The sequence below is a fragment of the Desulfosudis oleivorans Hxd3 genome (assembly GCF_000018405.1).
Classification (GTDB): Bacteria; Desulfobacterota; Desulfobacteria; order Desulfobacterales; family Desulfosudaceae; genus Desulfosudis; species Desulfosudis oleivorans.
Genome location: NC_009943.1, coordinates 3507236 through 3622578, shown reverse-complemented (window position 1 = coordinate 3622578; position 115343 = coordinate 3507236). Strand labels below are relative to the sequence as shown.

The 115343-nt window shown below is 52.4% G+C and carries 105 protein-coding genes, 1 CRISPR repeat array and 1 riboswitch (2 of these 107 running past the window's edge); of the genes, 65 read left to right on the top strand and 40 right to left on the bottom strand.

Annotated features, from left to right (window positions below):
• The 15 genes from hemW to DOLE_RS15460 all read left to right on the top strand — a co-directional run.
• On the top strand, positions 1–862 hold the 3' portion of the coding sequence (gene hemW, locus DOLE_RS15530; RefSeq protein ID WP_012176432.1) for a radical SAM family heme chaperone HemW. It extends 320 nt beyond the left edge of the window; only the last 862 of its 1182 coding nucleotides appear in the window; the start codon falls outside the window, past its left edge; it ends in the stop codon at positions 860–862.
• Between the two features lie 137 nt (positions 863–999).
• Entirely contained in the window at positions 1000–1785 is a 786-nt protein-coding gene (locus DOLE_RS15525) for a split-Soret cytochrome c (RefSeq protein ID WP_012176431.1), read from the top strand.
• Between the two features lie 176 nt (positions 1786–1961).
• Positions 1962–3242: a mechanosensitive ion channel family protein gene (locus DOLE_RS17655; protein ID WP_012176430.1), complete on the top strand. Its 1281-nt coding sequence runs from the start codon at positions 1962–1964 to the stop codon at positions 3240–3242.
• A gap of 96 nt (positions 3243–3338) precedes the next feature.
• Positions 3339–3938 carry a YeeE/YedE thiosulfate transporter family protein gene (locus DOLE_RS15515; protein WP_332306749.1) on the top strand — a complete coding sequence of 200 codons (600 nt, stop codon included), beginning with the start codon at positions 3339–3341 and terminating at the stop codon, positions 3936–3938.
• The gene (locus tag DOLE_RS15510) at positions 3935–4462 is read left to right on the top strand and encodes a DUF6691 family protein (protein WP_012176428.1); all 528 of its coding nucleotides are present in this window, start codon (positions 3935–3937) and stop codon (positions 4460–4462) included. The genes DOLE_RS15515 and DOLE_RS15510 overlap by 4 nt, the downstream gene beginning before the upstream one ends.
• A gap of 36 nt (positions 4463–4498) precedes the next feature.
• Positions 4499–7030 carry a mechanosensitive ion channel family protein gene (locus DOLE_RS18640; RefSeq protein WP_012176427.1) on the top strand — a complete coding sequence of 844 codons (2532 nt, stop codon included), beginning with the start codon at positions 4499–4501 and terminating at the stop codon, positions 7028–7030.
• 35 nt (positions 7031–7065) lie between these two features.
• Positions 7066–8130 (top strand): magnesium/cobalt transporter CorA, encoded by a 1065-nt coding sequence (gene corA / locus DOLE_RS15500; RefSeq protein WP_012176426.1) that lies wholly within the window; start codon positions 7066–7068, stop codon positions 8128–8130.
• Positions 8131–8298: 168 nt separating this feature from the next.
• Entirely contained in the window at positions 8299–9360 is a 1062-nt protein-coding gene (locus DOLE_RS15495; protein ID WP_052294316.1) for a branched-chain amino acid ABC transporter permease, read from the top strand.
• Positions 9361–9387: 27 nt separating this feature from the next.
• Positions 9388–10263, top strand: a complete 876-nt coding sequence (locus DOLE_RS15490; protein WP_012176424.1) for a branched-chain amino acid ABC transporter permease — start codon at positions 9388–9390, stop codon at positions 10261–10263.
• Positions 10264–10316: 53 nt separating this feature from the next.
• A complete protein-coding gene (locus DOLE_RS15485; protein ID WP_012176423.1) occupies positions 10317–11564 on the top strand; it encodes an ABC transporter substrate-binding protein in 1248 nt (415 codons plus the stop codon).
• 76 nt (positions 11565–11640) lie between these two features.
• The gene (locus DOLE_RS15480; RefSeq protein ID WP_012176422.1) at positions 11641–12468 is read left to right on the top strand and encodes an ABC transporter ATP-binding protein; all 828 of its coding nucleotides are present in this window, start codon (positions 11641–11643) and stop codon (positions 12466–12468) included.
• 6 nt (positions 12469–12474) lie between these two features.
• Positions 12475–13251, top strand: a complete 777-nt coding sequence (locus tag DOLE_RS15475) for an ABC transporter ATP-binding protein (RefSeq protein WP_012176421.1) — start codon at positions 12475–12477, stop codon at positions 13249–13251.
• The gene (locus DOLE_RS15470; RefSeq protein ID WP_012176420.1) at positions 13251–15074 is read left to right on the top strand and encodes an AMP-dependent synthetase/ligase; all 1824 of its coding nucleotides are present in this window, start codon (positions 13251–13253) and stop codon (positions 15072–15074) included. Before DOLE_RS15475 ends, DOLE_RS15470 begins: the two co-directional genes overlap by 1 nt.
• 302 nt (positions 15075–15376) lie before the next feature.
• Entirely contained in the window at positions 15377–17023 is a 1647-nt protein-coding gene (locus tag DOLE_RS15465; RefSeq protein WP_041281273.1) for a tetrathionate reductase family octaheme c-type cytochrome, read from the top strand.
• Between the two features lie 2 nt (positions 17024–17025).
• On the top strand, positions 17026–17673 hold the full coding sequence (locus tag DOLE_RS15460; protein ID WP_012176418.1) for a cytochrome b/b6 domain-containing protein: 648 nt from the start codon (positions 17026–17028) through the stop codon (positions 17671–17673).
• A 199-nt stretch (positions 17674–17872) separates the two neighbouring features.
• On the opposite strand, the gene DOLE_RS15455 is transcribed toward DOLE_RS15460, so the two are convergent.
• From DOLE_RS15455 to ahbB, 8 genes are all read right to left on the bottom strand, one after another.
• Positions 17873–18379, bottom strand: coding sequence for a nucleoside deaminase (locus DOLE_RS15455; RefSeq protein ID WP_012176417.1), 507 nt, complete (start codon positions 18377–18379; stop codon positions 17873–17875).
• 44 nt (positions 18380–18423) lie between these two features.
• On the bottom strand, positions 18424–19149 hold the full coding sequence (locus tag DOLE_RS15450; RefSeq protein WP_012176416.1) for a lysophospholipid acyltransferase family protein: 726 nt from the start codon (positions 19147–19149) through the stop codon (positions 18424–18426).
• 75 nt (positions 19150–19224) lie between these two features.
• A complete protein-coding gene (locus DOLE_RS15445) occupies positions 19225–20553 on the bottom strand; it encodes an MFS transporter (protein ID WP_153304457.1) in 1329 nt (442 codons plus the stop codon).
• Positions 20543–20950 (bottom strand): DUF2721 domain-containing protein, encoded by a 408-nt coding sequence (locus DOLE_RS15440; RefSeq protein WP_012176414.1) that lies wholly within the window; start codon positions 20948–20950, stop codon positions 20543–20545. The genes DOLE_RS15445 and DOLE_RS15440 overlap by 11 nt, the downstream gene beginning before the upstream one ends.
• 485 nt (positions 20951–21435) lie before the next feature.
• A complete protein-coding gene (locus DOLE_RS15435) occupies positions 21436–22791 on the bottom strand; it encodes a B12-binding domain-containing radical SAM protein (protein ID WP_012176413.1) in 1356 nt (451 codons plus the stop codon).
• Positions 22788–24275 (bottom strand): DUF4403 family protein, encoded by a 1488-nt coding sequence (locus DOLE_RS15430; RefSeq protein ID WP_012176412.1) that lies wholly within the window; start codon positions 24273–24275, stop codon positions 22788–22790. The genes DOLE_RS15435 and DOLE_RS15430 overlap by 4 nt, the downstream gene beginning before the upstream one ends.
• Positions 24276–24468: 193 nt before the next feature.
• Positions 24469–24756, bottom strand: coding sequence for a GIY-YIG nuclease family protein (locus DOLE_RS15425; protein WP_012176411.1), 288 nt, complete (start codon positions 24754–24756; stop codon positions 24469–24471).
• 110 nt (positions 24757–24866) lie between these two features.
• Positions 24867–25346, bottom strand: a complete 480-nt coding sequence (gene ahbB, locus DOLE_RS15420) for a siroheme decarboxylase subunit beta (RefSeq protein WP_012176410.1) — start codon at positions 25344–25346, stop codon at positions 24867–24869.
• A 137-nt stretch (positions 25347–25483) separates the two neighbouring features.
• Between ahbB and DOLE_RS15415 the strand changes: the two genes are divergently transcribed.
• The 4 genes from DOLE_RS15415 (at position 25484) to DOLE_RS15400 (ending at position 28699) form a co-directional block, all read left to right on the top strand.
• Positions 25484–26464, top strand: coding sequence for a patatin-like phospholipase family protein (locus DOLE_RS15415; RefSeq protein ID WP_012176409.1), 981 nt, complete (start codon positions 25484–25486; stop codon positions 26462–26464).
• Positions 26454–26819, top strand: a complete 366-nt coding sequence (locus DOLE_RS15410) for a hypothetical protein (protein ID WP_012176408.1) — start codon at positions 26454–26456, stop codon at positions 26817–26819. The genes DOLE_RS15415 and DOLE_RS15410 overlap by 11 nt, the downstream gene beginning before the upstream one ends.
• Before the next feature lie 309 nt (positions 26820–27128).
• Positions 27129–27407, top strand: coding sequence for an addiction module antidote protein (locus DOLE_RS15405; protein WP_012176407.1), 279 nt, complete (start codon positions 27129–27131; stop codon positions 27405–27407).
• 128 nt (positions 27408–27535) lie between these two features.
• Positions 27536–28699 (top strand): EAL domain-containing protein, encoded by a 1164-nt coding sequence (locus DOLE_RS15400; protein WP_012176406.1) that lies wholly within the window; start codon positions 27536–27538, stop codon positions 28697–28699.
• A gap of 95 nt (positions 28700–28794) precedes the next feature.
• Here DOLE_RS15400 and DOLE_RS18335 read toward each other — a convergent pair whose 3' ends face one another.
• Positions 28795–29478, bottom strand: a complete 684-nt coding sequence (locus DOLE_RS18335; protein WP_153304456.1) for a hypothetical protein — start codon at positions 29476–29478, stop codon at positions 28795–28797.
• Positions 29479–29703: 225 nt separating this feature from the next.
• Here DOLE_RS18335 and DOLE_RS18330 point away from each other — a divergent pair, with 225 nt between their 5' ends.
• Positions 29704–29877, top strand: a complete 174-nt coding sequence (locus tag DOLE_RS18330; RefSeq protein WP_012176405.1) for a hypothetical protein — start codon at positions 29704–29706, stop codon at positions 29875–29877.
• A 186-nt stretch (positions 29878–30063) separates the two neighbouring features.
• Positions 30064–32471: a CRISPR direct-repeat array (repeat unit 29 nt; unit sequence CGGTTCATCCCCACACGTGTGGGGAACAT).
• Between the two features lie 92 nt (positions 32472–32563).
• Here the strand turns inward: DOLE_RS18330 and cas2e are convergent.
• The 13 genes from cas2e to crcB all read right to left on the bottom strand — a co-directional run bounded on the left by cas2e (position 32564) and on the right by crcB (position 48276).
• A complete protein-coding gene (cas2e, locus tag DOLE_RS15390) occupies positions 32564–32881 on the bottom strand; it encodes a type I-E CRISPR-associated endoribonuclease Cas2e (protein WP_012176404.1) in 318 nt (105 codons plus the stop codon).
• Between the two features lies 1 nt (position 32882).
• The gene (gene cas1e / locus DOLE_RS15385; RefSeq protein WP_012176403.1) at positions 32883–33812 is read right to left on the bottom strand and encodes a type I-E CRISPR-associated endonuclease Cas1e; all 930 of its coding nucleotides are present in this window, start codon (positions 33810–33812) and stop codon (positions 32883–32885) included.
• 45 nt (positions 33813–33857) lie between these two features.
• Positions 33858–34730, bottom strand: coding sequence for a type I-E CRISPR-associated protein Cas6/Cse3/CasE (gene cas6e, locus DOLE_RS15380; protein WP_083766631.1), 873 nt, complete (start codon positions 34728–34730; stop codon positions 33858–33860).
• Positions 34730–35509 carry a type I-E CRISPR-associated protein Cas5/CasD gene (gene cas5e, locus DOLE_RS15375; RefSeq protein ID WP_012176401.1) on the bottom strand — a complete coding sequence of 260 codons (780 nt, stop codon included), beginning with the start codon at positions 35507–35509 and terminating at the stop codon, positions 34730–34732. Before cas5e ends, cas6e begins: the two co-directional genes overlap by 1 nt.
• 9 nt (positions 35510–35518) lie before the next feature.
• Complete coding sequence (gene cas7e / locus DOLE_RS15370) at positions 35519–36628, bottom strand: type I-E CRISPR-associated protein Cas7/Cse4/CasC (protein ID WP_041280630.1); 1110 nt, start codon at positions 36626–36628, stop codon at positions 35519–35521.
• Positions 36629–36645: 17 nt separating this feature from the next.
• Positions 36646–37224 carry a type I-E CRISPR-associated protein Cse2/CasB gene (gene casB / locus DOLE_RS15365; RefSeq protein WP_012176399.1) on the bottom strand — a complete coding sequence of 193 codons (579 nt, stop codon included), beginning with the start codon at positions 37222–37224 and terminating at the stop codon, positions 36646–36648.
• Entirely contained in the window at positions 37221–38810 is a 1590-nt protein-coding gene (gene casA, locus DOLE_RS15360; protein WP_012176398.1) for a type I-E CRISPR-associated protein Cse1/CasA, read from the bottom strand. Before casA ends, casB begins: the two co-directional genes overlap by 4 nt.
• The gene (locus DOLE_RS15355) at positions 38807–41506 is read right to left on the bottom strand and encodes a CRISPR-associated helicase/endonuclease Cas3 (RefSeq protein WP_012176397.1); all 2700 of its coding nucleotides are present in this window, start codon (positions 41504–41506) and stop codon (positions 38807–38809) included. Before DOLE_RS15355 ends, casA begins: the two co-directional genes overlap by 4 nt.
• 146 nt (positions 41507–41652) lie before the next feature.
• The gene (locus DOLE_RS15350) at positions 41653–41850 is read right to left on the bottom strand and encodes a hypothetical protein (protein WP_041280629.1); all 198 of its coding nucleotides are present in this window, start codon (positions 41848–41850) and stop codon (positions 41653–41655) included.
• A gap of 343 nt (positions 41851–42193) precedes the next feature.
• A complete protein-coding gene (locus DOLE_RS15345) occupies positions 42194–44632 on the bottom strand; it encodes an Hsp70 family protein (protein ID WP_012176396.1) in 2439 nt (812 codons plus the stop codon).
• 106 nt (positions 44633–44738) lie between these two features.
• A complete protein-coding gene (locus DOLE_RS15340; protein WP_012176395.1) occupies positions 44739–45902 on the bottom strand; it encodes a helix-turn-helix domain-containing protein in 1164 nt (387 codons plus the stop codon).
• 499 nt (positions 45903–46401) lie between these two features.
• The gene (locus DOLE_RS15335) at positions 46402–47673 is read right to left on the bottom strand and encodes a DUF190 domain-containing protein (protein WP_012176394.1); all 1272 of its coding nucleotides are present in this window, start codon (positions 47671–47673) and stop codon (positions 46402–46404) included.
• A 201-nt stretch (positions 47674–47874) separates the two neighbouring features.
• Positions 47875–48276 (bottom strand): fluoride efflux transporter CrcB, encoded by a 402-nt coding sequence (gene crcB, locus DOLE_RS15330; protein ID WP_012176393.1) that lies wholly within the window; start codon positions 48274–48276, stop codon positions 47875–47877.
• Positions 48277–48746: 470 nt separating this feature from the next.
• Positions 48747–48813: riboswitch (Fluoride riboswitch) on the bottom strand.
• Between the two features lie 66 nt (positions 48814–48879).
• Here crcB and DOLE_RS15325 point away from each other — a divergent pair.
• Positions 48880–49794 carry a DUF1848 domain-containing protein gene (locus tag DOLE_RS15325; protein ID WP_041281271.1) on the top strand — a complete coding sequence of 305 codons (915 nt, stop codon included), beginning with the start codon at positions 48880–48882 and terminating at the stop codon, positions 49792–49794.
• A gap of 285 nt (positions 49795–50079) precedes the next feature.
• On the opposite strand, the gene DOLE_RS15320 is transcribed toward DOLE_RS15325, so the two are convergent.
• Positions 50080–51474, bottom strand: coding sequence for an ATP-binding protein (locus DOLE_RS15320; protein ID WP_012176391.1), 1395 nt, complete (start codon positions 51472–51474; stop codon positions 50080–50082).
• Positions 51475–51765: 291 nt separating this feature from the next.
• On the opposite strand from DOLE_RS15320, the gene DOLE_RS15315 reads away from it, so the two are divergent.
• From DOLE_RS15315 to DOLE_RS15300, 4 genes are all read left to right on the top strand, one after another.
• Positions 51766–53013 (top strand): saccharopine dehydrogenase family protein, encoded by a 1248-nt coding sequence (locus tag DOLE_RS15315; protein WP_012176390.1) that lies wholly within the window; start codon positions 51766–51768, stop codon positions 53011–53013.
• Positions 53014–53267: 254 nt separating this feature from the next.
• On the top strand, positions 53268–54839 hold the full coding sequence (locus DOLE_RS15310) for a xylulokinase (RefSeq protein WP_012176389.1): 1572 nt from the start codon (positions 53268–53270) through the stop codon (positions 54837–54839).
• Positions 54839–55468: a TetR/AcrR family transcriptional regulator gene (locus DOLE_RS15305; protein WP_012176388.1), complete on the top strand. Its 630-nt coding sequence runs from the start codon at positions 54839–54841 to the stop codon at positions 55466–55468. The genes DOLE_RS15310 and DOLE_RS15305 overlap by 1 nt, the downstream gene beginning before the upstream one ends.
• Before the next feature lie 355 nt (positions 55469–55823).
• On the top strand, positions 55824–56921 hold the full coding sequence (locus DOLE_RS15300) for an AAA family ATPase (RefSeq protein WP_012176387.1): 1098 nt from the start codon (positions 55824–55826) through the stop codon (positions 56919–56921).
• Positions 56922–57082: 161 nt separating this feature from the next.
• On the opposite strand, the gene DOLE_RS15295 is transcribed toward DOLE_RS15300, so the two are convergent.
• Positions 57083–58426 carry a M48 family metalloprotease gene (locus tag DOLE_RS15295; RefSeq protein WP_012176386.1) on the bottom strand — a complete coding sequence of 448 codons (1344 nt, stop codon included), beginning with the start codon at positions 58424–58426 and terminating at the stop codon, positions 57083–57085.
• A 225-nt stretch (positions 58427–58651) separates the two neighbouring features.
• Here DOLE_RS15295 and DOLE_RS15290 point away from each other — a divergent pair, with 225 nt between their 5' ends.
• The 14 genes from DOLE_RS15290 (at position 58652) to DOLE_RS15230 (ending at position 69989) form a co-directional block, all read left to right on the top strand.
• On the top strand, positions 58652–59326 hold the full coding sequence (locus tag DOLE_RS15290; protein WP_012176385.1) for a lysophospholipid acyltransferase family protein: 675 nt from the start codon (positions 58652–58654) through the stop codon (positions 59324–59326).
• 180 nt (positions 59327–59506) lie between these two features.
• Positions 59507–59830 (top strand): DUF6955 family protein, encoded by a 324-nt coding sequence (locus tag DOLE_RS15285; protein ID WP_012176384.1) that lies wholly within the window; start codon positions 59507–59509, stop codon positions 59828–59830.
• Between the two features lie 274 nt (positions 59831–60104).
• The gene (locus tag DOLE_RS15280; protein WP_012176383.1) at positions 60105–60734 is read left to right on the top strand and encodes a nitroreductase family protein; all 630 of its coding nucleotides are present in this window, start codon (positions 60105–60107) and stop codon (positions 60732–60734) included.
• Positions 60735–60834: 100 nt separating this feature from the next.
• Positions 60835–61092, top strand: coding sequence for a glutaredoxin family protein (locus DOLE_RS15275; RefSeq protein ID WP_012176382.1), 258 nt, complete (start codon positions 60835–60837; stop codon positions 61090–61092).
• The gene (locus tag DOLE_RS15270; RefSeq protein ID WP_012176381.1) at positions 61089–61421 is read left to right on the top strand and encodes a ferredoxin-thioredoxin reductase catalytic domain-containing protein; all 333 of its coding nucleotides are present in this window, start codon (positions 61089–61091) and stop codon (positions 61419–61421) included. Before DOLE_RS15275 ends, DOLE_RS15270 begins: the two co-directional genes overlap by 4 nt.
• A 141-nt stretch (positions 61422–61562) precedes the next feature.
• The gene (locus tag DOLE_RS15265) at positions 61563–62153 is read left to right on the top strand and encodes a hypothetical protein (RefSeq protein ID WP_012176380.1); all 591 of its coding nucleotides are present in this window, start codon (positions 61563–61565) and stop codon (positions 62151–62153) included.
• Positions 62154–62182: 29 nt separating this feature from the next.
• Positions 62183–62320 (top strand): hypothetical protein, encoded by a 138-nt coding sequence (locus tag DOLE_RS18325; RefSeq protein ID WP_153304455.1) that lies wholly within the window; start codon positions 62183–62185, stop codon positions 62318–62320.
• Positions 62321–62490: 170 nt separating this feature from the next.
• On the top strand, positions 62491–63165 hold the full coding sequence (locus DOLE_RS17650; RefSeq protein WP_012176379.1) for a TetR/AcrR family transcriptional regulator: 675 nt from the start codon (positions 62491–62493) through the stop codon (positions 63163–63165).
• Positions 63166–63221: 56 nt separating this feature from the next.
• Positions 63222–63893 carry a cobalamin B12-binding domain-containing protein gene (locus DOLE_RS15255; RefSeq protein WP_012176378.1) on the top strand — a complete coding sequence of 224 codons (672 nt, stop codon included), beginning with the start codon at positions 63222–63224 and terminating at the stop codon, positions 63891–63893.
• Positions 63890–64999 (top strand): uroporphyrinogen decarboxylase family protein, encoded by a 1110-nt coding sequence (locus DOLE_RS15250; RefSeq protein ID WP_012176377.1) that lies wholly within the window; start codon positions 63890–63892, stop codon positions 64997–64999. The genes DOLE_RS15255 and DOLE_RS15250 overlap by 4 nt, the downstream gene beginning before the upstream one ends.
• 422 nt (positions 65000–65421) lie before the next feature.
• On the top strand, positions 65422–66174 hold the full coding sequence (locus DOLE_RS15245) for a vitamin B12 dependent-methionine synthase activation domain-containing protein (RefSeq protein ID WP_012176376.1): 753 nt from the start codon (positions 65422–65424) through the stop codon (positions 66172–66174).
• 71 nt (positions 66175–66245) lie between these two features.
• Entirely contained in the window at positions 66246–67574 is a 1329-nt protein-coding gene (locus DOLE_RS15240; RefSeq protein ID WP_012176375.1) for a PhoH family protein, read from the top strand.
• Between the two features lie 116 nt (positions 67575–67690).
• On the top strand, positions 67691–68980 hold the full coding sequence (locus DOLE_RS15235) for a hypothetical protein (protein ID WP_012176374.1): 1290 nt from the start codon (positions 67691–67693) through the stop codon (positions 68978–68980).
• A 13-nt stretch (positions 68981–68993) separates the two neighbouring features.
• Complete coding sequence (locus DOLE_RS15230; protein WP_012176373.1) at positions 68994–69989, top strand: hypothetical protein; 996 nt, start codon at positions 68994–68996, stop codon at positions 69987–69989.
• Positions 69990–70005: 16 nt separating this feature from the next.
• Here the strand turns inward: DOLE_RS15230 and DOLE_RS15225 are convergent, their stop codons facing one another.
• Together DOLE_RS15225 and DOLE_RS15220 are read right to left on the bottom strand one after the other, a co-directional pair.
• Positions 70006–70656: a cobalamin B12-binding domain-containing protein gene (locus tag DOLE_RS15225; protein WP_012176372.1), complete on the bottom strand. Its 651-nt coding sequence runs from the start codon at positions 70654–70656 to the stop codon at positions 70006–70008.
• Positions 70657–70700: 44 nt separating this feature from the next.
• Positions 70701–71876 (bottom strand): uroporphyrinogen decarboxylase family protein, encoded by a 1176-nt coding sequence (locus DOLE_RS15220; protein WP_167320889.1) that lies wholly within the window; start codon positions 71874–71876, stop codon positions 70701–70703.
• A gap of 140 nt (positions 71877–72016) precedes the next feature.
• Here DOLE_RS15220 and DOLE_RS15215 point away from each other — a divergent pair, with 140 nt between their 5' ends.
• Entirely contained in the window at positions 72017–73048 is a 1032-nt protein-coding gene (locus DOLE_RS15215) for an AraC family transcriptional regulator (RefSeq protein WP_012176370.1), read from the top strand.
• Positions 73049–73229: 181 nt separating this feature from the next.
• On the opposite strand, the gene DOLE_RS15210 is transcribed toward DOLE_RS15215, so the two are convergent.
• A complete protein-coding gene (locus DOLE_RS15210; protein ID WP_012176369.1) occupies positions 73230–74480 on the bottom strand; it encodes an ATP-binding protein in 1251 nt (416 codons plus the stop codon).
• A gap of 664 nt (positions 74481–75144) precedes the next feature.
• On the opposite strand from DOLE_RS15210, the gene DOLE_RS15205 reads away from it, so the two are divergent.
• From DOLE_RS15205 to DOLE_RS15180, 6 genes are all read left to right on the top strand, one after another.
• Positions 75145–76374, top strand: a complete 1230-nt coding sequence (locus tag DOLE_RS15205; RefSeq protein WP_012176368.1) for a tyrosine-type recombinase/integrase — start codon at positions 75145–75147, stop codon at positions 76372–76374.
• A 307-nt stretch (positions 76375–76681) separates the two neighbouring features.
• On the top strand, positions 76682–76957 hold the full coding sequence (locus tag DOLE_RS15200) for a hypothetical protein (RefSeq protein ID WP_012176367.1): 276 nt from the start codon (positions 76682–76684) through the stop codon (positions 76955–76957).
• Between the two features lie 34 nt (positions 76958–76991).
• Entirely contained in the window at positions 76992–77408 is a 417-nt protein-coding gene (locus DOLE_RS15195; protein WP_012176366.1) for a hypothetical protein, read from the top strand.
• 322 nt (positions 77409–77730) lie between these two features.
• The gene (locus tag DOLE_RS15190; protein WP_012176365.1) at positions 77731–78021 is read left to right on the top strand and encodes a hypothetical protein; all 291 of its coding nucleotides are present in this window, start codon (positions 77731–77733) and stop codon (positions 78019–78021) included.
• Positions 78008–78196 carry a hypothetical protein gene (locus DOLE_RS15185; protein ID WP_041280627.1) on the top strand — a complete coding sequence of 63 codons (189 nt, stop codon included), beginning with the start codon at positions 78008–78010 and terminating at the stop codon, positions 78194–78196. Before DOLE_RS15190 ends, DOLE_RS15185 begins: the two co-directional genes overlap by 14 nt.
• Entirely contained in the window at positions 78189–78437 is a 249-nt protein-coding gene (locus DOLE_RS15180; RefSeq protein WP_012176364.1) for a hypothetical protein, read from the top strand. Before DOLE_RS15185 ends, DOLE_RS15180 begins: the two co-directional genes overlap by 8 nt.
• A 197-nt stretch (positions 78438–78634) precedes the next feature.
• Here DOLE_RS15180 and DOLE_RS17645 read toward each other — a convergent pair whose 3' ends face one another.
• Positions 78635–79123, bottom strand: a complete 489-nt coding sequence (locus DOLE_RS17645) for a DUF4468 domain-containing protein (RefSeq protein WP_012176363.1) — start codon at positions 79121–79123, stop codon at positions 78635–78637.
• A 288-nt stretch (positions 79124–79411) separates the two neighbouring features.
• Between DOLE_RS17645 and DOLE_RS17640 the strand changes: the two genes are divergently transcribed.
• Positions 79412–80452 carry a hypothetical protein gene (locus tag DOLE_RS17640; RefSeq protein WP_052294315.1) on the top strand — a complete coding sequence of 347 codons (1041 nt, stop codon included), beginning with the start codon at positions 79412–79414 and terminating at the stop codon, positions 80450–80452.
• Between the two features lie 751 nt (positions 80453–81203).
• On the opposite strand, the gene DOLE_RS17635 is transcribed toward DOLE_RS17640, so the two are convergent.
• The 4 genes from DOLE_RS17635 to DOLE_RS15145 form a co-directional block, all read right to left on the bottom strand.
• Positions 81204–82604, bottom strand: coding sequence for a peroxiredoxin family protein (locus tag DOLE_RS17635; protein WP_012176361.1), 1401 nt, complete (start codon positions 82602–82604; stop codon positions 81204–81206).
• 280 nt (positions 82605–82884) lie between these two features.
• The gene (locus DOLE_RS15155) at positions 82885–83724 is read right to left on the bottom strand and encodes a fibrobacter succinogenes major paralogous domain-containing protein (RefSeq protein ID WP_012176360.1); all 840 of its coding nucleotides are present in this window, start codon (positions 83722–83724) and stop codon (positions 82885–82887) included.
• The gene (locus DOLE_RS15150; protein WP_041280625.1) at positions 83721–84203 is read right to left on the bottom strand and encodes a hypothetical protein; all 483 of its coding nucleotides are present in this window, start codon (positions 84201–84203) and stop codon (positions 83721–83723) included. The genes DOLE_RS15155 and DOLE_RS15150 overlap by 4 nt, the downstream gene beginning before the upstream one ends.
• 488 nt (positions 84204–84691) lie before the next feature.
• Entirely contained in the window at positions 84692–85960 is a 1269-nt protein-coding gene (locus DOLE_RS15145; protein WP_012176358.1) for a hypothetical protein, read from the bottom strand.
• An 808-nt stretch (positions 85961–86768) separates the two neighbouring features.
• On the opposite strand from DOLE_RS15145, the gene DOLE_RS15140 reads away from it, so the two are divergent.
• From DOLE_RS15140 to DOLE_RS15125, 4 genes are all read left to right on the top strand, one after another.
• Positions 86769–87044, top strand: a complete 276-nt coding sequence (locus tag DOLE_RS15140; protein WP_232362714.1) for a DUF1232 domain-containing protein — start codon at positions 86769–86771, stop codon at positions 87042–87044.
• 15 nt (positions 87045–87059) lie between these two features.
• Positions 87060–87368: a SemiSWEET family sugar transporter gene (locus DOLE_RS15135; RefSeq protein WP_012176356.1), complete on the top strand. Its 309-nt coding sequence runs from the start codon at positions 87060–87062 to the stop codon at positions 87366–87368.
• 257 nt (positions 87369–87625) lie between these two features.
• A complete protein-coding gene (locus tag DOLE_RS15130; protein ID WP_012176354.1) occupies positions 87626–87826 on the top strand; it encodes a hypothetical protein in 201 nt (66 codons plus the stop codon).
• A gap of 39 nt (positions 87827–87865) precedes the next feature.
• On the top strand, positions 87866–88651 hold the full coding sequence (locus tag DOLE_RS15125; RefSeq protein WP_012176353.1) for a hypothetical protein: 786 nt from the start codon (positions 87866–87868) through the stop codon (positions 88649–88651).
• A gap of 22 nt (positions 88652–88673) precedes the next feature.
• Here DOLE_RS15125 and DOLE_RS15120 read toward each other — a convergent pair whose 3' ends face one another.
• Genes DOLE_RS15120 through DOLE_RS15110 form a run of 3 tightly spaced genes read right to left on the bottom strand, consistent with a single transcriptional unit; the run spans position 88674 to position 92721 of the window.
• Positions 88674–89360, bottom strand: coding sequence for an MJ0042-type zinc finger domain-containing protein (locus tag DOLE_RS15120; RefSeq protein WP_041280623.1), 687 nt, complete (start codon positions 89358–89360; stop codon positions 88674–88676).
• Positions 89361–89383: 23 nt separating this feature from the next.
• A complete protein-coding gene (locus DOLE_RS15115) occupies positions 89384–90199 on the bottom strand; it encodes a hypothetical protein (protein WP_012176351.1) in 816 nt (271 codons plus the stop codon).
• Positions 90200–90222: 23 nt separating this feature from the next.
• The gene (locus DOLE_RS15110; protein WP_012176350.1) at positions 90223–92721 is read right to left on the bottom strand and encodes a hypothetical protein; all 2499 of its coding nucleotides are present in this window, start codon (positions 92719–92721) and stop codon (positions 90223–90225) included.
• A 275-nt stretch (positions 92722–92996) separates the two neighbouring features.
• On the opposite strand from DOLE_RS15110, the gene DOLE_RS15105 reads away from it, so the two are divergent.
• From DOLE_RS15105 to DOLE_RS15070, 8 genes are all read left to right on the top strand, one after another.
• Positions 92997–93482, top strand: a complete 486-nt coding sequence (locus tag DOLE_RS15105; RefSeq protein ID WP_012176349.1) for a putative molybdenum carrier protein — start codon at positions 92997–92999, stop codon at positions 93480–93482.
• On the top strand, positions 93482–93850 hold the full coding sequence (locus DOLE_RS17630) for a DUF6794 domain-containing protein (protein WP_052294313.1): 369 nt from the start codon (positions 93482–93484) through the stop codon (positions 93848–93850). The genes DOLE_RS15105 and DOLE_RS17630 overlap by 1 nt, the downstream gene beginning before the upstream one ends.
• A gap of 49 nt (positions 93851–93899) precedes the next feature.
• Complete coding sequence (locus tag DOLE_RS15095; protein WP_041280622.1) at positions 93900–94436, top strand: hypothetical protein; 537 nt, start codon at positions 93900–93902, stop codon at positions 94434–94436.
• A 124-nt stretch (positions 94437–94560) separates the two neighbouring features.
• Positions 94561–95730: an SEC-C domain-containing protein gene (locus tag DOLE_RS17625; RefSeq protein ID WP_012176347.1), complete on the top strand. Its 1170-nt coding sequence runs from the start codon at positions 94561–94563 to the stop codon at positions 95728–95730.
• Positions 95731–95887: 157 nt separating this feature from the next.
• Positions 95888–96622 carry a thermonuclease family protein gene (locus tag DOLE_RS15085; protein ID WP_012176346.1) on the top strand — a complete coding sequence of 245 codons (735 nt, stop codon included), beginning with the start codon at positions 95888–95890 and terminating at the stop codon, positions 96620–96622.
• Between the two features lie 317 nt (positions 96623–96939).
• A complete protein-coding gene (locus DOLE_RS15080; protein ID WP_012176345.1) occupies positions 96940–97692 on the top strand; it encodes a PDDEXK family nuclease in 753 nt (250 codons plus the stop codon).
• 47 nt (positions 97693–97739) lie between these two features.
• The gene (locus DOLE_RS15075) at positions 97740–103583 is read left to right on the top strand and encodes an ATP-binding protein (protein ID WP_041280621.1); all 5844 of its coding nucleotides are present in this window, start codon (positions 97740–97742) and stop codon (positions 103581–103583) included.
• A gap of 4 nt (positions 103584–103587) precedes the next feature.
• A complete protein-coding gene (locus tag DOLE_RS15070; protein ID WP_012176343.1) occupies positions 103588–104793 on the top strand; it encodes a hypothetical protein in 1206 nt (401 codons plus the stop codon).
• A 136-nt stretch (positions 104794–104929) separates the two neighbouring features.
• On the opposite strand, the gene DOLE_RS15065 is transcribed toward DOLE_RS15070, so the two are convergent.
• From DOLE_RS15065 to DOLE_RS15045, 5 genes are all read right to left on the bottom strand, one after another.
• On the bottom strand, positions 104930–105586 hold the full coding sequence (locus DOLE_RS15065) for a M48 family metallopeptidase (RefSeq protein WP_153304453.1): 657 nt from the start codon (positions 105584–105586) through the stop codon (positions 104930–104932).
• Positions 105586–108648 (bottom strand): type I restriction endonuclease subunit R, encoded by a 3063-nt coding sequence (locus tag DOLE_RS15060; protein ID WP_012176341.1) that lies wholly within the window; start codon positions 108646–108648, stop codon positions 105586–105588. Before DOLE_RS15060 ends, DOLE_RS15065 begins: the two co-directional genes overlap by 1 nt.
• Positions 108649–108651: 3 nt before the next feature.
• Complete coding sequence (locus tag DOLE_RS15055) at positions 108652–109956, bottom strand: restriction endonuclease subunit S (RefSeq protein WP_012176340.1); 1305 nt, start codon at positions 109954–109956, stop codon at positions 108652–108654.
• Between the two features lies 1 nt (position 109957).
• Entirely contained in the window at positions 109958–112000 is a 2043-nt protein-coding gene (locus DOLE_RS15050; protein ID WP_012176339.1) for an HsdM family class I SAM-dependent methyltransferase, read from the bottom strand.
• A 155-nt stretch (positions 112001–112155) separates the two neighbouring features.
• Positions 112156–112416: a hypothetical protein gene (locus tag DOLE_RS15045; RefSeq protein WP_012176338.1), complete on the bottom strand. Its 261-nt coding sequence runs from the start codon at positions 112414–112416 to the stop codon at positions 112156–112158.
• A 232-nt stretch (positions 112417–112648) separates the two neighbouring features.
• On the opposite strand from DOLE_RS15045, the gene DOLE_RS15040 reads away from it, so the two are divergent.
• From DOLE_RS15040 to DOLE_RS15020, 6 genes are all read left to right on the top strand, one after another.
• A complete protein-coding gene (locus DOLE_RS15040; RefSeq protein ID WP_012176337.1) occupies positions 112649–113011 on the top strand; it encodes a single-stranded DNA-binding protein in 363 nt (120 codons plus the stop codon).
• A gap of 12 nt (positions 113012–113023) precedes the next feature.
• The gene (locus tag DOLE_RS18695; protein ID WP_269719149.1) at positions 113024–113155 is read left to right on the top strand and encodes a hypothetical protein; all 132 of its coding nucleotides are present in this window, start codon (positions 113024–113026) and stop codon (positions 113153–113155) included.
• Positions 113124–114089, top strand: a complete 966-nt coding sequence (locus DOLE_RS17620) for an SWIM zinc finger family protein (protein WP_012176336.1) — start codon at positions 113124–113126, stop codon at positions 114087–114089. The genes DOLE_RS18695 and DOLE_RS17620 overlap by 32 nt, the downstream gene beginning before the upstream one ends.
• Before the next feature lie 96 nt (positions 114090–114185).
• Positions 114186–115010 carry a PD-(D/E)XK nuclease family protein gene (locus DOLE_RS15030; protein ID WP_012176335.1) on the top strand — a complete coding sequence of 275 codons (825 nt, stop codon included), beginning with the start codon at positions 114186–114188 and terminating at the stop codon, positions 115008–115010.
• Positions 114991–115284: a hypothetical protein gene (locus tag DOLE_RS15025; RefSeq protein ID WP_012176334.1), complete on the top strand. Its 294-nt coding sequence runs from the start codon at positions 114991–114993 to the stop codon at positions 115282–115284. The genes DOLE_RS15030 and DOLE_RS15025 overlap by 20 nt, the downstream gene beginning before the upstream one ends.
• A protein-coding gene (locus tag DOLE_RS15020) for an ATP-dependent helicase (protein WP_012176333.1) crosses the window boundary here: on the top strand, positions 115281–115343 show its start. Its footprint extends 1803 nt past the window's final position; the window shows 63 of its 1866 coding nt (coding positions 1–63); the start codon lies at positions 115281–115283; its stop codon lies beyond the right edge, outside the window. Before DOLE_RS15025 ends, DOLE_RS15020 begins: the two co-directional genes overlap by 4 nt.

Sequence of the window (115343 nt, the reverse complement as noted above, 5' to 3'; positions counted from 1 at the left end):
CGACTCGGCGACCCCCGCCTGGCTTGCGGCAGTCCGGCAGGCCGGCGTCAACCGGATCAACATCGGCATCCAGTCTTTCGATGATGCCAGGCTTGCCTTTCTGGGCCGGATTCATTCGGCCCGACAGGCCGAAGACGCCCTGGAAGCGTCCCGTCGGTGCGGGTTTGACAACATCGGCGCGGACATCATTTATGCGATTCCCGGCCAGACCCGACGGGACCTGGAAAAGGACCTGGACCGGACGCTTTCCTTTTCCCCCGACCACATCTCCTGTTATATGCTTACCTGTGAGCCGGGTACCCCCCTGGCCCGGGCACTTGAAAACCGTGAATTTGACCCGCTGCCGGACCGGCAGGCCGCCGACCTGTTTGACACGGTCAGCCGCTATCTGACCGGCCGCGGGTATCTTCACTACGAGATTTCCAATTTCGCCACAAGCCCGGACACCATGGCCCGGCACAACACCAAGTACTGGCGCCGGGTGCCTTATGTGGGCCTGGGCCCGTCGGCCCACTCTTATACCGGTACGCATCGCTGGTGGAACCACCGCGATCTTGACGCCTATGAGAAGGCCCTTCAGCAGGGCCGTCCGCCCCGGCAGGAGGCAGAAACCCTGACCCCGGCCCAGCAGATGCTGGAGGCGATCTACCTGGGCCTTCGCACAGCCGACGGCATTTTGATGGCCGCTTTTGAAGCGGAGTTCGGTGTCGACTTTTGCGCCTGTTTTGCGCAACCGCTTGCCCAATGCCGGGACCAGGGCCTGGTGGTGCTTTCTCGTGGCCGCTGCATGCCCACCCGCCGTGGCATGCGCTTTCACGAGACCGTGACGGCCCGGTTTGTCGGCCGGATTGACCTGCCTTGACAATTCGCTCGTCACCTATGTTATGGTACTATCAGTGACGAAGATGCAGTGAGGGTACGCAAACGGCCGGGCCTGTTTGCGGATGGAGGTGTGAATACGCTTTGCCCGGCAAAAGATCGGGGGAAAGGAACAGACAGATGCAGATGTCTCGAAGGGAGGTACTGGGAACCATCAGCGGAGTACTGGTGGGATCGGCCCTTACAGGGGTCAATATGGCATTTTCCAGGGAGGCGGCCGTACAAGACGGCTACTGGGTTCCACATAAGCTGGATGCCGAGCAGGCGGCGGCCTTTGCCTATGAAAATCATTTTTACAAGGGGTATGGGTGCTGCTACGGCGCTTTTCAGGGGATTGTCGGCATGATGGCCAGAAAATACGGCGCGCCCTACGACACATTTCCCATGCACATGATGGAGGTGGGCAAAAGCGGCATCTCTGAATGGGGCACCATCTGCGGCGCCCTGCTGGGAGCCGTATCAGCCTGGGCCCTTTTCTGGGGCCGGGCCGATCGGGATCCCATGGTTGATGAGCTGTTTACCTGGTATGAGCTGGCATCGCTGCCCGGCTATAAACCCAAAAAGGGGCTTGCTTTTGATGGTGACCTGCCTGCCTCGGTGCCGGCATCGGTGTTGTGTCACCCTTCGGTGAGCAAATGGTGCTACGAGCACGGCATCGACATGAACAGCAAGCAGCGATCAGAACGGTGCGCCAGAGTGACCGGTACGGTGACCCACCGGGCCGTTGCCATCATGAATGCCAAGATTGATAAAGCCGGGTTTGCCGTCCTGGGCCCCGGCGCGTCACGGACCGCCTGCGGTGCCTGTCACAGCCCTGACGGAGAGAGCGATATTTTGAAGGGCAAGATGGAGTGCAAGGCCTGTCATTCAGGCGCCCTTGCGGATGTGTTTAACGACCATCCTTAACCCGGATATTGTATGAAACATTTAGCCCGGATATTTCATGAAATTTTTCGACATGGATGAATAGCCACATCCAACACAGCCTGTTGCGATAATAATCAGACGGTTTTGCAAAATACAAACTGTCAAAGACGACGAAAGACATACGACGTAAAACCATACGAACAGGGAGGTGCGTCATGAAACCAGCCGGTCGGGCCGCTTGTGTGCTGCTTGTTGTCCTTGTCACCGGACTGGGTCTTTTCGCGGGGCCCGGTGTCGGGCAGGAGGTGCAATCCACTGATATCAGCCAGGGCACGGCGGTGTCACCGTCAGGCAACTGGCTCCGGACAACCGTTTTCCCCGGTGTCACCTGGACATCCCTGCTGCTGTCCGCCTTGCTGATCGGCCTGGTGGTGGCAGTCGAACGGCTGCTGCGGTGGCTGGTCTGGTATCGGGTCAGGCGCCGGGCCGAACAGGAAGGCCGAGCCCCGGCGGCCATCTTTTTTCTCGACGCACTATCCGCCCCTTTTTCCGTGGCCTTTCTGGCGTACGGTATTTATCTTTCCCTCTGGCCGGTGTACGGGGCCTTTGAAACACCGGCGGGCAATGCCGTCCTTGATGCCTGCCATGGCGGTGCCCGGCTTGTCGCTTATGTGACGGCTGTCTGGTTTTTTGTCCGGCTGGTGGCCCTGATCGACGCCCGTCTCCAGCAGTGGGCCGCCTCCACGGAGAGCACTGTCGACGAACTGCTGGTGCCCCTTGTGGGCAAGACACTGCGGGTTCTCATCATCGTTCTGGGGGCCGTGTTCCTGGTCCAGAATATGACCGGCGTGAAGATCGGGCCGGTGCTGGCCTCCCTGGGTATCGGCGGTATTGCCGTGGCCCTGGCCGCCAAGGACTCCATTTCCAATTTTTTCGGCACCCTGACCATTGTTTTTGACAAGCCGTTTCACCCCGGGGACCGCATCGTCATCGAAGGCAACGACGGCGTGGTGGAGTTCGTGGGGTTCCGCAGCACGCGCATTCGAACCCTGACCGGTCACCTGCTGACCATTCCCAACGAAAAGATCATCAGCTCCTTTGTGGAAAACATCAGCCGGCGGCCCCACATTCGATGGCTTACCAATATCGGGATTCCCTATGATACGCGGCCGGAAAAGGTGGAACAGGCCGTGGCCATTATCAGGGAGATCCTGTCCGGTCACGAGGGCATGCGGGAAGATTTTCCGCCCCGGGCCTTTTTCAACAATTTTAATGACTGGAGCCTCAACATCATGGTGGTGGCCTGGTACCATCCCCCGGACTACTGGGCCTTTCAGGCATGGGTGGAGCGGACCTGCCTGGAGATCATGCGCCGGTTTGAGGCAGAGGGCATTGATTTTGCCTTTCCCTCCCGGACGGTTTATGTGGCCGGAGACGACAAGCGCCGGGTCACCCTGAACCTGCCGGACACCCCGGATCTGAAGAAAACGGAATAATTATCATTTTGCTCTTTTGAGCGTTTTTCATTATGATAAGGCATTCTCAATATGTCATGACAGGCTGGCCGGTTTGCCGCGGCCTGTCGTCTCTGCGTGAACGGCTTCCCTTGCAGTCCTTCCGGGCCTGCCGTCACGGTCACCCCAAACAAAGGAGGTCATAAGGTGAGCGATGAAACCAACAACAGATCGTGGAGTCCCTACCTGGCCGGTGCCTTGAGCGGCCTGGTGCTGATTCTGTCGGTCTGGGTTGCGGGAAAGTACTTTGGCGCGTCCACTACCTTTGTGCGTTCGGTGGGAATGATCGAACAGACATTCCGGTCGGAAGCGGTGGCCACCATGGACTATTTTGTGAAGACCACCCCCAAGATCGACTGGCAGTGGACCTTTGTGGTGGGTATTCTGATCGGTTCCTTTATAGCGGCCATGGCATCCGGAACCTTTAAATTAAAGGCCGTTCCCCCCATGTGGGAATCGCGGTTCGGCGCCAGCCCGGCCAAGCGCGGGGTGGTGGCCTTCTGCGGCGGCATTGTCGCCATGTTCGGGGCTCGTCTGGCGGACGGGTGACCGAGCGGTCACGGGCTGAGCGGGTCGCTTCAGCTTTCTGTCAGCGGGTGGATCGCCCTGGCATGCTTTTTTGCCGGTGGCATCATCGTGGCACGCATACTTTACGGTAAAGGAGGTGCCCAATCATGAAACTCCTGATATATGGATTGATCACCGGCATTCTGTTCGGTTTTCTGCTTCAAAAAGCACGGGTGATCCGGTACGACAAGCAGCTGGGAGCCCTTCGGCTCCAGGACATGACCATTGTCAAATTCATGTTTTCCAGTGTGCTGGTGGGCATGGTGGGCATTTATCTTCTCAACGACCTGGGCCTGGTGAAACTCTCCATCAAGGGAACGGTTCTCGGGGCGCAGATTGTCGGCGGCCTGCTCTTCGGCATTGGCTGGGGTTTGCTGGGGTATTGCCCCGGGACCTCGGCCGGGGCTCTTGGCGAGGGCCGGTGGGACGCACTCTGGGGCATTGTTGGTATGCTGGTGGGGGCCGCCGTGTATGCCGAAGCCTATCCGGCACTGAAAAAGACGGTACTTACCTGGGGCGACCTGGGAAAAATAACGATTCCCGGCGTGCTCGGCATCAACCACTGGTTTGTCATCGTGCTGTGTATCGTGGGCGGCCTCCTGCTGTTCCGGTGGTTTGAAAAGAAGGGGTTGTGATGACCGGTCGTCCCGCCTGCACAGAAGAGGTGCCCAGTGACAACGCGACATAATGCGCGACGGTGCCTGGCGGCCGCGGTCCTGGTCCTGGCGCTGGTGATGCTGTCTGCCGTCCGGGGGAACACCCAGCCGCCGGCGGCGGACCCCGTGGCCGACAAGGCTCCGCCCGCCTCTCTGGCGGCCTCCATAGCGGCGTCTCTGGCCAGTGAAGAGCGCCTGGTGGAAGCCCTGCAAGCGGAAAAGCGTCAGGCCGACCAGTCGGCTTCTGTTTTTGCGGACCGGCTGGACGCCTACCGGACCCAGCATGCCGTGTATGCCAACATGCTGGCCCTTCACACGGTGTCCGCCACGGACCTGGAGGCGGCCGGCCGTCATGTCCAGTCGTCCCTTGTGGAGATTCACGAACAGCAGGCCCGGGTAAGAAAGAACCTGGAAACGGTGGAACAGTATCGCTCCGGCATCAAAGATCAGGTGGCGGTCAACCAGGCCTACCTGGCGGAACTGACCGCCGGGTCTTCTAAGGGCAAGGATGCCGGGACCGTTGAGGCCATTCAACGGCTGATCGACCTGGTGAACCGGAAACAGGCCCTGCTGGAGGGGCTGCACCAGATTTATGCCACCCGTCTGACGGACCTGAAGACCATGGAGGGAATGCTGACCGCCCTTTCGGGAAAACTGGAAGGCCGGGTCCAGGAAGCCCGGAAGCGTGATTTTTTTTCCCGGTCCACAGGGTTTCCGATCCAGGGCGGATGGGAAGGTCTCCGTCAGGAGATGTCGCAAGTGGCCGATGTGGCACGGTCCCGGTTCTCCGTTACCTACCTGGTCGAAGAGGGCCCTCTGCTCTGGCGGTCGCTTCGCCAGGTGCTGGCCTACGGTGTGCTGCTGGTGCTGCTGGCGGCCATGGGAATGGCCCGGCTGGCCGCATTCCAGCGGCGGATTGATCAGGAAAAGGCGTTTGCGTCCTGTACCGCGTTTCAGGCGGTTCTTTATATGTTCTCCCGGTCGATGTGGCTGCTGCTGATCACGGCACTGTTGTTCCTGTACATGCAGGCCGGTGACTATCTACCTTCTCCGCTGATTGTTTTTATTTTTTCCCTGGCCCGTATCTTTCTGGTTACCCGGTGGGTGATGGATGCCGTTGACTGTGCCCAAAAGGGCGAAAAACCGCTGGCTCTGCCGGCCAGGGCGCGTCTTGTCCGCCGGGCATGCCAGGGTGTGCGGCTGTTCGGCGTCGTATACGCGACCTTGCTTTTTCTGGCGCCGGAAGCCGGGGGCCTTCTGTTCTTGACCCGCCTGCTGTTTGAAATCGGGGCACTGGTCTTTGCGCTTGTTTTCTGGCGCGGGCGCAAACAGATACCGGACCGGGAGGCGGCTTCAGCCGCTTCCGTTAAGCACCGGCTTTCGTTTGGGTGGGCGGTGAACGTGGTCTGCGTGGGCGGCCTGGCGCTGGAGCTGGCCGGCCACGGGCCCATTGCCCTTTACTGGTATATCTCCTGGGGAAGGACACTGGTCATTGCCCTGTGGGTGGGACTGGTTTACGCGGCCCTTGGCGAACTGCGCCGCGCTTACCAGGTGGACCCGGCAGCCAGCAATGAAACAGCTGAAGCCCAGGGATCCCCTGTGTGGTGGATACTTATCCGGCTGGGACAGGCGGCCCTGGTGGCGGCAAGCGTGGTGGCCCTGATTGTCGCCTGGGGCGGAGGCCAGGATGCGCTGATGGCCATGTTCGGCCTTCTTCATCATCCGTATGAGGTCGGTACCCTCTCTTTCAGGATCATCGGTTTTATTTATGCCGTGGTGGCCCTGTTTATCACCCACATGATCGCCGGGGCCTGGCGATACCTGTTTGAGCGCCGGGTCCTTCGGGGCAGCGGCATGACCCAGGGGGCGCAGGAGTCGGTGGTCACCATCACGATCTACATTGTCTGGGCCGTTGGTATCCTGGCCGCCCTTCATGTGGCCGGGTTCAACACCACCTCCCTGGCCGTGGTCCTGGGCGCCATCGGCATAGGCCTGGGGTTCGGTCTGCAGAACATTTTCAACAACTTTGTCAGCGGCCTGATCCTCCTGTTTGAACGGCCCATTCAGGTGGGTGACGACATCGAGGTGGACGGCACCTGGGCCACCGTGAAAAAGATCAATGTGCGCGCCACCATTGTGCAGACCTACGATAACGCTTCTTTGATCATTCCCAATGCCGAGCTGATCAGCAACCGGGTCATCAACTGGAGTTTTCAGGACAAGCGGTTGCGCAGAAAGGTTGCCGTGGGCGTGGCCTACGGCTCCGACGTGGAGCTGGTGCGCACCACCCTGCTGGAGGTGGCCGCCGGTATTCCCCGGGTGCTTAAAACACCGAAGCCGGATGTGGTGTTCAAGGATTTCGGAGACAGCTCGCTGGTTTTTCTGCTTCGCTTCTGGACCCACGTGGCCTATTTCTACGCGGTGGAGACCGAGGTCCGGTTCGCCATTGACCGGCTTTTCCGGGAACGGGGCATCACCATCGCCTTTCCCCAGGTGGATGTGCACCTTCATAGCGAGACGCCGCCCCCCTCGACCGACGACGAATAAAACCGGGGGGCAATCGAGACCATGGGAGGTTGTTTATGCTGCGGCTGCAGAAAAAAATGTCCAACAAGGCCGGGCTTTCGCCGGGCACCCTGGTCCATATCGGGGAGAAGAAGGCCGACAGGGTTCGCCTCTCTTTGATTTCCTATGACGGCGCCCGGCTCCAGGAAAAGGAGATCGGTTCCGTCGATGAGGTGCCCACCGAAAGAGACGGGAAGACCGTTACCTGGCTCAACGTGGACGGCCTGCACGATATCGCGGCCATTGAGGCCGTGGGCCGCTGTTTCGGCCTTCACCCCCTGGTGATGGAGGATATTGTCAACACCGGCCAGCGACCCAAGGCCGAAGACCATGATGCCTATCTCTATCTTGTCGTGCGCATGCTCTCCTATGACGTCGAGGCTCACCGGGTGGTTTCAGAACAGTTGAGCGTGGTCCTTGGAAACGGATACATTCTTTCGTTCCAGGAGCGGCGGGGAGATGTGTTTGAACCGGTGCGGGAGCGCATTCGAAAGGGCAAGGGCGCCCTGCGCAAGAGCGGGGCCGACTACCTGGCTTATGCGTTGCTGGACGCGGTGGTGGACCACTATTTTGTTATTCTGGAACATCTCAATGCCCGGGTGGAAGACCTGGAAGAGGAGCTGCTCGGCGACCCCTCTCCGGACACGCTCAAGGCGATTCATGCCATCAAGAAAGAGATTCTTGCGTTTCACCGGCAGGTCTGGCCCCTGCGTGACATGATGGTGCAGCTTAAAAAAGGAGAGTTTGTCCATATCAGCAAAGCCACCCGGCTTTTTTTTCAGGATGTGTCCGACCATACGGTGCGGGCACTGGAAACCGCTGAATCCCTGCGGGACAGCCTCAACAGCCTTCAGGACCTTTATCTGTCCATCCTGAGCAACCGCATGAACGCGGTGATGAAGGTGCTGACCATCATCGCCACCCTCTTTATTCCACTGACCTTTATCGCCGGCATCTACGGCATGAACTTTGTCCACATGCCCGAGCTCTCCTGGAAATGGGGGTATCCGGCGGTGTGGGCCGTGATGATCACCGTGGCCGCCGGCCTGCTGGTCTATTTCAAGAAGAACCGGTGGCTATGAATACAACCGGTGTTTGCGGTCGCCATTTACGGACAGTGAGCATTCGTCTGTTGACAAAATCAAAGGCGTACGGCATACTGAAATCTCCATGTAAATTCGGCCGGGGCCGGATGTTTCATGCCGGGGTCACCCGGACATCTTCATTCTTTTTCATACGGGATACTGCTCATGGATATGAAGCGCAATTATTATGAGGATGTCGAGATTTTTTCCTCGGGCGCGGTTGTTTTCTGGTTTGTGGTCCTGGGGTGTTTTCTGGCGGCCTTCCCTTTTCTGTGCAAGCACTACAATTACAACTACTACATCTATGTGGCCAACTACATCGCCATTCAGATTATCGTGGTGGTGGGCCTCAACATGCTGGTGGGATTTACCGGTCAGATATCCCTGGGCCATGCCGGTTTTTATGCCGTGGGGGCCTATGGCACCATCACCCTGATGACCGAGGCTCACCTGCCTTTTCTGGCGGCCCTGGTGCTTGCGGCCCTGATCGCGGGGCTGCTGGGGTTTCTGCTGGGCCTGCCCGCCCTTCGGCTGGAAGGGCCCTACCTGGCTATTGCCACCCTGGGCTTCGGCCTCACCATCACCCAGGTGATCGGCAAAATCGAGTTGCTGGGGGGGCGCCAGGGGCTTAACGCCCCGGACCTGGTGGTTTTCGGGCGCGAGCTCAAGACCGACCAGGATTTTTATTTTCTGGCGGTGCCCATTGCCGTGCTGCTGGTGCTGTTTGCCCGGAATGTGATCAAAACAAAGGTAGGCCGGGCCTTTATCGCCATTCGGGACGCCGACATCGCCGCCGAAACCATGGGCATCAACCTGGTGTTCTACAAGACCCTGGCCTTTGCCGTCAGCGCCTTTTACGCCGGCATTGCCGGCGGGCTGTACGCCTTTGTGCTGGGCTTTATCGACCCCGAGCTCTTCAGCCTGTTCCTTTCCATCATGTTTCTCACCATGGCCGTGGTGGGGGGCCTGGGGTCGATCATGGGTCCCATTGCCGGCGCCCTGGTGCTGGGCTGGGTGGACCTGGAGCTTCGCAATATCTTAAGCATTCCCTACCTTGGCGACTGGCTGCGGAGCCTCTCCTCCTCCTATTTTTCTTTGACCGGGGTCTCCAATATTCAGTTCATCGTCTTTGGGGTGATCCTGGTCAGTATCATGCTGTTTGAGCCGCTTGGTATTTACGGCATCTGGATACGAGCGAAAAAATACTGGAAAACATGGCCGTTTTAATTTGCGTTCCGCGGTAAAGGAGTTTTCATGGTCAACCTGGTTCAGATGATCGTCAGCGGCATCGCGGTGGGCAGTGCCTACGCGCTGATGGGCCTGGGCATGGTACTCATCTACAAGGCATCCGAGGTGCCCAATTTTGTCCAGGGCGAAATGGCCCTGGCGCCGGTGTTTATTTCCTATCTGCTGATGAATTCCTACGGGGCCCCGGTCTGGGCCGCCTTTGCCGGGGCACTGGCCTTTGCCATGGTGCTGGGCTGCATTCTGGAGTTTGCCGTTCTGCGCCGGGCCAAGGAGCCCAACGTGCTGGGCCTGATCATCATCACCATCGGCCTGGAGATGATCCTGCTGGGTCTGGTGTCGTGGAAATTCGGCGCGGACCAGAGATCCCTTCCCTTTCCCATTTCCAGCTACGACAGCGTGATGATCGGTAACATTTTTATCAGCACCCTGGATCTGCTGACACTGGTGGTGGCCCTGGTGATCATGACTATTCTTTTTCTTTTTTTCCGTTTTTCAAAGCTGGGCGTGGCCATGAAGGCCACTCAGCAGAACGAGACCGCGGCCCGGCTCATGGGCATTCGCACCAACCGGATCAAGATGGTCACCTGGGGCATATCGGCCATGGTGGGCTCGGTGGCCGGCCTCCTGGCCGCGCCGGTGATCATGGAGCCCTTCATGATGTGGGATCCCATGCTCAAGGGGTTTGCCGGCGCCGTTGTCGGGGGTATGACATCGCTTCCCGGCGCCGTGGTGGGCGCCTACCTGGTGGGGGTGATCGAGCACCTTTTCGGCGGCTACGTCTCCATTGAATTTAAATCGGTGGTGGCCTTTGTGGTCATCGTCATTGTTCTGTGTGTCAAGCCCAGCGGTCTGCTGGCAAAACACTATATTAAGAAGGTCTGATTTCAGACGCAACGCAGCAGTCAACAACAACTCTTTTAAAGAGGGAGGAAACCATGAAACGATTCGCAGCGATAATCATCATCAGCGCCGCACTGGCCCTGTGCTTCGGCACGGCCGGCATGTGCGAGGTCGGCGTGACCGATACCGAGATTCACATCGGCCAGTGGGGTCCCCAGACCGGCCCGGCCGCGCCCTGGGGCGCCGTGGCCCGGGGTACCGACGCCTACTTTAAAATGATCAATGCCGAAGGCGGCATTCACGGCCGCAAGCTGGTCCATCACTATTTTGACGATGCCTACAACCCGGCCAAGACCGTGGCCGGCGTCAAGCAGCTTCAGGAACAGGAGGGCATGTTCGCCTGGGTCAGCGGCGTGGGCACGGCCACGGGCCTGGCGGTCAAGGACTACCTGATGGAAAACAAGATTCCCTGGATCGGTCCGTCTGCCGGTTCCCGCCACTGGGTGGAGCCGCCCCAGAAATACCTGTTCAACGTTTATCCCTTCTACATGGGCGATGCCCAGCTCCTGTGCCAGTATGCCGTTGAAACCATGGGCAAGAAGAAAATTGCCATTGCCTTTCAGAATGACGACTACGGCAAGCAGGGCGTGGAAGGCGCTGAGTACCAGCTTAAAAAGGCGGGCCTGGAGCTGGCCGTCAAGGTGCCGGTCAACGTGGCTGATACCGACATGATTCCCCATGTCATGGAGCTGAAAAAAGCCGGGGCCGACGCGGTGCTGCTGTTTGTCACCCCTGGTCATGTGGCCCGCATCATCGGCACGGGCAAGGCCATGCAGTTTGAGCCCACCTGGATGTCCACCTCCACCTGCGGTGACTTTCCCCTGATGATGGCCATCACCAAGGGCCTTTGTAAGGGCCTGATCACGGCATCTTTCGGTCTTGCCGAACCCACGGGCCATGTGGGGGAAGTCCAGCTTCTTGATAATCCGGTTCAGAAAATGGTCGCCAAGTACAAGACCGATGCCTTTGACAAGTTCGCGGCCAAGGATGAACGGTACGGCTACACCTTTCTCGCGGGTATCGGCTTTGCCGAGCCCCTGGTGGAGGCCATCCGCCGCTGTGGAAAGGACCTGACCCGGGAGAAACTGGTCAAGGAACTGGAAAACATGAAGAACTTCAAGGGCGTCCTGGGCCGTATCAACTACAAGCCCTTTGACCCCAAGGACCCCCTCTGTCGCCTGGGCCAGGGAGAGGTCTTTCTCCAGGAGTGCACGGAAAACGGCGGATCCAAGATCCTGACCGACTGGGTAACAACCACCTACCTGCCGTCAAAGGCGGAATAAACAACAACCACCATGGCCGCCCCGGCTTCAGGGGCGGCCATGGTTTGTCGAAACAGACCGGGCAGGAACCCATGTTATGACATTTTTTTCCGTCTCTTCACTTTCCATGGTTTTCGGCGGCTTAAAGGCCCTGGACGACATCACCTTTGATGTGGCCCAGGGTGAGGTGTTTGCCATCATCGGCCCCAACGGCGCCGGGAAAACCACCCTGTTCAACTGCATCAACTGCATCTACCCCCCTTCTTCCGGTGCCGTGGTCTTCAAGGGGGTCAACCTGGTGGGAAAGAAGCCGGACCGGGTGGCCAGGGCCGGTATTGCCCGCACCTTTCAGAACATTGAGCTGTTCGACCGGATGAACACCATGGAAAACATCATGGTGGGCCGTCACCTCTTCATGAAGACAGGTCTTTTCCGGGGCGGATTCATGTGGGGCAAACGCTCCTTTGCCGGAAAAGAGGAGCAGGCCCACCGCCGAAAGGTGGAGGAGATTATCGACCTGCTGGAGCTTCAGGTGGTGCGAAACAGCTTTGTGGGGGCACTGCCCTATGGCACCCGCAAGAAGATCGAGCTGGGCCGGGCACTGGCCGCCGAGCCCGAGCTCCTGCTGCTCGACGAGCCCTGCGCCGGCATGAATGCCGAGGAAAAACAGGACATGGTGTTCTGGATCAAGGACATTCAGGACGAACTGGGCGTCACCATCCTGCTCATCGAACACGACATGTCCATGGTGATGGACATCTCCGATCGCATTCTGGCGTTGAATTTCGGCAAAACCATCACCATCGGCACCCCGGACCAGGTGCGGTGTCATCCGGAAGTGCTGAAGGCATACCTGGGAGAAGACGAGCAGGTGCAGGATGCCACATGCGACATTCAGGCAACCGATTCGGATGGAAAGGCTTAAGAGGACATGGGCGCACTGCTGGAAGTCAAAAACATCGAAACCTATTATGACCTGATTTACGCGGTCCGGGGCGTCTCCCTGTCCATAGAGGAGGGCAGTATCACCGCCATTCTGGGCAACAACGGCGCCGGAAAGTCCACCATCCTCAAAACCATCATGGGCCTGATCGACGATCAGCCGGACAAGGGCTCCATTGAGTTTGACGGCAGGCGCATCGACGGAAAGGACACCGAAGCCATCGTTCGCATGGGCATCTCCTACGTGCCCGAGGGACGGGAGGTGTTCGAGGAGTTGACGGTGCGGGAAAACCTTTTGATGGGGGCCTACACCCGGAAAAACAGAAAAGAGGTTGCCGGAGATTTCGACCGCGTGTACCGGTATTTTCCGGTACTCCAGCAGCGGCAGAACCAGTGGGCCGGCACCCTTTCCGGCGGTGAGCAGCAGATGCTGGCCATCGGCCGGGCCATGATGAGCCGTCCCCGGCTCCTGTTTCTCGACGAGCCCTCTCTGGGCCTGTCGCCGATTCTGGTTCAGGAGATATTCAGGATCATCACCGCGATTCACGCGGAAGGGGTCACGGTGCTGCTGGTGGAGCAGAACGCCCGCATGGCCCTCAAGATTTCCCATACGGCCATGATTCTGGAAAACGGCCGCTTCGTGTTAAAGGGTCCCAGCGCCGAGCTGATGGAGGACGAAAACGTCAAAGAGTTTTACATGGGGGTCCGGTCCCAGGATTCGGCAAAGGGCTATCAGCGGTGGAAACGAAAGAAGGTGTGGCGATAATGACGGAAATACTGGCACACGACGCCAACGGCAACGCACTGGCAACCACCACGCCGGCCCTGTTCAAGGAGACGGTGGCGAAAAAGGGCGATACCGTTGCCATGCGGAACAAAGATTTCGGCCTGTGGCACGACATCTCCTGGCAGGAATATTACGACACGGCCCGGGCCATCGCCTGCGCCCTGGTCGACATGGGACTTGAGAAAGGCGACCGGGTAGCCATCATCGGGGACAACTGCCCCGAGTGGGTCATGATCGACATGGGCATTCAGTGCGCCGGCGGCGTGGCCGTGGGCATCTACACCACCAACGCCTGGCAGGAGGTGGAGTATGTGATCAACCATGCCGAGGCCCGCTTCTTTTTTGTAGAGAACGAAGAGCAGCTGGACAAGTGGCTCTCCTTCCGGGAAAACGCGCCTTCCCTGAAAAAAGTCATCGTATGGGATACCAAGGGGCTGCGGGAGTTTTCCGATCCCATGGTCATGGCCTATGACCGGCTGGTGAAAGCCGGCCGGGCCATGGACACCGCTGTTGTGGATGCCCGCATGGCCGAACTTCGGCCGGAAGACCTCTGCGTGCTGATCTACACCTCCGGCACCACCGGCATGCCCAAGGGCGCCATGCTCACCCACGGCAACGTCACCTGGATGGCCCATGCCATCGAACAGCAGAATCGCATCGACAACAAGGACGAGGTGCTCTCCTTTCTGCCCCTGTGCCACATCTTTGAACGGCTTTTTTCCGTGTTTGCCCACATTCGCCACGGCTACGTCGTCAACTTTGTGGAAAAGCCGGACACGGTGATGGAGAACATGCAGGAAGTCTCGCCCACCGTGGGATACGCGGTGCCGCGAATCTGGGAAAAATATTACTCCGGCATCCGCATTCGCATGACCGACGCCACCTGGGTCAAGAAATTGGCGTTCAAAGCGGCCCTGGCAATCGGCCATAAACGGGCCACCCTGAAAATGAATTTCGAAAAGGTGCCGCTGTACCTGGAGGTGCTTTTTAACATCGGTTACTTTGCCGTGTTCCGGAAACTCAAAAAACGGCTGGGATTTGACCGGCTGCGGGTGGCCTATTCCGGCGCGGCCCCGATTTCGCCGGAGATGCTCCGGGCCTACCAGGCCATCGGGGTGCGGCTGATTGAAGGCTACGGCCAGACCGAAGGCACCGGCGTCACCTGCACGTCCCAGCTGGAGCGGGTCAAGTTCGGCACCGTGGGCCGGCCCCTGCCCGGCTGCCAGGTGCGTATCGCTGAGGACGGCGAGATCCTGGTCAAGTCCCCGGGCGTGTTTGTGGGCTATTTCAAGGATGAAAAAGCCACACAGGAGGCCTTGCAGGACGGATGGCTCTACTCCGGCGACGTGGGCGTGCTTGACAGCGACGGCTTTCTGAAAATCACGGACCGGAAAAAAGACATCATCATCACCGCCGGCGGCAAGAACATCACCCCCCAGTATATCGAAAACAAACTCAAGGCCAGCCCCTACATCAATGATGCCGTGGTCATCGGGGACCGGCGCAAGTACCTTACCTCCCTGATCATGCTGGACGAAGACAACGTGATGAAGTTTGCCCAGGACAACAAGATTCCCTTTTCCACTTACGGCGACTTGACCCAGAACAGCCAGATCAAGCAGCTGATCCAGCACGAGGTGGACGAGGTCAACAAGACCCTGGCCCGGGTGGAAAACATTCGCAAGTTTTCCATCATTCCCAAGAAGCTCTACCAGGAAGACGGCGAGGTGACCCCCACCATGAAGGTGAAGCGCAAAAAGGTGTACGAGGCGTTTTCCAACCTGATCGAGGCCATGTATTAAAGGACGGCGATTTGCGCGTCCTCAGGTTTGATGCCTTTACCGCCATGAATCGATTGCGATCCCGATTTCGATAACGCTTTGGATTTGGATGAAACCTTGCCGAAGTTACACCACCTGCTTCCTGTCCCTCGTGTTTTTCGTGTAAAAAGCCGCCGGCCGGATCGAAAACATTGGGGGCTTCAACACGAAGGACGCGAAGAACCGAAGCACACGAAGACGGGGGCGTTTTTTCTGTTGGTTAATCGATGTTGATGTGGATAATGGGTTTTTTGTCCCGCAAAGCCATAAACATGGAGGAGACCATGAAACACACCTTTAACGGTTTTTGCCTGGTCCTGGCGTGTCTGATGTGCATCAGCGCGGCGGAATGGCCGGCCGGTGCCGCCGAGCCGGAAAAGGCGCCGGGAATTATTCTGGCCGACCAGGCCGTCAAAACCAAGGACCTCTGGATCACGTCCGACCACTCCCGGCACGCGATTCTTCAGAAACCGTTTAACTCGGGTCCCGAGGTGACGGCCGCCTGCCTCACCTGCCACAACCAGGCGGCCCTTCAGTTTCACGAAACCATTCACTGGACCTGGATCGACCCGGCCACGGCCGATACCCTTCGGTTCGGCAAGGCCGGCATGTCGGTGAACAACTTCTGCCTCACCATTCTCTCCAATGAACCCCGGTGTACGTCCTGTCACGCCGGTTATGGCTGGAAGGATAAAAATTTTGATTTTTCCAGCCAGGTCAACGTGGACTGCCTGGTCTGCCATGAGCAGACCGGCACCTACGAGAAGTTTCCCGCCGGGTCCGGCCATCCGGCCGCAAAGGAGACCTTTTTTGCCGGTGAAGGCAAAACCTACTATCCGCCGGACTGGAACATCGTGGCCCAGAGCGTGGGCCGGCCCACCCGTGAAAACTGCGGCGTCTGCCATTTTTACGGCGGCGGCGGCGACGGGGTCAAGCACGGGGATCTGGACTCCTCCATGACCTTTCCCAACAAGGCCCTGGACGTGCACATGGGTACTGACGGCCAGAATTTCGACTGTTCCCGGTGCCACTCAACCACCCTGCATAACATTGCCGGCCGTGTTTATGCCACGCCGGCGGCTGAAGACAGAAAAACCCTGATCGAGGACGACCTGGCCACCAAGATCACCTGTGAGTCGTGCCACAGCAGCCGGCCCCACAAGGCCGGCACCAAGCCCAACGACCACGCGGACAAGGTGGCCTGCCAGAGCTGTCATATTCCAACCTTTGCCCGGGTCAACCCCACCAAGACCTGGTGGGACTGGTCCAAGGCAGGCACCAAGAAGGACGGAAAACCTTATAAAGAGGTGGATGAGCTGGGCAAGCCCTCCTATATGACCATCAAGGGGGAGATGCGGTGGGAAAAGAACGTGAAGCCGGAGTATTTCTGGTACAACGGCTCTATGAGCTACCTGACCCTGGAAGACACCATCGACCCGGCCCAGCCGGTGTGGATCACCAAGCCCGCCGGAAGCCCGAATGACCCTAAATCAAGAATTTTCCCCTTTAAGATTCATGCGGGAAAGCAGCCCTACGACAAGATCAGCAAGCGGCTTGTGGGGATTCATCTCTTTCCCCTGGGGCCGGAGGACCCCGCCGCCTACTGGAAATACTTTGACTGGAACAAGGCCATTGCCTACGGCATGGAGTATGCCGGGCTGCCTTATTCCGGGGAGTTCGACTTTGTGGAAACCAAGTATCTCTATCCCATCACCCACATGGTGGCGCCCAAAGACAACGTGGTGACCTGTATTGAGTGCCACACCGCACAGGAAAGCCGCATGGCCGGCCTTGCCGGTTTCTACATGCCGGGAAGGGACAGCTTCCGGTTCCTGGACGCGGTGGGCTGGTTCGCTGTTCTGGCCTCCCTTGTCGGGGTCCTGCTGCACGGACTGGGCAGAATTGTGTCACAGAAGAACAGGAGGGAATAACCATGAGTATGGGCAACCTTTGTAAAATATATCTGTATTCACGATACGAGCGGTTCTGGCACTGGTTCCAGACCGTGCTGATCATTGTTCTGCTGGTTACCGGCCTGGAGGTGCATGGCGTGTTCGTGCTGCTCGGTTTTGAACAGGCGGTGACGGTTCACGAGTTTGTCGGCATCACCTGGCTGATCGCCTTTGCCTTTTTCGTGTTCTGGCTGTTTACCACCGGCGAATGGCGGCAGTACATTCCCACCACGCGCAAGATGGTGGCGGTGGTTTGCCATTACGGCTACGGCATCTTCAAAGGTGATCCCCACCCCGTGCCCAAGCAGAAGGAGGCCAAGCACAACCCCCTGCAGCGACTCACCTACCTGTCCCTGGCCGCGGTGCTGCTGCCCATTCAGATGCTCACCGGCATGCTCTACTGGGGGTACAACTCCTGGGACGACTGGGGGCTTTCCTTTCTTTCCCTGGAAGCGGTGGCCTTTGTCCACATGGCCTGCGCCTTTGCTCTGTTTGTATTCCTGATCGTGCATGTCTACATGACCACCACGGGCCATGCCCCCCTGGCCCACATCAAGGCCATGATCACGGGCTGGGAAGAGGTGGAAGAGGGCGCCACCATTGAGGAGTGGGAGAAGAAGCAGACGTAAGCAGACAAAACATTCAAACCGACAAAAAAAGCCGGGCCGCGGGAATATCCCACGACCCGGCTTTTATGTTGTTGAAGGGGCATTGAGAGACGGCCACGGGCATGCTGGCGCCTGGCCCGTGCCACCCGTTAAACAAGGCCTGCCAATGAGGGGTGCCACGGGCGAACCAAAGGTTGCCCGTGATAAAAGCCTGCCGGCCTCAGTCTGCCTGGGAAAGAATGTGCCGCGCCAGCAGGGTCTCTTTCAGGTAGGCGTGGTCAGGAGACTGGAAAAAAGCCTTGAACAGGGCCAGGCTCTGGGCGCGCATCACACCGGCAAGAATCTCCACTCTTTTTTCCCGGTAAAGCGGGGGCAGGGCAGACAGGTCGCAGCCGGTGCCCCCGCCCATCATGTCTTCGCACCCATAGACGATTTTTGAAATCCCGTGAATCAGGATGGCGCCGAAGCACATCAGGCAGGGCTCCAGTGTGGAGTAGAGCACCAGGCCGGCCCGGTCCGGGGCCGGGTCCAGTGTCGCCAGGTTGCGCAGGGCCACGATTTCGGCATGGTCGGTTTCGTTGAACCGGTTTTGCCGGGTGCCCTGCCGCGCCCCGGTGGCCACCACGGTTTTACCGTCGGCAATCACGCACCCCACGGGGAATTCACCCGCGTCCAGTGCCTGCCTGGCCTGTTTAAGGGCAATGGTCATAAAGTGCTGATGATCCATAAAGACTCCATGGTTTGTAAAATTTTACACAGACCCGGCCGGGTTTATTCCTTAACCGACGCGGCAGCGGCAAAATCGGCTGTGTCGGCATATCCGGAGAGATGGTCGGCCCGGTCCGTGATGGCGTCCAGTTCTGTTTCCGCTTTCTGGCGCAACAGCTCAAGATCCGCTTCCGATATGTCCGGGTCAATTTTTATGGGCGTGCCAAAGGTCAGTACCATGGTGGCAAAGGGCTTGGGAAGAATGGTTTTGTCCCATGCCTTGTGAAGAGTAAACACCCGTTTGCCCGAACAGGCCATGGGCACAAAAAAGGCCCCGGCATCCCTGGCCAGTATCAGCATTCCCTTTTTCATCTTCCGGCCCGGTCCCCGCGGCCCGTCCACCGGCGTTCCGCAGATCATCTGCACCGGGCTTGTTTTCATGTAGCTCACCATGTTCAACAGCGCGGTTCTGCCGCCCTGGGAAGAGGAGCCCCGCACCACGTCATAACCGAACCGCCGGGCTATTCCGGCGGCGATATCGCCGCCTTTGCTGCTGCTGATCATGATACCCGCGTTTTTCAGTTTTCGAAAATAGTAGAAAAAGAAAATGGCATTGCGGTGCCAGGCCCCGGCCACCACATGACCGGTGTCCCGGCCGTTGGTAAAATAGTGGTCAAAAACATCTTTATCCGCGATCCGCACCCGTACCGTGCCGAACCAGAGCCGGGCCAGAAACGTGACCAGCCAGGGAATGAGGGCCGCAATAATTTTTTGTCTGTGTATACGCAAAGCAACATCCTTGTTTTATAAACCGATTGTCCTGTTCCGGTTCGGCCTGCCGGCCTGAACAGGAATGGAGAGATTTCAGCCGTGGGCCTGCTTTGTGAAGGTCTCCTTCATGAAAAAGGTGCAGCACAGGGCCGCCACCGCGGATGCCAGCAGCACCAGCAGCATAAGGGTATAGCCCTCCAGGGCATATGAGCCGGGCGTGGGCTGGGGCACACTGTCCAGCACCCGGCCCAGCAGCGGCATGTAGATTGCGCCGCCCAGAAAGGGAAAAAGGTTGACCGCGCCCACCGAGGTACCCGCCATGGAGACCGGAAACAGCTCCTTGGTGGTGGTAAACCCAACGATTACGATGGATGACGCGCAGATGGAAAAGACAAAGAACACCCCGTAAAGCGCGGCCAGGGAAAGCCCGTCGGGGTTTAAGTAGAGAAACAGCATCTCGGCGCACAGCACCACGCCACAGATGATAAAGGGTTTTTTACGGCTTTTGACCACCCGGTCGGAGAAAAACCCCATCAGCGGGCTGCCGATGATCATGCCCCAGGCGATCATGGAGAGCACGCCGCCGGCCTGTGCCCTGGACAGACCGTAGACATGCATCAGGTAGGGCCCTGCCCACAGGCCGCCGAACCCGAAAAAAAGGCCGCAGTCAAAAAAGAACCACACCGCCACCGGCCAGAAGGATTTTTCCGACAGCACCCGGCCCAGGCCCGCCAGCAGGGGAATGGCGGCAGGGGGCGGGGTTGCCTGTTGGTTTTCAATGTCCGCGATGGAGGGCCATCCCTTGTCCTGGGGCCGGTCGCGCACCACCAGCCAGGCCAGCACCACGATCACCAGGGTGCCCGCGCCGATCAGCACAAAAGAGATTCGCCAGCCCATGGACTGCGCCATGTATCCCAGCAGCCAGGTGCCGGCCAGCACCCCCATGCCGCCCACGGCATTGAACAGCCCGGCCATGGAGGCAAACTCGTCTTTTCGAAACCACTGGGCCAGGATTTTCATGGTGGGAATAAACACCATGGAGACGCCGAACCCCACCAGGACCCGGGAAAAAAAGGCCACCTCGATGGTGGGGGCCATGCCGAACATAATGCTGCCGGCCGCGGCCACCAGCAGAAAGGCGCTGACCGTGCGCCTGGGCCCGATGGAGTCGGACAGCAGGCCCGCCGGCAGCTGCATCACCGCGTAGCAGTAAAAATAGATGGAGGAGAGCAGGCCCATCACCCCGGCGGATGTGGCAAACTCGAAAATAAGGTCGTCGGCCACCACGGACAAAGACAAGCGGTGGAAATAGACCAGCAGGTAGGCCACCCCCAGGATCAGGAAAATCCACCAGCGGTACCGCAGCATTTTGGCAACCAGGGATGCATTCATGGAGGGGTGATGTTCCGGTTTATTGTTCACAACTTCGCTCTTGCTGCATGCGGCTTAACTCCAGGTCCAGGGCCTGCACAGAGAGCAGGATTTCCCGGAACGACAGGCCCAGGGACACCAGCATGAGAACCAGGCAGGCGCTGAAAATGATCTTGCCGGCCAGCAACTGGCCGGTAAAAAGGATAAACATGCACAACACGCAGCAGAACAGGCTGGCCACGCCGAACGCCTGCATGTTCCGGATCAGGTAGAGCCGTTTTCTTAAGCTTTTGATCTGCCCCATCAGGATGTCATCCGGATGCTCCCTGTACTGGGAGTTGAGGTTCCGAATGCGGCTGCCGATGGTGTTGAACCGGTTGGTATACGCCACCAGAAGCAGCGAAATCGCCGGAAACAGCAGCGCGGGTGATGTGAGGGTGATGTCCATAATCTCCTGATCAAAGTCATAACAAGCATACTTGAAAAGTCCCTGTTTTACAAGGACCCCCGCCGGCTGCCGGACCCCGGTCCGTTATTGCGTATTTACGTTTTTGCGAGCCGAAGGCGAAGCAATCTTGAACTCGCCATACGTCATTGCGAGCACAGCGAAGCAATCTTGTCCGGGGCTCGTATGCCATGAGATTGCTTCGTCGCATCCGCTCCTCGCAATGACGGGAAAGGGTGTCATTGTGAGCGCAGCACAGCAATCCTGAACCCGTCTTGCGTCATTGCCGGACTTGATCCGGCAATCCGGAATAAAATTGACCTGCCACCGCACCCGTCATTGCCCGGCTTGACCGGGCAATCCAGCGTAAAATTGATATTCCACCTTATTGATAGGGAATCGAACCATTCTTATTCTGGACCCTCGGGTCAAGCCCGAGGGTGACGGCATACGGAACCGGGCTAATCTTATTCTGGATCAACCGCCGGTCAGCGGATGCTTTTGGTCACCCACTGCTTGATCCGGGAGATGGTATCCCAGGAGAAGGGCTCTTTTGTGCAGGGCAGAATGGCGTTGTTGGTGAATATGGGATCGGATTCAAGGTCGTACCGGGAGCTTGCCACGGCCGCGGGCCACAGGGCCGTGTGGGGCAGGGGGGTGTAGTAGGTGGGAACCGGCGTGATTCCGCTTTGCGCAACCACGGAAATGGAGTCCTTGATATTCTCCATGGACTGGCCAGGCAGTCCTGCCAGCAGGTAGGCCCCGAGGTGCCGGCGGTCAAAACCCGCCTGTTTCAGGCAGGCCACGGCGTGCTCAAACTCCTGTGCCGTCACCTTGGCGTCAAAGCTTTGTCGGTTTTCAAACGATGTGGTCTCCAGGCCCAGCCGCACGGTTTCAAACCCCATTTGCCGCATCAGGCCGGCCACGGCAGGCGTAATCTCCCGCACGTGAAGGGCGTTGGGCGTGTGAAACCGCAGTTTCCACCCTTTGGCAATCACCTGTTCGGCCATGGGCACAAAGTGGCGCTCCGGGTCGATCAGCAGGGCGTCGTCGTAAAACGCGAAATCCTTTACCCCGTGTGCCGTGTGCCGAAAACCGATCTCTTTTACCACGGATTCAGGCGCGCGGCGCTCCATGGGGCCGGGATGCAGAAACCGGTTGGCGCAGTAAGGGCAGGAAAAGGGGCAGCCCCGGGTGGTCAGCAGGGGCGCGTAGTTGATCACCCGCTGAAGGTCTATGGCCGGAAACGGCAGATCCTGCCACGCCGCCGGGTCAAAACCGGGGTCCAGCGTCATGCCGGTATGGGCCGCCACGATTTCGGGCAGATCCTTTTCCCATGCCCCCGGCATCACGGCATCGGCCCCGCTGTTTGTCCGGGCATGGTCCGGGTACAGGGTGGCATAGACCCCGCCCAGCACCACAGGCACCTTCGGAAAAACGGATTTAATCACCTGTATGGTCTCTGCCACACCGGGATACCAGTAGGTCATGACGGAGGTCACCAGCACCAGGTCGGGCCGGGCCGGAAGAGCGCGTAAATCCTGAACAAACCATTCCGGCGTGATGCCGTACCGGCAGAAGGTGCGGCCCACGTCTTCAAGCCCGGCAGGTTTGGCAATGGGGGTTTTCAGGTAGGGGCCCCGGCCACACCGGGCAAAGGGGTCGGCCGTTTGCGCCCGTGGATGAAACCGGTCCGTGCAGTCCATGTAAAACACCCGGCAGCCGAGGGCCCGCAGCACACCGGCCAGTGACAACAGACCCAGGGGTTTGGACCAGACGTCATAGGCGGCAAAGTCGTGAATCCAGGGGTTGACGCACAGTATGGTGGGAAAACGGGATGTCATGGCACCGGTGCCGGTTCGGCAAAGTCCAGGGCCGCTTCAAGGGTGCCGTTTAACTCCAGGTGACCGTAAATGCCGTCGTGGTTGATTCCCAGGTGATTGATCTGTGGGGATCGCACAGACAGGTCGGCTTTTATCCCCGGCGGCACGGCCAGCCGGGTAACCAGCCGGTCAATGGCCTTGTCTGCCTTTGCGATTTCCCTGCTCAGGTCAAAGACCAGTAGTGTTCGGGCCTGGTGGGCCACGTAGGGGGCGGCCACCCAGTGGGCCAGGCCGGCCCACCACCGGGAAAAGGCCGCGTCATAGGTCACATCGTCCAGTTCAATCCGGCCGGCTTTTGCGTCATACACCACCCGGCCGGTCAGGTAGACCCGGGCCTGGGTTTTTATGTTCAGACGGTCATGCGTAAACGTGGCAAACGCGATGGCGGTCAGCCGGTCCTCTTCGGCTGAAAGCACCTGGGCCCGGTCCACTGTAACGCGCAGTCCTTTTACCAGGTCATGGCCCGTTCCGGTCACTGTTTTTGCCAGGTAGCTGTTGACGGCAGCGGTGTGAATCTGAAACGGTACCCGAATGCGAAATCTGTTGGAGATCGTTTCCAGTATGGATGCGTCGGGCAGGGGGGTTATAGGCGCATGGGGCAGGGTGCTGGAGATGCCCATATCGGTTCTCAGCGCCACCTGTAACCCCAGGGCCAGTCCTTCTTCCCCTTTGGCCGTGGGCGGCATCAGCCCCACCTTTTGCGGCGCCACCCGAATCCACACCGGCGGAAAATCGTGAACCTGCTCCACCCGGTGCATCTGCGCCCACGCCTCGGTCACCTCTTTTCGCACCTGGTCTTTGGCCAGCACCTTTTCTACCAGTTTGTACCGTTCCTTTTGAATCTTTTTGGTGAGTTTTTCTTCAAGAAAGGTGCGCAGGCTGATTTTGCCGAAGTTTTCAATGGGAATGGTCGCCTCGTCCATCTGTACGCTGAAATCCAGCGTGGGCTTCACCTGCCAGTCCGGCAGAATGTTCACCCCGATGCGGCCCGATATGCGGCCGGCCACGTCGGCATGGGCGCTGGCCGGAATCCGGGTCACCACCAGGTTGACCTTGCCCCTGGCCCGGACCACGCCGGTTACCGAAAAGGAAAAATCAAACCCGTTTTCTATAATGGAAATTTTAATGGGCCCCCGCTTCAGGTCATAGGTGATCTGGTCTTCAATCAGCAGGTCGGTGGGGTCGTCGTCCACGTCCTGGTAGGTTTTCGGCACATGCTGTTCCAGGGCACGGCCCAGGTCGTCAACGCTCATGAAAAGGGGAATGTTAAGAATCGTGATGCCCGGTTTGGCCTGTGTCTCGACCGGTGCCGCCGGCACCGCCGTCGCCCCGGCGGCAGGCGCCGGATAACGGCTGCCCAGGTAGATCCGTGTGGCCACAACCGCCACGGCCAGCACCATGGAAACCAACACCACTGTTGTGAGAACTATTTTGATAAAGTGCATGGACAGTTTCGGAATTGTTCGTAGTGACGCCGTCAGGCGTTTTGCAGCCGGGCAGGACTGATGCCCTTACGTCATTGCGAGCGAAGCCCCGTACGTCATTGCGAGCGAAGCGAAGCAATCTTGAACTTATTTTGTGTCATTGCGAGCCGAAGGCGAAGCAATCTTGTCCGCATCTGTACCCACCCGGCCTTTCTTACAACAACTCATACAGATCCACCCATTCAGCATTCATGTTGTCGATCAAATCGACTTTCTTCTGCCGGGAACCGTTTTTGATCTGCTTCTCCCTCGCAATGGCGGCCTTCATGTCCTGGAATACCTCGTAATATACCAGCTTATGAGCGTTATATTTTTTCGTAAAACCGCCCGTTATTTTCTCCTTATGCTTATAGACACGTTTTTTCAGGTGGCTTGTAACACCCGTGTAAAGCACTGAATTCGTATTGTTGGTCATAATATACACACAGGGCAGTTTTTCCATTTTTGATTGCAGTGTTTTTTATGCGTTTAAGATTGCTTCGTCGCGTTGCTCCTCGCAATGACGAGAAAAGCTACGCTCCTCGCAATGACGGAAACCACCCCGCGCACAGGTCAGTCGTCTTCGTCAGTAAAGTACTCCATCGACGTTTTTTTCAGCTCGCGCCGGCTGAACAGCACACTGTAGTCGGATACACCCGCGGCCTCGGCCATTCGCCGGGTAGTCTCAAGGCAGTTCTCCTCGGAAACGGCATGCACCATGGTATACATGTTATACGGCCAGTCCGGCACCGGGTCCCGGCGGTAGCAGTGGCTCACCGCGTCAAAGGCGGCAAACACCTTGCCCACGTCTTCGATCCGATCCTCTTCCACCTTCCAGGCCACCATGGCATTGGCCGTGATGCCCGATTTCTGGTGGCGCAGGGTGGCCCCGAACCGGCGGATAATGCCCCGGTCCCGCAGGTCGGCAAGAACGGCGATCAGCGCCTCCTCGGATATGTCGAGTTTTTCGGCAATCTCCAGGTAGGGCCGCTCGGTAATGGGAATATCGCCCTGAATGGCGGCAATCACTTTTTTCTCGGTTTCTGATAACATGTTCCCGATATTCGAAGAAGCGACTGCTAAAGTCAAGCCTTTTGTGTCGGGCAGCCGGTGGTTGAAAAAAGCGTCAATCTGTTGTAGAAATTACGGATTCATATTTCATCTTTCATCAAAACCGAATCGTGAGCATCATGGCGGAAAACCGGAAAAAAACAGTCTCTTTGGTACTGGGCAGCGGCGGGGCCCGTGGCCTGGCCCACATCGGCGTGATCCACTGGCTGGAAGAAAACGGCTACGACATCCGCTCGATTACCGGCTGCTCCATGGGCGCCCTGGTGGGCGGCATCTTTGCTGCCGGCAAGCTGGACGAGTATGAAACCTGGGTGCGCGGCGTCACGCGAAGAGACATCCTGACGCTTATCGACCTGTCCTGGGGCGGCGGCGGCCTGGTCAAGGGAGATCGCATCATTCACACCATGGTCGACCTGGTGGGAGAGATAGCCATCGAAGACCTGCCCATTGCCTATACGGCCGTGGCCGTGGACCTGAAAAACGAAAAAGAGGTGTGGATCCAGTCCGGCCCCCTGTTTGACGCCATTCGGGCATCCATCTCCCTGCCCCTGTTTTTTACACCCTTCCGGTTCAAGGGGGTGCCGCTGATCGACGGCGGCGTTCTTAACCCCGTGCCCATTGCCCCCACCTTTGGCGACGGCACCGACATGACCATTGCCGTCAACCTGGACGGGCCGTCAAAAAAAGAGACAACACCACCCGAGCCGCTTCCCGAAGCCGAGCCGGCCTCCCCTTTTGCGGAAACCATCAGCCGGTTGATTAAAAAATTTCGCAAAAGTGAAGAACCCGACGAGCCGGACGACGAAGAAGAGTGGGGTATGTTCGACGTCGCCTCCATGGCCTTTGACGCCATGCAGGGCACCATTGCCCGGCTCAAGCTGGCCGCTTACCCGCCCACCTGCGTGGTGGAAATCCCCAAAAACGCCTGCGGCCTGCTGGAGTTTGACCGGGCCGCCGAAATGATCGACCTGGGCTACCGGTCCACGCAGGACCGGCTCTCCTGCCTGTTCGACCCGGACGATACCGAAGACCGGCAGGCGGCAGGATCAATTGAAAAAGTTCAATCCCCGGCGGACCAAAAGGAGAACCATGACGAATAAACAACAGTCCACACTTGAAAACGACCTGGTCCTGATTCATTTTGAAGATGTGCCCATGGTCTTTGCCCGGGTGGAAACCATCGTGGCGGACCATAAAAAAGAGTGGTACCAGGTCAAGCTGCTGGTCCTGGCCGTGCCCCTTCAGGTGGTGACCTGGATTTTAAAAGAGGAATATATCAACGGCGGCGAGTTCACCATGGAGGGAAAAAGGGTCCGCATGGAAAGGGTGGTGTGCCCGGAAGACCCCCTGCCCGCAACCGCCGCACCCACCATCCCTTCAGGCAAATCCCCTTCAAAACGCAAATCCACCGGCTCCGGCCAGGTCATTTCGTTTCCCAAAAAAGCCCCGAAGTAGCACGCCCACACGTCATTGCGAGGAGCGTAAGCGACGAAGCAATCCCCTCCGCTCCAGAAGCGTGTCCCACGTCATCGAAAACGCCTGCCTTTACCGGGTGCTACGGGCCAAGCGCCAGCTTGACCCGGCAATCCAGCGTAAAATTGATCCTATACCTCGTCACCCTCGGGCTTGACCAGGGGGTCCAGCATAAAATAGCCCCAATTCCCTATAAGACCCCTTGACACATTGTCTCTTAAATGCGACAGAACCCAAAGCAGAGATATTGAAAAAGCCAGAACGATTATAAAAGAACTGGAGTAAAGAACCATGAAAGTAACCACAAAAAAATGGGATGCCAGCGAGTATCTGGACAGCCCGGAAATGATTCATGAGTACCTTCAGGCGGCTTTTGCCGAAGGTGACAGCGAATTGCTGCTGGCTGCCATTGGCAATGTAGCCAAAGCCAGGGGCATGAGCGAGATAGCCCGCAAGACCAACCTGAGCCGGCAGAATCTTTATAAAGCCTTGGGACCCAACGGCGCTCCAAAATTTGATACTGTCAAAAAAGTTATCGAGGCGCTGGGCTGCAAGCTGGCTGTAATGTAAAAAAATCACAAATAGAGATCAGTGGCAGTCCCCATCCTTTCATTTTCTTGCTTTCTTTTTCCATCCACGCTATAAATTCAACAGCTTCAGATTCACCCAATGCAGTTTTCACACGGGGGGGACCGTCTGTGAAAACCGGGGCAAACACCACTGAAGGGCGGGGGCAATGGTACCTGGAGGCGGCTGCGGACGCCAACAGGGAGTGGATGGTCGCCATTGAAGCCGTGCCCTTTGTCATCGGCCGGGAAAAGGACTGCAACCTTACGCTCACCGACAGCCTGGTCTCCCGCCACCACTGCGAAATCCATATCAGCGGCGATCACCTCTGGATTCGCGACCTGAACAGCAAAAACGGCACCTTTGTAAACAGCAGGCAGATGGACCAGGCCGAACTCCTCAAGCCGGGCGACCTTGTTTCTATCGGTAAATTCCAGTTCAACATAAAGTACTTTACCCCGGACGCGGGCCTCACAGTGGACGACACCCTTTCACTCGGCGACCTGTCCAACTACGACCTTTCGCTTGAACCCCGGCTGCGGGCCATGATTGCACAGCAAAGCGTGATCATCCATTTTCAGCCGGTGTTCAACATATCCAGCGCCTCGGTTCTGGGGTATGAAATCCTGGGCCGGACCACCGATGAAAACCTTCCCGCCGACGCCACCACCCTTTTTGACATGGCCGAATGGTTCGGGTGCGATGCCGAACTCAGCTCCCTTTTTCGTGAGGCCGGCGTGGGCATCGGAAAGCACCTGCCCGGCTCACCCCTGCTGTTTGTCAACGCCACGTCCTCTGAAATCAGCCGCATGGATCGGCTTGTAGAATCACTGGGCCGCGTTCACGACCTGGCCCCCGCCAACAGAGTCGTGCTGGAACTCAATGAAAAAGCGGCCAACGACACCACTGAAATTGCCCGCCTGCGCACCGCCCTGAACGACCTCAACATGGGCCTGGCCTTTGACGATTTCGGCGTGGGCCAGACACGGCTGGCCGAACTGGCCAAGGCGCCCCCGGATTTTCTAAAATTCGATATCTCCCTGATCCGCAAAATCCACCTGGCCCCCAAACGCCTGCACCAGATGGTGGCCACCTTTGTCACAGCGGCCCGGGACCTGGAGATCTCCTCCCTTGCAGAGGGAATCGAGTGCGCCGAAGAGGCCGATGTCTGCCGCAACCTGGGTTTCCAGTTTGCCCAGGGCTTTTTCTACGGCCGCCCCCTGCCCATCAACGAAATCCACACCACCGGCTTTCCAGAAACGGGTGCCACGGGCCAAGCGCCAGCTTGCCCGTGATTACTTCCCGCCATTGCAAGTAGCGCAGCGCCCCCACGTCATTGCAAGGAGCGTCAGCGCCCCCACGTCATTGCGAGGAGCGCAGCGCCCCCACGTCATTGCGAGGAGCAAAGCGACGAAGCAATCTCCTCCGCAAATACACAAAATTCCCCCGCTCCACCTGCAATGACACAAGACAAAACCACCGGCTCTCCTTCAGGCCAGAGTGCCGGTAAAAACGTTTTGACAAGTGGAGTGTGAATAAGGCAGGATTTAATCATGAATTCGGATACACCACAGAAACCCTCACAGCCGGACAAACCCAGTATTACCCCTTCAGCGTCACAAGAGGACTCAAGGGCCGCCGCCCTCGAGTCCCTGCTTTCCGAAGCCCGGGCGGCAATCAAAAAAGTTCGGGAGATTCTGAACAAAAACAGCCAGAAATAATCGCCCCCCGTCATTACAAGGAGCCTCAGCGACGAAGCAATCCCCTCCTCAGAAGGCACATAAAGACGCTTAAGACCGCCTTGCTCCACCCGTAATGAAACAAGACAGAACCATCGGCTCTCCTGAACTCGCTGCTGGAGTTTGTTTAAAAAGATATGTCCGATTTCGTGGAGCAGAGAAGATCGGTCGAAAGTCTTGAACAGCTGGACCAGATATTTATTGTCTGTAATGGTGAGGGATGCTTTTTTCTTTTTTCTCGTTATCGCATCGGTGTTCTGAAGACAAGCTTTTACTTCCGGGGTTTTTTGCGCCGTTGCACTTCCTGTATGGACAGCCGTATTATTTCCTGCCATTCTTTCAACCGGGAAGCTTTTTCAGATGCTTTCTCGGCCTTTTCCGCATTTGAGGAGGTGTTGCTGGATTTGTCCTGCTGTGGAGTAACCGAATTCATGCTCAAATGCTGCCTCATTCGTACCCCCTTTTCAAGGAGTTTTCACGGTTCATTTCCACGCGGCGGTCAATTAGTGTAAATATCGACTCCACTTGACATCACCGGCGGCGCTATATAATCTGTATTCATGGATTTCTTAATAGGCACGCTTTTCATTGTCGGGTTTGTGGCCTTTTTTATCGCCGTTGGCCTTGTCGCCATTATGGCGGTTGAGCTGGGCCGTGCCACCATTGAAAACGACCGCAAAGTCGTCACCCCCCTGATTCTGGCCGGCGTCCTGGCGTTGTTTCTGGGCGACTAACCCGCTCCTCCCAGTGCCCGTACAATCGCACGGGTCATTCCCTTCCATAATGCCGGCGCATACTGCGTAATGAGTTGGCCGATATCGTCTGCCGACCATAGAGCCATAAACTCTTCACCGTTTCAATCCACGTCCTCACGCGTGTGGGGAACATCGCCAGATCCTCAGCGGCGGCCAACCCGGGGCCGGTTCATCCCCACACGTGTGGGGAACATCACTGCAGGGCGGCGGTTTTCGGGCCGTCGCCCGGTTCATCCCCACGCGTGTGGGGAACATCCGATGGCATCCTGGGAGTTGAGCGTCCCGTACGGTTCATCCCCACACGTGTGGGGAACATATCCGTGGCCAGTGGATCCACGTCGTCGGTCGCGGTTCATCCCCACACGTGTGGGGAACATTCCGGGGGTTCCGTTTTCTGTTCTTCATTTCCCGGTTCATCCCCACACGTGTGGGGAACATAGCTACGGCGCGGCCCGCACGGCGATCATGAGCGGTTCATCCCCACACGTGTGGGGAACATAAACAAAATATTTAAAAATAAGGTTCTTTTCTCGGTTCATCCCCACACGTGTGGGGAACATAAACAAAATATTTAAAAATAAGGTTCTTTTCTCGGTTCATCCCCACACGTGTGGGGAACATACCATCAACGACCTCGACAGCAACCTGATATGCGGTTCATCCCCACACGTGTGGGGAACATTTTCTCTGACAGGTGGCAAACCCAACGGCAAACGGTTCATCCCCACACGTGTGGGGAACATAAAATGACAGAAATTTTAAATAAAATAAACACCGGTTCATCCCCACACGTGTGGGGAACATCCTGCGAAAAGCCACCGAATATATGACTCAGGCGGTTCATCCCCACACGTGTGGGGAACATGCGTGCACCCTTGGTGACACGCCAGAGGCCACCGGTTCATCCCCACACGTGTGGGGAACATAAGAACGACAGCCGCCCGGGTATTGACCGAGCCGGTTCATCCCCACACGTGTGGGGAACATATAAATGATGTTTGCTGGATTACTGGCCCCGGCGGTTCATCCCCACACGTGTGGGGAACATGATCGAAAACCAAAACCGGTTTTTCCTTATTCCGGTTCATCCCCACACGTGTGGGGAACATCTCGGCCGCCGACGCATAATCTTTTCCCAGGGCGGTTCATCCCCACACGTGTGGGGAACATCAAACGCCTCGGCCGGGATCTGGTTATGTTTGCGGTTCATCCCCACACGTGTGGGGAACATGTTATGATGGGGGCCGCTGCTCCCGGCTATAACGGTTCATCCCCACACGTGTGGGGAACATAGTTCGGTTCCGACAAAGCCGCCTCCGAATACCGGTTCATCCCCACACGTGTGGGGAACATATCTGGTCCGCCGTCATGCTCTGGACGGAGGGCGGTTCATCCCCACACGTGTGGGGAACATCGCCCGCACCTCATCGAGATACACCTGGACAGCGGTTCATCCCCACACGTGTGGGGAACATCCTGCGGGAGGAAGACGAGGCCATGGTGGATTCGGTTCATCCCCACACGTGTGGGGAACATGATGGCCCGGTCAGTCTGCTTTGTGATTATCACGGTTCATCCCCACACGTGTGGGGAACATGATCCGATCCATCCTCCACGGTATCCGCGATACGGTTCATCCCCACACGTGTGGGGAACATTAACGCCTATCTGGGTTTGTACCGCCGCTATACGGTTCATCCCCACACGTGTGGGGAACATGTATCTGGCCGTGGAACACTGGTCATCCGCCGCGGTTCATCCCCACACGTGTGGGGAACATCAAAACCGGTGTCGTAAAGGTTGAAAACGTGGCGGTTCATCCCCACACGTGTGGGGAACATTCCCATACAAAACTTTTAATATTTTCATATCCCGGTTCATCCCCACACGTGTGGGGAACATATTTCTGTTTTAACTGTTTTTTCGTTTACCCGCGGTTCATCCCCACACGTGTGGGGAACATTATCTGGTGAAAAAAATAATCCCTCTGGAACCCGGTTCATCCCCACACGTGTGGGGAACATTAGAATATGAAATTCGCGCTGTCCCTCGTTCGCGGTTCATCCCCACACGTGTGGGGAACATGCCTCCGCCGATATCGCGCGGAATTACGAATACGGTTCATCCCCACACGTGTGGGGAACATGGCAGCCAAGTCAGCCAATCAGAAGCCGTGTCCGGTTCATCCCCACACGTGTGGGGAACATTGGCAGAAAAGAACGCCGCGGTCAGCATCTTCCGGTTCATCCCCACACGTGTGGGGAACATGTTGCTTCGCCCAGTTCCAGTTCTCCGGTCAGCGGTTCATCCCCACACGTGTGGGGAACATAAGAGTCAGGGGGTGCAGTATCATCATGTTGTCGGTTCATCCCCACACGTGTGGGGAACATTACTAACGATTTAATCACTTATAGCGTTACCGCGGTTCATCCCCACACGTGTGGGGAACATTAAAAACAGAAGTGGAGCTGATGAAGGAAGGGCGGTTCATCCCCACACGTGTGGGGAACATACAAAATTCAGGCGCTTGTAAAAACGGTGTTGCGGTTCATCCCCACACGTGTGGGGAACATACTTCCTCGAACTTTTTGTTTTTAGAAGTATTTTTGCAGTTTGTTTTTTCTACCGGTCATTTCGGCCTTGTTGCCCCAATTTAATCTGGTTGTCAAAGAGCAGTTGTCGTTTCATTCGTGCCTTGGTCTGGCGGCAAAAATGAAACCAGCCGGAGGCCATCATAGTTGATAGGTATCCGGCGATTTTTACCATAGGTCTGAAAATCAAATCCTGATTCATTGGGCGTCGCCCATGCCATTGCCACATTGCCGTCCTCAGCCAGGGCTGCGATCTGTTCCCAAATCATCTCCCGGATGCGTCGTGAGACATTACCCACATAAACACCTGCCCGAATTTCAAGCAGCCACACAGCGAGTCTGCCGCGCAGACGTGGAGGAACAGCTTCCGTGACAACCACCAGCATGCTCATACTATGCGCTCCTGTGACCCTGGTCTCCGATTGATTCAGGCTCCGGTATTGCCGGAGGCTGGGCATCTTCAGGGGGTGGAGGCGGCTTAATCCCACCGGCTGAAAGGATATCTTCTATTCCCGGAATAATTTTCTGAAGCAGCCGGGTTTCCCGAAACGCATCCCGGCAGGCGATCCTCACCTCTCGGTCCGGATGAGCCGGTTTTTTTGCTGCCACACGAAACGCCACCGGCACCACTGTATCAAACTTATAGATATCGGCAATATCATACACAAACGACAGTGGCTTTCCAGAATGGATGAAGCCGACAGCGGGTGCGTATCCGGCCGCCAGAATGGCGGCTTCGGTAACGCCATACAAGCATGATGTGGCGGCGCTCAAACATTTATTTATAACATCACCGGACTCCCAGTCTTTAGGATCATAGCGCCTGCCCTTCCATGGCACACCATACTGCTTTGCCATAAGTTCATATATTTTTCTGACCCGCGCGCCTTCGATCCCGCGTAGCTGATCCACACTGCGGCGTTCCGGCGGCTTTTCACCAAACCGGATTTCAAACATTCGGCGCACTACCTTCAGCCGCAACTGTTCATCCAGGGCAAGTTTGGCCTGATACAGCAGCTTGTCCGAACGGGCACCACCAGGCTGACCCGCCGAGTACAGCCTCACTCCGGCTTCTCCAACCCATATCAACAAGGTTCCTGTGGTGGCCGCCAGCTTCACGGCGGCGTGGCTGATACGGGTGCCGGGCTCCAGCATGATGCATGCTACCGACCCTACCGGAATGTGCTTCCGCTCGCCGTTGACATCATCCACCACCACAAAAGCGCCGTCTTTCACATCAATCTGGCCGTAGTACACAAATACCATGGACACACGGTCCTTTATGGGTATGGGTTTGAGTGGAACGAAATGAGAGTCAGTCATTTTTTCTCCCTTTAGAGCCAGCAATTTTTTTCCATGATCATCGTCTCAAATCCGTTTCACCAACATCAGCCCACAGCCAAAGGCTTTAGATCGTCCGATACCGTTAAAAAGTGACTTCTTGAATGCCTCAACATCAGAGACCACCAAATCACCAGTAAAGTCCACGGCGCTGAAGCCGGACTTCTTCCCTTTGGCGGCTTTTCCTGTTAATGCATGCCATTGGTAGGCACTGTTCTGAAGTTTCAGATTCCCATGAGTATCCTTTACAATCGTAAATCCATTTTGTTTGCCCTGCTTTGCCATCCACTCGTCAAGCGTGTTATCGATTTCGGCTCTCAGTGCCCATTCCAACTTTTCGCGCGGGGTAAGCTTCTGGTCCAGGCGCTCGGCATATCGATAATCTCCGTCTAACAAATCGGTCAACCGGCTGTCCAAGCGTTGCCCTCCATGTGTAAGGAGAACATTTTTATACTCTTTTTTTTCAGGCGTACCTTGCAGGTGTGACAGAAGCCCCAGCTCTTCGCATAACAGTTTTAAAAAAGTTTGCTGGGCATCCATGACAACATCATGTTTTTTACCGTTTTTAGTCACGACCGGATTGGCACGCAGCTCAAAACGCAGGGCTTCGTCCGGCTGCAACTGGGGTTCATACCGCCGGGTTTCTACTGCAAAAAACGGGGATTGAGAAGAAGGTGCCGATGAAGACACAAGGTAATAAAGAGATTCCCCACGGGCGCCTCCTTGATACCCGAGCTGTTCTCTGGCGATCTCCTCCCGGTACAGAAAGTTTCTTTGTTTTTGTCCGGGGAAAAGGTCCCAAAGCAGCCGATGGATGTTATAGACACTGTCCGCAAGCACTTTTGCCATCTGTGTTTCCTGATGAATATCCGGCTGTATTCGAACGCGGGAAAAATACATTATTCACCTCCCGAAAAATACCAATAGTGTTCCTGGCGCGGAGAGAATTGCCAGCGCGTCCGCGACAACGGCTGGTCATGCCTGATCCTGGTCTGAACCCGGCTAAGATCAATCGTATCGGAAAACTCAGATGGTTCTCCTTCCCAGTAGTAATGGCGGTCGTTAGCCAACCCCAGCCAGTAGGCATCGCGCTTCGACAACCCCTCTTTGCCGGAATGATGAACCGGCAAAAGGGGTTGATGTGCATACGCCTGGAAGGCCTCATGAAAATTACGGCTGGTTTTATCTATCTGCGGGTTCATGGGCGCTGACAAGGGGCACGATTTGCGGCCGAGATACACATGGAGCCTGGGCTGTTCAAGGTGGGTTTTTATCGTTTGTAGCTCATACCGGGCACCCGGCAAAACCCTTACTGCCGACACCGCCAAGGCATCCTGACGGTATTCACGACTGGACAGGATGGTTCCCAGGCGAGGCTTTCCGATAATCAGTTCATCCCGGCGTGTCCTGTAAACAAAACCGCCGACGGAATCCGGCACCTGGGTGGTGTGATAATCCCGAAGCAGGCTGCCGTGCGAGCGGGCCTCAACAGCGATTAAACAGCCCTGATCCAGGGCCTGCTGGTTTTCGGTTTCGGAACGTTTGATTCCCAGGGCGGCTGCCATCAACCCGATAATGGCCGATCTGCCGGGATAGTTTGCCGTATGCCGGGTTTCTCCCACGGCAATTTCTCCCCAACTGGCCATTGGCCCGTAAAGACGGAATAAAAGATAACCCATGATAACCTCCTATTGGCTTACAAAGTCCAGCAGATCAGCCAAGGTGCCTTCTTTTTTGGGAACATTTATTTCATATCGACCATCCGCGCATTTGCCGTAAACCGAATCAAAGCAGTCTTTTTGCTCAACCAGCGCCTTAATGGAATCACTGATAAAATTCTCATTTTCACGGTGGTTGATCGGTTTTAAATAGGCGACCGACAGGGAGCGGGGCTGCTGGTCGCCTTTTTCCGAAAGGACATAGGAGGCATAGGCCCGGGACGCAAAGCTGTTTTGCTTGCCTTCCGGCGCGACCTTGACCGCTGCTTCGACCAAGGCCCGGATGGCTTTTGCGGCCAGAGCTTTGTCGCCGCCCAGATTTTCGATCAGCAGATCTCGATTGATGCATACATAGGAATAAAACAACCCGGCCGCAAAACGGGTTTCCCCGATATGGGCAGCGCCCATGTCTTCCAGGCCATTATTCAAATCATCAACTGCGGTAAAATAGTCATCCTCTATAACTACCGGATGAACGCTGATTGAATGAGCAACCTGACAGGCCGCTTCGATGCTATAAGAGGGTTTTGATGCAAGCATTCGTCCAAAGAGGGCAATATCGACAGCCTGCATCCTATCACGCAAGAGTTCCAATTCCTGGTCTGTTGGGCCTTCTGTTCTTTTAACAATTGTATTTGCAAGGTCAATTATGCCTTGCTCTTCTCCGGTATCAAAGAAGGCTAATTGTTCTATTTCAAGTTCCACCAGTTCTTTTTTTTCGCGATCCTTCTTATCCAGGTCCTTCAGGCCATCCTTTTCCTTTTTGGAAAGCTCCTTAAGCTTCCCGAAAACGCCCGCTATCGATTTAGACCACGCTATGGCATCTTTGTGGGTAACATCTTTCTTCCGAAGGATTTCGTATACCTTCAAACCCATTTCTTTCGTCCGCTTGCCAATATGCCCGGCCATTGCTGCTTGAAACGCATCCGAAGTTCGCCATGACCGTTTCAGGCATTGAGACGATACCCGGAGGCGTTCATACCCGCCCATTTTTGCGGTTTTGGGGCTGCCCATGTCATCGCGATTCAGGTTGGCGGGTGGATAGGCGGTCAATAAATGTAATTGAATAAATCGGCTCATCATCGTTCTCCTTTATTTTAGTTGTTCGGTAACACTGAAAAATAATCGGTAGCCCAGCGGACAGCCAGGCGGTTGGCCGGCTTGCGGTCAAACTCCCGATCATGCTCTTTGTGCCATTGAATAATGTCATTGGCCAGGGAGAGGATATTTACCCGGCCGTCCAGCAGGCGAATCGCCCGGACCATGCGGCGATAGAATTCATCGGTTGTCCGGCTTTTCTGCAACTGCTGGAAACGCAATTCGCTCATAGCTCCCCTGTCGCCTTTAATTGATGTAGCCAATTGTTCGGAAAAGGAGGCCATCTTTTTCGATTTCTTTTCATCTTTGGGCTGATAGCCCTTGCTCACCACCTGATGGTCCGCTTTTACATGCGACAGAAGCCCGGCCACCGCCGCACTGGAAAAAATCGGTTTCTGCTCCTGCCAGCTATTCGGCATTTGTTTTAGAAAATTAAAAAATGCTTCGGTCAGCAAAACATCTTCCGGCCGTTCCGCCCGCCGCAGCCGGGCTCGGTCTCCCCGGTTGTTATCCAGCCAGTGATGCCAGCGCTGCAACAATTGACAGCTTTCCGCGTCTAAATAATAGTATTCACTCATTGGGCAACCTCCTCTTTTGCCTTTGCTTTCAAATTCTTGATTACGCTGTTGTTATAGAATGTTTTGGTTAAAGACTGTTTGGCTGATACTATTTGTTTAAGATCAACTTCTTCGGGACTGTTGTACAGGGTGGCTTTCTCAAAAATATCAAACATCGATTCTTTGATCATTCGAAACCAGTTTGCATATATTTCAGGGGGAGCCATTCTGGTCGCGCTAGGCAGTTTCGCCATGTCGTCAAGTAACTTATAAAACCCCGGTTCGGTCGTTTCCCAGAACTGCCGGTCAATAGCACTCATGTCTCCCTTGGCGTCGCCGGGACGTTTAAACCAGGCAGATTTTACGGCATCCCTCAGGATTTTAACCGTCGCCCTTGCCGAACCGATCAATTCAACTGCCCATGCAATCAGATTCTCTTTTTGTTGTTTATTAAGTATGAGAACAGGGAAATGGGTGTCATACCAGCAGCGGGCTTTCATATTGTCCATATCAAAGCCGAAGCACCACAAAGCGGCAGACTGGTTGTTGAAAAGCGTCGGCCCCCGTTCGTCGTTATAGAACTGTACTGTCGTCGCTGCCTTATTCCCGGTTTCAGTATCCTGCAACGCCAGGCCGAGCCAGTGTCTGTAGCCCAGGCCGCCTTTCTGACCTTTAAGCGAAAGGGGAGGCTTTTGATGGTCGGTGTCAAAACGATATGGCGTAAGCGGGTGGACCCAGGCGCCGACATAGTCAATCCCAAAATTTTTTGCTTTATATGTCTTATAAAGCACGTTGGATGGGTGTCCGCAGATGTCACAATTGCCCTTTTCTTCATTGGCTCTAAGCCTTATCCGGCGGGGCATGCCCCAATACATTTGTAAAGCATGGCAATCTTCGGGCGTAGTGGCAACCCCCTGTTTGTCCGATATTCGGGTCGGTCCCAACCACGGCAGGACACTATCATCAAGTGGTCCGGGGCTGAAGAACTCCTCGTTGTCCTCCTTATTCAAAATGTTGAGCCAGACCTTATGCCACAGGTTCGAGTTGGCCTCTTCCGGGACAAGCAATGTTGTTAAAGGGCCGCCGCCCCTTAATCCGACCCTGTTCCCTTGTCCTCCCGCTGGCGCGTTAAGTTGTAGTGTAAACAAAGCCGAGGCGGTACAACTCTCACAAAGGCTGTTCACGTGACCGCGTTTTATAAAATGGTCCAGATTGTCTTTCTGTGTTTTCCCGCCCGGAGCCTCAATTAATAAAAAGGAAATGTGCTTTTCTTCACCATCAGACAAATCAAAGTCCTGCATAAACGCCGGGCCATCAGGGTTATACAACTCAAAATTCTTCTTAATAGTATTTTTCTCAAAAACCTTTTTTAACTCATCAGGCTTAGGCATATTTTCCCAGTACTGCCGCCACTGATCCTCATCTTCCGGCGCAAAACAGGTTTGCAGCAGGCCGATAAAAAATTGATACAGCGCACCCTGGAAATCCGGGCGCGGCGCGTTGATTTCCATAACCGGATTCTCAGTCTCGACAATCTGCCAGGGCGCGATTTTATCCGGCCCGTTTTCGCGTATAACCGGAATCCATTTGTCTGTGAGCAGGTTCATGGGTTTTCTCCTCCTTGTGGTTGCCAGCCGCCAGCAGCTTTGTAATAATGTTGCGTTTCTTCCGTAAGGGGAAAGACCTCCAGCCAACGAAGGAACTTGACCTCGGCTTTCAATTCTTCAATTATTTTCTGAAACTCCTGGGTTATTTTGCCTCGGGCCTTTTTCCATTCCCATTCCGGTATCTTGACAATACTCATGGCCCAAGAGTTGTGGATGTTGGCTGCATAGGGCATGAGCTTCCCGTCCTTGTGTTTTGCCAGCGCCACAGTAATGCTTTCTTCCTCGGTCAGGCGGGTTGGGATGCGGATTTCCTCGTCCCAGTCGCCGCTGGACCAGGTATAGCCTTTATTGATTTTAAGCACGTTCAGGCCTGCCATCCCTGCCTGGGCTTGGTTCTGTGCAATAGCGATATTAGAGGCGAGACGAATTTCTTCGGGGACTTCATCTTCCGGCTCATTCCCGTAAACATTTTCAATCAGTTCTCTGGCATCTCCAGGCATGGCGAATCTCCCTTTACATAATAATTTTGCCGTCAGCCAAAGTTGCCCAATATGAGGATAAACCGCCTGTGTCCCTTTTTGATGGTTTTTTAACCAGTTTTCGTCGGCGCCTTTGGTTGGATCGGGGCTGTATACATAAAGAGTCGGCTTGCTACGCTGGTCTTTGGCATCATGATCCAGAAGTCTGTTCCCTTTGCCATCACGGATGTGACGGCAAAGCCGCCCGGCCCGCTGTACGATCAGATCAATAGGGGCAAGATCGGTAATCAACACATCAAAATCAAGATCCAGAGATTGCTCAACCACTTGAGTAGCAATCAGCACATGGCCTCTTCTGTCCTCATGGCCAGATTGATCGCCAAATCGTTTCAATACGTCATTCTCAATACGTTGCCTGTCGATCATGGCAAAGCGGCTGTGAAACAGATGCAAGTGGTGTTTATCCATCCACTCACTTTGGGATAGCGCAGTATGGCTTTCCCGCGCCGCTTTGACTGTGTTGCGTATCCAGCAGACACATCGGCCTTTATTGACCGCACTTTGGACCTGTTCAAAAACCGCATCTTCCGTATCCAGTCTGATAACAGATACCGTTCTTTTAACTTCTTCCCGTGTATCAATATGCTTTTCAAGGTCACTTGACGCAGGGGCATGTGTAGCCAGCGGATATGCTGTATTGTGTATTTCCGGAGCCTCTTTCCCGAGCCCTCGATAAAAAGCACTGACCAATTGCAAACGCATTTTTTTTGGCAGCGTGGCTGATAAAAGAATGACGCTGCCACCCTGTCTGGCGTGGGCTTCTATCAAGGTATCAAGCAGCTTCTGCATATAGCTGTCATAAGCATGGACTTCATCCACCAACAGCACTTTTCTTCTTAAGCCCAACAACCGGAGGGATTGATGCCGGACAGGCAGTACTGCCAAAAGCGCCTGATCAAGAGTGCCTACACCGACATCAGCCAGCAAGGCTTTTTTTCGATTATCCGCCAGCCAGGCATTGCAATAAGCCGACGCGCTCAGTTCTTCGTCTTCGCTATCATAGGGCTTATCATAAGCGACCCCATCCGATTTATTTTCCGGCACGGCGACAGTTTGCCTGAACGCCTCGGACAAATCTCTTGCCCCGTGCGCCAGGATTAAAGAAGGGGTGTTGTTTTGATCATAGAGCCGTCTATATACCCTGCCCAGGCGTTCATACATGGCATTGGCCGTAGCCATGGTCGGAAGCGCGACATAGAGGCCATCCGCCAAACCGGCACTCAACAGACGATGGGCCAATACAATAGCCGCCTCTGTCTTCCCTGCGCCGGTGACATCTTCAAGAATGAACAGTTGCGGGCCATCACTTAAGGGCTCATTGGCGGCATATTCCTGCAATGGGGTCGGTTTATGGATAATAGGGAACAGATCGGTAATGCTTTCAAAATTACGGGTGGTTGCCGGTTCAGGCATGGCGCTAACCGCTTTTTGTGCCGAGGGTAGGGCAATGGTATCCCAATACGCCTTTAAGTCGAGTTGTTTATCACATCCGTAGTAATCGAAATATTCCGTATTTGAGCCGATCCAGTCCGCCAGAACAGTAATACCGGCCAGTTGCCAGGAAACTGTTTTTAATTGTTTCTGGAATATGTTGTCAAAAAGAGGCGATGGATCAAAATCCGAAAGGAAAAGGTTACAGATGTCCACCATAAAATTTTTGGCTGCTTCCTCATCCTCATTCTCAAAAAAAGTATTGAGATTGATGCCGGATTGTTTTGGGGGCATACCGTGATGACCGGTGACAATCTTTATACACGCTTCAATCTTATTGAACCAATTAAGATCCCCGTTATCTTTATCCTGTTTACTGAGAACCTTTCGCCATAATAAGAAACCGAGAGAGTCGTGTCTTTCCGAATAGGACATTTGTGGATTAGCCATGACCAAGTCCGGCGCAAGCTCGGGTTTTAGACCTTGAAACGCCCGTGCGAATTTTCCCAAATCATGAAGTGCGAGGCAGAAGACAAAAAAAACACGAAGCAACGCGGGTTTTATGTCTAATCTTTTTGCCAGTTCCATACAAAGAGGTTTCTCAGGATTCAGCAAAAACCACCCAATCGCCGCCACATCTAAACAGTGATAAGGCAACAAATGATAGCCTGAACCATCTTTTTCGGCTTTACCCCAGTAGCGGTAATAAGATTTTTCAGTATTCATAGTCTGAGTTTTGCTCTCGGTATAGAGCGGGGCTTGCTGCCGCAGGTATTTGTCTCTTTCACAGGATTCTCCCCTCCTTGTGATACTGGTTGACCATAGTAAAAACAGGCGGCCCGGTCAAGGGGGCCGGGTGGTATGTGGCCGGGTTATTCTTCAAAGGTCGGGTAGTCTCCTTTTTTGCCGTGTATGAGTCTGGGGGCAATCAGCCAATTTTCCTGCTGCTGGGGGTATCGTATCTGGAATTTTAGTACCTTTCTGAATGTTACGGGCCGGTAGATGGAGGGGTATCGTTTCAGGTGGCGGCGGCGTTTTTCAAAGGCTTTGATGGGTATGATGGGGGTCATGATGGGGTGCCTTTTGTGTTTTAATGGTTTTGGGGGGTTGAGGTTGGGATTGCTTCGTCGCTGCGCTCCTCGCAATGACGGATAGGGGCGGAGGGGATTGCTTCGTCGCTGCGCTCCTCGCAATGACGGATAGGGGCGGAGGGGATTGCTTCGTCGCTGCGCTCCTCGCAATGACGGATAATGTAATGGGTCAATTTTATTCTGGATTGCCCGGTCAAGCCGGGCAATGACGACAAAGGGGTCAAGCCGGGCAATGACGGACAAGGTAATGGGGCAATTTTTATAAATGCCCTTACGGGCACACTACAAACGGGAGCTACAGGTGTATTACAAGCAGGTGCTGTCATGCGGCGTTGACTCGCTGGAAAAGGATGATGTTGTTTTTGACCACGGGCCGGGGGGTGGTGTCGTCCGGTTCGGTGTCGGGATTGTGTTTGCGGCGCTTGCGTTCGGCTTCGGCGGCGGCAAGGGCCTTGTCGTCTTTTACCAGGCGGGCCGTGGTTTCGTACCAGCCCAGGGCCCAGTTATCCAGTTTGGGGAAGGGGGAAAAGGCATTTAACGCCTGGACGGCGGTTTCGTTTGCCTCGGATTTGCGGTCCATCCGGTTTAAGACCGTGGCTTTCAGGGCGAGGCACGGGGCACGGTCCTCGTCGTCTTTTTCTATGGCCTGGTCCAGCATGGCCAGGGCCTCGTCATGGCGTTTGGTGTTGCGGTAGAGCAGGGCCAGGTTGAACGCCGGGCTGCTCCAGTCCCGGTCATCCTTTATGGCTTCCAGGTAGGCCTTTTCGGCGCGCTGGTGGTCTTTCAGGTCTTCATAGTAAATGCCCATGAGGTTGGAGATATAGGAGCTGGGCCGGTTTTTCTTTCGCAGTGCGGTGTGCAGGCAGTGGATGGCCTTTTCCTTCTGGTTCAGTTCCTCGTACCACCTGGCCAGGTTTACATAGTCGTCGACGTTTTTCTCGGTGCCGCCGAAGCAGAGGCGAAGCTTTTCCTCGGTTTCTTCGATTTTCAGGCGGGTGGCGCCGGGGTTGACCACGTTGACCAGGGGGTTTTCAACGGCCTGTGCAAACACGGCCTTTGGGGAGGACTTTAAGAAGGCCCGGCACTCGAACTGCTTGCCGGCGGTGACCCGGTATTCCAGAAGGATCCCGGCGCCGGCGCAGGCAGCGGTGGGCAGGTTCCAGATTTCGTTTAACAGGTGGCGGCCGTCGGTGTGGGATATCAGGCGAATGCGGAGCTGATCGACCAAGAGCCGGTCGGCGGGAGGAACTTCCAGGTCCAGGCGCTGCCAGGTGTCGTCCGATGGAAAGGGCAGGGGCGTGCCGGGGTCCACCAGGGGGTAGCGGCTGCCGTCGTTGGTCTCCAGGTCGATGCCGTCGTGCAGCACGGGCCGTACCAGGGGCCGGCCGGTGACGGCCTTGAAGATGGTGTTCCATGCCGCGCCCCGGGCCACGGCGGTCTGAATCTGTTCCGGGTCGTCAAAACCGCCTGTTTTGTTTTTGCCGAAATAGGATTCCATCGCGGCCCGCACCTGCGGAATCAGGATGCTGCCGCCGGAAAGCAGGCAGAAGTCCACCTCTTTCGGGCTGATGCCGGCCCGGTCCAGGGCGTCTTCAATGGGGGAAAAGATGGACTGGGTCAGCCGGTATTCGGTCTCCCGGGCATAGAGAAAGTCGGTGTCTAAAAAGGGTTCCAGCAGCTTTTCAAACTGGGCCGCGGACAGGGAGGGGGCGGAGAAGTCCAGGCCCTCCTCGTCATTGTTGATCCAGCAGGTAATCGCCGGGGCCGTGACCCCAAACATGGCCTGGTTGACCTCGGCATATTCGCACTGGTCAATGGACCGGCGGATTTTGCGGCACAGATCGATTTTCAGGGTTTCGGCCGTGGCCAGCAACCGGGGTTCGAGTTCCAGTTTTTTGTTTTCCCAGGTCAGGTCGGAAAGATCGAAAACATTCTCTTCGGCCAGGGCCGGGATCAGCACCTCGTGAACAATGGCGGCGTCGATGTCGCCGCCGCCCAGGCGGTGATAGCGGGACACGGAAAGCTCGCTTACGGAAAGGGGCCTGTTCGGGCCGTTGCCGGACACGGCAATCACCGACACGTCGCAGGTGCCGCCGCCGAAGTCAAAAACCAGGCAGGTGGCCTTGCCCTCGCGGGGCAGGGAAAAGCGCCGCTGGTCGGACATCAGAAAATCCACCAGGGCAGCGGTGGGCTCTTCCATCAGGTCGCAGGCCTCCAGGTGAAGGTTGTCCATGCGGGCGGCCCGCAGGGTGTCGTTTCTCTGGTTGATCTGAAACGAGGCGGGCACGGTGACGGTAAGGACCTGGTAGGGGGCTACGGCGCCCTGTTCGGCGGCCTCCACCAGAAAGGAGAGAACATGCCCGGCCACCTTGTGGGCGTGGTTGAGAAAGGCCGGGGCCAGGGCATAGGTTTTGTTTAAGCCCATGTCATTTTTGGTGTCGTGGAAGAAGTTTTCTCCTGTCACCAGTTCCAGGGTGTCCATTTCGCAGCGGAGCTGTTTTGCGCCTTCGCCCACCAGCACCGTGCTGTTTTCTTCGTCTTCCAGAAACGCCACAACCGACGGCACCAGGGCGCTGGTGACGGTATCCCCGTTTTCCAGGGGCTGGGTGATTTTAAGGACCTTGCACATGGGTGGGTAGCCCGGCACGCAGACGCTTTCCGCAATGGTGGAGTTGGTGGTGCCCAGGTCGATGCTTAAGGTGCGAAGAAGGTTGTTTTTCGCGGGAACAAAGGGACCGCCAAAGGTTTTTAAAATATCCATTTTATCCTCCCTGGCTAAAGGATGAATAAAAACGCCCGCCCTTCCAAAACAGCCCCCTGGCTGAAAAGGTTGCCCTTTCAGCTTTTATTCGAATTGTGTGTGATGTTTAAACTTTTACCACCTTCCACTGGTTAAGGGTTTCTTCTATGCGGGCCACTTCGGCTTTGGCCTCTGCATGCTGCCTTGCGGTCAGCACCAGGTCCCACACGCGGCCGTTGGGTGTGAGGATGCGGCGGGACGAGTCGGGCTCGGCATAGCCTGTTTTTTTGTAATGGTCTTCGATCTGTTTGGAAAACCGGTCGTGGAGTTTGCCGGTGATCAGGTCCAGCTCTTTTAACCGGAAAAGAAAGGCCTGGGCCGACACCCCGAACCGGTGCTTGATGCGCAGCAGCAGTTCCCAGGACCACTGCTTGTTCTGAATGCCCAGCTGGTTGACCGTGGCCCGGATGGCCTGCTCGGGCATGAGGAAAAAGGCGGCAAACTTGCGGCCGGCCCGGTGCATGGTCAGGGTCTTTTTCCCTTCTTTTTCCGCGGGCGGCATCTCTTCGGTCCGGGCGTCGTCATCGGATGGAAAGGGATTGGCGCCTGTGTGCCTGGCCTGCCGCAGAAAAAAGATGCGGCCCAGCCCGTAGGCCAGGTGAAAAATCTGGCGCTCCGGGTTCTGTTTGTGACGAATAAAGAAAAAGGCGTTGCTGTTTTCCATATCGTAAAAGGTCATGGACGGGGTCTCTTTGGGCAGGGGCAGGAATATCACGCGAAACCCCATGGCCTCGAACAGCTCGATGTAATCGAATACCACGCCCCGGCCGATACCCATATGATTTCTGGCGGCCTCGGAAAGGTCCTGAAGGCCCCGCTGGTTGGTCTCAAATGATATGTTCAGGGGGATTTTGGCCCGTTTATGGGCGCGGCATATATCTTCCAGGCTGCATATGGCGTCGATGACTTCGTAAATGGGGGTCAGGATGCTGGGCGGCAGGTGTTCCACGGACCGGGCCGGCACAAACCCGGTGCCCGGGGTTTTGACCCGTTCGGCCAGCAGGTCGCTTTCGTCTTCGGCAAACAGGGTGTCCACCGACACACCCAGGGCCCTGGAGAGTTGAAAGATAACAGCGGCGGAGGGCGCGTTTCCCCCGCGTTCGATGCGGCCCAGGGGAATTTCCGCCATGCCGATTTCGCCGGCCAGGCGGCTGATGGTCCAGCCGCGCTGGCGGCGCAGCTTGCGGATGTTTCTGCCGATAAAGGTGAGGTCGGTGGTTTTCTGAATCATGAATAGCCTCTGGCGACTTCGTAAAACGCCCAATTTCTGCGTTGCGCCGCATCACTCGTCACTGCGGCGTACGCGCAGTACGCCTCATTCCTCGCGATTTGCGCGCCTTGAACTTGAACTTTTTAAAAAGTCGCTTTGTCTTTGTGTTTGCGTGTGGTTCCTCCCAGTACAATTTTTAGATAGTACGATATCGTATATGTGTCAAGTAAAAAATTAGATTTTTAGAAAAAAACTAACTAATAGGTTAGTTTTTTGCAGAGAGGGCAAAACAGAGGAGAGAAAAGCAATTCTGCCGCACGTGCGTCATTGCGAGCGCAGCGAAGCAATCTTGTCCGAATGCGAAGGAGATTGCTTCGTCGCTGCCGCTCCTCGCAATGACGGAAGGGGCTGCCGCTCCTCGCAATGACGGAATGGGCTACGCTCCTCGCAATGACGGGAAGGGTGCCGCTCCTCGCAATGGCGTAAAAAATGCTTCACAATGACGGGGGTGTCGTTGTGCCTACATGCCGGCGCCGAACCCGGTGCGCAGCAGGGAGTCGCGGCTGATCATGCCGGCAAACCGGCCTTCGGCATCCACCACGGGCAGGCGCTTGAGGCCCCGTTCCACCATCAGGCCGATGGCCTCTTCGATCAGCATCTCCTCTTTGACCGTGATCAGCTCGGTGTTCATCACCGTCCCGGCGGTGGCCCCGGCCAGGCAGGTGTCGGCCTCGTCATGTTTGAAGGCACTGCCCACGCGGGAGAGAAGGCCCCAGATGCCGGACTGTTTTTGCGCAAAACAGCGCAAAAGGTCTTTGTCAGATATCAGGCCCAGGAGGTTGTTTTCGGCGTCCACCACGGCCACCCGCTGAATGTCGTTGTCTCCGATGAGGCGGAGCACGTCGGCAACAGGTGTGTCCGGCGAAACGGTGTGGGTGTCGCGCCGGGCAATGTCGGCCACCTGCTTGAGATGGGTCACATCGACTTTCTGGGAGCGGAAGGCGTTCCAGTCCGGGGCCTCGCGCATGACCGTGCGAAAGATGTCCAGCCGGGAAACCATGCCGCAAAGGCGGCCCTCTTTGTCGGTGACGGGCAGGCGTTTGAAATTCCGGCTGATCATGAGATCCACGGCCTCGGCCAGGGGCCGGTCTTCGGCGATGGTCACTGCCGGGCCGGTCATCACCTGTTCGGCCTGCCTGCCGGCCATCTGGCTCAACACCGATTTCATGCGGTCCTGGTCTGATTCGGCCAGCAGGCCCAGCCGCAGGGGCAGGCCGCCTTTGCGGATCAGGTCGCCCTGGGTGATCACGCCCACGGGACGGCCCTTTTTGTCCACCACGGGCACGCCGGTGAAAATTGAAGAGAGCAGCAGGCGGGTCACCTCATCAAGGGGTGTTTCAGACGTCACGCTTCTGGGGTCGGCGGTCATGACGTCGCGGACGGAAAGCTGGCGGGGGAAAAAGGCGTTGCGGGTCCGATGGGCCACCACGTTCAGGTCGTGGATGGCCACGATGCCGTCGGTGACCATGTCGTTTAATCCATCCAGCACCCGGTCGGTCTGGGTGGACGGCATAACAATGTAGATTCGTACCGGCATGTTGAAGGAGAGCAGCTCGAACCGCGTGGTGGCGGTTTCTCCGCTTTCATAGCACCCGGCAATGCCGCGGGTGACGATGCAGCGGGCCGCGATTTTCAGGCCTCGCACATATTCAACGACTGTCTCGGTCAGGGGCCGGCCCTGGTGGCGGGCCGACTCGCTGGTGAAGATTTCAATGGCTTTGTAGTTCAACATATTTTCCCTCCAATAATAACGGCTTCGTAAAAAGCCCAATAGCTGTGTTGCGCTGCGTCCCTCGTCACTGCGGCGTACAATCAGTAGGCCTCATTCCTCGTGCCTTGCGGCGCCTTGCTCTTGAACTTTTTACAAAGCCTTTCCCGAAACGAGTGGTTATGATCTTGTGGCTGCCGGCATGCCGATCATTGTCAAAAAATTTCATGAGATATTTGAGAACAAACTGCCCAGCCACATGCCGGCCAGGGTCAGGGCCAGGCCCCCGATGTTGTTTATAAGAATGTTGGCCAGGGGCAGCAATGTCAGGCCGGCCCGGCCGGCGCTGACCGTTTCCAAAGAAAAGGTGGAAAATGTGGTCAGGGCGCCCAGGTAACCGGTGACCAGCAGCAGGCGCATTTCAGGGGAGAGCAGCCGCACCCGGTCGGACAGGGCGAACAGCAGGCCGATGAGAAAACAGCCCACAAGGTTTACCGCCAGGGTGCCCCAGGGAAACCGGGTTCCCCACAGCCGCACCGTCATCAGGCCCACGCCGTAACGGCTGGCCGCGCCCAGGCCGCCACCGATCATGACCAGGAATATTCTGTTTATTTCCAGCGAAACCATCCAGCCTCCTTGTGAATATTTTTTACAGGCAAAATTTAATAAAACGGTATTGCTTTGTCGTTTTGTTTGTAGTGACGCCGTCAGGCGTTTTGCAGCCGGGCAAAAGTGATGCCCTTACGGGCACACTACAAACGGGCTTTTTGCCCCGTCATTGCGAGGAGCGCAGCGACGTGGCAATCTCCTTCGTTTCTGGACAAGATTGCTTCGCTTCGCTCGCAATGACGTAAGTACACGAACAAGATTGCTTCGCTTCGCTCGCAATGACGCACGATACAACCCTCGGCCTTTCACGGGCAACCTTCGGTTCGCCCGTGGCACCCGTTATTGTGTGGATCATATTTACCGGGTGGCACGGGCCAAGCGTCAGCTTGCCCGTGTATACCCTTTGCACCCCTGTCAATGCCTTTCCATAAACAAAAAAACCGCTTCCGGCAGGCCCTCACAACACCTGCCATACATTATATATAATGGTATCGGCAGGAGTCATCAGCCTGTCCAGTGCGGCGGTTGTCGGGGGACCCCATCCCCATCGTTTCTTAAAACCTAATGCAGGAAGCAGAAAAAGGCAAGCGTGAAATACCCAATCTGTTGTATGATAACCGCATGGAAACAGACGTCAAAACCGTTCTTTCCGCGTCCCGGCGCACCGATATTCCGGCCTTTTATATGGAGTGGTTCATGGCCGGGATTGACCGGGGGCTTTTTGAGGTGACCAACCCGTACAACGGGGTGGTCCGGCAGGTGGAGTGCACGCCGGAATCGGTGCACACCATTGTCTTCTGGTCCAAGAACTTCGGTCCGTTTTTAGACGGCCGGTTCGGCGAAACCCTGGCCGGCGAGGGCTACCATCTTTTTTTTAATTTCACCGTCAACACGGAAGACCGCCTGCTGGAGCCGAATCTTCCGCCGCTGGACCAGCGGCTTTGCCAGCTTGACGCGCTGGCCCGCCGGTTCGGGCCGGAGCGTGTGCAGTGGCGGTTTGACCCGATCTGTTTTTACTCCGCAGGCAACGGCGGTTTTAAGAATAACCTGGCCGACTTTCCGAAGATTGCAAAAGCCGCGACCGAAGCCGGCATCGGCCGGTGCGTGACCAGTTTTTTAGACCTTTACGCCAAGGTAAAGAAGCGGGCCGCCCGGGCCGGCGTGACTTTCATGGAACCGGGAATGGAAAAACAGGTCGAAATTGTCACGCGCATGGCGGACCTGCTGAAAGGCTGCGGCATTGCCCTGCACACCTGCTGTGAAAAAGAGCTGATGGCCGGGCTTGCCGGGAATGTGCCGGTGACGGCCAGCGCCTGCATCAACGGCAGGCTGTTCATGGAAAATGACGGCGGCGTGGTGCCGGTGCAAAAGGACCGGGGCCAGAGGGCCGGGGCCGGGTGCGGGTGCACCGAGTCGATTGATATCGGCTCTTACGCTCAGCATCCGTGTTATCACAGTTGCCTGTTCTGTTACGCAAATCCGGCGGCTGTCACATCCCGTCATTCCGGCCTCCGAGCCGGAATCCAGAAAAAATAGACCCCACACCCTTTTCGTCATTACCCGGCTTGACCGGGTAATCCAGAATCAAAATGGTTTCATACCCTGTTAATAAGGAATCAGGTCAATTTACACTGGATTGCCGGGTCAAGCCCGGCAATGACGGAGGAGGCGGAACAGGGTCAATTTACACTGGATTGCCGGGTCAAGCCCGGCAATGACGGAGGAGGGTGTCATTGCGAGCCGCAGGCGAAGCAATCTTGTCCGAATGCGAAGGAGATTGCCACGTCGCTTTCGCTCCTCGCAATGACGGGAAAAACGGTGTCATTGCGCCAGCGAAGCAATCTTGCCCAGGCGCAGTTCATCCAGAATCCGGGGCAGTTCCCCGGCCAGGTACAGGGGAAGGGAAAGAAGGCGATACGACACGGGTGTGGTGCCGCCCTCCGTCCGGGCGGTATGGGTAATGTCCTGAATGCCGGGAAGATTAAGGTCGAACCGCACACACAGGCTTGCGTTTTTGTGAAGGACGAACTGTTGCAGGGATTTGAGGGCTCCGCTTTTGCCGGCCTTGACTTCCACCGGAATGACCTGACTGCCGCTTGCCGTCACAAAATCCACTTCCGCGTTGGCCGATTTTGCCTCCCGCAGCCAGTAGACCAGCCGGGGCGGCTCCTGGGGATTCATCAGGTGTTGCGCCACAAACTGTTCCGCGAGTTTTCCCTCATTGACAAGGGCATGCCCGTCCAGGCGCTGAAGGGTGGTCCAGTCCAGCCCGGTGAGCCAGGCGGCCATGCCCACATCCATGAACACCAGCTTATAGACATTTTCATGAATGTCCGCCAGAAGCGGGACCCCGGAGCAGTTACCGTGAAATACCTGGTGGCAGACCCGCGCCTTGACCAGCAGATCGATAACGGCCCGGACCTCCCGTGATTTATCTTCCCGGGAGATGTTGCTGTATTTGACTTTCTGGCCGATCATCCGGGGAATCTGCCGGAACACCTTCTGCATCAGGGCCAGGTCTTTTTGCCGGGCGTATTTGGAAAAATCGTCCTGGTATGTTTCGGCGATGGAGCGATGAACATCCGTGACTTCGGGCAGGGCGTTTTCCGACACAAAGGCATAAACGGCCTCCGGCATTCCGCCCACGAACAGATGTTCCCGCTGGCGTTTGATCAGTTTTTCATGGGCAGCCAGGGGGATGGACGTGCCGGGATGAAATTCGGAAAGATACGGGGCCAGGGCGGGCTCTGTTGCATTTAAAAATTCCCCGAAGGTCAGGGGACCCAGATGGTAATATTCGATGCGGCCGACCGGCATGGAAAAATGATGGTTTGAAAGGGCAAATTCCAGCAGGGAGCCGGCGGCAATGACCGGCAGGTCCGGCAGGGTTTCGTAGAAATAGCGGAGTGCGGCAATGGCATGGGGGGTGGCCTGAATCTCGTCCAAAAACAGAACCGCGTTCGGGGAGTGGATGCGGCGGCCGGCAAGGGCGTCCAGCTCCCGCAGTATCACATCCATGTCCAGTGACTTGAAGATATTGTCCAGGTACAGGTGCTGCTCCAGGTTGATCTCATTTAAGACCAGCTTGTTTTTTTCGGCAAACCGGCGCACCAGGGTGGATTTGCCCACCTGGCGGGCACCCCTTATGACCAGGGGCTTGCGGCGTTTTTTCTGGTGCCAGACATACAGGTCTTTTTCAGCGTTTCGATAAATCATGGATAAAACATACCCGTTTTTTAACCACAAAGTCAACAAAAAACAGGTTTGTTTCCGTCATTGCGATCCCGCCAAGGCGGGACAGGGCCGCGAAGCAATCTTGAACGGATGCGAAGGAGATTGCCACGTCGCTTTCGCTCCTCGCAATGACTTAAAAAATAAAGGCGCAATGACGGAGGAGGCGCAAAGGGTCTTTCGGAAAGGCCGCCTCATTTTTTTCTTGACACGAACCCGTTTGTGAACTAAGTTAAATTTAACTTTGTTCAATTTTAGAATAGAAAGGCTTGAACCATGGCAAAAGTAATTGTGCTGGGCGGATGCGGGGCCGTGGGCCGGGTGGTGGTAAAGACCCTGGCCGCGGATGATACGTTTGACGAGATTGTGATCGGGGATCTCGACCTGGACACGGCAAAAACCCTGGCCGGTCAGATAAAGGGCAAGCCGGTTTCCGCGACCGGCGTCAATGCACTTGAACCGGAAACCGTGAAAAAGGCCATTGCCGGCTGCGACCTGGTGGTCAACTGTGTGGGCCCGTTTTACAAGACCGTGATGCCCATTGTGGAGGCTGTCATCGAAAGCGGCATCCATTATGTGGACATCTGCGACGACGTGGATGTGACTTTCGATCTGCTGGACATGAGCCCCAGGGCCGAGGCCGCGGGCCTCACCATGCTCATCGGCATGGGCAACTCGCCGGGCGCCACCAACCTGCTGGCCAAACTGGCCGCCGACCACCTGCTGGACGAGACCGAGGCCGTGGACATCTTTCACGCCCACGGTGGCGAGCCTTTTGAAGGCAAGGGCGTGATCGGACACCGGTTTCACTGCATGTCCATCGACATTCCCATGTTTTTAGACGGACAGCTTCAGTATGTAAAATTTTTTGAGCCCGACGGCATGGCCCTGCGCCGGTCTTTTGATTTTCCCATTGTGGGCGACACCATGGTCTATCCCTATCCCCACCCGGAGCAGGTGACCCTGCCCCAGTATTTGAAGGTAAAGCAGGTGACCAACCGGGGCACCATTCTGCCGGCCGCCTATTATCAATTGACCATGGATGTCTGCCGGCTGGGCATGGCAGACAAAACGCCCATAGACATTAACGGCGTTCCGGTAAGCCCTTATGATTTCGCCACAGCCTTTCTGATCCGGGAGCGGGACAGGATACTTGCCGATACCGGGTTCGGCACGCAAAAGGGATGCACCTCCACGGTGGTGACCGGCAAAAAGGACGGCCGCCGCCAGGAACTGCGGTTTCACATGGCCTCGGCCTCCCAGGCCCTGGGAGAGGGCACCGGCATTCCCGCGGCCCTGGGCGCCATCCTGGTCCAGCAGGGCAAGGTAAACCGGAGGGGCATTTTCCCGCCCGAAGCCGGGGTCAACCCCCTGGATTTTGTGTCCCTGATTCCGGCGGTGCTGGAAAAAGAGAGTGCCGGTGATCCGTCCCGGGCCGCGCAGCTGACCATCGACATTATTGACGATGCCGGAAAGAAGACCACCATGGATATGATGGATGCGGCAAAAATGCTGGCTTCGTAAAAAGCCCAATTGCCGCAAGGCGGCCGGCCGCGTTGCGCTGTCCACGCACGTCATTGCGAGGAGCGTAGCGACGACGCAATCTCCTTCGCATATGGACAAGATTGCTTCGCTGCGCTCGCAATGACGTGGAGGGTGGACAAGATTGCTTCGCTGCGCTTCCGCCGTCGCCAAAGGCTATGGCGGACAGGCGCAATGACGTGGTGGGCGGACAGGGCGTTACAACCAGCCAGAACCGACAAAAGAGGGGAAAACCCATGGCAGCGGAAAAATTCATACTGGCCATTGACCACGGCACATCCGGCGTAAAAACCGCCATTGTTTCGGTTGCCGGCCGGGTGGTGGATGCCGCCTTTGAAAAAACCGGCCTGCACTTTCTTCCCAACGGCGGGGTGGAGCAGGACCCGGAACAGTGGTGGGAAGCGGTGGTGGCCACCTCGGCCCGGCTGATGGCAGGCGGAAAGGTCAATAAAAAGCAGATCGCCGCGGTGTCGGTTTCCAGCACCTTTTCCTCCACCGTGGCCGTGGATGCAAGGGGCCGTGCCCTGACCAACGCCATCACCTGGATGGACACCCGGGGCGGGCCCTATGTCAAAAAGGCCATGGCCGGGTTTCCCAGCTTTGACGGCTACGGCATTTTCAAGGCCCTGCGATGGGTGGCCGTAACCGGGGGCGCGCCCACGCTGTCCGGCAAGGACGATATCGGCCACGTGCTGCTGGTGAAAAACGAGTTTCCCGAGATATACGAACAGACCCACCTTTTTTTGCCCAGCAAGGATTTTCTCAACTTCCGGCTTACCGGAAAAATGGCCGCCACCTTTGACTCGGTCCATCTTTTCTGGGTGACCGACATTCGGGATATTAACAACATCCGGTACGACGACCGGCTGATTCGCGGATTCGGCATCGACCGGGAAAAGCTGCCGCCCCTGGTGGCGTCCACCGATATCCTGGGGCCGATCACCGATGAAACCGCCGATCGGATGGGCCTTGCCAGGGGCACGCCCGTGGTGGCGGGCTCGCCGGACCACCAGAGCGCCTGCATCGGCTCCGGCGCGGTGGAGGATTTTGCCGGCCACCTGTACATCGGCACCTCTTCCTGGGTCCAGTGCATGGTGCCGTTTAAGAAGACTGACGTGCTTCACTCGGTGGCCTCTTTTCCCACGGCCATTTGCGGCAAATACCAGGCGGTAAACGAACAGGACATTGCCGGCGAGGCCTTGGACTTTTTTGTTGAAAACTTTTTTTTCGGCCCGCCCGGCACGTCGGGACGGGACATTTACCAGTATGTCAACCAGCTGGCCGAGCAGGCCCCGGCCGGCAGCGGCCGCCTGATCTTCACGCCCTGGCTCAACGGCGAGCGCACCCCGGTGGACAACGAAACCATTCGGGGCGGGCTGTTCAACCTCTCCCAGACCGCCTCCACCGGCCATATCCTTCGGGCCGTGATGGAGGGGGTGGCCTATAACAACCGCTGGAGCCTGGGATATGTGGAGAAGTTTGTCGGCCGGAAACTGGAGACGCTGAACATTATCGGCGGCGGCGCAAAGTCCGACCTGTGGTGCCGGATTTTTGCCGACGTGATGGACCGGCAGGTGCGCCGGGTCAAGGCCCCCATGATGGCCAACGCCCGGGGCGCGGCCTTTATCGCGGCCGTGGCCCTGGGAGAGATCGGGTTTGACGATATTCCCAAGCTGGTGCCCATTGACCGGGTGTTTGATCCCCGGCCGGAAAACCGGGAAATTTATGACACGCTCTACGCGCAGTTTTTGAAGCTTTACCGTGCCCATAAAAAAATCTGCAAAACGCTTAACCGGAACAACCCCTGATGAAAAAGCCCCGCAGTCCTGAAGCGATCGACGCCATAAAAGCCGTCATTCTGGACCATGCCCTGGATATTATCGTGAGCCAGGGGCTGGATGACCTGACCATGCGCAACCTGGCCCGCCGCGCGAAGATGACGGCCCCGAACCTCTACAACTACTATTCGGGAAAAGACGAGATTTACCTTGCCCTGGTGGTCAAGGGGTTTGAAATGCTGCACGCGGACCTGAAGGCGGCTTACGAAGGCTCCGGCAACATCCGCAAGCGGGCAAAGGCCATGCTGGAGGCCTACCTGCGGTTCGGTATGGAAAATTCCCGTTACTACGACATCATGTTCGTGCTGCCCACGCCCAAGTACGATGACTATAAAGGCACGCCGTTTGAAGCCCTGTCCGAGACCGAGTACCGGCTCTCCATGGAGATCGCGGCCATGGCGGAAAAGGCCATTGAAAAGGTTTACGGCCGGAAGGTGGACAAGGCCGTTGTGACCCGCCGCCTGATCCAGGTCTGGAGCCTGGTCCACGGCATGGTGAGCCTGCACAACAGCCAGGTGGCCGCCTACGTGGCCGAAGACCTGCCGTCCATCTACCGCGACTCCATCGATGAGCTGATCGACCTGGTCGAACGACTGTAAGGCGGAAGCGCCGGATTGACACCCCATGCCGGCTGCTGTACCATCAGTACTGCCTGGCGGCTTCGTAAAAAGCCCAATTTCTGCGTTGCGCTGCATCCATCGTCACTGCGGCGTACGCTCAGTACGCCTCATTCCTCTGAATTTGCGCGCCTTGAACTTGAACTTTTTACGAAGCCGCCTGGATTTTGATTTTTTATGATGGCATCGTGTCTGGCCGTAAAAAGCGGCGACACATGGACGGCGGTGCAGAAAATTCGATCCCGATAGCGATCCCGATCCCGATAGAGATAGAGATTTGGATTAACCAGCAAACCGCCGTCGGATAACAACGATTTTAAAATCAGGAATATCCACCATGCTGCCAGTCGATATTTTTGCCTATCTTTCCCGGAAAGTGATGGGCCAGGACGAGGTTCTCAGGCAGGTAGCGGTTTCGGTCTACAAGCACATTCACGGCATCAAGTGGAGCAACATTCTGCTGATCGGAAACAGCGGGACCGGCAAAACCACCCTGATGAATGCCGTTGGCCAGTTTTACCGGGATCACGCCGATCTGGATCGATACCAGGCCATGTGCGTGATGAATGCCAACACCCTGGTGGACGAGGCCGGTGAAGTCAATCTGCACCGGATATTCAAGGACATCGAGGCAGGGGTCCGCAACCGGCTGGGCACGGATGTCACGGCCGAGGCGTTGAAGGCCCATATTGAAAACGCCACGGTCTGCCTGGACGAGATCGACAAGATATCGGCACAGATTTCCGGCAGAACCAACGTGACCGGCATTTCCATTCAACAGGCCCTGCTTACCATTCTGGAAGGGGAGACCCTGTCCATTGAAACATCCGTGGTCCGAGAGGGAAAAACGCGGCGCGTCCGGGTTCCCATAGACACGGGCAGGATGCTGTTTATCTGCGGCGGCGCGTTCGAGGATCTTTACAGCCAGGTCTATGCCCTTACCGAGGAGGGAAAAGACGGCAGAAAATTAAAAGAGACCTATATCTGGGACGAGGCCAGGGAACGGCCGGAAAGAAAAATTATTTTCAGCCTGAAGGACTATATGCGGCTGGACGACCTGTTTGAATACGGCATGGTGCCCCAGTTCATATCCCGGTTCAGCGCCATCTCCGTTCTGGAAAACCTGGAAAGGGACGTGCTCAAGCACATTCTTTTAAACGCGGCCGATTCCCCCTACACCGGTGCAAAGCAGTATTTTGAGACCCTGGGCATTGACCTGGAGATCTCCGACGACGCCCTTGAGCTGATCGCCATCCATGCCGAGGCAAACACAAGAATCGGTGCAAGGGCCTTAAGAGAGGTGTTTAACCGGATCACGGCCGACCTTCAGTTTGACCCCTTTGGCTCAGGAAAGCTGATCAAAAAAGAGAACAAATGGCTGCTGGCCCTGGACAAAAGCGACATCGAAGGCTATCTGGCACCGGTGGCCGCGTAATCTGAACATTTCATCCTTCGGGAGAGTAACCCTGGTCCCGCCATCGGCGGGACTGTGTTGCAGGACATGCACGGATGTACGGCAGGGGCGAACCTTGTGTTCGCCCTTTGATGGGCAACCACAGGGGGTTTTCCCTACACTCGTGACTTTCCGCAAACCCATCACTGGCCGGCCGGTTTGACAACCCCCCACTCCACCAGGCGGTTGTAGGCGTACCGGGCCTGGTCCCCCTGGTTGACCTGTTTGAGATAGGCCACGTAATCGGCGGCGGCCTTCTGCCTGTTGTTCATCCCTTCGTAGGCATAGCCCCTGTAAAAAGCGGTGTTGGGGTTGCCGGGCAGCTTTTTCTCATAGGCGGTAAAATTGGCAACCGCCCCCTCAAACTGTTTCAGCTTGATTCTGGCAAAACCGCTCAGGTGGCTGGCCTGGGCCTCCTGGGGATAGACCTGTCCCGCGGTTTCCGAAAAGCGCAGGGCTTCTGCGTATTTTCCCTGGGAGAGCCGGCATTTGGCCATGATCACAAGGCCGGCATAGTCGGCCGGGGCAAGCTTCAGGCCCTGCTGCAGCGCGGTTTCAGCGGCATCAAAATTTTCCCTGGCCATGGCGGCTTCTCCTTTTTGAAACAGCTCAATGGCCGGTTTTATTTTGCGTAAAGACGCGGTGCTGTCCATGTATCGCTCCCGGTGAACGGGCAGGCTTTTGGCGGCGGCAAATTCGGCGCCGGCCTCGGCCACGGCTGTATCGTATCGCTCCTGGCTCATGGGGTGGGTGGAAAACAGCAGGGAGACCGCGTCGGTGCCGCCCTTGTGAAGGGAATTGAGCATGGCCATGAGACCGACCATGCCGTCGGTGCCGTATCCGCTTTGGGTCATGTAGGCCAGACCCAGGTGGTCGGCCTCCCGTTCATTGTCGCGGCTGTATCCGGCCAGAAGCGCGCCGGCGCCCAGCATGCCGAGCTGTTCGGCCACAGTGCCGAAGGCCGTGCCATGGGTGCCGATGTACGCGCTGACCCCGCCCACCAGGGTTTGGGTCACCATGCCCTTGGACATCTGCTGAGCCGTGTGCCGGGCATTGACATGGCCCAGCTCATGGCCCATCAGCGCGGCCAGTTCGGCCTCGCTTTCCAGGGAGAGCAGAATGCCCCGGGTGGCGGCGATGCTGCCGCCGGGAAAGGCGTAGGCATTGATGTAGGTGGCATTGACGCACCGGAAGGAGTAGGGCATCTGGGGCCGGTGCGTGTTTTTCACCAGGTTTGCGCCGACCTGCTGAACATAGCGGTTTACCGCCTGGTCCTGAATGGTTCCGTAGTCGGCGGAAAACTGGTGGGGCGCGTTCTGCCGGTCCACCTGGACCTCCCACTCCTCGGACACCAGCATGAGCTGTTTTTCACCGGTTACCGGGTTGATGGCGCACCCGAGAATCAGGCCGGCCGAAGCCAGGGCCGACATCTGCAGGAACTCCCGTCGGCTGAGGGTCTGTCGGGGCGCAGGGATGTGGGTCTTCATTCCATGTTGTCCTTTCACAAAGCGGGCGGTTGTCGGGATAAAAGCTGAACATGCTGTATTTGCAGATTAAACCCGGCTGTGCGAACGTGTCAAGCAAAGAAACCGCCATGGGGCAGTGGGCGCAAAGATCAGTGCACACGGCGGCATCGGGTAAAAGATTGACACCCGAATGCGGTCCTGCTATGGATACGTCTGTTTAAACAACGCCTTGGCCGGGTGTGGCAAATGAAAAAACGGTGGAAAAAATTTCTTTATTCCTGGCTGCTTCCCTATGTGGCCCTGATTGTGGTAAAGCTTCTTTCCCTGACCTTCCGGGTCGAGCGGATCGGCGAAGACCGGGAGCAGGCCCTTATAAAAAAGGACGGGGGCATCATCTACGCCTCCTGGCACCAGCGCTTTTTTCCGGGCATCGCCTTTTTCGCCACACGGAAACCCATCACCATTATGATCAGCCAGAGCAAGGACGGCGAAATGGCGGCCCGCGTCGTCGCCATTCTGGGCTGGCTCCCGGTGCGGGGGTCGTCCACCAGGGGAGGGAGAGAGGCCCTGGCTGAGATCAAGCGGCTGTCTGGCAGCGGGTACAAGATCGGCCATATCGTGGACGGCCCCCAGGGGCCCTTCGGCGTGGTCAAAGCCGGGCTGCTGCGCATCGCCCAGGTGTCGGGCAAGGCCATTGTGCCCACCATCACGTCGGCGGAAAAAAAGTGGGTGCTCAACAGCTGGGACCGGTTCATGGTGCCCAAGCCCTTTTCCCGGGTCAAGATTCGCTTCGGCGATCCCATTTATGTGCCGGCCGATCTTTCGGAAGATGCTTTTGAACAGAAGCGGCTGGAGGTGGAAAAGGCCATGTACGCGCTGTATGAAGATACGGACCGGATGTGGCCCCAGGACCGGGCGTGACGCGGCTAACCCGTGGCGGCAAACCGGCCCGTCCTGAATGAAGGGCGAAGTCTTCTTGACACACCCGTTCCCGCCATACTATAAAAAACGGTCAATGCGTTGGGTTTCAGCCAATTGCGTGTTTATGAGCAGCCGGTGCACCGGCTATACTTTTATCAATAATTTTAATGGAGGCGACAAATGGCGGACTGTTACATCAATATTTTTGTGGATGGTGATAAAGAGAGCAAACTCAGCGAAGCGGGCCTGGCCGGCGAAATAAAAGACGTGGGCGGCAAAAAGGCGATTCAGGTGAAGGCCAGCGAAAAAGAGCAGAAAAAACTGGTCAAGGGGTTTCCCGACCTGGCCTTTGATGATGCCAATGCCTGCGTTCTGCCCGAAACGGCTGAGAACACGGTGTTTGACATTATCTGCAACGCCAAGACCACCGATGTGATGAAAATGGCGATCATGAAGATTTACAACCCCCTGGCCGGCAAGGCCCCCCGTTCGGCCCAGCGGTAAGGCGTATAGTTTATCCGTTTTTACCCATTCAAAGGGAACCGGTTCTCCGGTTCCCTTTTTTATTGAATCGCCATGCGGGTTTTATCCGCTCTCACGGGATAGGTATTGAAAAAAACAACCGATCCCGATATGCTTTCCCTGTCGTTAAACATCCCGGTCCGTATTGACGAAAAATGTCCGGGCTCGGGGTAGGGACCAGCCCCGCGGCCATTTGTCCCGTTGTGCCATCCAGGGACCATGTTGCGGGCAGCGCAAAAAACCATAAGGAGGCGTCATGGACTTTAAAGATGTCGTTTACGGCAGGCGGGCCGTCAATTTTTTTGACCCGGATCGCGATGTTCCCGATGCCCTGCTGCGGGAAATCGTTGAAACGGCGGCCACGGCGCCGTCCGGGTTCAACATTCAGCCCTGGAGCCTGATGGTGTTAAGAAGCCGGGAGGAAAAATTGCGGCTTCAGCAGCATGCGTGGAAACAGGAAAAGGTCAGCGAGGCCCCGGTGACCCTGATCGTGCTGGCCGACATGGAGGGGTGGAAGCCGGGCAACCGGTTTGCGGAAAAAAACTTTGCCGAAATGGTCAAGGCCGGGGCCATGACCGAAGACAAGCGGGAGTGGTTCGAGAACGCCTGCCAGACCCTGTACGGCGCCTCCGAGGCCCGGGGTGTGGCCTTTGCCTGCAAGAATACCGCCTTTTTTGCCATGAACCTGATGCTGGCCGCCAAAAACAAAGGCGTGGACACCCATCCCATGGACGGTTTCGACCTAGACGCGGTGCACAAGGAGTTTGCGATTCCGGACAACTACTGGATTCCCCTGCTGATCGCCGTGGGTTATTTCAGGGGCGACAAGAAGCTGGACCCGCCCAAGTGGCGCAAGACCTATGACGAGATTGTCGTGAAGTTCTAAAGCGGTTAACCCGATATATGCGTTTCGATCCCGATCCCGATAGCGATTTCGATTTGGATAAATGGTGAAAAAATATAACTCCAGTGAATAGGATGCCGACATGACCCAAAACGATGTGATGATTTATTCCCTGAGCACATGCAGTCACTGCAAGTCCACCAAGCGGCTGCTCAATGAATGCAGCGTGGCCTATGATTTCGTGGATGTCGATCTGACCACCGGCGACGAGCGCAAGGCCATTCTGGATGATATCAAAAAGATCAACCCCAACTGCACCTTTCCCACCATCAAGATCAACGACAGGGTGATCGTGGGTTACAAGGAGCAGGAGATTCGGGAGGCGCTGGGCATTTCATGACACCGGAAAAGCTTTACGAGCAGCTTCAGTCGGTCCAGGAACCCAAAGGCTATTTTTTCAACAACGACCGGGAACTGGTGTTTGACCTGCTGTCGGCCCTGCTGACCAACAAGGAGCGCTACGGTTACATGTGCTGCCCCTGCCGGCTGGCATCCGGGGACCGGGAAAACGACAGGGACATTCTCTGCCCCTGCGGCTACCGGGAGGCGGACGTGGCCGAATACGGCAGCTGCTACTGCGCCCTTTATGTTTCAAAAGAGTGGAACGACGGCGCGGTTGACCGTGTCTATGTGCCGGAACGGCGGCCCGCGGAAAAGTTTGCGTTCTGACGACCGTCCGGATGATGTGACCGGTATAGTCGGCTGGCGCCGGCCGCGGGCTTCAACCCCGCCGGGCAACCGTGAAAAGTCTGCCGCTTGGTTCGATTCCAAGACCGGTCTTTATCTTTTAAAGGGGAGGCCCTTGTTGCCATGAAACCGATTCAACCGATTCTTTGTGCCGCAATTTTTTTTCTGATGCTTGTTCTGCCTCCTTTTGCCCGGGCCCAGGCCGAATGGACCGGCAACATCAATGGGTTTCTGGGCGCCAAGGCCCTGGATGAAGATGAATGGGAGCCGGCCCACGAACAGTCAGAGCTGGGCGTTGCCGTGGATTTTCGGAAAACCGGCTGGCCGGTCAACATTGCCATTGACCTGATGAGCGCCTACGGCGAGGGGTATGTTTTTTTGCCCGGTGCAGTCATTCTGGCTGAAAGCCGGACCGCGGAGCTGAACCTGGGGTTTCGCAAAATCTGGGACCATTTTCCCCATGTGCGGCCTTTTCTTGGCGCCGGCGTTTCCTTTATTGCCGCCGAAGCCGAAAGCTCGGCCTACGGCATAAGCATCTCCGACTCGGACCAGAGCCTGGGGTACTGGGCCGGCGGCGGTGTTTACTGGACCCTGGGGGACCATTTCAATATCGGCATGGAGCTCAAGGCCTCCTGGGCCGACGTGACCCTGGCGGGCATGACCGTCAATGCCGGCGGCGGCCACTTCGGGCTGCTGGCCGGGTATCACTGGTAATGGACTGAAAAAAGATTCAGGACATTACGATGACCCCCAAAAAATTTTATGACTGGCAGACCGCGGGCGGTACGGATGATGTGATGCGCCTGGTCGATTGCCTTGAACGGGCCGATATTCCATGGTGCGCCATCGGGAGGCATCGCCGTCAATCACTGGGCCGCTGAGCCCATGGTTACGCAAGACGTTGATTTTGTCGCTGTATAATCCGGCCGCCAGGCTCCCTCAACTCCTGACCGATTACCCCCCCCCTTTTTTTTTCTTGACACCGGCTTTTGCATCTCTTATATTGACTATACGTTCAATTTAAGAGATTGGCCTCCACACGGGAAACGTCATGGCCCAGGCAAAACAGACGCGCGGTCTGAGAAGAAACCTCAAGGAACAGCTGCGGCGTGACCAGATCAAGGAAGCGGCCATCAACCTGTTTTCCACCAAGGGTTACCAGCAGTCCACCATGGAGGACCTGGCCGCGGAAGCCGGTGTGAGCAAGTCCCTGATTTACTGGTACTGGGAAGGCAAGGGCGCCCTGCTCTCCGAACTGGTAGACACCTGCATGAACCGGTATATCGACCTTCTGACCGATGCGGTCAACTCCGATGATCCTTTTATTGACAGGTTTTACCGGACCCTGTGGCAGTATCTTGAAATTTCCCGGCAGAGCGACCGGCTTAACAAGCTGGTCCATTTCTGTTCCCTTCACACCCCCAAAGACAAAAAGGAAGATTTTGCCCGGCAGGTCAACAACCACTACCGGAAAGTCCTGGACCTGCTGGAAACGCTGATCAGCCAGGGGATAAAGACAGGCTATCTGCCCTCGGCAACGGACGGTCCGGCCATGGCCCTGGCCCTGCTCTCCCTGACCGAGGGTCATATCTACATGTCGATCCTGGAAGACCGCCTCTCCCTGGAGCGTGTCTACACCGGGATTTTCTTTCTGCTGTTTGACGCCCGGCAAAAAAACGGGTCAGGAAAAGCGAATTCGGGTGCGGCCAGTGCCGCACCATTATAATATTGAACGGTGAGTCAAGTAGCGATATAACGCAGTCAAATATTAAAGGGGGTGCCATGAACGATCAGCAACTTGCGGCCCTGTCGTCGTTCCGGGAAAAATTTCTGGGATTCGACATCGACGCCATTGACCGGGAGGCGGACGGCATGCTGACCGCCGGGGTCACTGTACGCCAGTTTCTCGACACCTGCATGCCGATTATGGCGGAGGTTGGAGAACGGTTTGAAAAGGGAGAATATTACCTTCCCCATCTGGTGATGGCCGGGGAAATGTTTAAAACCGCCAGCCGCAAGATCAAAGGCTCCGTGCAGGCCGGCGAGTCCGGGCCGGCCATTGCCGAAATCGTTCTGGGCACGCCCATGGGCGACATTCACGACCTGGGAAAGGACATCTTTGGGGTGCTGGCCGAGGCCAGCGGCTTTGCCGTTTACAACCTGGGTGTGGACGTGCCGCCGGAAGCCTTTATCGCCCGCCTGGAAGAGACCGGCGCCGCCTTTCTGGGACTTTCTTCCCTGCTGACCACCACCTTTGGCACCATTGAGCAGATCGTGGCCCTGCTGGATAAAAAGGGATTGCGCAAAAACACGCAGGTCATGCTCGGCGGCGGAGCCACGGAACAGAGCCTGGTGGAAAAGCTGGGCGTGGATTTTCAGACCCGGGACGCCTATGAGGGCATCTCCTTTATCAAGCGGCTGACCGACGGCGAGATGAAAGGAGGAAGCGCATGACAGCGGCACGGAAGATTTATGAAGAAGACACGATGACGGCCCAGGAGCGGTTTGACGCGGTGGTCCGCCTGGAGACCCCGGACCGGGTGCCGCTTTCCATGATGCTCTATTATTACGCGCCCATTCATGTCGGGGTCAAGATGAGCCAGTACATGACAGATCCGGCGGTCTACAAGCAGGTGATGAAAAAGCTGTGGGCCGATATCGGGCCCTGGGACATCTATTACAACATCAATCCTTCCTCCCGGCTGATGTACAACTACGTGATGATGATGCGCGAACTGTGGCCCGGCATTGAGCTGGAAGAAGACGCCATGGCCAAGATCGACGAAGTTCAGTACATGGAGCCGGAGGATTACGACCAGGCGATTGAATCTCCCAAATGGATGGCCGACATCCTTTTCCGGCTGCGCATGCTGCCCCGGTTCAGCCAGGAGGCGGAGGGCAAGAAAACGGCGGGCATGCTTGCGGCCATGGCATTCGGCATCATCCGGCAGGGCATTTTCTGGCGGTCCGATTTCAAATGGTGGCGGGACCAGGGGGCCGTGGTGCAGATGGGCTACCAGGCGGAAATGCCTTTTGACACCTTTTCCCAGGCCCGCAATGTGATCAACTTTTCCGCCGACCTGTTCAAGCGGCCCGAAAAGATCGGCCGGGCCGCCACCCACCTGTCCGAAAGCTTCGCGAATACAGCGGTCTGGACCGCCCGGCTCATGGGCGTGCCCACGGTGCAGTGTTACTGCCACCGCACCTCCAACAGTTTTATTTCGCCAAAACAGTTTGAGGATCTGGCCTTTCCCAGCATGGAGATCATTGTCAACCGGATCGTGGAGGCCGGCATGACGCCCATTCTGCACTGTGACGGCGACTGGGGCAAGAACTTAAAGACCCTGCGCCGCCTGCCGGCAAAAAAAGTTATCATTCAGCTCGACGGGCTCACCGACATCTTTGCCGCCAAGCAGGAGATCGGGGACCACATGTGCATTTTCGGTGACGTGCCGGCGGCCAAGCTGGTTACCGGAACGGTATCCGAGGTGGATGAATACTGCCACCGTCTGATTGAGGAGGTGGGCCGGGGAGGCGGCTTTATTCTCGCCGGTGGCTGAGAGATTCCACCCAACGCGAAAGCGGAAACCGTCCGTGCGATGGTTCAGGCAGTAAAAAAATATGGATACTACACAAAAAATGCATGATTGAAACAGTGGGGGATTAAGAGTAAGAGTAAGGGGAAGAACGATTACAGTCCTGTTTTAAAAGGACGCTCATTTGAAAACGTCATTGCGAGCGCAGCGAAGCAATCTTGAACTTAACCTGTGTCATTGCGAGCGCAGCGAAGCAATCTTGTCCATATGCGAAGGAGATTGCTTCGTCGCGTTGCTCCTCGCAATGACGGGAAATGCAAGGCTCCTCGCAATGACGGGAAATGCAAGGCTCCTCGCAATGACCGTGTATTCGGGTTTGAGAAAACCGGTTTGAATTAGCATCGGCATAAGATAAACGGAGAAACATCCTCATATAATGACGGAACATGCTCACACCGAAATGTAAAACCGGGAATATCGTTTTAGAACCCCTTGCGCCGGAAACTGACGCCCTGCTGGCCGGAACCATCGGCCAGCTGGGCTATCCCGGTGCCGAGGCCGTGACCGATAAGATATGGCCCCAGATTCACGGGGGTATTAAAACCTGCCTGGAGCTGGCCCGGCCAAAGACCCTGTGCCGGTCCACGCCGTTTAGGGCGCTGGAGAAAAAGGCGATCCGCGGAAACGGGCTTTTGCTGGAGACCGTGAACTGGACCCGGCTGGCGGCCCGCATGTCGGGAATTTGCGAGTTGTGCTGCTTTGCCGTTACCCTGGGTCCTGACATTGATAAAGTCATTAAGGATCTGAGTCCCACCGACATGGTGCGGGCCTTCATGCTGGACGCCGCTGCTTCAATACTGGCCGAACAGTACGCCGACCAGGTGCATCGGCAGGTCCGGCGCCATTATGAACAGGCGGGGGTGGAGGCCAGCGCCCGGTTCAGCCCGGGCTACTGCGACTGGCCCATTGCCATGGGCCAGGCCGCGATCTTCGCGTTCCTGGAGCCGGAAGCCATCGGCATTCACGCAGCATCCACGGGCCTGATGAAACCCCGCAAGTCGGTTACTGCCGCCGTTATCGCGGCAAAGGCCATGCCGGAACAGAGCCCCTGTTTTCTCTGCGCCCGGAAATGCGCTCACCGCCGGGCCCCGTACGCGGAAACCGAAACCAGCCGGTCCGAAGGTTCCATGCAATCCTAACAAAATTTTTATTTGGATTTAGGATGGACCTGCGATAGAATAAAGGCAAACTTACAGGACCGATGCCCCTGATGCCTTCCTCTGACAGCAAAAAATTTTTTGTCCTGGACACCAACGTTGTTCTGTATGATTTTCAGTGCATTTACTCCTTCAAAAACCATCATGTGGTGATTCCCATCACCCTGCTTGAAGAGCTGGACCGTTTCAAGCGGGGCCACGAAGCCATTCATTACAATGCCCGGGAGTTTTCACGGGAGCTGGACGCCCTGATCGGGGACCGCCTTCTCCACGAGGACGTGCCCCTGGATTCCGGGGGTTTTGTCCGGGTCGACACCAACATTCAGAAAGACAGTTACATCAAGGAGCTTTTCTGGGAAGACACCCCGGACCATCGCATTCTGTCCATTGCCTACAACCTGGCCAGGCAGCACGGCAACCCCCGGGTGGTGCTGGTGTCAAAAGACATCAACCTGAGAATGAAGGCCAAGAGCATTGGCATCCAGTCCGAGGACTACGAAACCGGAAAAATTCAGAACATCGATGATCTGTATACCGGCAAAAACCGGATCGAGGGAATCGAACACGCGGTGATTGACCGGCTTTTCAAGGAAACCGCCGTGCCCCTGGATGAGACCGGCCTGGACATCCTGCCCATTGCCAACGAAAATTTCATCCTTCGTAACGACAGCCAGAGCATTCTGTCTACCTGGGTAAAAAAGGAAAACGCATTAAAATTTGTCGAAAAAAAGCGGGCCTACGGCATAACCCCGAGAAACGCTGAACAGATATTTTCCTTAAACGCGCTGATGGACCCCCGCATCTCCCTGGTTTCCCTGTCGGGCAAGGCCGGCACCGGCAAAACCCTCATGGCCCTGGCCGCGGCCCTGGAGGTGCGAAAGCACTACAAGCAGATCTTTCTGGCCAGGCCGGTGGTCCCTCTGTCCAACCGGGACATCGGCTACCTGCCCGGAGATGTGGAAGAAAAGCTCAACCCCTACATGCAGCCCCTGTTTGACAACCTGTCGGTTATTCAGAACCAGTTTGCCGAAGAGTCCCCGGAATACAAGCGTATTGCCGAAATGATGATTCAGAAAAAGCTGGTGATTACGGCACTGACCTATATTCGGGGCCGCAGCCTTCCCTCCATCTATTTTATCGTGGACGAGGCACAGAACCTGACGCCCCACGAGGTCAAGACCATTATCACCCGGGCCGGTGAAGGCACCAAGGTGGTGTTCACCGGTGATCCCCACCAGATCGATACCCCCTACCTGGACTCCCGCAGCAACGGCCTGACCTGCTTGATCGATAAGATGAAGGGCCAGGAGATGTACGCCCACATCACCCTGGAAAAGGGGGAGCGATCGGCCCTGGCCGAGATTGCCTCGGATCTCCTGTAAGCCCTTTTCCCATAAATTCATTCATGATATTTAAATGCGGTACATGGGTTTCGATCCCGATCCCGATAGTGATAGCGATTTCGGTTTGGACAAAAATGAATAATCAAGGAGAAAAAATGAAAAAGCTCAATACGCTGGCCGCCTGTTTTCTGGTGATTGTCTTTGCGGTGCCGGCTGCCGCCGATACACAGATGACAAAAACCCTTAGCCGGGTGTTTGATCCGGTAATTGTCACCGGACAGGCATGCGGCCTCACCGGCCGGCCGGTTGCCCATTACGGTCTTTATGCGTTCAAAGACAACCAACTACGGCCTGTTCCTTTTCAGATAGACGAGAAAGACAAGGATGGCCTGTTTGTTCTTACCGCCGGAAAGCTTGCCGCACCGGATGATGACAGCGCTTTTGACGATAACGATGAACTGGTGTTCATGGCCATGGATGCCGGGGACCGGCTTTTGGACAGGGCCATGCTTCCTTCGGGCACCGATGCCTGTGCGGCGCTTGAGGTGACGGACCCCGCAACCCGGGAAAAGGGATGGGTCTATCTTGTGGCCTTTGCCGGCCCTGCTCCGGAAAAATCGGCCGTTGATTATGTGGCCTACGACGATGACGCCCCTTCATTTGCCACCCGCAACTATTCGGGCCGGTTTGACAAAGATCACCCGGTGGGCGCTTCGGAATATGCCTTTGAAGCGGGTGTGGGCGGGGACGGTGAGGATTTTATCGACCGGATCAAGGTCCGGCTGACCATGCGGTCCATGGGCATCACCCTTCACCGGTCCGAGGAGGACATCAGGGTCAAGGAGCTGGGATACATCGACGGACCGGTGCGCGCGGTGGTCTATTCGGAAAATGCCACCCCCCTGGTCCTGAGCATTGGCTCCATCTCCACCCGCCAGTACACCTATTATTACGACAGTTACGCGAACTTTGCCTTTGCCGCCGCCTTTCCCCTGCGGCCGAGCCTTTTTCGGGCCATCACCGTTGATGACTTTAAAGAGGCAAACGGGTGGACCTTCTATAATTCCAACAATCCCGGCGGTCATGTGATTGACGGCAAAATGGACGCCGCGGACAAAGCCCTGGACCTTTCTCCCTGGACATGGAGTGCGCTGACCAACGGCAAGCAGTGTTTCTGGTCGGTCTGGACAGCTCCACCCGGGTGCCCGATAAAGGCGTCGCTCTATTTTAACGACGACGCGGAGGCCGAAGACGAAATAGAAGACGACAAAGGCGAGCTGCCCGGCATCGGTTTTGATTTTAACACCGGCTGGGACCAGTTCAATGAAGACAGCGTGGAGCTGCGCCTGGCCCATTTTTATACACGGGGCTACCAAAAGGGCATGGAAATGAATGTCCGCAACGTGTTTGACGCGCCGTTGACGGTGACCTCAACGATTCTCTAAAGGAGTCCAGGAGATGAACCGCTTTCGTTGGTCTGGAAGAAACTTTCTTACATGGCTGGCCGTTATCGTGTGGGCGTTTTTGTGGCAGGGCTGCGCCCACCACCTTACGCTGCCCGATACGCCCCAGACGATCTATGTGGCCGGCGAGTGGCCGGAGGATAGGGTGCGGCAACAGGCGCCGGTGTTTATGGCCTATGATTACACAGACACAAACAACCGCATCGGCCGGCCCGCAATCGGGGGGGAAGGAAAAGACGACGATGAGGTGTGGATCGACACGGACCATCCCGCCGTCTATGTGATGCGTCGCACCTTTACCACTGCCAGGGCAACCTACACCAACCTGATCTACCGGGTCCATTTTCCCCGTGTTCCTTACTTTCACCTGACGGCCGGCAATAACGTGGGCCTGATGGTGGTGGTCACCCTGGATGAGGCCAACCGGACGGTCCTGGTAACCACGGTGCACACCTGCGGCTGCTACAAGGCGTTTATTCCAACCGATTATCTGCCGGCCGATGCCCTGCCCGAAGGATGGGACGTGAATCAGCGTCAGTCGGTTTACGGCGAGGAGCTGCCCTCCCGGCTGGCCTTCACAGGAGTTGAAAATCCGGCCCTGCTGATCCACCTGCGGCCGGAGGTCCATCGCGTCATGGATGTGGAAGTTGTTTCCGCTGACCAGTTGCAGGGGGAGGCTTTTCTTCCGCTTGCCATGGAAGTCGATGCCATGGATGCCCTGGACCGCTTGCCGTCAGGTGACGGCACTGCCACGAGTTTTTATTATGCGCAGGGGTGGCGCAAGGGACATGTGAAAGGCACGATCAAGCCTTTGGAGATGATGTTCATGAGCCTGATCAGCCTTGATCTTTTCGTGGGCTCGGACAAAATTTATGCCGACCCGGCCATTTGGGACAACCCTTTTTATACCAGCTTAAAACCCTGGCGCCGGGATGATTCAGACATGTGGGATTTTGCTCGTTTCCTGGATTACTGGGGCTGGCGGTTGTAGCTCCAGGTGTTTAAAGTCAGGCAATCTCCAGTTCCTTTTTGAACCTGTCGAATATGTCAACCGCTGCCACGGCAGACTCTCCAAAAGCGTCCACCCCCATCTCATCGGCCAGCTGCTGGGAGCAGCAGGCCCCGCCTATCGCGATTTTAACCTTCTTCCTGAGGCCTTTGGCGGTAAGGAGATCGACCACTTCCTTTATGGCCGGCACCATGGTGGTCAGGAGTATGGAGAGCCCCAGAAGCTGTATTCCCGTTTCGCTGACAGCGGCAACGATTTTTTCGGACGCAACGTCGACGCCCAGGTCGACAACTTCGTAGCCCTGGGCCGAAAGAATCATGGCCACGATATTCTTGCCGATATCGTGGACGTCGCCTTTGACGGTGGCCAGTATCACCTTGCCTTTTTTCCCCATATCCCCCGGGTCCATTTTGTCTTTCAGCATGCCGGTCGCCTCGGTGACTACGTCACCCGCCATGATGAGCTCCGCCAGGTAGTATTCCCCGGCCTCGAATTTCTGACCGACCACGTCAAGTCCTCCACTGAGGCCTTCCTCGATAATCTGTATCGGCGAGAGCCCTTCAGCGAGACATTTTTTGACGGCATCAATGATGACATCGTCCTTCATGTGAATGACGGCGTCCTGGACAACTGCTATACACTCTTTCATTATTCATCTCCTGGATTTATTTGTTTGTTTTTCGCAGTAACACCCTAACCCTGTATCGGGTAAGAACCGTATTTTTTTGCCGCGTCCAGCATCACCCGCAGCTTATGGGCCGGCATGCTGTCCTCACTGTGGGTGGGGCCGATGATGAAGCGCCCGCCAGGTCCGAGCCGGCTGATCAGTTCCTTGACCTTGTCCACGATCTCTTCGTCTTTCGACCGTTCTGTCAGCAGGTAGTCGATGCCGACACCGCCCATTATGGTAAAACGGTCACCGTGCGATTTTTTTATGCTGAAAATATCGACGTTGGACGTGTTTTCAAAGGCGTGAAGCCCGTCAGCGCCCCATCCCGCGAAAACGTCGAACAGCTTGGTGTTGTCGCCGCAGGAGTGAAGCACCGCTTTTGCGCCCCGCTGATGAATGTTTTTGAAAAGGCGTTTGTACCGTTCGCCGAAAAGATCCTCCACCATCTTGGGACTCATGAAGGGACCGGTCTTGAAGGCAAAGTCATCGGTGGTCAGGATGACCGGGCTGCCGGCGTCAATCATGGCGGTGTGGACTTTGAAATTGATCTCTTCAAGGATATCGAGGAACCGTTTGGTGTAGTCCGGGTGCTTTTTTATCCAGAGCGGAACCTTTGCGATGCCAAACGTCCAGTTCATCGATTCCTGAAGGCCGCCGAAAAATCCCTGTGTCATGACGCAGGTCTTGTCGCCGTGTTGCGCCAGAAATTTTTTATAGTATTTGTAAACCCGGTGGGCCATTTCATCCGTGTCCGGCCAGTAGGGCCAGGCATCGAATTCCTGCGGGGAATTGATGCCCGGCCCCCGGTACATGTAGGTCATGCTGCCGAAACCGTCCGGGATCATGTTGTATATGGAGCCGGTGGTAAATACGATGGTTTTTGCATCCGGGTAGTGCCACGAATCATCATAATAGGCCCAGATCATGTCAAAACCCATTTCAATCTGGGCCAGGTTCCTTCGTTTGATCGTTCGGATAAGGGTGCCCCTGACGATGGGCCGGGTCAGCTTTTCAGGCAGGTTGTTCAGGAGAAACTGGTTGACCGGGAAATTTGCGAATTTCTCTTCGGAGATAAAGGGCTTTCCAATGATTTCATTGGCGGTCCGGCTTTCCATCATGGCGCAGAAACAGGGGACCCTGTCTACCGGCTTACCCTCGAACGTCTTGTAAATTCTCTCAACCGGATGCATTGTTTCCATCACGTCCTCCATAATTGATTGTTTCCATGTCGCCATTGTCATCTTCAGCATACGGTTCCTGCAGATTGTGTCAATTGCCGAAGATATCAATATATTGTCATTTCATATCACCTTTGCGTATAATCATGCGAGGTGATGCTATGGGAATATGTTTAAAAACCGAACCGATTATTCCGCAACACCGGTCCATGCATGCCACGCGCATTCTGGTCGATCTGGCGGAAAAACGCGGAATAGCGGTAAATGAAATCCTGGAAGAAGCCGGGCTTGATTACGCCGACCTGGACAATCCCGATAAATGGATAAGCTTTGATCAGGAGCTGGGTATTTACCTGCGGATTGCGGAGCTCATTTCCGATCCGGGTTTCGGCCTGCTGCTGGGGCAAAACTACCATCTCGGTCAGCTGGGAAAATGGGTGATGGCCGTGAACTGCTGCACCACGGCCATGGAGGCGTTTAAAACCGCCTTTACCCTCATCGATTTAGCGCCGGTCTATTTCCAGTATATTCTGGAGACAAAGGGCGGCACCGCTTTTTTCCGGTTTCGGGAGATCTTTGATCCGGGGAAATACCGGCGGTTTATTCATGAAGCCCATACAGTCGGCTTCTACTATATATGCCGGGACATCATGAAAGAGCCGCTTCCGCTGACAGAAGTCCGGTTCGCCTATCCCCGGCCGGAATACGCCGATGAATACAAAAAGATATTCAACTGCCCGGTCATTTTTAATGCCAAAGAGACCCAGGCCCTTTTTGCCGGCCGGTATCTTGAAAAGGCGCTGCCCTGCGCCAATGTGCTGACCAAAAATCTTTATGAAAAAGAGTGCCGGCATCTATTGCAGGACCTGGACCGGTTTTCCACAACCACCGGGCGGGTAAAACAGGCGCTGTTTTCATATGATAACGGGTTTCCCGGAATGGCGGAGATGGCCCGGCGGTTTAATATGAGTCCCCAGACATTGGGACGCCGCCTGGCCGCTGAAGGAACAGACTATAAAACCGTGTCCCGCCAGGTGCGGGAAAAAAGAGCCTGCAATCTTCTCCAAACCAGTGATTTACCCATAGAGGAAATAGCCGCCAGGCTCGGCTACAGCGACACGGCCAATTTCTATCGGGCCTTCAAATCATGGACCGGCAAGACACCGCTTGGCTTCCGCCGTAAAGAGACCTAAAATCAAACAGGACCAAATCCCGTCCGGCTATACGCATAAAATCGATAAGGTGTGTCTGCTCATAACGCTTGGCATGGATTGTCTTTGGAGTCCGCAGGCAATTGGTCAGGCGCGTAGCCACGAAGAAAAAAGCGGGAACGTAAAAGTATACTTATCAAAGCATCCTCGGTACATGTATGGCTCATGTCTTTTCCCACAGCATCGAGATCGGCACGGCAAACAACCCTTTACCAAAAGATACGATTGCGTCTCCATCGTAAAGAACAACCCCTGCCTCAAACCGTTTACCTACCGATTTTTGCAGACGAATCAAGCCTCTAAAATCAGAAGCGCCGACCGTTGAGGAAGCCTTTACTTCCACTCCGGCCAGTTGCCTGCCGCCGAACTCCAGCACCACATCCACTTCCAGTCCCTCCTTGTCGCGGTAATGATAAAATGTCACCGGCTCTTCCTGCCAACCGCTTTGACGCCGCAGTTCCTGATAAACAAAGGTTTCCAGTAATTGCCCATACAGTTCGCGATCGCCCCAAAGGGATGGGCCGTCCACGCCAAGAAGGGCGCAGGCCAGGCCGGTGTCACAGAGGTGCAGTTTCGGCGTCTTGATCAGACGGCTGAGGCGATTGTTGTGCCAGGGGGGAAGCTGCTCCAGCAGAAACAAACGTTCCAGCAGGGTCATGTAGTCACGAATCGTGGGCCGGCTCAACTGGAACGGCCCGGACAGTTCGGCCACATTCACCAAGTGTGCGGTCTGCCCTGCGGCCAGGGCCAGGAGGCGGGGTAGTGCTTCCAGAGAACGAATAGCGGAAAGGTCACGCACATCCCGTTGCACCAGTGTATCGATATAGTCCCGATACCATGCAGCTCGCCGGCGGGAGGCTGTTCGGGCCAACGCGGCCGGAAAACCACCGGCCGCAATCCGTTCGGCCAGGTCACGGCCCTGCCTGCTCCCGATGCTTGATTTTTTGAATCCCTGCCCCAACAGAATCGATAGAAAACCCGAATCCCTGCCGGCCAGTTCGCACTGGGCAAGGGGATGAAGCCTTAATATCTCCATTCGCCCGGCCAGAGAATCCGCCAGTTTCGGCACCAGCAGCACATTGGCCGAGCCGGTAAGGATAAATCGACCGGCCTGCCGCCGTGAATCCACGGCCGCCTTAAGTGAGGTGAACAGCCCCGGAACCCGCTGGATCTCATCCAGAATCACCTTGTCGGGCAGATCGGCCACAAAACCGACCGGGTCGAATTCAGCCGCAGCTCGCTGCACATCATTATCAAAGGAGATATAGACATAACCGGCTGCGTCACCCACAAGACGGGCCAGTGTGGTCTTCCCGCTTTGGCGCGGGCCATGAATCAACACTACGGGAGAATCCGCCAGCGCCTCGGTAACCCGGGGAATCAAAAAGCGGGGATGTAAAGGGTCTTTTTTCATGTCGTTTAATATACCCTCAAAAGCGGCTAAATGAAAGTTTTATTGCCGTCTAAATGAAAAAAAATTACCGTCCAATTGAAATGTTTATTCGGAGAAGCGACGCAACTTGATAGAAAATATCATTTTTGTTTAATAGAAAATCGGGGAAAAGAATATCGCCGTTATCAGCAGAAAGGGGTAGACTGGGCCATTCGAATTTAAAAACAATTCAAGGATACTAACAGTTATTGGGGTTTACGCAATTTTGAGAAGCGCATTTTTCCTATTCTTTCCCCCGAAAAACACAAAAGCGCTTACGGTCTTTCCGTAAGCGCTTTTTTTTGTGGTGGAGCTGAGGGGGATCGAACCCCTGACCTCATGACTGCCAGTCATATTTTAAGACTTTCCTATAATGTCCTTTTATCACATAAACCCTTTGACAATCAAAGAATTATCCTTTATTGTTTTTCCTAAAGCGTCATTTAAAAACATACTGTTTCAGACACAAAAGCGGGACTATGGCGGGACTGGAAACCGGGCTTAGATAAAGGCTTCTATCAATGAAACGGGAAATTGTCATAAAACAGGGCACGAAATAATTTTGCACTGTAACATATAGATATTAAAAGACTTTATGGCAATTGGCGGGACTATAGCGGGATAGAATCAAAAACGGGGGCTTGTTATGGCTGGAAAATGGGTAAAAACGACCTTTCCGGGAGTGAGATATAAAGAACATCCGACCAGGAAAAACGGAGTCAAGCGCGATCAATATTTTACGATCCGTTACAAGTTGGCCGGGAAAGACCGCGAAGAGGGGCTTGGTTGGGCTTCAGAGAATTGGACGGCGGCAAAGGCTTATGATCGTTTAAAGGAATTGAAGGAAAACCGAAAGACCGGGGAAGGTCCGCAAACCCTGGCAGAGAAGCGGGCTATTGAGGACAAACGCAAAGATGCCGACAAGCAAGCGCGACAGTTGGCCGAAAAGGAAAACGTAACCTTTGGCCGTTTCATGGCTGAAACGTACCTTCCGCAATGCAAGCGCGACAAAAAACCGACGACTTATGCAATGGAAGAAGCCCTTTACCGGGTCCACCTGGCCGAAACAATAGGAAACCTTCCCTTTGGTAAAATAGCGGCTTTTCACGTTGAACGGGTCAAGAAAGCTATGGCCGACAAAAAGAAAGCTGGCCGAACCATTCAATATGCATTGCAAGTAACCCGACAGGTTTTTAATATGGCGCGAAAGCGTGGAGTCTATACCGGCGAAAATCCGACGAGCGCCGTTAAATGGCCGAAGCTGGATAACATGAAGATGCGTTATTTAAGCATTGACGAGGCTGAAAAGCTATTTGATGCACTGGCGGCAAAAAGTCACAACCTTCATGACATGGCGCTGTTATCCCTTCATTCTGGTTTGCGCTTTGGCGAGATTGCGAAGTTAACATGGAGTTGCGTAAATTGGAAAGCGGGAACCCTGGCGATCCTGGACGCTAAAACAGGATCAAGAACCGCATACTTGACGACACGGGCAAAGGCTATGCTGAAAAACAGAGAAGAAGGGGCACCAAACGAACTTATATTTCAAAAGCGATCCGGGCTTGATGGTTCAATAGCGCGCGCCTCAAAAACCTTTTCCAGGGTAGTCAAAGAGTTAGGCTTGAACCAGGGAATCACCGACAGAAAGCAAAAAGTGACATTTCATACCCTTCGGCATTCTTATGCAACGCACCTTTACGAAAGCACACACGACCTGTATTTAACCCAGAAGTCACTTGGGCACACTACAAGCACCATGACCCAAAGATATGCGAAGATGACCGAAAACAGATTGAGAGAGGGCTCGGCGGCATTGGAGGCGGCATTTAAAACGAACGGGCAGAAAAAGAAAAAGAATGCCGGGCAGGTGTTGTGAACTTTTCAAAGTGAGACCGGAAAGCAGAGGATCAAAAAAAGCTTGACATAACACATCCCAGAGTATAAGCGATAAACACAGGACGGTACGGCCGTCCGGTGGCAAGGAAATATTTACACCGCCTATATCACTATACTGTACGGCAGTTACAGTGATATTCCCTAAGGGGGAGTCCAAGACAGGCGGCGGGATGATCCATAAAGAGGGCAAGGCCCTGGCCTTAAACTTAACGATTTTTTGTTAGGTCTAAGATCAGCGCATGTCCTCTTTTTTTGTGCGCTCTTCTTTGACAAAAGGAGAGTAAAAAATGGAATCAGTCTTTCAAGAACTCGCGTCAAAATGGCCGTCAAGTTTCGTCGCAAGGACGGAAATCAAGCACTTCACCGGCGGCATAATTTCAGAAAAATATCTTGCAAACCTTGACTGCCAGGGCAAAGGCCCAAAGGGTCGAATCCGAACCGGCAGAAAAATTTCATATCCCGTCGCTTCTTTTATTGAATGGCTTGAGGCACGCAGCGCGGTTGTCCCTGACCGGACCCGGAAAACCGAGGGTGATGCCATATCCGAGCATGGCAAGGAATAGTTATATCTCAAAGAACGGCTATGGCGGGGGAACCTTGGCAAAGTTACCTGGAAAAATTTGGATCGACCGGGAAATGATAGAAAGTAAGGCATATTTATCATTGTCGGGATTCAGTCCACAGCTTTTAATTTTGGTTTTGGGAAAGCGACAGTTTGAGAAGCAGGGACGTAAGGGAAAAGAAAAGTGGGTACTGGTGAACGGCAAAAATATCAACATTCCATACACAGAGTTTAAAGGGAAATACGGCATCACGCAGCCTAAGTTGACCAGGGCAATAGATCAGCTATTGGAGAAGGGCTTTCTATCGGTTGTTCACCCGGGGGGGCTGTATCGGCACGACAAGGCCGTTTATGCCCTATCTGACAACTGGTTGAGATGGAAACCGGGAATGACATTCCAGGCGAGAGAAAGGGAAACCGTTAAGCGTGGGTTTTGTGATCCAAAAAAATAAAACTCGCATACGTAAACGTAACCATACACATCAACGTAAACGTAACCATAAGCCTTAATTAAGGGCAACGTAAACGTAACCATAAAAAAGGTTAAAAATGGCTGTAAATTTAGAACTGATAGGGATTCAGGCTATTTTAGGCACAAATACAGAAAATGCAATTAAGGGCAACGAAACCGTTGATGTATATATATTACCATGCCAGCCTGTTTTTTTTAACCAAGCTTTTAAAGCAAGCGACGCACGGCTTAACGGGCTTGCGATAGGGATGACCCACGGGAGAAACAGGCGGGCGACTTTATGACAGCGAAAGGCGGTATTTATGAAAGAAACGGTCAAGAAAAAACCAGGGAAGGGCAACAAGGGCAAGGCTTCAAGCACACCCCCCCCGGGGGGCAAGCGGAAAACGGCGATCCGGGTCAAGACCCTTGCGGACCTGAGGCGCTTCATGGCGCGAACCTTAAACGAACTGGACGCCGATAAAATTGTTGATGGGAAAGCCCGCGTGCTTGGATATTTATGCAGCGTCTTGATGGGCATTATCAAAGACGGCGACCTTGAATCACGAATTTTAAAACTTGAACAGGAGGCATCGAAAAATGAACACAATTAAAAAAAGGTTGGCCAAGTTGGAAACTCAAAAGGACCGGCAGCAATTTGAGCCGTTCCATATTATTCGATGGGGGTCAACGAAAGGACCCGAGCGGGAATACTATGTTGGCGAGGACGGATTTGTCCAGGTCCACGACGAGGTCCATCAGGGCCAAGAGGTGGTGAACCATGAATAATAATCTGAAAACCAGGATTGAAGCACTTGAAAAGGTAATGGCACCGATTGACTGGGAGCCGGTTGAAATTCACATATATGTGGAGGATTGCTCCATTGCCGGACAAAACACGCCGGAAGAATTGTTAATGGTCATAAAGAGCGGCACACCGGCAAAGCATGGGCGAACATATCACCGGGGAGCGGATGAGACAGCGGCGGCATTTCTGGCAAGGTGTGAGGCGGCGGAGCTGGCAGCATGACCCACGCACGCGCGGGGAAAAAGAGCGGCTTGAATTTTAGGCTTTTTTAGGTTTTCCATGACCCACGCACGCGCGGAAACGTCTATCCGCTCCAACTCACAGCACAACAAATTGACCCATGACCCACGCACGCGCGGAAACGTCGCCACGACTTCACAGGAGGCCGTAGGGCCGGCGATCACCAAAATAAAGTTTTCTTACCAGTCTGAAGTCGTTTTTTTGTTCTGGTTTAACGCTGTGATGATCTCATCACCGAAGGCCAAAAGAACCGGTTTAATTTTATCTACGTGTGCTTGGTAATATATTGGCTGTTCCGCATAGCCTTGTGCTGAAATCTGAAGGTTTGAGAACGATAGCCTAAACTTATTATCTTTGACGTCGATTCTCATTGTAAAGGGGACTCGCCACTCACCAACACTAAGGCAACCCATACCTTTGCATGGATATGAAACAACGCCGTTGCCGATCAAAAGCCCTTGTTCTGGTTCGTCAAGCTCAACAACCGATTTTGCAGACCTGAAGTTCTCAGCAACCCAAATCTTCATACCTTTATAAATTTGGTCTTTGGTGTAGCCTGGTGCCTCAAAAACCTTAAAGAATGTTTTTTCGCATTCCTGCCTTTGCGTTGCAAATACACAAGAAAAAAGAAAAATACACGATAAAAAGATAATAAAAAGTTTTTTCATGGTCCCCCCCCCCTATGTTTGTAAACGATTAGACTTTACAGGTTTTGCTTTATCCCCCCATTCATATACCAGATAAGTCAGTGAAGGGTCAAGGTTGGGTGTGGTTGTCAAGGTAGGGAGGGGGAGAAACGACCGAAAGAAAGAAAATCAATCCTGGGGCAATTATGGCCGTTAATTTTTCTTTGTAATTTTACCGGGAAGGGTTATTCTGGCTTTTCTGATCAAGCAATATCAGAATTAGAAAAAATAGAAACAAGGCCTTATCAAGCACATAGGGGGGGCCACGTAATGAGCATCAAAGGTATATTTAAAAGATTGATTTTCGGAGCAAGTGCTGAGCCAGGTGAGCAAACCCGATCCACCAAGACTGTCCGTAATGAATATACGTTTTCTGAAAGAGATAAGTTGGTGGCCCAGAAGTGCGCGGGAGACCTTCTCCGGGTGTTCACGGAGTCCCTTAATATAGCCAATAAGTCCAAGAACCGGGAGACGCGGGAATCCAGATTGCGGGTTGCGCGTGATACACTTACCGAGCTAAGAACAATGGAAAAGAAATTTCCATTCCTTCACTTGGAAAACTTGGAAGCGGTAGAAACCAGTATCGCTGAGGTAGAGGCTGAAACGCGAGAAATGAGCGCTGCGCAGCCAAAGCCTAAAATCATTACAACAATCGAGGAAAGTCAAAATAATAAGATTGGGACATGGAAAGACAATCAAGACGTTGTCCATGGGTTACAATTTAGTGCGACTTTGCAGCTTCGCACCCCGCTACGTGTGTTGCTGCGGCATGGCGAAATCCACACGAATATAAACACGAAGCCGCCCAAAATCATAAAGGAGATGTGGGAAGGCATCTGGGTTTTTAAAACAAAAACGTTTCGAGAACTTGGCTGTGATGTAGATGAAGTGGCACCGGGAACACATGCGTCTGATGTGGGGCTGGTTTTGCCTGCTGATTATTTGCCTTTTCTTATTGCCATCAGGAGAGTTGTTGAACTCGATGAACCTATTGAAAACCGCATCAAAAAATTACGTGAGATGCCTATGGCGAGCGACTGGAAAACATATATAGAAAAGCATGGTGGTATAGAAAAAATTATCAGACAATTTTTCCCGGAATTTATCGACACAATTCCCAAGATTAGCGCGGCAATTGATGAGTTATCCGAATTGGGCTTAGAGACCCCGAACCGCATTGCAGCCGCACCTGATGAAACGCTGCTTAGCATCAAAGGTATCGGACAATCAAAGCTAAAGACAATTCGTGACTACTGCGCTGGCATAACAAAGAACCGCGACGCCGATAGAGTTGAGAACGTGATTAGGTAGCGCCGGGGGAGCGAATTAACCCGGTATCAGAACCAAAAAGGACCCTGGAGAAATCCGGGGTTTTTTTTTGCCCTGAAAATAAAAAAGCGGGACTATAGCGGGATAAAATGACATATCAAAAAATAAGGGCTTAGGCTGTTATTGCCTAAACCCTTGATTTTTTTGGTGGAGCTGAGGGGGATCGAACCCCTGACCTCATGACTGCCAGTCAGAGCCCTCGAGCTTCCTAACCTCCTTAATATTCCGTAACTTTCTTAAATAAAAGGATTTCTTATTTTACATTTTTTCTGATTTTTGCCGATTTTACCCTATTTTGGACAAAAAGTCTCACACGGATTCTCACACGGAAAACATGAAAGTGCCCTTATGATTTAACCGTCAGGACCTATTCATAATGAGACTCCTTACCGACGCTATTCGGCCTTTTTTTCTTTAAGGACACTTTTCCCGGCTCAATATTTTGGCCTCCCGGGCAAAGGCCGTTCCTGGAAATCGAATGCAGATCTCCTGAAAAGGTTCTGAATGGGCCTGGGAGCTTCTACCCTGCCTTGATTCCTTGACCTTACTCCAAAAGCCTTTATTCTGAAAAATCACCAAATCACCCATCATTGTCCGCCGCGAACCGCCCGCACATAGTACATACTCGACTTATCGTAGTTGCTGCCGTAGCCGTCGCTGAAATGCACGAGCCAGGCGTTGTCCGTATCGTACGCGAAGGTAGTAGACGATCAATAGTACGACGACATAGTGTTCAAAATGGCTTTTTCTTGTCAAGAATCTCCATCAATTCATCCATCATGGCTGTCTTTTTCACTACCACTCCTTCTTGATTCAGCAGAAAGAGAGTCGGGACACCCAAGACACCATATTTGGTAAAATTCTCTACCGCCATTCCGGTGAAATCACAGTAATTATCCGGCCACTGGTGATAGATAAGCTTATCTTCAAACCCCTGATCGGTCATGTCTGCGCTAATGGCGATCACTCGAACATTTTGCTCTTTGAGCTGTTGATATTTGTTAGCCAGGTCAATCAGGGTATTCTCGCACAAGGGGCATTCACCCTGATAAAACAGAAGGATGGTATGGGCTGCATCCAGGTTGCCGGTTTTAATGATTATATCTTCGGCGCTTGTTTTGGTCTGGGTCCGTACCGGGGCATGAAAAACCAGATCCGGGGCTTTTTTCCCGGTCAGCATCTTCACCGAGGCCATCATATTTTTCACACTGCCGGATAAGGCGGCCTGAACCGCAGGCCGGTTTTCCAAGTGATCTGCAATCGCAGGCAACAGGTCATCTTTGCCTTTTTCCACCAGCAACGGCACCGCTTTTTCTGCAAAGGCTGCCAGGATATTATCCTGATTCATGCGGGACATGGCAGATTCCATCCGTTCGATGAAAGCATGGTCTCCTTTGCCGGACCGGATATTCATCATCACCCAGTGGTGCAGTACCTGGTCCCAATGGCCGCTGGTATATAGGTCCTTGAAATCCAGGGTATGGGTTACAAAGTCGTTGAAATACGTGGTATGGTCTTCGGGGTTGTCATAAATTTTGTCTGCTATACCCTTGGTAAAGTCCACGATTTTTCCGAACCGGGCTGCATACAGTAAACTTTCGGCCCGATCTGCCTGGACCTGGGAAAATGCCTGGCGCAGATGTGTCTGTTCGTCCAGGGCAATTTTATGAAGATTTTCATCCGGTGCATATACCTGTAACAAGTGATTGACCGCCCCCAGTTTGCCCAGGATGGTTTGCTGACGTGAGTGATGGGATTCCAGGTAGTCATTTTCCGGATTGCCGGTGTAGATGATATTATCGGAATTTGGCTTTTCTGACAGGCATTCCACGGAAAAACCTTTGCCGGTATAGATCATGTCCAGGCCGCCCCCTTTTTTGAGCAGCCACCGGGTCATGCCGCGGTAGTCCTGGTAGGGATCGGGCATGGTTAGGATCACCCGGCCGTCCGGGGAGATTTCGCCGGAGCGGACGGTGAGTTCTTGTTTGCCTTGAAAAATCTTCCATTCATAATGGCTCCCGGCAAAATGGGGGACGTGAAGGTGGATTTCCTGGGCACGGGCTGTTGAGAGGGATAAAAGGATCACAGCACAGGCAATTGATAATTGAACAGGTATAGTAGACAATTTCTTCATATGGCTAACCTACACAGTATCAGCAATATGATTTGTACAGGCAAAACCGCATGGTTTTTTGTTTTACATTTTTTGAGCAGCAAGGCGCTCTGTTTATAGGCGGCCCAGAACACCCCCTGCTTGTACAGATAAATTTGTCTGCCCGTTTCACGGGTCAGTTTCTCTTGTAGCGTCATTTTGAAAAACAATTTCGGCCGCTCCGCGATCCCTGGTTTTATTTTCTGCCCGGACCGGCAGGCCCGGGCAAAAACGAAATAGTCAAATAGACAAATAGTCTAATTTATTCTGCGATACACCGCACCGAGCCCCCGTAGCTGCGGTAGTGGCTGCTCGTGGCGGCGTTGCTGCTGCGGACGTACAGGGTCCAGGCGCTGCGGATGCCCCCCGAATACTCAGTACTGGACCAGTAGTAGCCGTGGCTGCCACGGCGGTACAACGAGCCGCTGTAGTCGTACCGGAGCCCGGCGGCCGGCAACATCAAATCATCACCGAATAAATAAGCGCTGCTGTAGTTGGTTATGCTCTCTGACCACGACGATCCAACAATACTCTGGGCGTTGTTGGCATCAACACCCGTCCACTGGCTTTCGGTAGGCACTCGATAACCGGCAGGGCAGGGATCATTGGAGGTTTTGAATGCATCTGACAAGGCACCGTCAGGTGCATCAGATGCATCCCAGGCGCTAATGGCACCATCGTTTGCTTCACTTGATCCTGGCCCGGTAGGACCATGGGCGAAATTGGATGTGTTGGTATCGTACCACTGACTGGAAGATGGCCCTTTCCGGCCCCACTGCCAATAACCGCCGATCAGTCTCCAGGACGGGGTGAAGGGATCATCACCAGTGGTCTTGCCGATGGCGGCCAAGTTATAGCAGTCAAACTCTTTCCATACGCCCGGGGCCACGTATGCGCCGCAAGAGGCGTTTGGTGTCGTATCTCCTGTCCCTCCATCATCATCATCATTATCGCTGTCAGTAGTTGTCGCCGGTGTCGTTGCGCCCCCACCGCCTCCACCGCCTCCACCGCCCGTGCCGACAATGGCCACAAAACCAATTAAAATAACTGCCAGCAGGCAGGTGTAGCGGATTGATGTCAACAGATTGCGACTGAATTTCATTTTTCCCCCCTTTTGATTTCCGTATAGATCAAAATGCCATAAGCGGCAATACCGCCCAACAGTATTGCCACCAAATCAAGGCTGCTGTATGTTCCAAATACAAAATAGTTTTTAGTATTCTCCAGAAGATAGATATCGTCAAACCAGCCGGGTATCGCTTTAGCAATATTGGTGCTGTATTTCTGGCCCAGTTCAAACCCGGCGTCAACGATAAGCCAGAAGAGACAGACAGGCAGGTATGTTTTTCGTCCCCAGCCAGAAACACCAACGGTCAGCAGGATAAACGCAGCTACATGCAGAAAGGCGGGAAGGGTGTTACCCAGGAAGCCGAATACAGGTGGAAACAGCCCGTAAAAGCTTAAATTAAAAGGGTTAGTATAGACCAGGTAGGTCATGTCAGCAGGTCGGTCAAACAGGTATACCAGAGCCCCGATGAATAAGAACGTGATACCGACAATGATTTGGCGTGTGTTTATCATATAAAGTGGCTTGAAAAAGCACTGCATGAGCGCTCACAACACCCAATGACCATCAATTTGAGGTTCTATCTTTTTTCCCCTTATAAAACCCCCTGATGCCCCCCTTCAATTCTTTATGTTAGAAGAAACAAACATTAACTCCCACCGACTCCTCCGATGCCTCCCGATGAAAACGCAGCAGAAACGCCAGCACAAACCCGAACAGATATCCCCCCGTATGTGCCCAGTAGTTCACATTAGAAGCCGTCTCCCCGAACATAGCGCGTGAGCCGGCCATGTCCATGGCGGAAAAAAGTCCGATCAGCCCCCCCCCAGCAGTCAGCCTTCATAATGTTCAATCTCATGTCTGTTCTCTATCTAATTCATTCCAAGAGAACGTATTTGGTGGAGAAAGGGGATCTCTATTTTTTCCTTACCTTTACGTATCAGGATGTACCCGGAATCCCAGAATTCGCGGATGAGCCATTTATATTAGAGGTCACCGAGGATTAAAACAGTCTATCCAGCAGTTCCTTGACAGCCTCCCGGCCCAGCGCCCTGCCGGCCTCCTGGCCTACGGCATTGACAAAGGCATTTTGATCTGATTGGGGCTGATTCGCTATATAGGATTGGTTTTGCCCCGTTTCCTGGGCACCCTTGCGCTGCTCCTCAAGCAGTGCATCTTCCCGGGCGATACGGGCCTGCTCTCTGTTGAGTTCAGTGGTGACATTGAGCATGGCGGCGATGATGTCGTCAGAAAATTTCAGCTTCTTGAGGATGACCAGCTCGTCAAAGCTGAAGTCCCGGTAGGGCTCCTTTACCCCGTTTATCTTGGCGACGATCACTTTGTCCCCAAAGCCGTGCTCCAGCATCTTGGCGATTGTGCCAATGCGCAGTTCTTTGGGGCCGGTATAAAGCAGGCGGTAAGCGGGGTTCTCGATGTGATCAGCCAGGTCGGGGTACTGCTCTATAAAGGCCATGAATTCATCTTTGTTCCCGCTGTCGATCAGTTCGTTAAGATGGGCGATGTTTTGCCGGGTTTGCTGGGTCATTAACTCAGCCAGTCGCTGCTCTGATTCCTGTAGTTGCTGCCCCTCCTCCTGTTGCACGGGTTTTGTTGGTTTATATGAAATGACATAATTTGGATCAGCATCGGCCTTTGCAACTTGCACAAAAGGATCATTTTCTGCAAGCTCAACAGGAATCCTGGCCGCGGCTTTTGATAGGGCATCTTGAACTGCATTTATACTCTGTTTAAGAACGTCTTTAAAAAAACCAATGTCGTTGTCAACTCCATTTTCAGCGACTGTGCCACTGGCTAGAATTTTTCCATTTTTTGAAGTAACTATATACTCGACCTTCACTTCACTTACCTTTTCGGTCAGGGGAGTCGGAACATAATAGCGAATGTTTTCAATCCATATTTTTGTATTAAGGGAGTGCTCCCTGTCTTCTGTGTCTGGTGCTGCAACTGACTGATAAAGATTGGATTGTTGAACCGTCTGTGTAAGTGCTTTTTGAAATGAATCTGTTAAGTCTTTTTCATCAATTTCAATATCATAACCATAGTGTGGGCGCCCCGACTGGTACGCATGTATTTTGTTTGAAACCAGTGTTGGCATGCAGATGTTGATTTGAGTGGGAATTGGATCCTGAATCTGAAGGCCAACATCCCTGTCAGGAATTTCGATTGGCATTTTATATTTAGGGGTGGTGCAAGCTGTTGTCACTAAAAGAAAACTACAAATTAAGGAGAACCCGACCAACCTGTTAAACATAGCTGTAACCCTCCCCGTTTAATGACCGGTAAAAGTAGCATTTTTTCAGCTTTAAAAAACACCATAAACCGGGACTTGTCAATACTGGATTCCTCGAATTCTGGAATGTCGGGGACACCACAGAATCTCAGTCAATGAGTTTTTGTCGACGCCAGAAACAGATTCACAGAACGCATCATCGTCAACCCCATTTTTTATTATGTCCCGGTTCATGTGCACCTGCCACATCGCCAGCCTTTTCCCAAAGTTACGTCGATTTCAGCTTCAATCCCTCCCAGCCCATTATGCCCTTTGCAAACCGCATGGGGCCACGAACCCCTTTTCTCCAAGACAATCACCAAAGGCGTGCTTCTTCAGCAGGCTCTTACCTCAGGCCTCACACCATTCCCTGTACGCCTTGTATAAATCCCTGGATGGCAACGTATAGTGTTGATCTGCTTCAAAACATTAAGTGATAAAGTCACTGACAATATCCATTTTTTAGCGTCACATTGCTTTCCCACTCTCATAGTGAACAGCACCTGCCTTTCCAAATATTGCCCTTGACACCACCACTCCTTGATATTATCATTATCATAACAATCTTGCTTGTGACTCCATTTTTTAAATGGACATAACCAGGCCCTACGAGATCTGAAAAAGTTGGTCTCCTGAGTAAGCAGCACACTCAAGGAGACCATTTTTATTTTAAGCCTCCTTGAGTGATCACCATCATTCTTGGGGGCTTTTTTGTTTAAAAGGGAGGTACACCATGTCACAGACAACGGACGTATCAGGGGGCGATGTTATTTCATCTTCGGAGCGGTCCATGTTTATTCCGGTGTTTCTGTTCATCCTGGCGCTGCTTTATGTGATTTCGCCGATAGATCCTATTCCGGATGTGCCGGTGATCGGTCAAATTGATGATGCCCTTGTGGCGGCCATTGCCACGCTCAATCTCCTTCAGAGTTGGCTCGAAGAAACCAGTATCTTTCTTTTCGGTCTCCGGGGCCTGGTCAAATGGCTGCTCATTTTTATCGGCATCATTGCTTTTTCCGTCATGGGTATGGCGGTGTTGACCTTGGTAAAGGTAGTTACGGGCTGACGGTCGGGGATTATAATGGAAACAGGAAGTGTTTTTGAACTCATGGGAGCGACAGGCTCGTTTGTTCTGTGTGTCAGTGCGGTTCCGCAGATCATTAAAACCTATCGGCTGAAGTGCGCTGAAGGCCTTAGCGGGACATATCTGACGGTTCTGACAGCCGGCCTGTCGCTCATCATGGTTTATTCGGTGTATACCGGGGATAGGATTTTTATTTTCGGTAATGCCATTTCACTCTTGCTCACCATCATAATGGCCGGGCTCTGGTATAAGTATGGCGACAGACATAAAAGAAAGATGATCCACGATGACTTACAGAGTTCCTGAAGCGACATTTGGAGATAAGATCCTCGCCTTGCTGGGCAAAAAGAGGGCCATCCGTATCCCAGAAGAGGCATATAAAAATCTGGGGCCGTATGTTATTGTGCGGGCCAGAAAAGAATCCTTCTGGCGGGCTCTGTTTAGGCCTAAAAAAAATCGGGACTCTTCAGAAGAATAGCTTTATCATTGAAAACCATTGTTATTCTGAGGTAATATGTCAAACTTGTATATAATATTTAAAAATCTCATAAAGGGAGGCCCCCATGGATGAAGACAAAAAAGATGTCTTGGAGCAGAGCCCGCCGCCCCTTGATAAAAAGTATCGGGTCCGTTTTAAGGCCTATGACCAGGAAGGCAACGAACTGCCCAATTTTTCTTTTAAAGATCTGCCGGAAGGATCGGTTCTGAAGATAGGCAACAAAAGCTTTCCCATGCGCAAGGACCGCAAAAAGAAGGGTGTATGAGGTTAAAAAACCACCTACCCGCTAACAATTGAGGCCAGCGTGATAAAACAAAGCCTTGTTTTAATCGTCATAATCGTCATAATTGTCCCATCCATATACGCCGACCATTACACCACCGACCCAACCGCCTACGTTCTTGAAAAATTCAAAACCCATAACATCGTGCTCCTCGGCACCCGACACCAGCAGCCGCAGATCCTCAGCTTTATATCCGGGCTGATCCCCAAACTTCTCGATTCTGACGTTTCTTACATTTGCCTGGAGATCCCTTCTGACCAACAGGAATCAATAGACCATTATATCAAGACAGGAGAAGGGCTTTCAGATATACAACTGTGGTCTTCTATTGACTGTCCAGCCTACCGTAACCTACTTCAGACTATTTACCTGGGCGGAGCTGTTATTCCAAAGGCAATAGACCTGCCATTATCCAGGTTCCATGAGAGTATCAGCCGCGATCAATATATGGCCCAGGTTATATCAGGACTGTATCAGAACACACCTGGCTGTAGGATACTGGTGGTTCTCGGGAACCTGCATGTGTTAAAGCAACTGGAGTGGGAAGAAGGTGTTGGTTCAGAAGATAAGCCTGTTGTCCAATACCTTGAAGCCGATCTTCCAGGTGTTCCCCTGTTTTCTATTGGTCAGGTGATCGACTATAGCCCTGACACCTGTGATTTTACCAGGAGCTTTACAGCTATACCTGGGGCAGTAGCAGTAGACTGTACCACCAGGTTTGCCGGCTGGAAGCTTGGTATACTTGATCCTGTTGCCATAAAAGAGACCGAGGCATATAGGATGTTAGATGGGCTGATTGTTTATTAGGTGATAAGGGTTGCATATAACCCTACGACTTCAAAGAGGCTTCCAGGGTTTTGATAAAATCAGGTGCCAGCCTATTTAAAAAGCCGGCAAACACTGGATGGCTCAAGTCTCTCCATTGTTGACAGAAATCCTGAGACAGGGTTTTATCCTTTTCAAACCGATGGGTTTCTGCTTCACAGGCGGCAAGAAGCGCCCGTTCTTTTTCCTTTAACCCTGACGGAGAAAGCCCCTTGATGGTTTCGTGGGGATATATGCCGGCAGGCTGACCGTTCCATGGATAATCATCAAAAGGGTCTGGACCGATACCCACCCAGAAGTCATCAATGTGCACTATCGCTTTGGAACCCGGTGTTGTAATAACAGACGCCCTTGGTCGAAAGAGTCCGGTGACTTTTTTGGCAGGGTCCGGCACCATTGCCAGAATCAGATGCAGCCAGAAAACCTGATTTTTAGAAGACATCACAAAGGCAGGGTAAGACCAGTAGCCGGTAATGTTGATGTGAGGATATGATATAAACCCACGAAGACTAAAAAACAGGTGGTCGTTTTGTTGCGGTTTCTGAGCGACCTTTCTTTGTGGGGGGATGGACGGACGGTGGGAAATAAATATTGCGCCGCAACGACCGCATTTCATTCTGCTGTGGGGCTTTTTAGCATGCTCTGCGCTGACAGCCCACAACGCCCCACATTCAGGACATTTCACGTTCATTGGGTTCCCCTGTATATCGGTTCTCATGCCGCAGTCAGAACAATAGCCATGTTAGAAAAAGGTTGGGCGGCTTCCATGAAAGTTTCCAAGGGGAACATGATGCCCGCGCCTTCATCAAAACCTGGGTCATTAATGACGGCAAAGGACTGGCCGTTCTCTGCAATGATTGATGTCAACTGAACCGCATGTCCGGAGCCGGGGGGGGTAAACGGATACAGGTTGTGTGCGTCGATGGCGATCAGTGGGCGGCTGCCCTGCTGAAGCATCTCTTTAAGCGAGTCCTCGGTAAAATTGTTTATCTCCTGGGCGCTAAAAGGAAGGTCCATGCGTTGATTAAGGTCGTTTAGAGCGTCATCAATGAGGGAGGGTGTTGTCCCTGAATCGGGGTGATAGATTCCATAGTCTTGGAAAATATCACTCAATAAATCCTCCCCAGGGTCGAACCCCAATGAACGGAACAGACTGTTTGTGGTAGCCACGGCGCAGGAATTCTCCTCGTCCTGCCTGTCCCACAAATCCATATCGTGTAACGGGTCCCCGAAAATTTCAATGCTTGGCGTGTAGTGTCCGTCCAAATCCGTGATGTCGAGACCTATTGCGCTGTTTGTTGTATGGTAAATATCAAGCTCAAGCCCTGCGTCCGGAACATCTTCAGATAAACCGCTAAGGCTCTCTTCAATAGAATCGAGCGCATTGTCCATGTAGTCGTCAGCCTTAAAGCCGACGTTTCCGGGCCAGTCACCACCGAAGTCGTCTCCTTCCAGAGCCATGTCGTCGTTGCTGGCAATCATGTTTTGAAGGTCTTCCGGCATATCATCAGGCAGGGCGTAATCAGACATGACAGTCCTCCGGCGTAATTTTGTCAGGTTTTTGTGAAATAGGGTATTGTTGCAATGAAGCCCTTTACGTTCTCTTGCATGGTATTGTCCACGGTGGATCTCAAGTCAGCCTCAATCTGTTCAAATCTCACGTCACTTTCTTTGAGTATCTTGACATATCGATTTTCCTTCTCTGCCACTATTCCATTTTGCAGCTGCTCATCTCTCTGCTGCTGGGCTTTTTCTCTGCGGCTGTCTGGCAGGGCTTGTAATATTTTAGTATCGCGAAGCAAACAGCGCCTGTTTTCCTGGTCTATAAATTCGGATGTTTCGTAAATAGATACCGTTAGCGTGTCTTTAAAAACACGCCACCATGGGAATATTTTTTCGGCGGCAATTTTAATGCGACCCGCCGACTCTTTATCCATTTGTATGTGATTGAGTGTGTCGCCCATAGCGCGTATCGCCAGTATACCAGCCAGCATACCGACTGGTCCACCAGCCAGTAAAGACCCGCCGGCTAAAAGAAACTGACCCGCTACTGGAAGATGACGTCCGATACGGGAAAGCCATGTTTTCCGAAGCTCTTCACGGATAAAAAGTTCTTCAACAGGAGCAATAGCCCTTTCAATCTCGGCTAAAGACCTTTGAATGTGGGACTGGACCTGTCGTACGCTTTGACGGTTGGTCTGGACAATTTTCTGACGCTCACCAGGAAGAATACGCTGCGCTACGTCTGCGCCGAAACTGGTCTTCAGGAAGTTCGCCTCGTTCTCATATACAAGGTAAGGGTACATAGAGGAAAAATATTCAAACTTCTTTTTAAATTCCGGCAAGAACATGGAAAAGAGCAGGATTTTTTGTATCGTCTGTTGCTGAAGGGGTTTGTTCTCATAGAACGCTTCGACAGACATGTTGGATAGTTTCTTATGTAATGTCTCGACGGGCGGTTCGTCGTTTAATTCCTGGTCCAGCAGAACAATGTCGCCGAAAAGAATGGCGAGCTGGTTGTATTTTTTCAACTGATGGTACTCCCGGTAGAGGTCGAGAGATTTCATCGTTTTAAACCGGGCTTTGATCTGTCTTGTATCCAGAATGCGTTTACACTCTATAACGTAGGCTTCAGGACCTATCAGGACAAGCGGTTCGGGACCGTCGGAACCAGGCAGATCCATACGCAACCGATATAATCCGTTATGCGCCGCTTCACCGCTTATTCGGGAGATGCTTTCCAGCGGGATAACTTCTCCCTTGTCTATGCTCAACGACTCCGACCCTATCCATAAGGTATGGGCAGCCTCCGATTTTTCCAGGTCAAACAAAAAGGCCAGGACATTATCAGCAGAAACGTTGAAGACAGTCGGTTGGGCAATACCGGCTTTTTTCATGAAATATTGGCTCCCACTGGTATTCAGCGCCTCTCCATTTTTCGATATCAGCAGGAAGCGATTGTTATATTCAAACCCATGTGAAAACTCCTGTGTCGGACCGTCTGGAAGCCGTTGCGTCTGGATGGTGTTATTATATTTTGCGGTGAGAAGATAGGGTACATCCCCGGTTTCCCCTATCTCCCTGGCGTTGACCTGGCGCATGGTTGTCAGGATGCTTTCGTTTGGTGTTGCAGATTGGATAGATGGACTATCAATGGGATAGGACTGTAATGGATATACAGAGATAAGCGTCAGTTTGTGCGGAATCCCATTTACATTGAAGCCCAGTATTAGTCTGTGCCGCCCTGTTGTGTTCTCTTCGGTTATGAAGGTCTTGTATTTTAATTCCGGCAGGCTTACCGGCGGGAACGTCCTTATAACATCAGCCTCTTTGTCAATGTAAACAAAGGCAAGGGGGATTTTTCGTGAAGGCGCCGGGCTCCCTTCACCTACAACCGTTTCATGGTCAAGGGTGACCAGCCATATGTAGGCGGCGTCTCTATTAAGCCCCAAACTTCGTCCCAGAGAGGGTTTCCAGCAATCCTGCCATAGTCCATAGCACCGATACAGGATATTCGGGTCGTCAAGACCGATGATGCAACGAATAGCGTTTTTATATTTAACAGTAAAGCCTATTGCCCCTTGAACAGACTCCACATCCCGGTGGACGTCCTGTTCCAAAAAATATTCCAGCCGTGTTTTCTTATGAAAAACATGGAGTATTCCATCTTGAGACCTTGCAAGAAAGCCTTCCTGTAAGGGCTTTTTGTCACACAGCTCGATTCGTGTCAGTGGCACTATCCATGTGAAACTTCCGATAAGCGTTCCCTCGCTTATTGACTGGAACTCTCTTTGGCACGCCGAACATATCGGCGGCCACTTCTGTGTCTGCCCACAAGTCACACATCCATGAACTTTACATTGAATAGCGTATGTCGACGCGCATTGTTTACAGAGAAAGTCCTTATCATTACCTGGAAGTTTGAAATGCTCCACTCTCTCGGGGAACGGAAACTTTGTAAATGACGAGGTAGTACGCCCGGCAAAGTTTTCACTTATCAGGTTTTCTGTGTTATCGCAGAACATTCCAATACAGACATTATTTTGGGTCATGAGGATGTCCTTTTTCTGGAAGAGACTGGATGGAAAGTAAAAATATCGAGAATACCCCCTCCTTTAAAGGTGACAGGCACTTTGTTACCGTACCCGTCCTGAACTCGACGGTGATTCATTTTGAATAGCATAAAGAACCCGTTAAAAAAATATTTTTTTAAAGTGTTATTTGAAGTGGAGAAGGTTTTAGAATATAGTTACAGAATTCCCCACACATATCAGGCCGCCTTTACAGGTTGTGTCCCAAGATTCATCAGTTATAATGGGGGAAAAGCATGAATATGATGAGAATGACATCGCTTACAAAAATCATATCAGGCGGCCAGACCGGTGCTGACAGGGCAGGTCTTGATGCTGCTATGGATGCTGGTATAGAATATGGCGGCTGGCTTCCAAAGGGCCGTAAAGCCGAAGATGGTATTGTCCCCACCAGATATACCAAGCTTCAGGAACTGTCCAGGGGCGGATACCCGAAAAGAACCGAGCAGAACGTCATTGACTCTGACGGGACTATTATTTTCACGTTCGGCAGGCTTACAGGTGGATCTGATCTGACACGACAGCTTGCGGAAAAGCATGGAAGGCCCTGGCTCCATATTGATTTGACCCGGAAGGCCAATCCCTTGACAGAAATCCAAAACTGGCTGAGGATAAATAAGGTGAACGTCCTGAATATAGCTGGCTCAAGGGAAAGCAAATCCCCGGGCATTCATCGGGCCGTGTATGATACTTTAAAACCGGTGCTGGATATGATGTCGTGATGGCCATGGAAAAAGACAGGAAACAAAGCCATCTCCCTGCAGAGCGTCCCAAAACCATACAGGAGGCCGTAACCCTTCTTATTCGAAAGCTGCCGCTAAAAGACCGGGTCCGGATGGCCAACATGGCCCAGGATGACCTGATTGATCTGCATTTTACTCTTGGCGCTTGGATACGGGATAATTTTGGGTTATGGTCCGGCAATGACAATTTAAAAAGGGACTGCACCCTGTACCACCGGGAGTCTTTTATCCATATTGATGAGGACGAGGCCCCCATGATCATTATCTATGAACTGTGGAAGCAGCTCAAAGAGACCCACAGGATGCGGGTTGTAAATTTTAAGCAGCATGTGAATAATACGTTTTAGAAGCACAAAAAATAGAATCAATATAATCTATATTGGGTGAGAGATAAAAATGGCCGTTCTCGTTGAAGCAATTTCAGTGGTGATCAAGGCGGAAGTGATTGTAAATCTCTATCCGGGAGGGTGGCCAGCATTCGAGGCTAATTCGCCCAATGGCACCCTCTGTGCTGACGGAGAGCTCGTGCGCGTTGGTTTTATGGTACCCAATGACGTAAAAGCTTTTATTGACAGTCTTGCCCAGTACGGTATTCATTACCAAGCTGAAGGCAAAGCCGTCGATCTGGTTGTAGTAGATCAGCAACGCGGCTTTGCCGTACCATGCGATTGGGCTGAATTCAGACAAGGTCCTATCGGGGGTGATCCTAAAAAGCGAGTTGCTGGATGCAGCTTAGTCGGGAGCAAGGTGTCAGAGCTTGTTACACCAGACGGGTGGAAGTTTGAGGAGTCTCTCTCTGCAAAATATGGATTCATTGAAACCGGTGAAAATCCTGAATTTCTGGAATATCTCGGGCAAGAGAATGGACTCGATGTCTACCGAGATCTGCGAACGGGCAAGAAGATGTATGTCGGGCGTACCACCCAACCATGAAGCTCAAGTGGGCAGCCAGGGCACGCGGGTTTTGAAAAATCTGGGAATTTGAACAACCAAAATTTTTAATCAAGTCAGTGGAAGCCCTGGCTGCCATTGGCTTCAGGCGTTAGAAGGCAGAAGTATGCATCCGTCACTGAATGCTAAGTTTGTTGAACCCCCTCCTTTAAGGCCAAAAGAGCTAATGGAGCGTAATGAACCATGCTGGTGTGGATCTGGGAAGAAGTGGAAGATATGTCATAGAGACAGACATCTTCAGCCAAAAATCCAAATAGGTAAGTTATTGAAAGAAATGTACCAAATAGAAAAGAAGGGAATATGTCTTCACCCGAATGCATCAAAAATCACGTGCTCAAACAAAATAATTAAGGCTCATACTGTCCAAAGAGCCGGAGGGTTGAGTCGTATATCAGAAAAAGGCCACGTAATATCTGAAAGGAAAGGTTTCGAAAATATTTTTAAAAATTTAGGCCAGATTGTTCCGGAACTAATAGGAATAGGTAGTGCTTCAACATTTATGGGTTTTTGCTCCGGTCACGATAACAGTTTATTTGTGCCAATTGAGAAAAGTTCATTTTCATTAAACCATGAAACATCCTTTCTATTAGCGTTTCGCGCTATAGCATATGAATATCTATCAAAGAAAAATGCAATAAAGATTGTTAAAATACAGCGCGATATGGATAAGGGAATGGATTTTTCAACTCAAGTTAGCATTCAAAACTTCCTACATGTTTATCAAACGGGATGCCTGAGGGGTATGCAAGATTTAAAAGGGTGGAAAGCAGAATATGATAAAAGATTTATCGAGAATGATTACACTTCAATGCCTCACTACGCAGTGGAGTTCAAAGGCACCCTTCCTCTCGTTTGCTGTGGCGGTTTCTATCCTGAAGTAGACTTCGATGGTAACAAACTGCAACTAATTTCTCGCGGTAATTCGAAGTTTGAGCATGTATGTATCAATATTTCCGCATGTGGCGATAAGTCGTTTATAGCTTTTGGGTGGCATGGCATTAATGAAGGGCCTGCCGAACAATTTGTAAAGTCGTTCAAAAGGATAAAAGATACGGAGAAAGCGAACGCTGCACTAATGTTAGCAGTCGAGCAATCTGAAAACACGTATTTTAGACCTTCATGGTGGAACGGCTTAAATGATACAAATAGAACCCACCTAATAGATAGAATGCGATCAGGTGTTTTTGATAGCACTATTCGGCCAGAAAGCACATACCGAAATATGATTAAAATTCTTCCCGATACTGAGGTTGCAAACGAAATATGGAACGTATAGGAAAGCACTTTTAACAAGTTTAATTCAGCCGACGCAAAAAGCCGCGCGGCTCATTTGCAGCGTTCGCAGCATGAGGCCTTCCCTGGTATATGTTGTTTCAAAAAAGACCGGGAAAATATAGTTTAACGGGTATGTGGGGGAATAAGTGCATAGTCCTATGAAAGCGTTCCGATTATATCGGCTTGTTGTTGTAACAGTAGCCCTTTTTTTATGGTTCACCACAGCCGCCTTTTCTGAGACTGTTATCACCGGTAAGGTTGTCGGTATAGCAGACGGAGACACCATCACCGTCCTTCAGGATAAGACCCAATACAAGATCAGGCTCTATGGTATAGACTGCCCTGAATCCCACCAGAACTTTGGCACCAGGGCAAAACAGTTCGTATCGGACCTGATTTTTAATAAAGACGTGAGGGTTATCGTCCATGACACTGACAGATATGGCAGAAATGTAGGCCAAGTGTTTTATAACGACCTTGATGTGAACCAGGCCATGGTACAAGCCGGTTATGCCTGGGTATATCCGCAGTATTGTAAAAAGTCTTTCTGCAGCGCCTGGAATGGCTTTGAGCAGGCCGCACGGGAGAAGGGGATAGGTCTCTGGAGTCATCCAAACCCGGTTCCACCCTGGGATTTCAGGCGGGGTGTACGGGGAAGTTCAGCTGAAAAGAACAAAGACACCAGCAAGAACCAAGAGGTGACTTATCACGGTAATACCAGTTCCATGGTGTTTCATCAGCCGGCCTGTAAACATTTTAATTGTAAAAACTGTACGGCTGTTTTCCAGGATAGGGAAGAGGCAATAGAGGCGGGATATCGGCCGTGTGGGGGGTGTCGACCATCTGGCATACACAATGCTTCCCTCAAAAACGCCGCTCGAGGAACATATTAAATCGAAGACGGCCTGCTTATGTGGGTTCCCCGGCAGGTCGCTTTTTCAGCATTGCATGACCTGATACATTGTCTCTTTAATTGAGGCGCAACAGCATCATACGCAAATAGATAAAAAATACAGAATGATTTACAAGCCGAGTTTTATAACTTATAACAAAAGAGCTATTTATTATTGACAAAACAAACCCTGTCCTGATAGTAGTTCAAATTTGGGGGAATTACCGTAGCGATATATCCACGTTATACAAAAGCACGCAAAATCAATATAATGAACCATGTATGCATTATACCATAATCATTTAAAAGGAATATGCCATGCATAGATCCCAGACCTGTGCTTTTTGCCAAAAACCATTTCATTTCGATGAAAAGTTTAGGGAGTTCCGCATAGGCCCCCAATTTTGTTGTATCGAACACCTTAAAAAGTTTGTCGAAAAATTCGATCCTCTTTCATTTTGCTATACAAGTGAAAATGAAATCGATGCTGATCCAAATTTGATAGATAAGGAGCCCTGGAAAGAAATTTTTCGACTTGGTAATTCCATGGTCGTCAATCCGATAAAAGCTTTTGCCGTATTCGATGACTCGGACAATCATGGAGGTGAAAGACTTCAAGATTGGTTTGATATGATTAGAGAAGGTAACTATGCTGCCGATAACCGCCTATCAAAGTATCGGTGTAACCCGAGTGATTTGAGAATAGTAGTAGATAAAGAACCAACAGTTTTTTCAAATTTATTGAATGAAAAATTTAGATCTTCCTATGAGGTGGACGTAATAGAGGTAATGAAGATTTCTTGGGGGTGGACAGGCATGCTTTACGAGCCTCATGGAATAAAAATGTTTTATGCCGGAGAGAATCAAGAAAGAATCTACATTCCTGATTGGTATGATCCAAAAAATGTGGTCTATTTTGAAGTTAAAGGTTTTAATTCATGGGACAAATGTTCAAAAGATAAAGTTATAGCTCTATCAGAAATAATTGGTTGGCGTAGAATGATCTTGATTCATCCAATGTATGGAGCTGAATTTGGAAAACTTGCGAATCAATTACGAAAGAATGGATGAAATGTTTATCTTTTCATAGAATATTAAAAACGATGAGTGGAGGTTATATGAAATATCTCCGGCCCCAAGATGGAATATCAATCGAAATGATTTTGAAGGTCATGGGACTTGATAAAAATAATGAGCTTAGAGAAGCGATTCTCCACCAACTTGCTGACAACTTGAGCGACAATCAATCGGAATCAGGTAAAAAGTTTCGCTGCCTTCTAAATTCCCTCAAGATAGATGGTTACAGACAAGGGAAAGCTCCTGTGCGAGCTGTTATCAACCTGATAAGTAAAATTCATTACTGGCAGAACGAAGAAATTTTTTTAACGATTATGGAATTTTGGGTAGATTTACACCAGCCTCAAATCGATCAAGCAAATGCTTTTTACAATAAAATCAAACCGGATCAATGCAGTTTAATATTAGAAGCCATGATAAAAGGCGACCGGCCTGAAGCTTTTATCGCACTTGTGAATGACTTCAGGATAATGCATAAATGCTCTTCCGAAGAATTTGTGGAGTTACTGCTTTGTACTGTTTTTTTATTTAATAACATTGAGAGTGAATACATTGGAAATTCGGATGATAATGAGACCGAACCCAACCATATAGGCCTGCCTAATTTCTGGGCGAACATTATAGATAGATTAAATGAATTACCACCTGACTCAGATGAATGGAACGCTCTAGACAACTTTATAAGTACCGCTAAAGAAATTCTGAGTTTAAAAACAGAGCACCATGGGGCAACTATCGAACAACTTAATGAAGCGCTGGTAGAGTTTACAAGTAATTGCGAGCAAGGCCTTGCTTATATCGGAAGAGCCGATGCTGCGAATCAATGGGAAGCTTCTGTATGCGAGCAGGAGAATATTGATAAAATTATTGAACTAATGAGAAGCTTGCGCGAAGAACTTACACAAATTATGGAGCCGTGGCCTACAACTTTTGCCGACCTGAAAGAAGAGAAGCTTGCCCGGGGAAACAGAGATAAATTACAAAACAGCATAGATGAACATTTTGGCATTATAGACAGGACATTAAGAAAAACATCAGTCACCGATATAACTACTGATAAAGATAGTAAAGCCTCTGTTGATGATGAAGTAGAGGGGCCAGATATCATAGATGGGAATTCCGACCTTACAAATGAAGAGGTATTTGAGGAGGTAGTGGCTTTAGCCCCTCCCTTAGCAGAGCTTGAAGATGAAGAGCCAATCGAAGAGCAGGGGGGCAAACTCGATCTTGAAGATGGCCTCGAAGACGATGAGTTGATCGGGCAAGATGAAGAGAATGAAGAGAATGTAGAAACTGACATTGAAAGTGGGTCTGATGAGATTAACGAAGAACCAGTACAGAAAAATGAAAATTGTGCGGAGTCCAGACCCTTCTGGGAAATTGCTGCACAACTCCAGTCTCAAGATAGCAGTAAATTTAACGCAGGTCTTACAGAGCTGCTGTGGGCAGAGATTAAAGAAAACAGGCTATCCCCAGCATATTGGATAGCACGATATCTTGAATCAAATGATCATGATGAAAAAATAAAAGTTGTTCCGTCTTGGTTAATTGAGTTTATCTCCCTATCTCGATATCTCAGACACGGTTTCGGCCCAATAGCCCCTAGGCTGGAACAATTAGCCCAGAATTTTGATGAATCAATTTTCAAAGGCCCTGATGATTGGAAAAACGGGATGCGATTTTTAATTGCCGGCGCCATGTTAAGGCCAGCAATGATTGCTCCTGCTACAGGGGCTGCCGCATTATTGAAAAGCATTCGATTCAAGGGCGAACGGCCTCATACATATCAGATCTGGCAGGATATTATTGAATTTGGGAATTTAGGGCACCCACTAAGTCTTTCAAATCTGGGCCTCATTGATAATCAAGCGGCCCGAAAGAAACAGCTTGATAACTTAATTGATGATGCTTCGCAATGGTATGACCAGGCAGCGAGAAGGGTGATGATGTATCAACCCGCAACCCAAGTGTGGATCGCATGGCAGAAGTCTGACGGACTAATATCACAGATTATTAAACCGGTTTGCGAAAACGATCTTTCTCAAATAGAAAATGTCAGGCGACTATTAATTCAAAATTCAAACGAGCAGGCCCTTAAACTCCAAATCAATGAAACGAACAAAGCTGTCAGAAAAACTCGAGTGAAAAAAGAGATTACCGGGAGAGGATTAACACAACTTATTAGCCATGCAAGTGACGCTTTCGGTTACGCAAGGCAATGGCTTACACTTAATGACGAGCAACAGGGCAAAAATCAGGATTGGTTTACAGAACAAGTTGATAAGCTTAAAAAGACCTTTGAACGTCACAGTTCAAGGGCTATTGGGGAATTAGAAAATTATGAAAAAAACTATAATAACTCTCTTTATATGACTAGTGGAATCAGTGTTTTCAAATCTGCCATTTTACACGTTCAAGCCTTCTTTGATGGGAAAAAATCTTTGGATATGGACGAGGAGGTTACAACAGCATTAATATTAAATCATGATTTGCTTCGCATGCCTTCAGTTCGACTGGACGAATACTTTGACCCAATAAATTTTAATTCACCAAAAGAAATAATATCTGAAATTGTGGAAATGGAGAAAAAAAATGAAACGGATTGGGAGGATATTTTCTCCTACTGTTGCGAAAAAGGGGAACATGATAGAACCCTTTTAATTCTTAAATATGACAAATCAATTTTAAAGAAATTAGATAATGATGCCTTGGATGAGAAAAGAAATGAATCAATTGAAGAACACAGATTAAAGCTAAAAGACAAAATCGCTTATACTGAAAAGCTGATTGGCGAAGCGGTGGCTCAGAACCTGTTAACCGAAGATCAATATGCAGAAGCGAGATCGCAAATTGAACTGATTGACATAGAAGGCATAACCTTCTTTCCTGAAATTTATTCGAGACTCACCAAAGTACAACTACAACTTGATGAATATAAAAAGGGAAAGACAAAAAGCATTATAGATAAACTAAAAAGGAGTAGTTTAGATGAAACCAGTTCTTCGATAATAAAAAAGTTGATAGATGGTGGAGATCTTGGCACTGCCGAAGAATTTCTTGAAATGGCGGAATCAGGCGAAGCTCTTCCAGACCATGATGCAGGGACAGATGACCCTTTCTGTATATTTTTCCCTAAGTTTATCAATGAGTTTGGGCAGTGGATGGAGGATAAAGGTCAACCCAAAAAAATTATAAGCAATATTGATAGAGGTCAATCCTTCGGCCCAGTAAAACTTAGTGTTATTCGGGGGGCTCAATTGAGCCAAGCCTCTGATTCTGTGCGAATATGGTTGGATGGCAAAAGAACAAAAAAAATAAATCGGTACGATATCAAAATCGTTCTTACCTGGCTTGGCTTCAATATTCTAAACGTCGTAGACAGTGACAAATCTTCTTCTGATCGGCAATGGTTCAAAGTCAAGATGGAAACCATTCGTGATGGTTGCCCTATTTCGGCTTATGGTTCCGATGCCAAAGGTAATTTTCGGCTACTTTGTGTTCATGGGCGTCCCCCCGAGGATCAGGTCGTTCAACAAGTTGCCATAAAAAGTGAAGACGGCCCGTGTATTGTTTTTTATTTCGGCAGAATGACGGAAAGGCAATTCAGAGATCTGTCTTTGTCTGCCCGAAAACACAACTCCGACGCACTGTTCATAGACGAATCCGGATTTTTTTTCATGCTTGGGCAAAGAGGTGCTAAATTAGAGACTCTTTTTCAGATTACCTTACCATTCACAGCCCATAATCCCTACAAACCTTTTGCAACTGGAAATATTCCGCCGGAAATGTTTTACGGTCGTTCAAATGAAATGCAGAGCATTATGGATCCACATGGGGCCTGTTTTATATATGGCGGACGTCAATTGGGGAAATCAGCACTGCTTCGTGCCGTAGAAAGAAAATTTTACCGGCCGCAAAGCTCTCACTTTGCTTTTTTTCTGGATCTAAAAGTTGAAGGGTTAGGTGAAAGTCGTCCGATAGATGATATTTGGCAGATGCTTCACCGGCAATTAGTAAGATTGGGGATTTTGCAGTCCCAATACAACAGGAAGACGAGTCCCGACGGGCTAATCGAGGAGCTTATTGGTTGGGCCGAAAGTGATGACCAAAAGCGACTGCTTGTCCTTCTAGATGAAGCAGACCACCTGCTTGATGAAGATGCCAAAAAGAATTTCCCAATATTTACCTTCATTAAGAAAATAATGGATTACACAACCAGGAGGGTTAAATTTATATTTGCAGGCCTTCACAATGTGCAACGTTTTAGCAGGATTCCAAATCAACCATTGGCTCATTTAGGTGCGCCTATATGTATTGGGCCTTTACTGAATAATGGCGAATGGCGAGAAGCCACAAACTTGATAGCGCGGCCTTTAAATGCACTTGGCTACAGATTTGAACCGCATTTCCTGGTTAATCGAATTTTGGGGCATACCAATTATCAACCTAGTCTTATCCAGCTTTTTTGCGAATCATTAGTAAAATATCTTTCAAACCCAGCTGCTGCCAAATTTGATCAAAAACTCTCACCACCATTCATAATAACCGAAAAGCATGTGGATGATGTTTATCTGAATACGCAATTGAGAAAAACAATCAAGGAGCGATTTGAACTGACCTTAAATCTTGATCCCCGATACCGATTTATTGCTTTCGTTATTGCTAATGGGACTATTGATAGAGATGACCCTTCCGGTAGAGGTTTCAGCGTTCCCTGGGTAACCCAAGAAGTCAATCACTGGTGGCCCAGAGGGTTTGCAGACAGCAGTGGGATTGACGATATCCGGGGGTTGCTAGATGAAATGACTGGTTTGGGCGTACTATCCAAAACCAAAGATGAGAGGTATCGTCTTAGAAGTTCTAATGTCCTCCGTTTGTTAGGCAACCAAGAGGATATTGAGCATACCCTTCTATCTTCAGATTCATGGGAATTGCCTCAGAAGTTCCACACCAGTATTTATAGGCGGGCGGGAAAAGGGAAAAATACGATAAGAAGAAGCCCAGTAACCGGAGACCAGGAATCTGATCTATTATACAGAGAGAATGGTATTCGCCTTGTTTTTGGGAGCAGGGCCTTGGGGGTCGAAGACCTGCAAGAGTATATTGAAATTGCGAGACCGGACTCACCAACAGGTGCCATATCGGCCTCAATGCCTGTAACCATTAAGGACGTTAACGAATTTTTAACACGACTTTCCCGCGTTCTTAACGACAAAAAGAATGGCCTTAACCTGATTTTTATCCCACCGGGGACACCTTTTAGCGAATTGTGGGTTAATGAAGCAGCCAGAAAATTAAATGCGTTGAGATCGTCGACTGCCATATGCCGGCTTTTCTTCATTTTTGACCCCGATTCATTGCTTGCCTGGCTAAAAATATCTAAAGCGAACAGGCCTGAGAACAAACTAAATAATGTACAGATCACTTCACTTAAACGCTGGTCAGAATCGACAGTTGAAAGATGGCTAAACGAACTTGCTTTAGCGCCAAACAACCCGACGCAGCGTGAAATCATTATGTCCCAAACTGGTGGATGGCCAATGCTTCTTTATCGGTTTGCAGAACTCAATCTTCAACGTAACGTGGCATGGGAAAAAGCTTTAGATGAAGTATCCAGTACACTTGAGCAGGAGGACGAAAGGGGGAAATTTTTAAATTCCGTTGGTCTGAGTAAAGGTACTATTCAGTATAAATTCATGAAAAACTGGGCTGAAATCAAAGAGCCATTAGCACCAGAAGACATAATTGGTCTTTTCGACGGATTCGATGAAGATCAGGCTGACTGTTTGCTGTCCTACGGTGAACATTTAAGTATCTGCAAACCAGCAAAGGGAAACAAATGGCAACAGGAAGCTTTATTGGCAAAACTCTTACGTTTAGAATAGATTAATGAACTTTTCAATATGGGATCTCCCCGGTCCAGAAAATTTTGTATCAGGTATTATAGATGATATCCGGCTGGGTAGAAACGTCTTCTTGCTCCTACCTGAGACAACACCGGGAGGGCTTTATGAAGCAATCAAACAGAAATTGAAGGAAACAATAACTTCTTTGGAAAGACTCTCCGCCGCTGAAATATCACAGAGCAGTCCTGCCTATGATCTACACCAGTTCTACAATACAAAAATAGAAAACGAAAATTTTGATATCGCGTCCTTATGCAGGAGTGAAAATTTCCAATCAAGAGTTATATGGCTTGAGAATATTGTTGGCCCAAAAGAGCAAGAATGGTATAACTTTTTAAAACAATATTCAGTGGCTTGTAGTAACCAAAGACTGATTGAACGATCATTGTTCGTAATCCCGATTTACGGACAACATACCCGGGATGATCTTCCAATCGAAAATCTGCTGACTCATCATTGGTTCTGGGGAAAAATCTCTTCTTTGGACCTGCAAATATTTGCTTCTATGATGCTGTCGCCTAGGCATGATTATACTCTTCAAAACAGGCTCTTTCTAAGTGTTATAGCATCCCTTTGCGGATATGATTTGTCAGCGGCTGAAAAGCTCACCCGTCGCTTAGAAATTGAGGAGAACGCCTTAATATCAGAACTGGAGAATTTGGCCACTGAAAGAAAATGGAATGACTCATTGGTTCAAAAAATATGGATAAATGACTTTCAACAAATGGAATGGGATTTTAAATCAACCAAGCCGAATTATACTGTAATCAAACAATGGGCTGCGGGAATGCTAGACAAAGTGGATGGTAGGATTATGATCAGCCCAGTTGCCGAAATCGTCCGTGGTAATCCCGGTGAAATACGCCAGCGTATCTGGAGGGGGCATGTTCAATGCTTATTGCCGATTATCGACGAATGCAGGCTGAAAGTTATCCAGTACTTGGAAACAAATTATAGACCTAGGTTATCGTTCTTGATAAATAACGATCAAGGACCCCTTGAAATCGGGTCCATAAAATATTATATCGACACCAATCCCCAGATACGAAAACGTATTGATAGAGACTTTCATAATTATATAAAATTGCTTACACGGATAAGAAACGATTTGGCCCATCTGAAACCGATTTCTCTAACACACATTAATCGCTTTGAATCCGGTCTTCAAGCCCTTTTTTGTAAAGGATAATAAATCATCAGTAGTGTCCGGTTAATTATCAAATAAATTTAACTGGATAGGGCTAGTAGTAATTGGTTTTTGGTATTCGGTCGTTGTGAACACCTGTTATTCTGTTTTTCCATGCCCCCACTCTACCTTTGCGTGCTCATAAGCAATTTCCATATTTATCGAGCCAATTCATCGCATCCTTGTAATAGGGATATAACGACTTCAGTAGCGTCCAGAATTTACCTGAATGGTTCATTATTTTAGTGTGAACAAGCTCATGAATAATAATATAGTCAGAAATCAGGGTTGGGGCCTTAATCAGCCGCCAATTCAGGGAAATGTTGCGATCATAGGAACAGTTTCCCAGCTTGGTTTTTTGATCCCTGATGTAAATTGCTTTGTATTTAAAGTGTAGCCTTTCTGCCAAGTCCTCAGTCCTGCTTACTAAGTACTTTCTGGCTTCGTGTTTGTACCACTTCTTTTGAATTGCAGGATCAAGAAGATCCTTTTTGGCCCGGATGGTTTTAAAGCTGTGATCAATCAAAATTTTTCGGCTATATGTATCATCGTAAAAATAAGAATATCGGTTACCGAACAAAAGCAATTGGTTCCGCGCCAGCTCAATGCGAGACTTCTTGTTGAAAAAGGCTCGTTGTTTGGCAATCCATTTAGATTTTTTAGTTAGGAGCGCCGAAATATCATCATCCGTAAAGGAATGGGGAACCAGCACCCTTACATGCCCGTCTTCAGCGACCTTTATCCGGGCATGCTTTATGTCCTTTTTTTGTAATGTATGATTTTCCGGCATCATCATCATTTCAACCCAAAGTTTTTCACAACACCCACCATAATGGCATCCATAAGCTGTGCATCATCATCAATGGCCAACTGCTGGTAGTTGTCTGCAGCCGCAAAGATTTCAATGTTTACGCGCAGTCTATTGACCTCATTCGCCACATCCTGCCAGCCGATATAAACCTTCTTGCGAATAACCGAATCGACAACATCTTTCGCGAACTCTCTGGTTAGTTCTTCATGAAAGTCAGTGGTTCGAGCATTTTTAATAAGGGTGAAGATTTCAAACGTCCCCTTATCTTCAAACCCCATTCTCTGCGGCAGCGTTGCGATATCATCCAGTTCTCTGTAGAGTTCACCCAACTCAAGCAAAAGCTGTTCAATCGTTTCACTCTTTTCCTGTTTCTTTTTAATAAGTTCTTCCAGTCGGTTCTGGAACTCAACATACGCAGCACTGTTCGCTTCATTTCTCCGAATCACGGTTTCAATATCGCGAATAAGCTTTTCCGCTTTATCAGACGGAGAGAGCTTTGTCTCTTTTAATTCGTTCAAATAGTTGGAATCAATTTTAACCTCAGGCAGGTGGCCTTTAAAGTTGATCAGTTTAGCACTTTCCTGGATCAATTTTCTGGTTTTGGCCGCATATATCTCCGAGTTAAAATCGAGGCGTTTGAACTCTTCAAGGTAAATCTCATAAATCTCGTTGAGCCACCGATATTTTTTTTGATGATCTCGAAGCTTCGGATGAGGTGAAATAGCTTCCCATAACTGAAGCACTTCCCTGTAATCCTGTTCAAACTTGCCCTGATCCAGCTCGGTGAGCTTGCGAACAATCTCCATTGAGCATTCATAGGTGTCTTTAAGCTTGATATCTTTAAATGGCTCAAAGGCGGCTTCCAGCACGTTTGGAAACTGATCGACAAGGCTTTCAACATCCTCAAATTCTCCGATATCCTCCGGATCATAATTCAGCGCTTCTTTGTAGTTCTCAAATACGCCAATATAGTCAACGATGCGTCCAAATTCCTTGGATAGCTTCGAAACCCTATCGTCATAGGGGCGGTTGGTTCGGGCGACGGCCTGTAACAGGTTATGGTCCCTGATTGGGCTATCCAGATACATGGTCTGTTCAATCGGTGCATCAAAGCCGGTTAAGAGCATGTTACAAACGATGATAATTTTAAGGTTATTTCCTTCACGCTGTTCATCAGGAGTGATGCGTTTTTTGAAGTTGGCGATTAATTGACGGCGCTCTTTGTCCTCTTTGTAATGGTCCTTGAATAGTTCATACCTTTCACCTTCTTCATAATTGCCGGTGGAAAAAATGATCGTCAGTTCGGATCGATCAAAGTATTTTAAAAGCTCATTATAGTAGAGCACACAGGCCTCCTTATCGCAGGCAACGACTTGTGCTTTGAAGCCTTGGGGCTCCACCACACTTTTGAAATCCTCCGCAATGTCCTTTGCCAGAACCTTTATCCGGTCTTCGTGCTTCAAAAAGACCTTCCATGCCTGGACCCGCTTTTCTACCAGCCTTTTTTCATCCTCCGTTAAATCTGCGGTGATTTCGTCATACCCCTGCTTGAGCTTCTCCTTATCAAGGAACCATTCCTGTGGGCCGAAGGTATATCGAATCGGAACCGTTGCACCATCCTCAATCGCATCCAGAATTCCGTACTTGTCGAGATAATACTCTTGTGTACCTTTATCTTTCTTTGCACCAAATTCCTGATATGTTTTTGGTATCGGAGTCCCCGTGAAAGCAAAACGCCGGGCATTGGGGAGCACATTCTGGAGTTCGATCTGAAAATCACCGTACTGCGTTCGATGCGCCTCATCAATCAGGATAATGATATTGTCCCGGGTATCCTGCCGGTTTCCCAACTCCTGGAATTTTTGTACCGTGGTTATAAAGACCCCGGCCGGAGCCTTATCAATGATGTGTTTCAAGTCACCAATGTTATAAACCGGTCGGGCATTGGGGAAAGCGCAGTCATCAAAGGTGCCACCGATCTGCTCACGAAGATCCTTGCGGTCAACAACGATATAGACCGTCGGATCATCAAGCCCCGGCGTGTTGCGGAGTTTATAGGCGGTATAAAGCATGGTCAGGCTTTTGCCTGATCCTTGGGTGTGCCAGATAACCCCCTGCTTCAAATCGGACTCTGCAACCCGGTGAACAATCTTGTTGGCAGCACGAAGCTGCTGATACCGTGCCACCTTCTTGATGATTTTGCCGTCCGTCCGCTCAAAGACCAGAAAATTTTTCACGATGTCCAACACACGGGCCGGTTGCAGCAGGCCGATAATCCCCAGCTTCATACGCTCCAGCACCTCACCATTGGGCAATCGTTCCACATCAAAATGATAAAACCCGTCTTCATCATTCAGATAGGTTCGGCAGAGGTCATTATCTTGATCTAAAATCGGATTGTTTTGACCCGTTTCCAACACCGTACTTTTCCACTCATTGAAATAGGATGAGGAGGCGCCGGGGATGCCGTATTTGGTGATGCGCCCATTGCAGGCCACGCTAAACCCATGACACATAAACAGCTTATCCGCCCGCTGGTCATAAGTGGAAAACTGCTTCACACCTTCCAGCCAGTTGGTTCCCTTACGTGCCCGCTGCTTGGCCTCAATAGGCACCAGTGGAATACCGTTCACCAAGAGAACAATATCCGTCTTCACCATCTTGAAACCCTGAACCCAATACTGATTGGTAACAATCAAACTGTTCTGCCAGATGTCCTCAAAGTCGATAAAATAAAAATCCCGATCTTCACCTTCCACCGACAGCGTGATGCCTTTCACCAGCTTTTCGAGAAAGTTTTCGTTACCGATAATCGGACTGGGGTTGTTCAGGTGCTGCAGTAACTGATCCACGGCGGTTTCCGCCACATCTGTAGAGGCACCGTTAATGGCGGCAACTTTTTCAACCAAAATCTGCGCAATGACCGGATTTGAAAAAGGACGGTTGTAAACCTTCAGGCCTTCATTACTCTGGAATGTCCAGCCCATTTTGCTGAGCCATTCCGTGACCGGTTTTTCAACGCCTTTGAGTTCTGAAAGCCTGCCCATGGTTTACATCTCCTCAAGTAGCTTATTGATTTTTGCCACATCCACCCGCACCTTGCCGGTCAATAAATTTTGCATCAGAGATTTCTTCAGGTTTTTTAGGGATTGGATTTTTGAATATTTGCAAACGTTTAACTTTTCAATTACCTTTAATCGCTTAGCAATATTCCTCTGTTCGTCCAAGTCAATCGGAATAGGAGCTAATATTCGGTTTTTAAATATCTTCCACGGGACCCTTTGCCTACCAGTAGTTCCTTCCATCAAAGAAACTGATAAATTATGAACCCTGTCACTTGAAAGCAGATAGAAATAAAACTGATTGTCTATGGTTTCTTTGGGTTGAAATATAATAAATTCAGTTGATGCAAAACCAACTGTCGTATTCATTTTTTCGATTAGGGCAACTTTGCCATTCTCTGTACAAGGCGTAATTTTTGCGAAAAGAATGTCACCTATACGAAAACGCGTATATCCACCACCATCCACCTTTTTGGTAACCAAATACCCAAGACCGCGAAAGTCATCATTAATAGCATCCATTGGGATGAAATCATATTGCTCACCTTTGGTAAAATTGTAGTTGGGATTGATATTACACAGACTTTTGCCCCCCACAGGTTTTACTTCCCATCCCTTAGGCACCTTGCCAAATTTCTCATCCATATAAAAATCATCCTCACTGCGCCACGTTCCATCGGGCTTCAGCTTTCCGGTGAGCAGGTTTTGCATCAGTGATTTTTTAAGACGCTCCGCAGCCTTGATACTGTTTTCCACCGCTTCAATGACTGCATCCACTTTGGAAAGAATCCCGGCAATGGCTTTTTGTTCGGATGTGTTTTTAGGATATTCAAAATCCATATTCCTTAGAAAACGAATATCGAGGTTACCCAAGCCGGTAGTACCTTCAGACACAGAGGTGATTCTTTCCTGTATTGGGTGTGATGAGAGCCAGTAGAAGAAATATTTTGGTAATACGGTGTCTGGGTCTTTGGGGATAAACCCTGTCAAAAAAGAGGCAAACAAGTAGTCAGTATCATCGTTAATAAAAACAGCATTACCAATTCTCTTTCTATTCCCATTGGAGCTGACAGCGATTGACCAACCTTTTGAAGCAGCTTTTCTTTCTCTATCATTTTTGGTCACTTGGGTTAGATAAAGCTCGCTTCCCAAGTCCAATTTTTCTTGAATGTTGGTCACTGTAAGAACACGAACTGAGCCATCTACAAATTTTGAGTTTTCTTGTTCTTTAGACCAAGTGTATCCAGACTTATACTCAATAAGATTTTTAAATTTATCCGAAATAAAGTTCATTCTACATCCCCAATGACTGTTTCATGCTTGAGATGAATGAGGTAATTTTCGCTTCATAATCCATGGCGCTTTCAAACCCTTCAATAGCCTCCTTGAGATCAATCTCTTCCTCCGGCTCGAAAGTATCCACATAGCGGGGAATATTGAGGTTGAACTCGTTTTCTTCCAGCTCTTCCATATCCACTACGGAGAAATAGCGTTTACGCAGCTCCGGATCGGCCAGCATGGTCAAAAGTTCGGTTTCCACCTCATCAATAGCGATGCGCTCTTTTTCAGCCTGTCCTTCGGCATCAGCAATGCGCTGCTCTTTCTGTTTAATCAGTTTTTCAAGAGTTTCTTTAGCCTTTTGTAGATTGTTGAGCTGAGCTTGGGTCGGTTTCTTGCCCTCCGCTTCCTTGGCTTTTACCAGCTCGCCGGCCTTCTGGTGCTTGTCTTTGGCCAGCTCTATATCTTCCTGGGTATCCAGATCAATTTCACCTTTTTTGAAATCAAGTTCTTCCTGGATCAGGTCTCTCAGTCTGGATTTTTGGGAAGTGATCCATGCTTTGGCTATCTCCATATCGCCCCAGCTTTCAAGAATAGTGGAGATACGCAAGATGTCCTGAGGCAGGAGCGTATTCATGTTGGATTCTTCTTTGTACCAGCCTTCTTTGGCGGCATAGACCATCAGCACCTTGTTTTTTCGCTCTTCCGGTTTGTTTTTATTAAACAGCAGGATGGAGCCAGGAATAGTAGTGCCATAAAAGAGGTTGCCAGGTAGCACGACTATGGCATCTATGATATTTATGGCATGAACAAATTCGCCATCCTTGTTGACCGGCCCCTGCAAAAAGCCGCGACGGATCAGGTATTCATCATCGGCCTTCCGATTTTGGCCATCTTCCTCTTCGGTTTTTTGTGGTTGACCACGAAACAGCACGCCTTGCGGGCAAACGACTCCGGCCTTGCCGCTTTCATTCATCGAAGCGACAATGTGCTGAAGAAAGGCAAAGTCTCCGTTTGAAAAAGGCGGAATTCCATAATCAAAACGTTCATATGGATCGTTAAAATCTTCTTTGCCCGGATAATTCAACTGAGGAGAACCGTCTTTATTGGTAATGGGCTTACCTTTTTTATCTCTCTTGGGCTCCCCGTTTTTCCACCAGTTTTCCTGCGAGAACGGAAAATTAGCCATCACCAGATCAAAGGTTTTAATGGTAAGGTCGTTGTCCTCTTCCGTGAATTTGGGATCTTTCAGGGTGTCGCCTTTTTTTATGGCGGCATCAAGCCCATGGAGAATCATGTTGATATTGGCAATCGCCCAGGTATTCCAGACATCTTCCTGCCCAAAAAGGCGGATGTTTTTCTGGGTTCCGGTCGTTTTTTTGATGTACTTGGCCGCATTGATCAAGAAGCCGCCGGAGCCGCAGGTGGGGTCGTAAAGAGTGCTTCCCTTTTGAGGCTTGAGGTAACGAACAATGATATCGACAACCTCTTGCGGGGTATAAAATTGTCCGGCAGTGGTACCGTTCCTGTTTTCGTCCGCAAACCGTTTGATCAAATATTCGTAGGCATCGCCCAGAATATCCACAGAGGCGTTGCGGTTGCTCAAATCAACCGCATCCAGATAGTTGATCAGCGGACTCAGTACTTCAGGGTGCAGCTTCTTTCCGCCAGAACCATCCGGTGAGGGCTCATTCCAACGTACAGTATTGATGACACCCTTAAGAGAGGTGTTGGAATCGGCAATGGCATTCACCGCCTTGTTTAAGGCATCGTTCTTTTTATCAAGCGGCGCATTACGAACATCCCCCCAGAAACACCCATCAGGAATGGTAAAGTCATGCTTCCTTCTGAGAATTATTTCTTTTTCTCTATCATTTGGCTCACGTTTATTGTCTTTTACAAACTCTTTGATTCCATTTTCGCTTTCCCACGTATAGTTATCGGAAAGTCGCTTGAAAAAGAGGAGTGAAAGGATGTAAGACTTGTAGTCCTCAACCTTGTCTCTGAGAATATCAGCCATTCCGAAAAGGGTGCTGCCTAATGCTTGTTTGGTGATCATTTAAACATCCTTCTTTTGTTGATAATCTGTGTTTGATGCTTTCACAGGGTCTCCCCTCCTTGTGATACTGGTTGACCATGTAAAAACAGGCGGCCCGGTCAAAGGCATTGTTTGTGGTGTGCCCGGTGCCGTCCCTTTTACAAAGATACTCGTTTTCACAAAAACGCCCTGGTTTTCTCTTCCAGATCCGTTGCAATCTCCTTACAGGCTGACTTGAGCTGATCTTCCAACTGGGCTGGGTCATCCCCGTAGGCTTCCTTAAGCCCTGAAGCGAGCATACTGGCAATAAAGACCGTGATGGCGTTATAAACCTGCTGATCATCATTTGCATCAAGCCCTATCTCATGGATCATCCGGCCAAAAGCATCTACCAGCTTATCAAGATCAAATTCAAAGTCGTTCATGTTCACAAGCATGAGTGTCTCCCCAGGATTTTTGCGCTGTAACGCGTGATTTTCACATAAAAAACCACCTTTTTATCAAGATTTCAATGAGAAACTGTAAAACCGGGTATGTTCTGGGCCTATTTATTGTTTCTGCCACTGGTTTTCTTCCCCAAAATCAGGGATAGCCCCGCCTCTTTATATATATGAATAAACAGAGAGCCTTTCTTAATGTTTTTTCAACAACTTATTTTGGAGGTGGACCATGTTAAACGTAGTGACACTTGCAGGAAACATCGGCAGCGACATTGAAAACTTTTTCACACCCGACGGCGGCACCCACATTGCCTCTTTTTCCCTGGCCTTTGCTTCCGGGTTCAAGGACGGACAGGAGCAGACCGGCTGGATAAAGGTAAAGTGCTTTTCAAAACTGGCCGACACCGCGGAAAACTACCTGCACAAAGGCGCAAGAATCGCGGTCTCAGGCTATCTGCAGCAGCAGCGGTGGGAGACGGAGAACAATGAAAAACGCAGTTCCTACCAGCTGAATGCAAACAGCATCGAGTTTATCCGGATCAATGACAAAGAGGAGGAGCCGGCCGCCGGGACAGATCAGCCACCATTTTAAAAGGGGAGACGTATGATCCGACCGGGAAAAGATTACATCTGGTATGCGGTCTTTGAGATCGCAAAAGGCGTAATAGAAATTCTAAGAGAAGTGGTCAACAGGAGGCAGAACAATGACAGCAAAAGAGATTCAGAAGAGAAATGAAAAGGCTCAGCAGCTTCGGGTGCTTCAGACCGACGACGGCAGTTTTTATGTAGAAAGCGCGGAGCAGAAAATCATGTACAGGGTGATATTTACCGACACGGACCAGTCCTGTGTATGCGGGGACTTTACCCGTAACAGCAAAAACGATCCGGGGTTCAAGTGCAAACACCTTTTGGCCGTGATCTCCGCCGTGCAGTCCGGATCGGTTGAGAACGCCGCGTTTATTGAAAAACAGAAACCCAGGCTGGACGAGCGGTTTATCACCACCATTCAGGGCCGGGAGTTTGTGCTCTACGCCGGCCTGCTGGACATGGCCCACATGAAGGGGATTCGCAGGATTTCTGTGGAGGCCATGCAGTATCCGACCAAAGAAAACGGCATGGAGGCCATCTGCAAGGCTTCGGTGGAGTCCAAGCTTGGAGAGGAGTTTGTAGAGTGGGGAGACGCCAGTCCCGGTAATGTCAACAAGATGATCGCCTCCCATATTCTGCGTATGGCCGCAACCAGGGCCAAGGCCAGAGCGTTACGGGATTATGTGAACATCGGCATTACCTGTATTGAAGAAATCGGCAATCTCGATGATGTCCTTCCCAAAACCGGTTTCCAGAAACCCTCCCGGAAAAAAGCCCCGGTAAAGGCCCAGCCCGCTAAAAAAGAGGCCCCGGCCGCACAGAACAATAACCCCCCGGTATCGGTCAAATCTGACGATCAAAAAACACAAAAGGCTGCCCCCGAGGAAGCGACAACACCCCAGGATGCGCCTGTGTTGATGAGCGATGCCCAGAAACGGGCCATTCTTAACCTGAGCCGCCGTCGGGGAATCTCTGTAGAATCCCTGGAACAGATGGTACAGGACACCTATCATGTGAACCTGGACAATCTGACCACCGCGGATGCATCGGCATTTATTCGCCAGTTGCAGCAGGCCGCATAGGCTCAGTCGGCAAAAAGATCATTTAACCCAAAAAGGGACAGGAAGGCTCAGAACATGGGCTTTTCTGTCCCTTTCTTATTTTATGGAGACAGAACAATGGACTTACAGGAACTAAGACAGCAGCCCCATCTTTCGGCGTCAGCCATATCCGGCTATATGGACTGCGGACTGAGCTATTACCTTGGCAGAATTATCGGGGTGAGTCCTGATTTTACACCCGCGCCACTTGTCTTTGGCAGTGCCGTCCATGCCGTGCTGGCAGAATTCTATCAGGCCCTGGCAAACGGAAAGCGACTCTCGGCAAGAACACTGGGTGCCCTGTTTGAGCATTACTGGCAACAGATGGCCGAGGATAGAAATGACATCCAGTATAAGCCCGGTCAGGACTATGCCTCTCTGCTGCTGGAGGGAAAGGAGCTTGTTGTCACCTTTTGTCATCAGCTGCCGGAAGACACGGGAACCATCATCGGAATTGAAGAACCCTTTGCCTTTGAGCTTGAAGGCCTGCCCATGCCGATCATAGGCGCCTATGACCTGGTTTTGGAAGACGCGGCAGGGACCATCACCATTGTTGATCACAAAACCAGTTCCAGGGCCTTTTCAAACGCGGACATGGACAAGAATCTTCAGCTGACAATTTACCAGATGGCGGCCAGGGCCAATGGTTTTGCCGGACGGGAGATCCTTTTGCGGTTTGACGCTTTGATCAAGACAAAGATCCCGAAGTTTGAGCAGTACTACACCATCCGGTCAGAATGGGATGAATTAAAAGCCAGACGAAAAATCCTTTCTGTTTATGAAGGGATCTCCAAAGGCGTGTTTATGCCCAACGAAGAGTCCTGGAAATGTGCCGGCTGCCAGTACAAGACCGCCTGCAAGGCCTGGTTTGAGGGAGGTGCCTATGCCCAGAAAAGTAATTAACAAGGCCCAGAGTTTTCTTACGGTCATTTATCCGGAAGAAGACCGGTCCCATCAGATTGTCAACATTGAACTGCTCCTGCTGCGTCATCCCCCGGAGAAAGTGATCTCTTTTCTCTGTGACCTTCGAAAAGAATACATCAAAAAGCTGCGTCGGCAGATCCATTCCGATGTAACGGACGCCGCAATGGACCCCATTATTGCGAAAAACTTCCGGCTGAAGATGGCGATCAACACCATCAGAAACTACATAAAACAGGAGGAACGGGCCGCATGAGCGATTTAAATCCGGAACAGCAAAAGGCGTCTGAGTTTACCGACGGGGTCTGCGTGGTC

Excerpts from the sequence above, each read along its gene's own strand:
- DOLE_RS15150 (WP_041280625.1), bottom strand. The coding sequence starts at position 84,203 with ATGATAAACACACGCCAAATCATTGTCGGTATCACGTTCTTATTCATC.
- DOLE_RS17640 (WP_052294315.1), top strand. The coding sequence starts at position 79,412 with ATGAGCATCAAAGGTATATTTAAAAGATTGATTTTCGGAGCAAGTGCT.
- DOLE_RS15465 (WP_041281273.1), top strand. The coding sequence starts at position 15,377 with ATGAAACACACCTTTAACGGTTTTTGCCTGGTCCTGGCGTGTCTGATG.
- crcB (WP_012176393.1), bottom strand. The coding sequence starts at position 48,276 with ATGGTTTCGCTGGAAATAAACAGAATATTCCTGGTCATGATCGGTGGC.
- DOLE_RS15205 (WP_012176368.1), top strand. The coding sequence starts at position 75,145 with ATGGCTGGAAAATGGGTAAAAACGACCTTTCCGGGAGTGAGATATAAA.
- DOLE_RS15180 (WP_012176364.1), top strand. The coding sequence starts at position 78,189 with ATGAATAATAATCTGAAAACCAGGATTGAAGCACTTGAAAAGGTAATG.
- DOLE_RS15495 (WP_052294316.1), top strand. The coding sequence starts at position 8,299 with ATGGATATGAAGCGCAATTATTATGAGGATGTCGAGATTTTTTCCTCG.
- DOLE_RS15490 (WP_012176424.1), top strand. The coding sequence starts at position 9,388 with ATGGTCAACCTGGTTCAGATGATCGTCAGCGGCATCGCGGTGGGCAGT.
- DOLE_RS15485 (WP_012176423.1), top strand. The coding sequence starts at position 10,317 with ATGAAACGATTCGCAGCGATAATCATCATCAGCGCCGCACTGGCCCTG.
- DOLE_RS15250 (WP_012176377.1), top strand. The coding sequence starts at position 63,890 with ATGACAGCGGCACGGAAGATTTATGAAGAAGACACGATGACGGCCCAG.
- DOLE_RS15405 (WP_012176407.1), top strand. The coding sequence starts at position 27,129 with ATGAAAGTAACCACAAAAAAATGGGATGCCAGCGAGTATCTGGACAGC.
- DOLE_RS15270 (WP_012176381.1), top strand. The coding sequence starts at position 61,089 with ATGACACCGGAAAAGCTTTACGAGCAGCTTCAGTCGGTCCAGGAACCC.
- DOLE_RS15300 (WP_012176387.1), top strand. The coding sequence starts at position 55,824 with ATGCTGCCAGTCGATATTTTTGCCTATCTTTCCCGGAAAGTGATGGGC.
- DOLE_RS15145 (WP_012176358.1), bottom strand. The coding sequence starts at position 85,960 with ATGTTTAACAGGTTGGTCGGGTTCTCCTTAATTTGTAGTTTTCTTTTA.
- DOLE_RS18330 (WP_012176405.1), top strand. The coding sequence starts at position 29,704 with ATGGATTTCTTAATAGGCACGCTTTTCATTGTCGGGTTTGTGGCCTTT.
- casB (WP_012176399.1), bottom strand. The coding sequence starts at position 37,224 with ATGAGTGAATACTATTATTTAGACGCGGAAAGCTGTCAATTGTTGCAG.
- DOLE_RS15030 (WP_012176335.1), top strand. The coding sequence starts at position 114,186 with ATGGACTTACAGGAACTAAGACAGCAGCCCCATCTTTCGGCGTCAGCC.
- DOLE_RS15065 (WP_153304453.1), bottom strand. The coding sequence starts at position 105,586 with ATGATGATGCCGGAAAATCATACATTACAAAAAAAGGACATAAAGCAT.
- DOLE_RS15200 (WP_012176367.1), top strand. The coding sequence starts at position 76,682 with ATGGAATCAGTCTTTCAAGAACTCGCGTCAAAATGGCCGTCAAGTTTC.
- DOLE_RS15055 (WP_012176340.1), bottom strand. The coding sequence starts at position 109,956 with ATGAACTTTATTTCGGATAAATTTAAAAATCTTATTGAGTATAAGTCT.
- DOLE_RS17635 (WP_012176361.1), bottom strand. The coding sequence starts at position 82,604 with ATGAAGAAATTGTCTACTATACCTGTTCAATTATCAATTGCCTGTGCT.
- DOLE_RS15440 (WP_012176414.1), bottom strand. The coding sequence starts at position 20,950 with ATGGACATCACCCTCACATCACCCGCGCTGCTGTTTCCGGCGATTTCG.
- DOLE_RS15085 (WP_012176346.1), top strand. The coding sequence starts at position 95,888 with ATGAAAGCGTTCCGATTATATCGGCTTGTTGTTGTAACAGTAGCCCTT.
- DOLE_RS15050 (WP_012176339.1), bottom strand. The coding sequence starts at position 112,000 with ATGATCACCAAACAAGCATTAGGCAGCACCCTTTTCGGAATGGCTGAT.
- DOLE_RS15240 (WP_012176375.1), top strand. The coding sequence starts at position 66,246 with ATGCCTTCCTCTGACAGCAAAAAATTTTTTGTCCTGGACACCAACGTT.
- DOLE_RS15350 (WP_041280629.1), bottom strand. The coding sequence starts at position 41,850 with ATGACCCCCATCATACCCATCAAAGCCTTTGAAAAACGCCGCCGCCAC.
- DOLE_RS15095 (WP_041280622.1), top strand. The coding sequence starts at position 93,900 with ATGGCCGTTCTCGTTGAAGCAATTTCAGTGGTGATCAAGGCGGAAGTG.
- DOLE_RS15310 (WP_012176389.1), top strand. The coding sequence starts at position 53,268 with ATGGCAGCGGAAAAATTCATACTGGCCATTGACCACGGCACATCCGGC.
- DOLE_RS15510 (WP_012176428.1), top strand. The coding sequence starts at position 3,935 with ATGAAACTCCTGATATATGGATTGATCACCGGCATTCTGTTCGGTTTT.
- DOLE_RS15425 (WP_012176411.1), bottom strand. The coding sequence starts at position 24,756 with ATGGAAAAACTGCCCTGTGTGTATATTATGACCAACAATACGAATTCA.
- DOLE_RS15525 (WP_012176431.1), top strand. The coding sequence starts at position 1,000 with ATGCAGATGTCTCGAAGGGAGGTACTGGGAACCATCAGCGGAGTACTG.
- DOLE_RS15280 (WP_012176383.1), top strand. The coding sequence starts at position 60,105 with ATGGACTTTAAAGATGTCGTTTACGGCAGGCGGGCCGTCAATTTTTTT.
- DOLE_RS15135 (WP_012176356.1), top strand. The coding sequence starts at position 87,060 with ATGGAAACAGGAAGTGTTTTTGAACTCATGGGAGCGACAGGCTCGTTT.
- DOLE_RS15265 (WP_012176380.1), top strand. The coding sequence starts at position 61,563 with ATGAAACCGATTCAACCGATTCTTTGTGCCGCAATTTTTTTTCTGATG.
- DOLE_RS17655 (WP_012176430.1), top strand. The coding sequence starts at position 1,962 with ATGAAACCAGCCGGTCGGGCCGCTTGTGTGCTGCTTGTTGTCCTTGTC.
- DOLE_RS15305 (WP_012176388.1), top strand. The coding sequence starts at position 54,839 with ATGAAAAAGCCCCGCAGTCCTGAAGCGATCGACGCCATAAAAGCCGTC.
- corA (WP_012176426.1), top strand. The coding sequence starts at position 7,066 with ATGCTGCGGCTGCAGAAAAAAATGTCCAACAAGGCCGGGCTTTCGCCG.
- DOLE_RS15475 (WP_012176421.1), top strand. The coding sequence starts at position 12,475 with ATGGGCGCACTGCTGGAAGTCAAAAACATCGAAACCTATTATGACCTG.
- DOLE_RS15295 (WP_012176386.1), bottom strand. The coding sequence starts at position 58,426 with ATGAAGACCCACATCCCTGCGCCCCGACAGACCCTCAGCCGACGGGAG.
- DOLE_RS15045 (WP_012176338.1), bottom strand. The coding sequence starts at position 112,416 with ATGCTTGTGAACATGAACGACTTTGAATTTGATCTTGATAAGCTGGTA.
- DOLE_RS15285 (WP_012176384.1), top strand. The coding sequence starts at position 59,507 with ATGGCGGACTGTTACATCAATATTTTTGTGGATGGTGATAAAGAGAGC.
- DOLE_RS15190 (WP_012176365.1), top strand. The coding sequence starts at position 77,731 with ATGAAAGAAACGGTCAAGAAAAAACCAGGGAAGGGCAACAAGGGCAAG.
- cas6e (WP_083766631.1), bottom strand. The coding sequence starts at position 34,730 with ATGTATTTTTCCCGCGTTCGAATACAGCCGGATATTCATCAGGAAACA.
- DOLE_RS15430 (WP_012176412.1), bottom strand. The coding sequence starts at position 24,275 with ATGCACTTTATCAAAATAGTTCTCACAACAGTGGTGTTGGTTTCCATG.
- DOLE_RS15060 (WP_012176341.1), bottom strand. The coding sequence starts at position 108,648 with ATGGGCAGGCTTTCAGAACTCAAAGGCGTTGAAAAACCGGTCACGGAA.
- DOLE_RS15110 (WP_012176350.1), bottom strand. The coding sequence starts at position 92,721 with ATGACCCAAAATAATGTCTGTATTGGAATGTTCTGCGATAACACAGAA.
- DOLE_RS15070 (WP_012176343.1), top strand. The coding sequence starts at position 103,588 with ATGAACTTTTCAATATGGGATCTCCCCGGTCCAGAAAATTTTGTATCA.
- DOLE_RS18325 (WP_153304455.1), top strand. The coding sequence starts at position 62,183 with ATGACCCCCAAAAAATTTTATGACTGGCAGACCGCGGGCGGTACGGAT.
- DOLE_RS15230 (WP_012176373.1), top strand. The coding sequence starts at position 68,994 with ATGAACCGCTTTCGTTGGTCTGGAAGAAACTTTCTTACATGGCTGGCC.
- DOLE_RS15340 (WP_012176395.1), bottom strand. The coding sequence starts at position 45,902 with ATGATTCAGAAAACCACCGACCTCACCTTTATCGGCAGAAACATCCGC.
- DOLE_RS15355 (WP_012176397.1), bottom strand. The coding sequence starts at position 41,506 with ATGAATACTGAAAAATCTTATTACCGCTACTGGGGTAAAGCCGAAAAA.
- cas5e (WP_012176401.1), bottom strand. The coding sequence starts at position 35,509 with ATGGGTTATCTTTTATTCCGTCTTTACGGGCCAATGGCCAGTTGGGGA.
- DOLE_RS15225 (WP_012176372.1), bottom strand. The coding sequence starts at position 70,656 with ATGAAAGAGTGTATAGCAGTTGTCCAGGACGCCGTCATTCACATGAAG.
- ahbB (WP_012176410.1), bottom strand. The coding sequence starts at position 25,346 with ATGTTATCAGAAACCGAGAAAAAAGTGATTGCCGCCATTCAGGGCGAT.
- DOLE_RS15185 (WP_041280627.1), top strand. The coding sequence starts at position 78,008 with ATGAACACAATTAAAAAAAGGTTGGCCAAGTTGGAAACTCAAAAGGAC.
- DOLE_RS15210 (WP_012176369.1), bottom strand. The coding sequence starts at position 74,480 with ATGAAAAAAGACCCTTTACATCCCCGCTTTTTGATTCCCCGGGTTACC.
- DOLE_RS15480 (WP_012176422.1), top strand. The coding sequence starts at position 11,641 with ATGACATTTTTTTCCGTCTCTTCACTTTCCATGGTTTTCGGCGGCTTA.
- DOLE_RS17645 (WP_012176363.1), bottom strand. The coding sequence starts at position 79,123 with ATGAAAAAACTTTTTATTATCTTTTTATCGTGTATTTTTCTTTTTTCT.
- DOLE_RS15220 (WP_167320889.1), bottom strand. The coding sequence starts at position 71,876 with ATGGAAACAATGCATCCGGTTGAGAGAATTTACAAGACGTTCGAGGGT.
- DOLE_RS15325 (WP_041281271.1), top strand. The coding sequence starts at position 48,880 with ATGGAAACAGACGTCAAAACCGTTCTTTCCGCGTCCCGGCGCACCGAT.
- cas1e (WP_012176403.1), bottom strand. The coding sequence starts at position 33,812 with ATGACTGACTCTCATTTCGTTCCACTCAAACCCATACCCATAAAGGAC.
- DOLE_RS15320 (WP_012176391.1), bottom strand. The coding sequence starts at position 51,474 with ATGATTTATCGAAACGCTGAAAAAGACCTGTATGTCTGGCACCAGAAA.
- DOLE_RS15255 (WP_012176378.1), top strand. The coding sequence starts at position 63,222 with ATGAACGATCAGCAACTTGCGGCCCTGTCGTCGTTCCGGGAAAAATTT.
- DOLE_RS15345 (WP_012176396.1), bottom strand. The coding sequence starts at position 44,632 with ATGGATATTTTAAAAACCTTTGGCGGTCCCTTTGTTCCCGCGAAAAAC.
- DOLE_RS17620 (WP_012176336.1), top strand. The coding sequence starts at position 113,124 with ATGACAGCAAAAGAGATTCAGAAGAGAAATGAAAAGGCTCAGCAGCTT.
- DOLE_RS15140 (WP_232362714.1), top strand. The coding sequence starts at position 86,769 with ATGTTTATTCCGGTGTTTCTGTTCATCCTGGCGCTGCTTTATGTGATT.
- DOLE_RS15455 (WP_012176417.1), bottom strand. The coding sequence starts at position 18,379 with ATGGATCATCAGCACTTTATGACCATTGCCCTTAAACAGGCCAGGCAG.
- DOLE_RS15460 (WP_012176418.1), top strand. The coding sequence starts at position 17,026 with ATGAGTATGGGCAACCTTTGTAAAATATATCTGTATTCACGATACGAG.
- DOLE_RS15155 (WP_012176360.1), bottom strand. The coding sequence starts at position 83,724 with ATGAAATTCAGTCGCAATCTGTTGACATCAATCCGCTACACCTGCCTG.
- DOLE_RS18335 (WP_153304456.1), bottom strand. The coding sequence starts at position 29,478 with ATGGCAGGAAATAATACGGCTGTCCATACAGGAAGTGCAACGGCGCAA.
- DOLE_RS15080 (WP_012176345.1), top strand. The coding sequence starts at position 96,940 with ATGCATAGATCCCAGACCTGTGCTTTTTGCCAAAAACCATTTCATTTC.
- DOLE_RS15290 (WP_012176385.1), top strand. The coding sequence starts at position 58,652 with ATGAAAAAACGGTGGAAAAAATTTCTTTATTCCTGGCTGCTTCCCTAT.
- DOLE_RS15435 (WP_012176413.1), bottom strand. The coding sequence starts at position 22,791 with ATGACATCCCGTTTTCCCACCATACTGTGCGTCAACCCCTGGATTCAC.
- DOLE_RS17630 (WP_052294313.1), top strand. The coding sequence starts at position 93,482 with ATGGCCATGGAAAAAGACAGGAAACAAAGCCATCTCCCTGCAGAGCGT.
- cas7e (WP_041280630.1), bottom strand. The coding sequence starts at position 36,628 with ATGAGCCGATTTATTCAATTACATTTATTGACCGCCTATCCACCCGCC.
- DOLE_RS15115 (WP_012176351.1), bottom strand. The coding sequence starts at position 90,199 with ATGTCTGATTACGCCCTGCCTGATGATATGCCGGAAGACCTTCAAAAC.
- casA (WP_012176398.1), bottom strand. The coding sequence starts at position 38,810 with ATGAACCTGCTCACAGACAAATGGATTCCGGTTATACGCGAAAACGGG.
- DOLE_RS15235 (WP_012176374.1), top strand. The coding sequence starts at position 67,691 with ATGAAAAAGCTCAATACGCTGGCCGCCTGTTTTCTGGTGATTGTCTTT.
- DOLE_RS15245 (WP_012176376.1), top strand. The coding sequence starts at position 65,422 with ATGCTCACACCGAAATGTAAAACCGGGAATATCGTTTTAGAACCCCTT.
- cas2e (WP_012176404.1), bottom strand. The coding sequence starts at position 32,881 with ATGAGCATGCTGGTGGTTGTCACGGAAGCTGTTCCTCCACGTCTGCGC.
- DOLE_RS15025 (WP_012176334.1), top strand. The coding sequence starts at position 114,991 with ATGCCCAGAAAAGTAATTAACAAGGCCCAGAGTTTTCTTACGGTCATT.
- DOLE_RS17625 (WP_012176347.1), top strand. The coding sequence starts at position 94,561 with ATGCATCCGTCACTGAATGCTAAGTTTGTTGAACCCCCTCCTTTAAGG.
- DOLE_RS15275 (WP_012176382.1), top strand. The coding sequence starts at position 60,835 with ATGACCCAAAACGATGTGATGATTTATTCCCTGAGCACATGCAGTCAC.
- DOLE_RS17650 (WP_012176379.1), top strand. The coding sequence starts at position 62,491 with ATGGCCCAGGCAAAACAGACGCGCGGTCTGAGAAGAAACCTCAAGGAA.
- DOLE_RS15075 (WP_041280621.1), top strand. The coding sequence starts at position 97,740 with ATGAAATATCTCCGGCCCCAAGATGGAATATCAATCGAAATGATTTTG.
- DOLE_RS15315 (WP_012176390.1), top strand. The coding sequence starts at position 51,766 with ATGGCAAAAGTAATTGTGCTGGGCGGATGCGGGGCCGTGGGCCGGGTG.
- DOLE_RS15105 (WP_012176349.1), top strand. The coding sequence starts at position 92,997 with ATGAATATGATGAGAATGACATCGCTTACAAAAATCATATCAGGCGGC.
- DOLE_RS15410 (WP_012176408.1), top strand. The coding sequence starts at position 26,454 with ATGACGAATAAACAACAGTCCACACTTGAAAACGACCTGGTCCTGATT.
- DOLE_RS15120 (WP_041280623.1), bottom strand. The coding sequence starts at position 89,360 with ATGAACGTGAAATGTCCTGAATGTGGGGCGTTGTGGGCTGTCAGCGCA.
- DOLE_RS15335 (WP_012176394.1), bottom strand. The coding sequence starts at position 47,673 with ATGTTGAACTACAAAGCCATTGAAATCTTCACCAGCGAGTCGGCCCGC.
- DOLE_RS15040 (WP_012176337.1), top strand. The coding sequence starts at position 112,649 with ATGTTAAACGTAGTGACACTTGCAGGAAACATCGGCAGCGACATTGAA.
- DOLE_RS18695 (WP_269719149.1), top strand. The coding sequence starts at position 113,024 with ATGATCCGACCGGGAAAAGATTACATCTGGTATGCGGTCTTTGAGATC.
- DOLE_RS15470 (WP_012176420.1), top strand. The coding sequence starts at position 13,251 with ATGACGGAAATACTGGCACACGACGCCAACGGCAACGCACTGGCAACC.
- DOLE_RS15215 (WP_012176370.1), top strand. The coding sequence starts at position 72,017 with ATGGGAATATGTTTAAAAACCGAACCGATTATTCCGCAACACCGGTCC.
- DOLE_RS15130 (WP_012176354.1), top strand. The coding sequence starts at position 87,626 with ATGGATGAAGACAAAAAAGATGTCTTGGAGCAGAGCCCGCCGCCCCTT.
- DOLE_RS15415 (WP_012176409.1), top strand. The coding sequence starts at position 25,484 with ATGGCGGAAAACCGGAAAAAAACAGTCTCTTTGGTACTGGGCAGCGGC.